101 protein-coding genes (2 of these 101 cut by a window edge) are annotated in these 115343 nt (G+C 62.1%); 47 read left to right on the top strand and 54 right to left on the bottom strand.

What is annotated here, in order from left to right:
• The 7 genes from AC0VX3_RS17690 to AC0VX3_RS17660 form a co-directional block, all read left to right on the top strand.
• On the top strand, positions 1 to 98 hold the 3' end of the coding sequence (locus tag AC0VX3_RS17690) for a metal ABC transporter permease (RefSeq protein ID WP_348143448.1). The gene continues 730 nt to the left of window position 1, outside the view; 98 of the gene's 828 nt are visible here — the last part of the coding sequence; its start codon lies off the left edge, out of view; its stop codon occupies positions 96 to 98.
• Positions 98 to 499: a Fur family transcriptional regulator gene (locus AC0VX3_RS17685; protein WP_475521613.1), complete on the top strand. Its 402-nt coding sequence runs from the start codon at positions 98 to 100 to the stop codon at positions 497 to 499. The genes AC0VX3_RS17690 and AC0VX3_RS17685 overlap by 1 nt, the downstream gene beginning before the upstream one ends.
• 142 nt (positions 500 to 641) lie before the next feature.
• A complete protein-coding gene (locus AC0VX3_RS17680) occupies positions 642 to 1220 on the top strand; it encodes an NnrU family protein (protein WP_475521612.1) in 579 nt (192 codons plus the stop codon).
• Between the two features lie 200 nt (positions 1221 to 1420).
• Complete coding sequence (locus AC0VX3_RS17675) at positions 1421 to 2104, top strand: tetratricopeptide repeat protein (protein WP_475521611.1); 684 nt, start codon at positions 1421 to 1423, stop codon at positions 2102 to 2104.
• Entirely contained in the window at positions 2101 to 3453 is a 1353-nt protein-coding gene (locus tag AC0VX3_RS17670) for an outer membrane protein assembly factor BamB family protein (protein WP_342894189.1), read from the top strand. Before AC0VX3_RS17675 ends, AC0VX3_RS17670 begins: the two co-directional genes overlap by 4 nt.
• 118 nt (positions 3454 to 3571) lie before the next feature.
• Positions 3572 to 5026, top strand: a complete 1455-nt coding sequence (gene der, locus AC0VX3_RS17665) for a ribosome biogenesis GTPase Der (protein WP_475521610.1) — start codon at positions 3572 to 3574, stop codon at positions 5024 to 5026.
• A 90-nt stretch (positions 5027 to 5116) separates the two neighbouring features.
• Complete coding sequence (locus tag AC0VX3_RS17660) at positions 5117 to 5914, top strand: inositol monophosphatase family protein (RefSeq protein ID WP_342894191.1); 798 nt, start codon at positions 5117 to 5119, stop codon at positions 5912 to 5914.
• A 74-nt stretch (positions 5915 to 5988) separates the two neighbouring features.
• On the opposite strand, the gene AC0VX3_RS17655 is transcribed toward AC0VX3_RS17660, so the two are convergent.
• The 10 genes from AC0VX3_RS17655 to rpsF form a co-directional block, all read right to left on the bottom strand.
• The gene (locus AC0VX3_RS17655; protein WP_475521609.1) at positions 5989 to 6360 is read right to left on the bottom strand and encodes a VOC family protein; all 372 of its coding nucleotides are present in this window, start codon (positions 6358 to 6360) and stop codon (positions 5989 to 5991) included.
• A gap of 368 nt (positions 6361 to 6728) precedes the next feature.
• Positions 6729 to 7457 carry an SDR family NAD(P)-dependent oxidoreductase gene (locus tag AC0VX3_RS17650; protein WP_475521608.1) on the bottom strand — a complete coding sequence of 243 codons (729 nt, stop codon included), beginning with the start codon at positions 7455 to 7457 and terminating at the stop codon, positions 6729 to 6731.
• A gap of 82 nt (positions 7458 to 7539) precedes the next feature.
• Positions 7540 to 9012 (bottom strand): amidophosphoribosyltransferase, encoded by a 1473-nt coding sequence (purF, locus tag AC0VX3_RS17645; protein WP_342894194.1) that lies wholly within the window; start codon positions 9010 to 9012, stop codon positions 7540 to 7542.
• Between the two features lie 291 nt (positions 9013 to 9303).
• Positions 9304 to 9915 (bottom strand): CvpA family protein, encoded by a 612-nt coding sequence (locus AC0VX3_RS17640; protein WP_342894195.1) that lies wholly within the window; start codon positions 9913 to 9915, stop codon positions 9304 to 9306.
• An 86-nt stretch (positions 9916 to 10001) separates the two neighbouring features.
• Positions 10002 to 11396: a DNA repair protein RadA gene (gene radA / locus AC0VX3_RS17635; RefSeq protein WP_475521607.1), complete on the bottom strand. Its 1395-nt coding sequence runs from the start codon at positions 11394 to 11396 to the stop codon at positions 10002 to 10004.
• A 33-nt stretch (positions 11397 to 11429) separates the two neighbouring features.
• Positions 11430 to 12572, bottom strand: coding sequence for an alanine racemase (gene alr / locus AC0VX3_RS17630; protein ID WP_475521606.1), 1143 nt, complete (start codon positions 12570 to 12572; stop codon positions 11430 to 11432).
• 138 nt (positions 12573 to 12710) lie between these two features.
• On the bottom strand, positions 12711 to 14195 hold the full coding sequence (locus AC0VX3_RS17625) for a replicative DNA helicase (protein WP_342894198.1): 1485 nt from the start codon (positions 14193 to 14195) through the stop codon (positions 12711 to 12713).
• 366 nt (positions 14196 to 14561) lie between these two features.
• Positions 14562 to 15158 carry a 50S ribosomal protein L9 gene (gene rplI, locus AC0VX3_RS17620; RefSeq protein ID WP_475521605.1) on the bottom strand — a complete coding sequence of 199 codons (597 nt, stop codon included), beginning with the start codon at positions 15156 to 15158 and terminating at the stop codon, positions 14562 to 14564.
• Positions 15159 to 15265: 107 nt separating this feature from the next.
• Complete coding sequence (gene rpsR, locus AC0VX3_RS17615; RefSeq protein ID WP_342894200.1) at positions 15266 to 15514, bottom strand: 30S ribosomal protein S18; 249 nt, start codon at positions 15512 to 15514, stop codon at positions 15266 to 15268.
• Positions 15515 to 15520: 6 nt separating this feature from the next.
• A complete protein-coding gene (gene rpsF / locus AC0VX3_RS17610) occupies positions 15521 to 15946 on the bottom strand; it encodes a 30S ribosomal protein S6 (protein ID WP_475521604.1) in 426 nt (141 codons plus the stop codon).
• Positions 15947 to 16450: 504 nt separating this feature from the next.
• On the opposite strand from rpsF, the gene fabD reads away from it, so the two are divergent.
• From fabD to gmk, 7 genes are all read left to right on the top strand, one after another.
• Entirely contained in the window at positions 16451 to 17395 is a 945-nt protein-coding gene (gene fabD, locus AC0VX3_RS17605) for an ACP S-malonyltransferase (RefSeq protein ID WP_475521603.1), read from the top strand.
• A 62-nt stretch (positions 17396 to 17457) separates the two neighbouring features.
• Entirely contained in the window at positions 17458 to 18195 is a 738-nt protein-coding gene (gene fabG, locus AC0VX3_RS17600; RefSeq protein WP_475521602.1) for a 3-oxoacyl-[acyl-carrier-protein] reductase, read from the top strand.
• A 246-nt stretch (positions 18196 to 18441) separates the two neighbouring features.
• On the top strand, positions 18442 to 18675 hold the full coding sequence (locus AC0VX3_RS17595; RefSeq protein WP_342894204.1) for an acyl carrier protein: 234 nt from the start codon (positions 18442 to 18444) through the stop codon (positions 18673 to 18675).
• Positions 18676 to 18762: 87 nt separating this feature from the next.
• Positions 18763 to 20028 carry a beta-ketoacyl-ACP synthase II gene (gene fabF / locus AC0VX3_RS17590; RefSeq protein WP_475521601.1) on the top strand — a complete coding sequence of 422 codons (1266 nt, stop codon included), beginning with the start codon at positions 18763 to 18765 and terminating at the stop codon, positions 20026 to 20028.
• Between the two features lie 202 nt (positions 20029 to 20230).
• Positions 20231 to 21283, top strand: a complete 1053-nt coding sequence (gene mltG, locus AC0VX3_RS17585) for an endolytic transglycosylase MltG (RefSeq protein ID WP_475521600.1) — start codon at positions 20231 to 20233, stop codon at positions 21281 to 21283.
• A 42-nt stretch (positions 21284 to 21325) separates the two neighbouring features.
• Positions 21326 to 22219, top strand: coding sequence for a YicC/YloC family endoribonuclease (locus AC0VX3_RS17580; RefSeq protein WP_475521599.1), 894 nt, complete (start codon positions 21326 to 21328; stop codon positions 22217 to 22219).
• A gap of 3 nt (positions 22220 to 22222) precedes the next feature.
• Positions 22223 to 22948 carry a guanylate kinase gene (gmk, locus tag AC0VX3_RS17575; protein WP_342894208.1) on the top strand — a complete coding sequence of 242 codons (726 nt, stop codon included), beginning with the start codon at positions 22223 to 22225 and terminating at the stop codon, positions 22946 to 22948.
• On the opposite strand, the gene AC0VX3_RS17570 is transcribed toward gmk, so the two are convergent.
• The 7 genes from AC0VX3_RS17570 to lptF form a co-directional block, all read right to left on the bottom strand.
• Positions 22939 to 24555 carry a Na/Pi cotransporter family protein gene (locus tag AC0VX3_RS17570; RefSeq protein WP_475521598.1) on the bottom strand — a complete coding sequence of 539 codons (1617 nt, stop codon included), beginning with the start codon at positions 24553 to 24555 and terminating at the stop codon, positions 22939 to 22941. The genes gmk and AC0VX3_RS17570 overlap by 10 nt on opposite strands.
• Positions 24556 to 24642: 87 nt before the next feature.
• The gene (gene rsmA, locus AC0VX3_RS17565; protein WP_475521597.1) at positions 24643 to 25494 is read right to left on the bottom strand and encodes a 16S rRNA (adenine(1518)-N(6)/adenine(1519)-N(6))-dimethyltransferase RsmA; all 852 of its coding nucleotides are present in this window, start codon (positions 25492 to 25494) and stop codon (positions 24643 to 24645) included.
• A gap of 91 nt (positions 25495 to 25585) precedes the next feature.
• Entirely contained in the window at positions 25586 to 26605 is a 1020-nt protein-coding gene (gene pdxA / locus AC0VX3_RS17560) for a 4-hydroxythreonine-4-phosphate dehydrogenase PdxA (protein ID WP_475521596.1), read from the bottom strand.
• A gap of 6 nt (positions 26606 to 26611) precedes the next feature.
• Positions 26612 to 27532 (bottom strand): SurA N-terminal domain-containing protein, encoded by a 921-nt coding sequence (locus AC0VX3_RS17555; RefSeq protein ID WP_475521595.1) that lies wholly within the window; start codon positions 27530 to 27532, stop codon positions 26612 to 26614.
• Positions 27533 to 27665: 133 nt separating this feature from the next.
• Positions 27666 to 30041, bottom strand: a complete 2376-nt coding sequence (locus AC0VX3_RS17550; protein ID WP_342894213.1) for an LPS-assembly protein LptD — start codon at positions 30039 to 30041, stop codon at positions 27666 to 27668.
• 4 nt (positions 30042 to 30045) lie between these two features.
• Entirely contained in the window at positions 30046 to 31140 is a 1095-nt protein-coding gene (gene lptG, locus AC0VX3_RS17545; protein ID WP_475521594.1) for an LPS export ABC transporter permease LptG, read from the bottom strand.
• A complete protein-coding gene (gene lptF / locus AC0VX3_RS17540; protein WP_342894215.1) occupies positions 31137 to 32324 on the bottom strand; it encodes an LPS export ABC transporter permease LptF in 1188 nt (395 codons plus the stop codon). The genes lptG and lptF overlap by 4 nt, the downstream gene beginning before the upstream one ends.
• A gap of 79 nt (positions 32325 to 32403) precedes the next feature.
• Here lptF and AC0VX3_RS17535 point away from each other — a divergent pair, with 79 nt between their 5' ends.
• Positions 32404 to 32670, top strand: coding sequence for a hypothetical protein (locus AC0VX3_RS17535; RefSeq protein WP_475521593.1), 267 nt, complete (start codon positions 32404 to 32406; stop codon positions 32668 to 32670).
• 34 nt (positions 32671 to 32704) lie between these two features.
• The gene (locus AC0VX3_RS17530) at positions 32705 to 34204 is read left to right on the top strand and encodes a leucyl aminopeptidase (protein ID WP_475521592.1); all 1500 of its coding nucleotides are present in this window, start codon (positions 32705 to 32707) and stop codon (positions 34202 to 34204) included.
• Between the two features lie 85 nt (positions 34205 to 34289).
• On the opposite strand, the gene AC0VX3_RS17525 is transcribed toward AC0VX3_RS17530, so the two are convergent.
• Entirely contained in the window at positions 34290 to 34850 is a 561-nt protein-coding gene (locus tag AC0VX3_RS17525) for a type 1 glutamine amidotransferase domain-containing protein (RefSeq protein ID WP_475521591.1), read from the bottom strand.
• A 738-nt stretch (positions 34851 to 35588) separates the two neighbouring features.
• Here AC0VX3_RS17525 and AC0VX3_RS17520 point away from each other — a divergent pair.
• Positions 35589 to 36041 (top strand): DNA polymerase III subunit chi, encoded by a 453-nt coding sequence (locus AC0VX3_RS17520; protein WP_342894219.1) that lies wholly within the window; start codon positions 35589 to 35591, stop codon positions 36039 to 36041.
• A gap of 26 nt (positions 36042 to 36067) precedes the next feature.
• On the top strand, positions 36068 to 36466 hold the full coding sequence (locus AC0VX3_RS17515) for a rhodanese-like domain-containing protein (RefSeq protein ID WP_475521590.1): 399 nt from the start codon (positions 36068 to 36070) through the stop codon (positions 36464 to 36466).
• Here the strand turns inward: AC0VX3_RS17515 and AC0VX3_RS17510 are convergent, their stop codons facing one another.
• The 3 genes from AC0VX3_RS17510 to AC0VX3_RS17500 all read right to left on the bottom strand — a co-directional run bounded on the left by AC0VX3_RS17510 (position 36467) and on the right by AC0VX3_RS17500 (position 40229).
• Positions 36467 to 37165: an HAD family hydrolase gene (locus AC0VX3_RS17510; protein WP_475521589.1), complete on the bottom strand. Its 699-nt coding sequence runs from the start codon at positions 37163 to 37165 to the stop codon at positions 36467 to 36469.
• Positions 37165 to 39051 carry an ABC-F family ATP-binding cassette domain-containing protein gene (locus AC0VX3_RS17505; protein WP_348143381.1) on the bottom strand — a complete coding sequence of 629 codons (1887 nt, stop codon included), beginning with the start codon at positions 39049 to 39051 and terminating at the stop codon, positions 37165 to 37167. Before AC0VX3_RS17505 ends, AC0VX3_RS17510 begins: the two co-directional genes overlap by 1 nt.
• A 110-nt stretch (positions 39052 to 39161) precedes the next feature.
• Positions 39162 to 40229 (bottom strand): alpha/beta hydrolase family protein, encoded by a 1068-nt coding sequence (locus AC0VX3_RS17500; protein ID WP_475521588.1) that lies wholly within the window; start codon positions 40227 to 40229, stop codon positions 39162 to 39164.
• A 139-nt stretch (positions 40230 to 40368) separates the two neighbouring features.
• On the opposite strand from AC0VX3_RS17500, the gene AC0VX3_RS17495 reads away from it, so the two are divergent.
• Positions 40369 to 41409: a helix-turn-helix transcriptional regulator gene (locus tag AC0VX3_RS17495; protein ID WP_475521587.1), complete on the top strand. Its 1041-nt coding sequence runs from the start codon at positions 40369 to 40371 to the stop codon at positions 41407 to 41409.
• Here AC0VX3_RS17495 and AC0VX3_RS17490 read toward each other — a convergent pair.
• Positions 41375 to 42259, bottom strand: coding sequence for a DUF4344 domain-containing metallopeptidase (locus AC0VX3_RS17490; protein WP_475521586.1), 885 nt, complete (start codon positions 42257 to 42259; stop codon positions 41375 to 41377). The genes AC0VX3_RS17495 and AC0VX3_RS17490 overlap by 35 nt on opposite strands.
• 247 nt (positions 42260 to 42506) lie before the next feature.
• Between AC0VX3_RS17490 and ndk the strand changes: the two genes are divergently transcribed.
• From ndk to AC0VX3_RS17440, 10 genes are all read left to right on the top strand, one after another.
• On the top strand, positions 42507 to 42929 hold the full coding sequence (gene ndk, locus AC0VX3_RS17485; protein ID WP_342894226.1) for a nucleoside-diphosphate kinase: 423 nt from the start codon (positions 42507 to 42509) through the stop codon (positions 42927 to 42929).
• A gap of 223 nt (positions 42930 to 43152) precedes the next feature.
• Positions 43153 to 43629 (top strand): EF-hand domain-containing protein, encoded by a 477-nt coding sequence (locus AC0VX3_RS17480; protein WP_475521585.1) that lies wholly within the window; start codon positions 43153 to 43155, stop codon positions 43627 to 43629.
• A gap of 163 nt (positions 43630 to 43792) precedes the next feature.
• On the top strand, positions 43793 to 45832 hold the full coding sequence (locus AC0VX3_RS17475) for a molybdopterin-containing oxidoreductase family protein (protein WP_475525199.1): 2040 nt from the start codon (positions 43793 to 43795) through the stop codon (positions 45830 to 45832).
• 235 nt (positions 45833 to 46067) lie between these two features.
• Positions 46068 to 49445 (top strand): hypothetical protein, encoded by a 3378-nt coding sequence (locus AC0VX3_RS17470; protein WP_475521584.1) that lies wholly within the window; start codon positions 46068 to 46070, stop codon positions 49443 to 49445.
• A 76-nt stretch (positions 49446 to 49521) separates the two neighbouring features.
• Positions 49522 to 50409, top strand: coding sequence for an ATP-grasp domain-containing protein (locus AC0VX3_RS17465; RefSeq protein ID WP_475521583.1), 888 nt, complete (start codon positions 49522 to 49524; stop codon positions 50407 to 50409).
• Between the two features lie 110 nt (positions 50410 to 50519).
• Positions 50520 to 51242 carry a GNAT family N-acetyltransferase gene (locus AC0VX3_RS17460; protein ID WP_475521582.1) on the top strand — a complete coding sequence of 241 codons (723 nt, stop codon included), beginning with the start codon at positions 50520 to 50522 and terminating at the stop codon, positions 51240 to 51242.
• A 258-nt stretch (positions 51243 to 51500) separates the two neighbouring features.
• Positions 51501 to 53195 (top strand): hypothetical protein, encoded by a 1695-nt coding sequence (locus AC0VX3_RS17455; RefSeq protein ID WP_475521581.1) that lies wholly within the window; start codon positions 51501 to 51503, stop codon positions 53193 to 53195.
• 127 nt (positions 53196 to 53322) lie between these two features.
• Complete coding sequence (locus tag AC0VX3_RS17450; protein ID WP_475521580.1) at positions 53323 to 53544, top strand: S10 family serine carboxypeptidase-like protein; 222 nt, start codon at positions 53323 to 53325, stop codon at positions 53542 to 53544.
• Positions 53541 to 54443, top strand: coding sequence for a hypothetical protein (locus AC0VX3_RS17445; protein ID WP_475521579.1), 903 nt, complete (start codon positions 53541 to 53543; stop codon positions 54441 to 54443). Before AC0VX3_RS17450 ends, AC0VX3_RS17445 begins: the two co-directional genes overlap by 4 nt.
• 7 nt (positions 54444 to 54450) lie before the next feature.
• Positions 54451 to 55290, top strand: coding sequence for a hypothetical protein (locus AC0VX3_RS17440; protein WP_475521578.1), 840 nt, complete (start codon positions 54451 to 54453; stop codon positions 55288 to 55290).
• 82 nt (positions 55291 to 55372) lie between these two features.
• Here the strand turns inward: AC0VX3_RS17440 and AC0VX3_RS17435 are convergent, their stop codons facing one another.
• The 6 genes from AC0VX3_RS17435 to AC0VX3_RS17410 all read right to left on the bottom strand — a co-directional run bounded on the left by AC0VX3_RS17435 (position 55373) and on the right by AC0VX3_RS17410 (position 61357).
• A complete protein-coding gene (locus AC0VX3_RS17435; protein WP_475521577.1) occupies positions 55373 to 56350 on the bottom strand; it encodes a DUF808 domain-containing protein in 978 nt (325 codons plus the stop codon).
• Positions 56351 to 56490: 140 nt separating this feature from the next.
• Complete coding sequence (locus AC0VX3_RS17430) at positions 56491 to 57153, bottom strand: aspartate/glutamate racemase family protein (protein ID WP_475521576.1); 663 nt, start codon at positions 57151 to 57153, stop codon at positions 56491 to 56493.
• 13 nt (positions 57154 to 57166) lie between these two features.
• The gene (locus AC0VX3_RS17425) at positions 57167 to 58006 is read right to left on the bottom strand and encodes an ABC transporter permease (protein ID WP_342894243.1); all 840 of its coding nucleotides are present in this window, start codon (positions 58004 to 58006) and stop codon (positions 57167 to 57169) included.
• 4 nt (positions 58007 to 58010) lie between these two features.
• Positions 58011 to 58940: an ABC transporter permease gene (locus tag AC0VX3_RS17420; RefSeq protein ID WP_475521575.1), complete on the bottom strand. Its 930-nt coding sequence runs from the start codon at positions 58938 to 58940 to the stop codon at positions 58011 to 58013.
• A 68-nt stretch (positions 58941 to 59008) separates the two neighbouring features.
• Positions 59009 to 60301, bottom strand: coding sequence for an ABC transporter substrate-binding protein (locus tag AC0VX3_RS17415; protein WP_348143320.1), 1293 nt, complete (start codon positions 60299 to 60301; stop codon positions 59009 to 59011).
• A gap of 63 nt (positions 60302 to 60364) precedes the next feature.
• Positions 60365 to 61357: an ABC transporter ATP-binding protein gene (locus AC0VX3_RS17410; RefSeq protein WP_475521574.1), complete on the bottom strand. Its 993-nt coding sequence runs from the start codon at positions 61355 to 61357 to the stop codon at positions 60365 to 60367.
• 300 nt (positions 61358 to 61657) lie between these two features.
• Between AC0VX3_RS17410 and AC0VX3_RS17405 the strand changes: the two genes are divergently transcribed.
• Positions 61658 to 62383 carry a GntR family transcriptional regulator gene (locus AC0VX3_RS17405; protein WP_475521573.1) on the top strand — a complete coding sequence of 242 codons (726 nt, stop codon included), beginning with the start codon at positions 61658 to 61660 and terminating at the stop codon, positions 62381 to 62383.
• A 152-nt stretch (positions 62384 to 62535) separates the two neighbouring features.
• Positions 62536 to 63426 carry an amidohydrolase family protein gene (locus tag AC0VX3_RS17400; RefSeq protein ID WP_475521572.1) on the top strand — a complete coding sequence of 297 codons (891 nt, stop codon included), beginning with the start codon at positions 62536 to 62538 and terminating at the stop codon, positions 63424 to 63426.
• Between the two features lie 26 nt (positions 63427 to 63452).
• On the opposite strand, the gene purN is transcribed toward AC0VX3_RS17400, so the two are convergent.
• Positions 63453 to 64103, bottom strand: coding sequence for a phosphoribosylglycinamide formyltransferase (purN, locus tag AC0VX3_RS17395; RefSeq protein WP_475521571.1), 651 nt, complete (start codon positions 64101 to 64103; stop codon positions 63453 to 63455).
• A complete protein-coding gene (gene purM / locus AC0VX3_RS17390; RefSeq protein ID WP_475521570.1) occupies positions 64100 to 65176 on the bottom strand; it encodes a phosphoribosylformylglycinamidine cyclo-ligase in 1077 nt (358 codons plus the stop codon). The genes purN and purM overlap by 4 nt, the downstream gene beginning before the upstream one ends.
• 271 nt (positions 65177 to 65447) lie before the next feature.
• Here purM and AC0VX3_RS17385 point away from each other — a divergent pair, with 271 nt between their 5' ends.
• The 4 genes from AC0VX3_RS17385 to AC0VX3_RS17370 all read left to right on the top strand — a co-directional run bounded on the left by AC0VX3_RS17385 (position 65448) and on the right by AC0VX3_RS17370 (position 71160).
• Positions 65448 to 66533, top strand: coding sequence for an AI-2E family transporter (locus AC0VX3_RS17385; protein WP_475521569.1), 1086 nt, complete (start codon positions 65448 to 65450; stop codon positions 66531 to 66533).
• A gap of 40 nt (positions 66534 to 66573) precedes the next feature.
• Positions 66574 to 67254, top strand: coding sequence for an AAA family ATPase (locus AC0VX3_RS17380; protein ID WP_475521568.1), 681 nt, complete (start codon positions 66574 to 66576; stop codon positions 67252 to 67254).
• Between the two features lie 155 nt (positions 67255 to 67409).
• Positions 67410 to 69632: an RNA degradosome polyphosphate kinase gene (locus AC0VX3_RS17375; protein ID WP_475521567.1), complete on the top strand. Its 2223-nt coding sequence runs from the start codon at positions 67410 to 67412 to the stop codon at positions 69630 to 69632.
• Position 69633: 1 nt separating this feature from the next.
• On the top strand, positions 69634 to 71160 hold the full coding sequence (locus tag AC0VX3_RS17370) for a Ppx/GppA phosphatase family protein (protein WP_475521566.1): 1527 nt from the start codon (positions 69634 to 69636) through the stop codon (positions 71158 to 71160).
• Positions 71161 to 71193: 33 nt separating this feature from the next.
• Here AC0VX3_RS17370 and rnd read toward each other — a convergent pair whose 3' ends face one another.
• On the bottom strand, positions 71194 to 72372 hold the full coding sequence (gene rnd / locus AC0VX3_RS17365) for a ribonuclease D (RefSeq protein WP_348143292.1): 1179 nt from the start codon (positions 72370 to 72372) through the stop codon (positions 71194 to 71196).
• A 186-nt stretch (positions 72373 to 72558) separates the two neighbouring features.
• Here rnd and AC0VX3_RS17360 point away from each other — a divergent pair, with 186 nt between their 5' ends.
• From AC0VX3_RS17360 to AC0VX3_RS17350, 3 genes are all read left to right on the top strand, one after another.
• Entirely contained in the window at positions 72559 to 73185 is a 627-nt protein-coding gene (locus tag AC0VX3_RS17360) for a nucleotide-binding protein (protein ID WP_475521565.1), read from the top strand.
• 166 nt (positions 73186 to 73351) lie between these two features.
• Positions 73352 to 75133 (top strand): aspartate--tRNA ligase, encoded by a 1782-nt coding sequence (gene aspS, locus AC0VX3_RS17355; RefSeq protein ID WP_342894257.1) that lies wholly within the window; start codon positions 73352 to 73354, stop codon positions 75131 to 75133.
• A gap of 122 nt (positions 75134 to 75255) precedes the next feature.
• On the top strand, positions 75256 to 77043 hold the full coding sequence (locus AC0VX3_RS17350) for an ABC transporter ATP-binding protein (RefSeq protein WP_475521564.1): 1788 nt from the start codon (positions 75256 to 75258) through the stop codon (positions 77041 to 77043).
• A 65-nt stretch (positions 77044 to 77108) separates the two neighbouring features.
• Here the strand turns inward: AC0VX3_RS17350 and AC0VX3_RS17345 are convergent, their stop codons facing one another.
• A complete protein-coding gene (locus tag AC0VX3_RS17345) occupies positions 77109 to 78281 on the bottom strand; it encodes a hypothetical protein (protein ID WP_475521563.1) in 1173 nt (390 codons plus the stop codon).
• A gap of 116 nt (positions 78282 to 78397) precedes the next feature.
• On the bottom strand, positions 78398 to 79324 hold the full coding sequence (locus AC0VX3_RS17340; RefSeq protein WP_475521562.1) for a sugar kinase: 927 nt from the start codon (positions 79322 to 79324) through the stop codon (positions 78398 to 78400).
• A 157-nt stretch (positions 79325 to 79481) separates the two neighbouring features.
• Between AC0VX3_RS17340 and AC0VX3_RS17335 the strand changes: the two genes are divergently transcribed.
• The 4 genes from AC0VX3_RS17335 to AC0VX3_RS17320 all read left to right on the top strand — a co-directional run bounded on the left by AC0VX3_RS17335 (position 79482) and on the right by AC0VX3_RS17320 (position 86104).
• On the top strand, positions 79482 to 81122 hold the full coding sequence (locus tag AC0VX3_RS17335; RefSeq protein WP_475521561.1) for an EAL domain-containing protein: 1641 nt from the start codon (positions 79482 to 79484) through the stop codon (positions 81120 to 81122).
• A gap of 166 nt (positions 81123 to 81288) precedes the next feature.
• The gene (locus tag AC0VX3_RS17330) at positions 81289 to 81852 is read left to right on the top strand and encodes a TetR/AcrR family transcriptional regulator (RefSeq protein ID WP_475521560.1); all 564 of its coding nucleotides are present in this window, start codon (positions 81289 to 81291) and stop codon (positions 81850 to 81852) included.
• Between the two features lie 13 nt (positions 81853 to 81865).
• Positions 81866 to 82960 (top strand): efflux RND transporter periplasmic adaptor subunit, encoded by a 1095-nt coding sequence (locus AC0VX3_RS17325; protein WP_475521559.1) that lies wholly within the window; start codon positions 81866 to 81868, stop codon positions 82958 to 82960.
• A 33-nt stretch (positions 82961 to 82993) separates the two neighbouring features.
• The gene (locus tag AC0VX3_RS17320) at positions 82994 to 86104 is read left to right on the top strand and encodes an efflux RND transporter permease subunit (protein ID WP_475521558.1); all 3111 of its coding nucleotides are present in this window, start codon (positions 82994 to 82996) and stop codon (positions 86102 to 86104) included.
• 124 nt (positions 86105 to 86228) lie between these two features.
• On the opposite strand, the gene AC0VX3_RS17315 is transcribed toward AC0VX3_RS17320, so the two are convergent.
• A complete protein-coding gene (locus AC0VX3_RS17315) occupies positions 86229 to 89543 on the bottom strand; it encodes an Ig-like domain-containing protein (protein ID WP_475521557.1) in 3315 nt (1104 codons plus the stop codon).
• Positions 89544 to 90097: 554 nt separating this feature from the next.
• On the opposite strand from AC0VX3_RS17315, the gene AC0VX3_RS17310 reads away from it, so the two are divergent.
• Positions 90098 to 90418 carry an antibiotic biosynthesis monooxygenase family protein gene (locus tag AC0VX3_RS17310; protein ID WP_342894266.1) on the top strand — a complete coding sequence of 107 codons (321 nt, stop codon included), beginning with the start codon at positions 90098 to 90100 and terminating at the stop codon, positions 90416 to 90418.
• A 120-nt stretch (positions 90419 to 90538) separates the two neighbouring features.
• Here AC0VX3_RS17310 and AC0VX3_RS17305 read toward each other — a convergent pair whose 3' ends face one another.
• The 3 genes from AC0VX3_RS17305 to AC0VX3_RS17295 form a co-directional block, all read right to left on the bottom strand.
• Positions 90539 to 91894 carry a GNAT family N-acetyltransferase gene (locus AC0VX3_RS17305; protein WP_475521556.1) on the bottom strand — a complete coding sequence of 452 codons (1356 nt, stop codon included), beginning with the start codon at positions 91892 to 91894 and terminating at the stop codon, positions 90539 to 90541.
• A 99-nt stretch (positions 91895 to 91993) separates the two neighbouring features.
• Complete coding sequence (locus tag AC0VX3_RS17300) at positions 91994 to 92764, bottom strand: glycerophosphodiester phosphodiesterase family protein (protein ID WP_475521555.1); 771 nt, start codon at positions 92762 to 92764, stop codon at positions 91994 to 91996.
• 55 nt (positions 92765 to 92819) lie between these two features.
• The gene (locus AC0VX3_RS17295) at positions 92820 to 93287 is read right to left on the bottom strand and encodes a RidA family protein (RefSeq protein WP_475521554.1); all 468 of its coding nucleotides are present in this window, start codon (positions 93285 to 93287) and stop codon (positions 92820 to 92822) included.
• Between the two features lie 238 nt (positions 93288 to 93525).
• Here AC0VX3_RS17295 and AC0VX3_RS17290 point away from each other — a divergent pair, with 238 nt between their 5' ends.
• Positions 93526 to 94404 (top strand): cell envelope integrity EipB family protein, encoded by an 879-nt coding sequence (locus AC0VX3_RS17290; protein ID WP_475521553.1) that lies wholly within the window; start codon positions 93526 to 93528, stop codon positions 94402 to 94404.
• A 43-nt stretch (positions 94405 to 94447) separates the two neighbouring features.
• Here AC0VX3_RS17290 and AC0VX3_RS17285 read toward each other — a convergent pair whose 3' ends face one another.
• The 3 genes from AC0VX3_RS17285 to AC0VX3_RS17275 are packed head-to-tail and all read right to left on the bottom strand — an operon-like array spanning position 94448 to position 96764.
• Complete coding sequence (locus tag AC0VX3_RS17285) at positions 94448 to 95746, bottom strand: DNA polymerase IV (protein WP_475521552.1); 1299 nt, start codon at positions 95744 to 95746, stop codon at positions 94448 to 94450.
• A 33-nt stretch (positions 95747 to 95779) separates the two neighbouring features.
• Positions 95780 to 96472 (bottom strand): hypothetical protein, encoded by a 693-nt coding sequence (locus tag AC0VX3_RS17280; RefSeq protein ID WP_475521551.1) that lies wholly within the window; start codon positions 96470 to 96472, stop codon positions 95780 to 95782.
• A complete protein-coding gene (locus AC0VX3_RS17275; RefSeq protein WP_475521550.1) occupies positions 96465 to 96764 on the bottom strand; it encodes a DUF3572 domain-containing protein in 300 nt (99 codons plus the stop codon). Before AC0VX3_RS17275 ends, AC0VX3_RS17280 begins: the two co-directional genes overlap by 8 nt.
• Positions 96765 to 96901: 137 nt before the next feature.
• On the opposite strand from AC0VX3_RS17275, the gene AC0VX3_RS17270 reads away from it, so the two are divergent.
• A complete protein-coding gene (locus tag AC0VX3_RS17270; RefSeq protein ID WP_342894274.1) occupies positions 96902 to 97273 on the top strand; it encodes a response regulator in 372 nt (123 codons plus the stop codon).
• A gap of 580 nt (positions 97274 to 97853) precedes the next feature.
• On the opposite strand, the gene rpmG is transcribed toward AC0VX3_RS17270, so the two are convergent.
• The 13 genes from rpmG to AC0VX3_RS17205 form a co-directional block, all read right to left on the bottom strand.
• Entirely contained in the window at positions 97854 to 98021 is a 168-nt protein-coding gene (gene rpmG, locus AC0VX3_RS17265; RefSeq protein WP_269582543.1) for a 50S ribosomal protein L33, read from the bottom strand.
• A 155-nt stretch (positions 98022 to 98176) separates the two neighbouring features.
• Positions 98177 to 98686 carry a P-loop nucleotide/nucleoside kinase family protein gene (locus AC0VX3_RS17260; RefSeq protein WP_475525198.1) on the bottom strand — a complete coding sequence of 170 codons (510 nt, stop codon included), beginning with the start codon at positions 98684 to 98686 and terminating at the stop codon, positions 98177 to 98179.
• Between the two features lie 61 nt (positions 98687 to 98747).
• Positions 98748 to 99494, bottom strand: a complete 747-nt coding sequence (locus AC0VX3_RS17255; protein ID WP_475521549.1) for an NUDIX hydrolase — start codon at positions 99492 to 99494, stop codon at positions 98748 to 98750.
• On the bottom strand, positions 99491 to 99964 hold the full coding sequence (locus tag AC0VX3_RS17250; protein ID WP_475521548.1) for a DUF983 domain-containing protein: 474 nt from the start codon (positions 99962 to 99964) through the stop codon (positions 99491 to 99493). The genes AC0VX3_RS17255 and AC0VX3_RS17250 overlap by 4 nt, the downstream gene beginning before the upstream one ends.
• Complete coding sequence (gene rnr, locus AC0VX3_RS17245) at positions 99961 to 102213, bottom strand: ribonuclease R (protein ID WP_475525197.1); 2253 nt, start codon at positions 102211 to 102213, stop codon at positions 99961 to 99963. The genes AC0VX3_RS17250 and rnr overlap by 4 nt, the downstream gene beginning before the upstream one ends.
• 62 nt (positions 102214 to 102275) lie before the next feature.
• The gene (gene topA, locus AC0VX3_RS17240; protein WP_475521547.1) at positions 102276 to 104966 is read right to left on the bottom strand and encodes a type I DNA topoisomerase; all 2691 of its coding nucleotides are present in this window, start codon (positions 104964 to 104966) and stop codon (positions 102276 to 102278) included.
• Between the two features lie 188 nt (positions 104967 to 105154).
• Complete coding sequence (dprA, locus tag AC0VX3_RS17235; RefSeq protein ID WP_475521546.1) at positions 105155 to 106294, bottom strand: DNA-processing protein DprA; 1140 nt, start codon at positions 106292 to 106294, stop codon at positions 105155 to 105157.
• A complete protein-coding gene (gene plsY, locus AC0VX3_RS17230; protein WP_475521545.1) occupies positions 106291 to 106956 on the bottom strand; it encodes a glycerol-3-phosphate 1-O-acyltransferase PlsY in 666 nt (221 codons plus the stop codon). The genes dprA and plsY overlap by 4 nt, the downstream gene beginning before the upstream one ends.
• 175 nt (positions 106957 to 107131) lie before the next feature.
• Positions 107132 to 108433 carry a dihydroorotase gene (locus AC0VX3_RS17225; protein ID WP_475521544.1) on the bottom strand — a complete coding sequence of 434 codons (1302 nt, stop codon included), beginning with the start codon at positions 108431 to 108433 and terminating at the stop codon, positions 107132 to 107134.
• 12 nt (positions 108434 to 108445) lie between these two features.
• Entirely contained in the window at positions 108446 to 109402 is a 957-nt protein-coding gene (locus tag AC0VX3_RS17220; RefSeq protein WP_475521543.1) for an aspartate carbamoyltransferase catalytic subunit, read from the bottom strand.
• A gap of 166 nt (positions 109403 to 109568) precedes the next feature.
• Positions 109569 to 110495, bottom strand: coding sequence for an AEC family transporter (locus AC0VX3_RS17215; RefSeq protein WP_475521542.1), 927 nt, complete (start codon positions 110493 to 110495; stop codon positions 109569 to 109571).
• Between the two features lie 88 nt (positions 110496 to 110583).
• Entirely contained in the window at positions 110584 to 111072 is a 489-nt protein-coding gene (ruvX, locus tag AC0VX3_RS17210) for a Holliday junction resolvase RuvX (protein WP_475521541.1), read from the bottom strand.
• A 69-nt stretch (positions 111073 to 111141) separates the two neighbouring features.
• A complete protein-coding gene (locus AC0VX3_RS17205; RefSeq protein ID WP_475521540.1) occupies positions 111142 to 113547 on the bottom strand; it encodes an EAL domain-containing protein in 2406 nt (801 codons plus the stop codon).
• A gap of 327 nt (positions 113548 to 113874) precedes the next feature.
• On the opposite strand from AC0VX3_RS17205, the gene AC0VX3_RS17200 reads away from it, so the two are divergent.
• Both AC0VX3_RS17200 and AC0VX3_RS17195 read left to right on the top strand, forming a co-directional pair.
• Positions 113875 to 114579 carry a metal-dependent hydrolase gene (locus AC0VX3_RS17200; RefSeq protein WP_342894285.1) on the top strand — a complete coding sequence of 235 codons (705 nt, stop codon included), beginning with the start codon at positions 113875 to 113877 and terminating at the stop codon, positions 114577 to 114579.
• Between the two features lie 40 nt (positions 114580 to 114619).
• Positions 114620 to 115180 carry a cupin domain-containing protein gene (locus tag AC0VX3_RS17195; RefSeq protein WP_475521539.1) on the top strand — a complete coding sequence of 187 codons (561 nt, stop codon included), beginning with the start codon at positions 114620 to 114622 and terminating at the stop codon, positions 115178 to 115180.
• Between the two features lie 145 nt (positions 115181 to 115325).
• Here AC0VX3_RS17195 and AC0VX3_RS17190 read toward each other — a convergent pair whose 3' ends face one another.
• Positions 115326 to 115343, bottom strand: partial view of a lytic murein transglycosylase gene (locus AC0VX3_RS17190; protein ID WP_475521538.1) — the 3' end only. 1179 nt of this gene lie beyond the right edge of the window; 18 of the gene's 1197 nt are visible here — the last part of the coding sequence; the start codon falls outside the window, past its right edge — the gene reads right to left on this strand; its stop codon occupies positions 115326 to 115328.

Raw genomic sequence — 115343 nt, 5'->3', positions numbered from 1 at the left:
TCGTTGTCGCGGCGATGCTGCTGTTCATGCTCAGCCTTGTTCCGGGCGGGCGGATTGTGAGAAGGATGAGTGCCGCCACAAAAGGAGATCGACCGTGATGGCCCAGTCCCATCCCGAACTGACGAAGAACCAGTCGCTGGTGTTCGGCTCGCTTTCGGATGCCGGCAGTCCGCTGACCGCCTACGCGATACTGGATGCGTTGCGCGACAGCGGTTTCCGCGCGCCGCTGCAGGTCTATCGCGCGCTCGAAAAGCTCGTCGATTACGGGCTGGTCCATCGGCTGGAGAGCCTGAATGCCTTTGTTGCCTGCAGCCATTCGGGATGCGCCGGTCATGACACCGCCGCCTTCGCGATCTGCGAGAAGTGCGGCCTGGTCAGTGAGTTCACACCGGACAAGGCCATCGGGTACCTGAAGGACTGGACCGGTGAGCAAGGTTTCCAGTTGTCGCGAACCACCATCGAACTGCGCGGCATTTGCAAGCAGTGCGCCGCCGCCTAGGGCCGCCGGAGGCGCAAGGAAGCGGAGCTGCTTGCCGCGCTGATGGGTGTTGCGGGCGCGCCGTCTGCCTCCTATGGTCCGCCTGTGGCGCGGACACACGGAACCGCGAGGCATCGCCTGCGGGCGCAGAGGGAGAGCGGATATGGCCTTGCTGATTGCGGGACTGGTTTTGTTTTTGGGAATTCATGCGGTTCCCATTTTTTCGTCCAGGCGGGCAGCGCTGATCTCCAGGCTCGGAGAAAACGGCTACAAGGGGCTTTTCACCCTGGTTTCGGCCATCGGCCTTGGCCTGATCATCTACGGGTATGGCCTTGCGCGGGCGGAAGGCCCGCTGCTGGTCTACGACCCGCCATTCTGGCTGCGTCATGTCACCATGCTGCTGATGGTGCCGGTATTCATCTTTCTCGTCGCGGCCTATGTACCCAGCCGGATCAGCAGGACCCTGAAACACCCGATGCTGGTGGCGGTGAAACTCTGGGCGTTGGCCCATCTGCTCGCCAACGGCGACCTGGCCTCGGTGTTGCTGTTCGGAGGTTTTCTCGCCTGGGCGGTGGCCGACCGCATTTCCCTGAAACGGCGCGGGCCGGGGGCGGGGCTGATTGCAGCGGCAAAAGACCCCGGAAAATTCTCCGATGTGGTCGTGATTCTGATCGGCCTCGTGCTTTATGCGCTGTTCGTCTGGAAGCTGCATGCCTGGCTGATCGGTGTTCCGGCAGCCTGATCGGTTCGAACAGGACGAAAAAGCCTTCGCAAACCGTCAATTTGCGGCGGATTGCCCCACTTGCGCCATGAAGGACCGATTTAAGCCCGGACAAGGAATTGCCCGAGCCTGATCAAATGGATAATGTGCGCCACTCGATAACGGGCGAGGGCCGGTCTTTTGGACCGGGCCGATGAAGTGAATGCAGGAAAAAGACACGCATGTCTGACATTTTTCGTGAAGTCGATGAAGATATCCGCCAGGAAAAATACCGTCGGCTTTGGGACCGCTTCGGTTTCTGGGTGATTGGTGTCGCGGTCCTGGTCATCGTCGGCACTGGCGGCTACCGGGGCTGGCTCTATTGGCAGGAACAGCAATCCCAGAGCGCCGGCGATACCTTCTACGACGCCGTGCAACTGTCGGAAGACGGAGACTACCAGGAGGCGGCCGCGCTTTATGGCGACCTGGAAGGAGCCATTGGCGGATATCCGGCTCTGGCCCGGTTCCGGCTTGCGACCGATCTCGCCAATGCAGGGGACACCGGCGAAGCCCTCGCTGCTTTCGACGCGTTGTCCCGCGACAGCGGACTGATGGAAGCGCTGCGCGACATCGCAGCTCTGCGCGCCGCCTATCTCGCCGTTGATCTCGAGGACTATTCGGCCATCGCCGACCGGGTGGAGAAGCTCACCGGCGAAACCGGTCCGTTTCGTGCAGCTGCACGTGAAGTTCTCGTTTTAAGTGCCTGGAAAGACGGAAATGTGGATGCGTCCCGCCAGTGGCTGACCGCGCTTGAGGAAGATCCGGAAACGCCGGCGGAAATCTCCCGGCGCGCTGCGATACTGCGGGATCTCGTTCGCGCCACCAACGGCGCTGCCGAGGCGGCCAGTGAAGGAACCGCTCAGTGAGTTTTACGATTGTGTCCCACCGCGCGCGCGGAACATTCGCTGTCCTGGCGCTGTCCCTGGCACTGACAGGGTGCGGTTCGGTCAGTGATTTCACCGACAACTTCAATCCGTTCAGCCGGGACAAGGTGCTCCCCGGCGAGCGCCAGCCTGTGTTCGACGGTGCCGATCCGGCGACCGTGGCATCGGGCCAGGCCGCCAAGGTTGGACCGGCGACCGGCGGGCAGACCTGGACCACGGCCGGCGGCGGCCTGACCAACGATCCCGGGAATGTCGCAGTGTCCGTTTCCGGCAACCGGGCCTGGCGTGCGCAGGTCGGCACTTCCGGCAGGGGGATCACCTCGGCGGCGCTGCGTTTGTCGGCACGGCCCGTCAGTGACGGCAGCCGCATCTATATCTACAAGCCGAACGGCGAAGTGGTCGCGCTTTCAACGGCTGGCGGAAGGCAATGGACCCAGAACCTGCGGCCGGAAGGCGAGCGGGACATCGGGCCCGGCGGTGGCGTGACGGTGGAAGGCGGCGTGGTCTATGCGGCCACCAGCTACAGGCAGATCGCGGCCCTTGAGGCCGGTTCCGGCCGCGTCATCTGGCGGGCCGACCTCGATACACCGGCCCGCGGCGCACCCGTTGCGGGCAAGGGCCATGTTTTCGTCGTCTCCCAATCCAACGAAGTTTACGCTCTGAACCAGTCCGACGGCACCGTCGCCTGGAGCTATGCCGGCATCGAGGAAACCGGGGGGCTGCTGTCCGCGGCCAATCCGGCGATCTCGGGGAACCGTGTGATCGTTCCGTTCTCGTCGGGTGAGATCATGGCCATCGACATCAAGTCCGGCGAACCGGCCTGGATCGATGGCGTGTCGCGCGGTTTCAGGACCCTTGCGCTTTCCGGGCTGGCGGACGTGTCCGCGAGCCCGGTGGTCACCGGCAACACGGTTTACGCGACCGGGGTGTCCGGCCGGACCGTTGCGGTTGACGTTCGTACGGGTCAGCGCCGCTGGGAGCAAAATCTTGGCAGTGTCCATACACCCGTTGTCTCGGGCAGCGCGCTGTTCATGGTCGATCTGGACGATCGCATGGTGGCGCTCAACCTCAAGAACGGCGAGACCCTCTGGGCAACGGCTCTGCCGCGTCCGGAAAAGAAGAAGAAGCGCCGCAACTGGGCTGGCCCGGTTCTGGCCAACGGCACTCTGGTGGCCTTTTCCAGTGACGGACAGATCGCCATGGTCGACTCCGCCAGCGGCAAGATCATCTTGACGCAACGGACCAACACGGATGTCTTCGTGACGCCCATCGTGGCCGCCGGGCGTATCGTGGTCCTGACGGAAAACGACGGCGTCGCCGCCTTCAACTAGAGCATCCTGCGTTCCATCGAACGCGGAGCGCGTGCTCTGACACATTAAATTGGAACAACGGCTTCCCGGTCCTCTCTGACCGGAAAGCCGTTGTTCCTGCATTCAGGGCGGGCCCATCATGCCCCGCCTGACAGGAGTTATTGCTGTGGGCGCCACTGTCGCCATCGTTGGACGGCCGAATGTCGGCAAGTCCACATTGTTCAACCGCCTTGTCGGCAAACGCCTGGCTCTGGTCGATGACACCCCGGGCGTCACGCGCGACCGGCGGCCGGGCGAAGCCCGACTGGGTGATCTCAAGTTCACAATCGTCGATACCGCCGGCCTTGAAGACGCGGACAAGAGCTCGCTGGAAGGGCGCATGCGCCGCCAGACCGAGGAGGCGATCGAGACCGCCGACGCGGTGCTGTTCGTGATCGACGCACGCGCCGGCGTCACGCCGCTCGACGCGCATTTCGCCGAAGTGGCCCGCAAGACTACCCGGCCGGTGATCCTGCTGGCCAACAAGGCGGAAGGCCGCGCCGGGGAAAGCGGTCTTTACGAATCCTACGCGCTCGGTCTCGGCGAGCCGATCGCGATCTCGGCCGAACATGGCGAGGGCCTCTCCGATCTCTACGATGCACTGAAACCGCATGTCGACCGCATCACCGAGGAGGAAGAAGGCCGGCGCGAAGAGGCCGTGACCAATGTCGATGTCGACGAGGACGGCGAAATCGTCGGCGAGGAAGAACCGGTCGGCACCCGCGAGCGCCCGCTGAGGGTTGCCATCGTCGGCCGGCCGAATGCGGGCAAATCCACGCTGATCAACCGGATGCTGGGCGAGGACCGCATGCTGACCGGCCCGGAAGCCGGCATCACGCGCGACTCCATCTCGGTGGAATGGACCTGGCGCGACCATCACATCAAGCTGTTCGATACGGCCGGCATCCGCAGAAAGGCGCGGGTGCAGGAAAAGCTGGAAAAGCTGTCCGTGGCAGACGCGTTGCGCGCGATCAAGTTCGCCGAAGTCGTCGTGGTCACGCTGGACGCGACCATGTCCTTTGAAAAGCAGGATCTTCAGATCATCGATCTGGTGGCGCGCGAAGGCCGGGCGCTGGTCATTGCCATCAACAAATGGGACCTTATCGAGGACCGGGAAGAAGCCTGGAAAAAGATCAAGGACGCCAACGAGCGGTATTTCAACCAGATCCGGGGCGTGCGCATCGCCACGCTGTCGGGCCTGCAGGGGCAGGGGATCGACAGGCTGGTAGAGAGCATCTTTGGAGCTTACGAGGCCTGGAACGCACGTGTGTCAACGTCCAAGCTGAACCGCTGGCTGGACCGGGTGACGGCGAAACATCCGACACCGGCCGTGGCCGGGCGCCGCGTGCGCCTGCGCTACATGACACAGCCGAAGACCCGCCCGCCCCATTTCGTGGTGTTCTGCTCACGGCCCGAACAGTTGCCTGAAAGCTATACGCGGTACCTGGTCAACTCGCTGCGGGAGGCCTTCGGAATCCAGGGCACGCCGATCCGGCTGTCCTACCGAAAGGGTGAGAATCCCTACGCGACGAAGAAAAAACGGAAGATTCAGTAGCCGGGCGGCTTTGCCCGGACTTCCACGCTGAAAGTTCCCTGGCACCAGACACCGGTCGCCGGGGCCAATACCTTTAAGGGAGAATTGTTGATGTCACTCGAACGGCTCGATTTTGCCGTCGCCCTCGCCGCAAAGGCAGGCGAGCTCGGACTGGACTATTTTCGCAAGCTGGACACGCTCACGGTCACGCAGAAAGGTCATCAGGATCTCGTGTCCGAAGCCGACCGGAATGTGGAAACGCTGATCCGCGACGAACTTGCCAAGGCCTATCCGGATGACGGTATCCTGGGTGAGGAACACGGCATGGAAGAAGGCGGTTCCGGCTATACTTGGGTCACGGATCCGATCGACGGCACCGCCAACTTCGTCGCCGGCATTCCTCAATGGTGCGTGATCATCGCCTGCGTGCATCAGGGGCAGGTGATTGTCGGTGTCATTCACGATCCCGTTTCCAACGAAACCTTCAAGGCCGCGGCCGGCCACGGTGCGTTTTTGAACGGCAAACCGATCAAGGCGTCCGACAGCCAGAGCCTGTCCCACGGGTCCGTCGGTGTGGGCTTCAACGGACGGACATCCGTGACGGATGCGGTCAACGTCGTTGGTGCGGTGGTGTCCAAGGGCGGGGTGTTCTTCCGCAACGCCTCGGGCGGCCTGATGCTCGCCTATGCGGCGTCCGGGCGGCTTATCGGCTACGTGGAATCGCACATGAACGCCTGGGACTGCCTGGCCGGCATGCTGCTGACCGTCGAGGCGGGCGGCAACGTCATGGAGCAGGATGTCAACCATGCGCTCTATCACGGCGCGCGCGTCGTGGTCGGCGCACCGGGTGTCTATGAAGACCTGCGCGAAATCGCCGAAAGTTCCTTCGCACCGCTGGAAGCGGCGTGAACCCGGTTCTGGTCCTGGTTCCGGTCTCGCACGCGGGGGCCGCTGACACCCTGTTCAGCTGAAACCAGCCGGAATCACACGTGCTGGTCGATCAGGACCGGATTTCCATCCGGATCGACCAGCATGAAACTTGCGGGGCCGGACGTGGACGGGTCGGCTTCGGCGGCGAACTGGTACCCCTTGGCCTTCAAGTCGTCCTGCAGCGAGCGGATGTCCTGAAAGTCGGCCAGCTTTTCCGCATTCTGGTTCCAGCCCGGATTGAAAGTCAGCATGTTTTTCTCGAACATGCCCTGAAACAGGCCGATCACGGTATCGCCGTTCTTCAGGATCACCCAGTCTTCATCCCCCGTTCCGCCCATATCCGAAAAGCCCAGGCCTTCATAAAAGGCCTTCGATTTCCTGATGTCCTTGACGGTGAGGCTGATGGAAAAGGCACCGAGCTGCATGGGTGGTTCCTCCGAAGTTGTTCGCAGACCACCTAATACCAATCGCAATTGAAAGGAAACCGTTTGACCGCGTTTGGAGATTGTTCGGCAAGAAGCACGTCGCAGAGCGATGTGGATCATCGGTCAAGACGCGCGACACGGCAGAACAGTCTCCAAACGCGGCCTGCGGTGGCTTGTTCCGGCTCACCGAGCAGCGTTGCGCTGCTTAAACGGTCAACCAGACCGCCCTTCGCAACGCGCCTCGTCGGCGAACCGGGACAATGCAATCAAACGGGTTCCTTTCAACTGCGCTTGGTACAACCGCATTTTTAAACGCGGCGTCAATTTTGAAACGCGGGGACAATTTTTGAGCGCCGGGCCAAGCGCGGCTACAGGGTGGCCCAGTCTTTGCTGACACGATCATACAGCCTGCCGGTTTCAAGCACTTCCGGCCCGACGAGGGCCAGAAGGTCATCAGCCACTTGGGCCGGCTGCGGCAGGTTGGCCGCGATTTCGCCGGGCATTGCCTTTGCGCGCAGACCGGTCCGGGTGGGCCCCGGATCCGCCAGATTGATCTTCATCGCCGTCTTCAGGCTTTCATGCGCCCAGGTCCGGGCCATGGCCTCGACGGCGGCCTTGCTGGTGGCCTGCAAACCCCAGAAGGCAGCGCAGGTGTGGGCCTGGACCGCCGTCAGAAACAGCGCGCGGCCGGCGGCCGACTGACGCAGCAGCGGGTCGAGGGAGCGGATCAGCCGCCAGTTTGCGGTAACGTTCACCGCCATCACCTTGTCGAAGTCTTTCGGCGAAATGTGGCCGAGGGGCGACAGCACGCCAAGCATGCCCGCATTGCCGATGAAGATATCGAGCTTCTTCCAGCGTTCATGGATCGCCGCGCCGAGACGGTCGAGCGCATCGAAATCCATCAGGTCAAGCGGAACCAGTGTGGCTTCGCCACCGGCAGCCTTGATCTCGTCGTCCAGTTCCTCAAGGGCGCCGACGGTGCGCGCAAGCGCGATCACATGCGCGCCGCGTTCGCCGAGTTGCCTTGCAAGCTGGTAGCCGATCCCGCGGGACGCACCGGTCACGAGCGCAATTCGGCCTTCGAAGTCTTTTTTCATGCGTGGTCTCTTATTCCGGGCCGCCTCCCGGCGATACCGTCCGGAGGCCCGATTCTGATCGATCCTGAAAGGCCGGGTCGGGTCAGCCGACTTCCACCAGCCGCGGGGCGCTGACAAAGTCCTGATCTTCGGAAAGATCCGTCAGGGACGTCGGATAGTCGCCGGTAAAGCAATGATCGGTGAACTGGGGATTGGCATTGTCGCGGCCTTCGAAGCCCATCGACCGGTAGATGCCGTCCACGGACAGGAAGGCGAGAGTGTCGGCACCGATATAGGCCCGCATTTCCTCTAGGCCGTATTTGGCGGCCAGCAATTTCTCGCGGACCGGCGTGTCGATGCCGTAGTAGTCGGAATACTTGATCGGCGGGCTGGCCAGACGGAAGTGAACTTCGCGGGCGCCAGCATCCCGGATCATCTGCACGATCTTCACGGAGGTGGTGCCGCGCACAAGGCTGTCGTCGACCAGCACCACCCGCTTGCCCTCGATCTGGGCCCGGTTCGCGGAATGTTTCATCTTTACGCCCAGGGCCCGGATCTGCTGGGTCGGCTCGATGAAGGTGCGTCCAACATAGTGATTGCGGATGATGCCGAGTTCAAAGGGAACACCGCTTTCCTGACTGTAGCCGATGGCCGCCGGCACGCCGCTGTCCGGCACCGGCACGATCACATCCGCATCCACCTGGGTCTCGCGCGCCAGTTGCCGGCCCATCTCGCGGCGCACGTCGTAAACGCTGCGGCCTCCGACGATGGAATCGGGACGCGAGAAATAGATGTATTCGAAGATGCACGGCCGCGCGGTCTGCTTGCCGAACGGGAAAAAGGATTCGATCCCGGTCGAGGAACAGACGATGACTTCGCCGTTTTCCACTTCGCGGATGAATTTCGCGCCGATGATGTCCAGCGCGCAGGTCTCAGAGGCCAGGATCGGCGCGCCGTTCAGATCGCCCAGCACCAGTGGCCGGATGCCGAGCGGGTCACGGGCACCGATCAGCTTCTTGGAAGTCAGGGCCACCAGCGAATAGGCGCCTTCCATCTGCGTGATCGCCTCGATGAAACGATCGACGATCTTGCCCGCGCGCGAGCGGGCGACAAGCTGCAGCACCACTTCGGAATCGGATGTCGACTGGCAGATCGCGCCGTCGCGGATCAGTTGCCGCCGCAAGGTGAGCGCGTTGGTGAAGTTGCCGTTGTGACACACGGCGATGCCGCCGCCGTCCAGCTCCGCGAACAGCGGCTGCACGTTGCGCAGGATCGTTTCGCCGGTGGTGGAATAGCGGACATGGCCGATGGCGGCTCTGCCCGTCAGGCGGCCGATCGTTTCCGCGTCGGAAAAATGATCGCCGACAAGGCCCAGATGCCGTTCGGCCCGGAACTGTTCATTATCGAAGGTGACAATACCGGCGGCTTCCTGGCCGCGGTGCTGGAGGGCATGCAGGCCGAGCGCGGCCAGCGCGCTGGCATCCTCGTGGCCAAGAATGCCGAAGACACCGCATTCTTCACGCAGGGTATCGTCGTTGATGTCGAACGGCTCGTGCACCTCTGTTCCGCCAGTCATGGCGAACACTCCTTCAATCTGGCCGGTCGGGAGGGCCGGCCTTGGGCGTCAGATCTAAGTCTTTCCAGTGTTCCGGCCAGTGCCCCGGCCAGTGTCCATGAAAATTGACCGGTTTTCACATGTCCGCACGACCCGCATTCGCTGGAACCCGGGTCGCGATGTTCTCATCAACGGGCGTTCCATCGGCGGTGATCGAACGTCCGGAAGCTGATCGATCCGGAAGGCGAGAGCAACTCCTGTGCGGCCGTGTGACCGCGGGTTGCTCCATCGCCAGTGCCGCCGCGACCGGCGTCAGTTGCTGTCCGTCGTCAGCTGCTCCAGGCCCTGCCGCTCGGAATCGCTGTATTCCGGCTCTTCCGCCGGAGCCGCGGCACCGTCTCCGGTGCCGTTGTTCTGGCGGATCTTGTCGAGGATGGCTTTTTCCGGATCTTCGGGTAGCAACGCCACCAGCCGCTCGCCGATCGACAGAAGGATCGGCCGGGACTTGGCGCTCTTGACCCATTGCGGCTGCTGATCCGGCTGCACGAACCAGTTGAAGAACATCATTGCCACGACAACAAGCAGGAGGCCGCGAACCGCGCCGAAAACAAAACCAAGCGTGCGGTCGAGCGCGCCGATCCGGCTGTCCAGCACGAAATCCGATATCCGCATGGTGATATAGCTCACGACGAGCAGCGTCACCAGGAAGACGGCCGCTGCGGACACGCCCATGGCGACCAGGTCATGCGCGATATACTGTTCCACATAGGGAAGAACACGTTCGTAGAGCAGGAAGGCCGCGGCCGCGGCAGCCACCCAGGAAACGATGGACAGAACTTCCCGCACGAACCCGCGGATCATCGCAAGGACCGCCGAAATGAACATGATGACCAATAGCAGTCCGTCCAGCAGGGTAATCGGCATGGTCCTGAAAATTCCTCTGTCTGGCGCTCTTCCAGGTCCGTGACCCGGAGTAAAAACCTTCAGTTCAAACCCGGTTTGATCATGCGTCAGGTTTCCCCCGACGCACCAGCCTCCGCCGCGATTTTGGCAACAAAGTCCCCAAGTTCCGGCACCCCGGTCGCCCGGAAGGACGATGCGGCGCCGTCCTTGAGGTTGCCCTCCGGACAATAGGCCTGATCGAAGCCGAGCTTCTCTGCTTCCTTCAGCCTGGACTGGGCCTGGGCCACCGGCCGGATGGCGCCTGACAGGCTGACTTCGCCGAAATAGACGCAATTGGCCGGAAGGGCAAGCCCGCTGAGTGAAGAGATCAGGGCCGCGACCACGGCAAGGTCTGCGCCGGGCTCGTTGATCTTCAGTCCGCCGGCCACGTTCAGATAGACGTCGTGCTGCGAAAAACGGACCCCGCAACGCGCCTCCAGCACCGCGAGGATCATCGACAGCCGCGCGCCGTCCCAGCCGATCACGGCGCGCCGGGGCGTTCCGAGCGAGGATTGTGCGACAAGGGCCTGGATTTCGATCAGCAGCGGTCGGGAGCCTTCCAGTCCGGCGAAAACGGCCGCTCCCGGCGCGGACGTGTTGCGGTCTCCCAGAAACAGGGCCGACGGGTTGCGGACCTCGATCAGGCCCTTGCCGGTCATCTCGAACACGCCGATTTCGTCGGTGGCGCCGAAGCGATTCTTGACCGAGCGCAGGATACGGTACTGGTGCGCGCCGTCGCCCTCGAAATACAGCACGGCGTCGACCATGTGCTCCACGACGCGGGGGCCGGCAATCTGCCCGTCCTTGGTCACATGACCGACCAGCACCATCGTGGTGCCGTTCTTCTTGGCGTAGCGGACCATGGCCTGCGCCGACGCGCGCACCTGGGTAACGGTTCCCGGCGGCGAGTCGACCTTGTCGGTCCAGAGCGTCTGGACGGAATCCAGAATGAGCAGGGCAGGGGCAGTGTCCGCTTCCAGCGTCGCCAGAATGTCCTCTACGCTGGTTTCCGCCGCCAGCGCAACCGGAGCCTCGGAGAGGCCGAGCCGTTCTGCCCGGAGCCGGACCTGCCCGACGGCTTCCTCGCCCGAGATATAGACCGTCTTGTGCCCCATGCGGGCGAGCCGCGCGGCTGCCTGGATCAGCAGCGTGGATTTGCCGATACCCGGATCGCCGCCGACCAGCAAGGCTGACCCGCGTACGAACCCGCCGCCGGTTACCCGGTCGAGCTCGGCCACTTCCGTCTCGATGCGCGGGGCCTCCTTGGCATCGCCGGTCAGGCCGACCAGCGGCACCACACGGCCCTTGCTGCGCGAGGCCCGTCCCGGACCGCCGCCGATGCCGCCGCCGGTCTGTTCCTCCACGATCGTGTTCCATTCGCCGCAGTTCTCGCAGCGGCCGACCCACTTGGAGGTCACCGCGCCGCAGGACTGGCAGACAAATGAGGTGGACCGCCGTGCCATGATGTTCGCCTTTCGCTCGCAGACGTGTTCGGTTCAGGAGAGCCGCGCGTAAACGCGCTCGAAACGCCGCCCGAGGCTTGTCAGATATTCGTAATCGATCGTTTCGGCATAAGTGGCAAGGTCCGAGGCCGCAACATCTGGACCCAGCATTTCCACAAGCGCACCGCGTGCGAGAAGATCCGGCGGCACATCCGTGACATCCAGCGTGATCATGTCCATGGAGATTCGGCCCAGGATCGGCGCCCTGTGGCCGCCGATCATGCCGAAGCCGCCGGGCCTCCCGTCCGATGAACTCGCCCGGCGCAGCATGCCGTCCGCATACCCGGCGGCAACGACCGCGTTTTTGAGCGGCCGTGTTGCCGTCTGTGTGGCTCCATAGCCGATGGTGTCGCCCTGCGGCACGTCGCGCAGGATCATGATGCGGGCCTCGACCCTCGCCACAGGCTTCATCGCATTTGGCGCATTGTCGAGCGCCTTGCCGCCGTAAAGCGCGATGCCGGGCCTGACGAGATCGAAATGGAAGTCCGGTCCCATCAGGATGCCGGCGGAATTCGCAAGGGATTTCGGGATGTGCGGCACAGGCGCGGTAATCTGGCGGAAGCGGTCGAGCTGGCGCCGGTTCATCGGATGGTCCGGAGCCGAGCCGCAGGCCAGATGGCTCATCACCAGCGAAGCTTCGAACGGGCCTAGGAAAGCCTTGTCGGTCATCACGTCCGCGAATTGCGCCGCGGACAGGCCCAGGCGATGAATGCCGGTATCGACATGCACGGCGGCGGGATAGGACTGCCCGGCGGCCTTGCACAGGTCCGACCATTCCGCCAGTTCCTCGAGGCTGCCGAGAACCGGGCGAAGGCGATGCTCCAGATAGTGTTCCGCGGTTCCGGGAAAAAGACCGTCCAGAACGTAGATAACCGCGTCCGGCAGAAGCCGTCGCAGCTCGATGGCCTCTGTCGGCACGGCCGCGAAGAACGTGCGGCATCCGGCGGCGAAAAGCGCGGGCGCAACCCTGTCCTGTCCGGTGCCATAGGCATCCGCCTTGATGGCCGCCGCGCATTCGGTACGCGCGTCGGTTTTCCTGTTGAGGAACGACCAGTTGTCGGCGATTGCCTCAAGGTCGATTGTCAGGCGCCCGCCGTACAGCTCGGACGGAAAGGGCGTTGGCCGGGAAGGTGACACGATCCGGATGTTTCTCCTGTCAGAATCGGCGGGCGTATTCTGCTATCAAGTCTAGCCCAACAGACCATCCTGAGGCCAACAGTCCGGCACGGGCGTTCCGCGGCGAATAACCGCGTGCCGCCGGAACCCGGTGACGACCTACTCGTACCGTGCCGGCAGATGGTCTTCCTCGGCCAGATCGGAGAAGCGGGTGTATTGACCCTCGAAGTGCAGGTTGGCGGTGCCGGTCGGCCCGTGGCGCTGCTTGGCGATGATCACTTCGGCTTTGCCCTTGGCGGCCTCGTGCTTGGCTTCCCAGGCGGCATATTCCGGGGAGCCAATTTCCGGCTCGGTCTTGGAAAGATAGTACTCTTCGCGATAGACGAAAAGGATCACGTCGGCATCCTGCTCGATCGAGCCGGATTCGCGCAGGTCAGACATCATCGGACGCTTGTCGTCGCGCGATTCAACCTGGCGCGAGAGCTGTGACAGCGCGATGATCGGCACTTGCAGTTCCTTGGCGAGCGCTTTCAGGTTGGTGGTGATCTCGGTGATTTCCTGAACGCGGTTGCCCGAGTTCTTGGCGGAGCCGGACAAGAGCTGAATATAGTCGACCACCAGAAGATCGAGACCGCGCTGGCGCTTCAGCCGCCGGGCCTTGGACACGAGCGCGGCGATCGAAATGCCACCGGTCTGGTCCACATGCAGCGGCACGGTCTGCATGGTCTGGGCGCAGGCGGCGAGTTTCTCGAACTCGGCCTCGGTGATGTCGCCGCGCCTGATTTTCGACGAGGAGATTTCCGCCTGTTCGGAAATGATACGCGTGGCAAGCTGCTCGGCGGACATTTCGAGTGAGAAAAAGCCGACCACACCGCCATTGATGGTCTTGATGGTTCCGTCCGGCTGTTCTTCCGACTTGTAGGACTGGGCGATGTTGTAGGCGATGTTGGTGGCCAGAGAGGTCTTGCCCATGGCGGGGCGCCCGGCAAGCACGACCAGATCCGAATGCTGCAATCCGCCCATCAACAGGTCGAGTTCGCGCAGGCCCGTCGAGATGCCCGAAAGTGCGCCTTCCCGATTGTAGGCGGCATGAGCCATCTCGATGGTTTCGGTCAGGGCATCGCCGAAGGAAACGAAACCGCCCTCGGTCCGGCCGGTCTCCGCCAGCTCGAACAGGCGCCGCTCGGCATCGTCGATCTGCTGGTTCGGCGGGACATCGATCGGTGCGTCGAAGGCAATGTTGACCATGTCTTCGCCGATGCGGATCAGGTTCCGGCGGATGGCCAGGTCGTAGATGGTACGCCCGTAGTCTTCCGCGTTGATGATCGAGGCGGCATCCCCGGCCAGGCGGACCAGGAACTGCGTCGCCGACAGGTCTGCAATCTTGGCATCGGTGGGATAGAAGGTCTTCAGGGTGACCGGCGAGGCGGTCTTGCCGGCCCGGATCAGGTGGCTGGCCTTTTCAAAGATGTCCTGATGGGGCGGCACGAAAAAATGATGCGGCTCGAGAAAGTCGGAAACCCTGTAGAAAGTCTCGTTGTTGACGAGAATGGCACCCAGCAGCTGCCGTTCGGCTTCCGCGTTGTGCGGCGCCAGGCGCTGGATGTCTTCCTTCGTTTCGACTTTCTGCAACGTGCCCTTCATATCTTCCCCCGATGACTCAACTGCACTTCGAATACTCCTTGGGAGAGGGGGGCTCAAGGACCAAAAAACGCAGTTTTTGATTCTCGGCGGCATCCACAGATCAGCGGGGAAAGAATCGAAACATGCTTGACTCCCAGGGCGATAGGAGACTCAAGGCGATAGCGCTTAGTTATTGAAATTAAACGCCTTTTTTCAGGGGTTAATTGCCGGTTAACAATTCTGTAAGGGATTCAACGCCTTGCGGGGAGACGTGAATTCGGCGGATTAGGACGCCCGGTTCCAACCCGCAAAAAGATCGCCGGCAAACAAAAAAACGGCGCTGAAGCCAGCGCCGTTTTGTAAGCTGCTTTAAAGAACGGAAACCCGTCAGGCTTCCTCTTCCACCGGTGCTTGCGCGGAAGCTTCGGCGGTTTCTTCTGCACCGTCCTCGTCGTTTTCGTCTTCGTCTTCCTCGAATTCGAAGATGTCCTGTTCAGGGGTCGTGAGGTCTTCACCGGCAGCCTGCCGGGCAGCCTCGTCCTCGGAACGGGCGACGTTGATGCTGACGGAAACTTCGACTTCCGGATGCAGCTGGATCAGCACCGAATGCACGCCGATCGTCTTGATCGGGCTGCGCAGCTCGACCTGGTTACGAGCGACGGTGAAGCCGGCTTCGGTCAGGCCGTCGGCGATGTCGCGTGTGGACACCGAACCGTAGAGCTGGCCGGTTTCACCGGCGGACCGGATCATCACGACGGTTTCGCCATCGAGTTTGGCGGCCACGGCTTCGGCTTCGTTCTTGCGCTCCAGGTTGCGGGCTTCCAGCTGGGCGCGTTCGCTTTCGAAGCGGGCCAGGTTGGATTTGTTGGCGCGCAGAGCCTTGCCTTGCGGCAGCAGATAGTTGCGGGCATAGCCGTCACGAACGCGAACGGTATCGCCCATCTGGCCGAGCCTGGCGATACGTTCAAGAAGGATAACTTGCATTTTTCTCTCCTACTGTCCCACCCTCGGGTGGTTAGAGACCGTTTGCCCGCGGCCCCAATTCGGGTCTCCCGGGCGGACCCGGGAGAACGGCCCTCCGAAGAGGACGCTTAGCTGATCACGAAAGGCAGCAGGCCGAGCAGGCGCGCACGCTTGATGGCACGGGCCAGTTCACGCTGCTTGCGTGCGGAAACCGCGGTGATACGGCTGGGAACGATCTTGCCGCGCTCGGAAATGTAGCGCTGCAGAAGACGGATGTCCTTGTAGTCGATCTTCGGCGCATTTGAGCCGGAGAACGGGCAGGTCTTCCGGCGACGGAAGAACGGACGGCGGCTCGGAAGCTGTGCAACATCAACCATAATTTCTTACTCCCCTTCTGCCCGGCGCGGCGGACGGCTGCCACCCGGACGGTCGCCGCGGTCACCACCTGGACGGTCGCCACGGCCACCGCCACGGCGGTCATCGCGGTCACGCTTCTGCATCATCGCAGACGGCTCTTCCTCGAGCTCGTCAACGCGGAATGTCATGAAGCGCAGGACATCTTCGCTGAGGCCCATCTGACGTTCCATCTCGGCGACGGCGTCATGCGGCGCGTCGAGGTTCATCAGGGTGTAATGAGCCTTGCGGTTCTTCTTGATGCGGTATGCAAGGGTCCGCAGACCCCATGTTTCCACCTTGCCGACCGTACCGCCAGCGCCTTCGATGAGGCCCTTGTACTGTTCGACGAGTTGTTCGACCTGCTGGGCCGAAACGTCCTGGCGAGCCAGGAATACGTGCTCGTAAAGAGGCATGGAAAAGCCTTTCCTCGTGTTGACAACGCGGGACAGGCGCAGAGCCTCCTCGTAGCCCCGGAAAGGCACGAGAATACTAACGAGAGCGGGAACACGGGAAGTCGATTCTTTTGAAGGATCCTGGCTTTCGCCCTTCCGTTCAGCCCCCGGCCACATCCCGGATGAAGCGCGCTCTATACGCTGTTTTGAACAAAATGCAAGAGCCGCAGACCAAGTTCGGCAGGAAAGCCCGCGAATGGGAGCTGCGGCACCGTGAACCGGGCCTGGAACGAGACCCGGACCCGGACCCGGAACCGGACAGAGGCGGGAAATCACGCAAATGCGCCGGAAAATCGGCATTGATTGGCCGCAGCCTCTTGACAGTCCCGCCAAGAGCGTATCATAGCCTCGCGCCAAGGTTCGGCGACGGCCCACTGCCGGGCTGTCTTACCCGCTTTCATAAAAATCGACGGCCTGTTGAACCCGACAAAAGGTCCGCGCACGAGTCTTAGGAGGCGTTTCCAGATGACCATCGCATTTACATTCCCCGGACAGGGCAGCCAGAGTGTCGGTATGGGCAAGGCGCTCGCCGACGCGTTTCCGGATGCCCGCGCCGTCTTTGAGGAAGTGGACGAGGCGCTCGGCCAGAAGCTTTCCGACGTCATGTGGAACGGACCCGACGACGCGCTGATGCTGACCGCGAACGCCCAGCCCGCCCTGATGGCGGTAAGCCTGGCAACCATGCGTGTGCTGGAAGCGCGCGGCTTCGATCTGGCGGCCAGCGTGTCTTATGTCGCCGGCCACTCGCTGGGGGAATATTCAGCGCTCGCGGCCGCCGGCAGCCTTGACGTTGGCACTGCGGCGCGTCTGCTGCGTGTGCGCGGCGATGCCATGCAGAATGCGGTTCCTGTCGGCCAGGGTGCGATGGCGGCCCTTCTAGGGCTCGATTTCGACGTGGCCGTCGAGGTTGCCCGGGACGCCGCCCAGGGAGAGGTCTGCCAGGCGGCGAACGACAACGCGCCGGGGCAGGTGGTCGTCTCCGGTCACCTTGCGGCCGTCGAGCGGGCCATCGAGATCGCCAAGGCGAAGGGCGCGCGCCGGGCCGTCATGCTGCCGGTCAGTGCACCTTTCCATTGCGCGCTGATGGCACCTGCCGCCGATGCGATGGCCGAGGCCCTGGCAAGTGCGAACATCAGTGCGCCCGCCGTGCCGCTGGTCGCAAACGTGCTGGCGGCACCGATCACCGATCCCTCGGAGATCCGCGCCAGGCTGGTCGAACAGGTCACCGGTACCGTGCGCTGGCGCGAAAGCGTGACATGGCTTGCGCAAAACGGTGTCGACACCTTTGTCGAGATCGGAACCGGCAAGGTCCTGACCGGAATGGTCAAGCGTATCGCCCGGGATGCGGCCAGCCTGGCGATCAATGCGCCGGACGATATCGACATCCTTATGGAAAAGATTTCCGGTTGAGGCTTAAATCACCGGAGCAGGACGCGGCCCTCGGGCTGTAACGAGGAACGGAAGGACCCCACATGTTCACCTTGCAAGGCAAAAACGCGCTTGTCACCGGCGCTACCGGCGGGATCGGCGAGGCCATCGCGCGGGTGCTTCACGCCCAGGGAGCGACCGTATCCCTGTCCGGCACGCGCGCGGAAAAGCTGGAGGCGCTGGCCGCCGACCTGGGTGAGCGTGCCTTTGTGACGCCTGCAAATCTCTCCGACCGTGACGCGGTTGATGCTCTGCTGCCGGCGGCGGAAGAGAAAATGGGGTCCGTCGACATTCTGGTCAACAATGCCGGTATCACCCGCGACAACATCTTCATGCGCATGAAGGATGAGGAGTGGGATCAGGTGCTTGAAGTCAATCTGACTTCTGGTTTCCGTCTGTGCAGGGCGGCCATCAGGGGGATGATGAAGCGGCGCTCCGGTCGCATTATCGGCATCACCTCGGTTGTCGGCGTCACCGGAAATCCCGGTCAGGTGAACTATGCCGCCGCCAAGGCCGGCATGATCGGAATGTACAAGTCGCTTGCCCGGGAAGTGGCCAGCCGCAACATCACGGTCAACACGATCGCGCCCGGGTTCATCGAAACGGCGATGACCGGCGCTTTGAACGACAAGCAAAAAGAATCGATTTTGACGAGTGTGCCCGCGGGACGTTTGGGGACTTCGGCTGAGATCGCCTCCGCCGCGCTCTATCTCGCCAGTGACGAAGCCGCTTACGTGACCGGCCAGACCATGCATGTAAATGGCGGCATGGCCATGATTTAAAAGGAATTTTTGCCGAGCGGGCAAAAAGAATCCAGACCGCTCGCAAGCGGTCTGGATCGGCTGGTAAAGGTCAACAAAGTGTGTTACCAACCCGCCGATTGTTACGAATTGCGCCGTCAACCGGGAAGTCTGGTTGCGGGGGCGCGAGGAAGTCTATAGACCGCGATTTCGCACCACCTCCTGCCAGCAGGATGTCCGGGGTGAACTGGCGAGTGATGAACAGACGAAAAACTAAGGAAGTTAAAGATGAGCGATATCGCGGATCGGGTTACAAAGATCGTCGTTGAGCACCTCGGTGTGGACAAGGAAAAAGTTGTCGAAAAAGCCAGCTTCATCGACGACCTGGGCGCGGACAGCCTTGATACCGTTGAACTGGTGATGGCATTCGAAGAAGAATTCGGTGTTGAAATCCCGGATACCGCAGCAGAAACCATTCTGACCGTTGGCGACGCTGTCAAGTTCCTTGAAGCCAACAAGTAAGGGCGCCGCCCTTCTTGGTGAATGATTGAAAATAGGGCCGGCGGGGCAGTCTCTCCGCCTGGCCCCTGAAACTGTAAGTGCGGGTGTATGAGGCGAGTTGTCGTAACGGGGTTGGGCATGGTGACGCCGCTTGGCTGTGGTGTCGATGTCACTTGGAAAAAAATCCTCGAAGGGAAAAGCGGGGCCAACAAGGTCACGAATTTCAAGGTCGACGACCTGGCCTGCCAGATCGCTTGCCAGATCCCGCGCGATCCGTCTGTAGAAGGTGCGTTCAATCCGGATGACTGGATGGACGTCAAGGAACAGCGCAAGGTCGACGACTTCATCGTCTACGCCATGGCGGCCGCCGATCAGGCGATGGCCGATTCCGGTTACAAGGCGGAAACGTACGAACAGCAGGCGCGATCCGGTGTTCTGATCGGATCGGGCATTGGCGGGCTCCAGGGTATCGAGCAGGGTGCAAACCAGCTCGCCGAAAAGGGGCCGCGCCGGATTTCACCGTTTTTCATTCCCGGCCGCCTGATCAATCTTGCCGGCGGGTATGTGTCCATCCGTCACGGACTGAAGGGGCCGAACCACGCCGTGGTGACGGCCTGCTCGACCGGTGCGCACGCCATCGGTGACGCGTCCCGGCTGATTGCCTTCGATGATGCGGACGTCATGGTGGCGGGCGGAACGGAATCGCCGCTCTGCCGCCTGGCGCTCGCAGGGTTCGCGGCGTGCCGTGCCCTGTCGACAGGTTTCAACGACGAGCCGGAAAAAGGCTCGCGCCCCTATGACGTTGCCCGTGACGGCTTCGTGATGGGTGAGGGCGCGGGTGTTGTGGTTCTGGAAGAATATGAGCACGCGGTGCGCCGTGGCGCGACCATTTACGCCGAAGTGATCGGCTACGGTCTCTCCGGGGATGCTTTCCACATTACCGCGCCGTCTTCCGATGGCGACGGCGCCTATCGCTGCATGGAGGCCGCGCTGAAGCGCGCTCAGATCACGTCGGCGGATGTGGACTACGTGAACGCGCACGGAACCTCGACACCCCTTGGTGACGAAATCGAACTTGGCGCCGTTTCCCGTCTTTCCGGAGAACATGCGTCCGGCCTGACGATGTCGTCGACCAAGTCCTCGATCGGCCATCTGCTCGGTGCCGCCGGCGCGGTGGAATCCATTTTCTCGGTTCTTGCGATCCGCGACAGCGTTGCTCCGCCGACGATCAATCTCGACAATCCGTCCGTGAAATCGGAAATTGATCTGGTGCCGCACAAGCCGAAGAAAATGAACATCGATGTGGCCCTGTCGAACTCGTTCGGTTTTGGCGGCACGAATGCCTCGCTCGTCTTCCGCAAAGTTGCCGCATAACCCCTTCAGATTTGTCGGGCCGGATCGATTCCCGCGATTCGGTCGTGAACTTTGTTTGTGACAACTGGTCCGTTTGAGCCTAAATCTGGGACTTGGGGGCTCGATCCTGGAGGTGCGACCCGAAATGCGCATTAAGCCGAAAAGCCCGCGAGAAGCCTTGCAGCCGGAACCGGCTCCAGGCCCCCCGCAACGTTCCCGTCATGTGCGCAATCCGCTTGTGATCCTGATCAATCTCGTGATTTCCCTGACTGTCTTCGGCCTGGCCGCCGTCGGCGGAGCGCTTTATTTCGGCAAGCATAAATTCGATGAACCGGGTCCGCTTGAGGAAAACGCCACGGTCATCATCTCTTCGGGGGCCGGCCTGTCGGGCATCACGGACCGGCTGTCCGGGCAGGGTGTCATCGAGGACAGCCTCCTTGACGAGTGGGTCTTCAATCTGGGCACCCGCTTGTACAAGAACGCGACCAAGCTGAAGGCCGGGGAATATGCCTTCGCGCCGGGAGCGTCCATGCATGACATCATGACCGACCTGGTGGAAGGCAACGCCGTCACCCATTCGGTCACGATCCCGGAAGGCTGGACGACGGCCCAGATCATCGACCGGGTCCGAAAACATCCGGTGCTGTCCGGCGAGATCACCGAGATCCCCGCAGAAGGCGCTCTGCTGCCGCAAACCTACACCTTCGCCCGGGGAATGACGCGTCAGGAGGTCATCGACCAGATGATCGCCGCGCAGGACAAGCTTCTGGCTGAAGTCTGGGAGCGCCGTTCGGACGGGCTGCCGGTCGAAACGCCGGAAGAGCTGGTTATTCTGGCCTCCATCGTGGAAAAGGAAACCGCTCTTGCCGACGAACGCCCGCGCGTTGCCGGTGTGTTCGTCAATCGCTTGAACAAGAGCATGCGGCTTCAGTCCGATCCCACGATCCTCTACGGCCTGTATGGCGGCGAAGCCTGGCTGAAGGACCGGTCCGCGATCAAGCAGTCGGAACTGAAGGCGGACAACAAGTACAACACCTACCAGATCGACGGCCTGCCGCCGGGACCGATCGGGAACCCGGGCCAGGCTGCCATGGAAGCGGTTGCCAGTCCGTCTCGCACCCTTGATCTCTACTTTGTCGCAGACGGCACCGGCGGGCACGTGTTTGCGGAAACCTACGAGCAGCACCAGGCCAACGTACGCAAGTGGCGCCAGATCGAAAGAGACCGCCGGCAGGCGGAGCAAGACCAGGAAACGCAGCCGGCGACATCCAACTGACCGTGTAAGCGGCACGCGCCGGACGGCACACCGGAGGGGCATATGGCACTTGCCAGCATGACGGGGTTCGCGCGCGCTCAGGCGGAAGCGGGACCGGTTCGCTGGACCTGGGAAATCAGGTCCGTCAACGGCAAGTCGCTGGACTTGCGCATCCGCATTCCCACGGGACTGGAAGTGCTGGAAGCGAAAATCCGCGAGCGCTGCGGTCGGGTGCTCCGGCGGGGCAATGTGACCGTCGGTCTTGCCATGCAGCGCGGCCAGACGGAGCAGCAGCTCCAGGTCAATGAATCGGCGCTGGCGGCTGTTCTCGCAACCATCGAGATGTTGCGCCAACGCGTGCCGGATCTTGGGCCTCCTTCGCTGGACGGCATCCTGTCGCAAAAGGGCGTCTTCGAACTCAAGGAGCCAGAGGACGACGAGGAGGCGCAGGCCGCGCTTCACACGGCCCTCCTGACGTCTCTCGATGCCGCGCTGATCGACCTGGTGGACATGCGCCACTCGGAAGGCCAGGCAATCAGCTCGGTCGTGCGCGACCAGATCGATCGCATTGCCGAACTGACCCGGGCCGCGGAAGGACTTCCCGCACGCACACCCGAAGCCATCCGGGAGCGCCTTCACAAGCAGGTCAGGGAACTGATGACCGCCTCCGACGGTCAGCTCGATCCGCAACGCCTGCATCAGGAGGCGGTCTTCCTCGCGACCAAGGCCGATATACGCGAAGAGCTGGACCGGCTGCATGCCCATGTCGCCGCGGTCCGCGACCTGATGGACAGCGGCGGGGCAATCGGCCGACGCCTGGACTTCCTGGCCCAGGAATTCAACCGGGAAGCCAACACGTTGTGTTCCAAGTCGAACGATGTGGATCTGACGGCCCTCGGTCTGGACTTGAAGGCTGTTATCGATCAAATGCGTGAGCAGATACAGAATCTGGAGTAAGCCATGACCGACGCGCCCGCCGGACGCCCTCAGGGGACTATTGTCAGTGCCGAAGAGGCAGAACAGCAGCGGCGTGGGCTGATGCTGGTTCTGTCGTCGCCGTCCGGTGCGGGGAAATCGACCATTGCCCGGCTTCTTCTGGAAAAGGAAGACAATCTCGCCCTGTCCATCTCCGTGACAACGCGGCCGCGGCGGTCCAGCGAGGTCGACGGGGTGCACTACCATTTTCTGGATGCCGGCCGGTTCGAGCAGATGCGCGAGCACGACGAGCTGCTGGAGTGGGCACAGGTGCATGGCAACTATTACGCCACACCCCGGGGGCCCGTCGAGGACGCGATCGAGAGCGGCCGCGACATCCTGTTCGATATCGACATCCAGGGCACTTTCCAGCTCTACGACAAGATGCGCGCGGACGTGGTGTCCATTTTCATTCTGCCGCCTTCCATCGCCGAAATGAAATCCCGCCTGAAACGGCGCGCGGAAGACACCGACGATATCATCGCCAAGCGCATGAAAACGGCCGTCGAGGAGATGCGGCACTGGTCGAAATACGACTATGTTGTCGTCAACGACGATCTTGAACGGGCCTATGAAAACGTCCGGGCCATTCTCCGGGCCGAGCGATTGAAGCAGTTTCGCTCTCCGCGGATCGGACCTTTGATCCAGGGAATGGTCGACGACCTCGAGCAGGAACTTGGCAGTTCGGACCCGGACATGGATCAGTCCTGATCGACGTCCATGCGCGCTTCGTCGCGCGGTGACACCCGGGCCTCGACCACACCGCTCAGGGCGTTCAGATGCAGGCGGATGCGCCAGAGGTGATAGGCCACCCTGTGCAGCCACCTCAGGGCATCCAGTCTCACCCAGACCATCTCGCTGACCGCAGGGTTGGCGGCGGCCTCCGAGATCATGGCCTGGCGCCTGATCCTGCGCTGGCGGCGCAGCAGCACACGCAGCCGGTTCAGCTGTTTTTCGCACCCTTGCGGGTCGTCGCTTTCCGATTGTTTCCCGGTCAGGCGGACAACAAGGCCTGTCAGACGCGCCAGCCGCGGATCCCGGGACAATTGGTCGATCCGCTCCGCCTGGCTGCAACGGTAGACCAGCCGGTCCAGGTGATCGAGGATGTGATACGCACTGGCTTTCTGCCGGAGCAGATCCGCCTCGGATTGCGGGATGGTGAGCCGCTCGAGAAAATCCCGTGTCTCGGAAATCGCCGTTTCCAGGCCTCTCTGGTCCACGGCAGTCTCGCGAAGCGGAGCGGCCCCCAGAGCGGCGCGCAGATGATCGACGACGGCCGCCGACAAGCCGGAGACGGATTGCGCCGCAAGGGCCATTGCGGTCCGTGGATCGCCGAGCACCAGAGGATCGAGGGGTCGTGTGAGCGAAGAGCCCTTGTCGGGAACCAGAAATTCGATCAGCCGCGCGAACGGATGCGCGACAGGCAGCACCAGGACAACTCCCAGCAGATTGAAACTGCTGTGAAACGTCACCAGGGCAATTTGCGCGTCGCCATTGACGATCAACGGGTTCGCAAGCATCAGAAAGGGCCCGAGCAGGACGAACGCCAGTGTTCCGGTCAGCATGTTGTAGATCACATGAGCGTATCCCGTCCGCCGGGCCATGGTGCCGCCGCCCAGGGTTGCCAGGGCGGCCGTGAAGGTGGTGCCCACGTCCATGCCGATCACAAGGGCCGCCGCCTGCGGAAAACTGATCGCGCCCGCACCGAGCGCCGCCAGCGCCGTGGCGACGCCCGCGCTTGAGGACTGCGTTACAAAGGTGATGAGGATACCGAACCCGACCATCATCAATCTGCCGGTGAACGTATCGGGTGGGAAGTCGGTCGGTGTCACGATGCCCCGAAAGGCCTCTAGCCCCGCCTGCATGTGCTCGATCCCGATAAAGATCAGACTGAAGCCCGCGATGGCCTGGCCGATATGCGCGGCACGGCCCTTCAGGGCGAGGCTCAGAACGGCGCCCAGGAAGACGAAGGGCAGCGCAACCTGTCCCAGGTCCAGCTTGAAGCCGAGAATGGCGACAGCCCAGCCCGTCAGCGTCGTGCCGACATTCGCTCCGAAAATGATCCCCAGCGCCTGGGGAAAGGTCAGCAATCCGGATGCGACGAAACCCACCGCCGCCACGGTGGTTGCGCTGGACGACTGAATCACCGCCGTTGTGACCGCTCCGGTCGCCGCTCCGGACAGCGGGGTGGAGGTGAAACGCGCCAGCACAGCGCGCATGCCGTGACCGGCGATGGCTTTCAGTCCGCCGGTCAGCAGGAACATGCCGATCAGGAAAAGGCCGACGCCGCCAAGGGCGGAAAAGAGATTCATCACCATGAATTGAGACTAACTGACAAGCCGGACCCGCGTAATACCAAAGCGTGTTCGCACAGGGCGCAAGGAGGGAATGCAGGCGGACCTGGCCTAGACGGCCCCGGCGTCCCTGAACATGTTCGCCAGGCGGACAAATCCGGCGATGTCGATTTCCTCGGCCCGGGACGTTGGTTTCAGGCCGGCCTGGGTTATCAGGCTTTCCGCGTCCGGCGACAGCGCCTTGAGGCTTGCGCGGAGCATCTTGCGCCGCTGGCCGAAGGCGGCGGCGGTCAGTTTCTCCAGGGCCTTGAGGTCGCAGGGCAGGGGCGTGTCCCTGGGGGAAAGGTGGACCACGGCGGACGTGACCTTGGGAGGCGGGATGAATGCCTTCGGACTGATGTCGAACAGGATCTCGCCATGGCAGCGCCAGCCGGCGAGCACCCCGAGCCGGCCATAGGCCTTCGAACCCGGTTCGGCGGTGATCCGTTCACCGACTTCCTTCTGGAACATCAGTGTCAGAGACGACCAGAACGGCGGCCAGTCCGCGGTGGTGATCCAGTTGATCAGGAGCTGGGTTCCGACATTATAGGGGAGGTTCGCCGCGATGCGGACCTTGCCGCCACCGGTGACGGCGACCGGATCGATCTGGAGCGCGTCCCCTTCGATCACGTCGAGCCTGCCGGGATAATAGGCAGCGATCTCCGCCAGCGCCGGCAGGCACCTGGTGTCTTTTTCGATGGCGACGACCTTCCTGGCGCCCGCGGCCAGCAGCGCGCGGGTCAGCCCGCCGGGACCCGGACCGATTTCAAGCACGGTAGAGTCCTGCAGGCTGCCGGCGGATCTCGCGATGCGCGATGTGAGATTGAGATCCAGCAGGAAATTCTGTCCGAGCGATTTCTTGGCGTTGAGGCCATGCGCGGCAATCACGTCACGCAGCGGGGGCAGGTCGTCGATCTGGGCCATCCTTGCCGTTCCTGATGCCTTGGTTGGAGCTCGAGGTGCTCTGAAAGGTGAAATCCGCCGGTATTGGGAAGGTGATTTCGAAACCGGCCGTCTAGTACCGGTCCGGATTGCCGAGCACGTTGGCCATGCGCAAGGACGCCACGAAACTGTCGAGGCGCACGGCGCCCTTGCCCGCGAGCCCGTAGGCCGTGCCGTGATCCGGCGACGTGCGCACGAATGGCAGGCCAAGGGTGACATTCACGCTGTCGTCGAAGCCGATCGTCTTTGCCGGAACGAGCACCTGGTCGTGATACATCCCCAGGACACAGTCATATTGCGTGCGTGCCGCGGGATGGAACAGGGTGTCCGCCGGGTGCGGGCCGCTGACGACGTGGCCCGCGGCGCGCAGCCGTTCGATGGCCGGTTCGATCACATCGCGGTCTTCCGTGCCGATGGACCCGTTTTCCCCGGCATGGGGATTGAGGCCGCAGACGGCCAGCCTGGGGTTCGGATATCCGAACCTCTTTTTGAGATCCGCGATGGTTATCTCGGCGGTTTCGACGATCAGGTCGACCGTGACGGCTTCCGGCACCTGACTCAGTGGAATGTGGATCGTGACCGGAACCACCATGAGCTCGGGACCGGCGATCATCATCACGGGCCTTGCCTGTGCATCGGGCCAGTATCTTTTGGCCAGCTCCCCGAGATACTCGGTGTGGCCGGGAAAGGTGAAGCCCGCGTTGTAAAGCGCCGCCTTGTTGATGGGGCCGGTCACGAGCGCGGTCGCCAGTCCCGCGTGGACATCGGCGACACAGCCTTCGATCGATGCGATCACCGAAGATGCGGTCTCGGGGTGCTCTTCGCCGGGCGTGTCGTCAAGGGCGGGGCCGGTCTGGACGAGCGGCAGCGCCTTGGCGAAAAGCCGCGCGGATTCGTCCGGTGTGGTGTTTTCGATCTTTGGATCAAGTCCGAGCTTGCGGGCACGCTCCCGGAACAGGGTCAAATCGCCCCGGACGTAAAAGGGGGGCAATTTCAGGGATTTGCGATTGTCCCATGCGAGCAGGGCAAGATCGGGACCGATCCCGGCAGGTTCCCCCATGCTGACCGCGAGCGGCTTTTGAAGCGCTCCCATGCCTGGTCAGCGGTAAATGATCGTGGCGCGGCGGCGCAGATCCATGAGGAAGCGGCGGGACTGGCTCTCGCCTTCCTTCGCGCGCAATTCGTTTTCCAGTTCCGTGCGAACCGCGATGTCCGAGGCGATCTCCCGCTTGCCGCAGATCGCGATCATTTCGTAGCCGACCGGTGTCGTCGTGGGTTTGGTCAGCTTGCCCGGTTTCAGCGCGGCGATTTCCTTGCGCCTTTCCTCGGGAAGTTCCGTTTCCAGCCGGCGCCCGATCGGCTGCACCACGACTTCGCTGTATTTTCCGAGCACGCTGCCGGCATCGTCGCAGCCATCGAAGGTGGCGCGGATCTGGTTGCTCTCTCTCTTGCGCTTGGACTTGAAGCCGCCCGAAGAGTTCTTGGGAACGACGACGATGACCCGTTTCAGATCGTATTCGATCGATTTGAGCCGATCTTCCTCATCTGTCTTCTGCAAGGCCGCGATGATGTCGGATTCGTCCACATCGATCTGTCCGCTGAAACGCGCGCGCACCAGCCGGCTCCAGGCCAGTTGTGCCTTGAGCCGGGACTTGAGGGTGTCTGCCTTGACGCCGCCGTTGCCGAGCGCCTTGGCAAGCTGGGACGGCGACATTTTCACATTGCGGGCGATCCCGCCAAAGGCATCGTCGACCTCGGACTGGCTGACTTCCATGCCGACCCGCTCGGCTTCGGCCAGCTTGATCTGGTCCTCAATGAGCTCTTCCTGCGCCTGCTTCCTGGCGATGGCGGCGGACTTGCGCTGGGTCAGGGTGATCAGCCGGGCGCGCTGACTGATATCGTAGTCGGTAATGGGCACCTCGTTGACGATGATCTTGATCGCCGCGTTTGCCGGAGCGGAAAACGGCGCGGCCAGGATCAGTGCAAGGCCAAAGAGAACCGGGACGAGACGAAGTCGCATAGAATAACCATCCGTACTGGCACGAGGCCAAATCGAAATTCGCGTTCAAGGCATGATATTTCGCATATCGCGCCTGCAAATACAAAGTTTCCGCACATGTTGCCTTATTTCATGGCGGCATCATGACCTGGCCCTAATTGAGGGCGCCGCTGGAAACCTGTGTGTTGCCGATTGTTCTCAGGCCGACACGGAAATACAGCGTGCGATTGACGTCATCGCCGTCGTTGCGGCTGCGGTCTTCCGCATAGGTGACCGACAGCGAGAAGCCCTCGTCGTCATACCCGATGCCCACTCCGTCCTGAACGAAGTCGCTGTTTTCCAGATCGTAGCGCATCGACCCGAACACACGCCAGTTTTCCACCAGCCGCAGGCTTGCCGATCCGAGGAGTTCCTCGCGCGGATCGTCGATGCCGACATCCGGCTGGGCGTTCAGGAAGGCATAGGCGAGGGAGGACACCACCGGGCCGTAGATCGCGCTCGCCTGCGCCTGGACGCGGTTCAACGTGAAGTCTTCCTTGTCGAGCCGCGCCTGCGCGCCCAGCTTCACGCCATATTGCGTATCCAGGTAGAGGCTGCCGACATAGTCCGACAGATCGGTTTCCAAGCCGGAATCCTGGGTCGCGCCGAGTATGTCGGGAACAGCGTAGGAGTTTTCGCCGGCCAGATGGTAGGACCGGCCGAAAAGCCCGCTGAGGTAATAGCCGCTGTCGAGCTGGAGCTTGTAGTTCAGGCCGACGTTCAGCCGGGTGCCGCCTTCTGCCCGGTCGAAGCCCGAGAACTTGTCGGCATCGAACAGCGTTGTCGTGTCGAAAACGATGCTCTGGGCATCGTCGTTGGGCAACTCGCCGATCCGCTGCTCGTTCGAGCGGGCGACGATCTGGGCAACGGGCTCGAGGATCTGGTTGCCGCCGTCGAAGGTCGCGATGAACGGGTAGCGGTATTCCATGCCGATCGCCGGCATCGCCCGTCCGACGAAGCTTTCGCCGGTCAGGGCCGTCACGTCCGAATCGGGCGAGGCCAGGAAGAAGAGGTCGCCGCGCATGTAGGCGAAGGGCGTGAAGGACTGACCGAGGGGATCAATGAAGGTGCGGCGCCAGTTGGCTTTCAGCGACAGCCGCGAGAACGTGCCGTCGACGCCGCGGAATTTCGCCGTGGTCCCGCCGTCGATCGAGAAGGCATCCGTTTCATCCCGTGTCAATGACGTGAAATTCGCCGTCAGCGCGAGTTCGCCCGCAAGGACCGGGTCGGCGAACACGTAGTCGTAATCGATCACCGGCAGCACAAGCGGCTGCTTGTCCTGCAGCGAGCTGCCGACCGGAGAGAAGCCGTTGGCGTCGAAGGTGCTGTCGGTATAGTCCTCCTGGGAGATCTGGTAGGCATACGCCCGCACGGACAGCGAATTGCGGTCCGTCTTGCCCTGCAGGTAGATCTCGGAGGTCTCGCCGTTGTCACCGAAGGTGGTGAAGGAATAGTCGTTGAAGAACTGACGGTCGCTCTTGTAGGTCACGTTCCAGCCGAGCGTCCAGTCACGGGCGATGTTGAAGGACGCCTTGGAGTTGACGGCTCCGCGCCAGCGCTCATCGGCGCGGGACGTGGAGAACTGGTTCGGCTGCGCCTGGAAAAGGCCGGCAGCGGAAAAGCTGACCTGGCCGGCCGCGAACCTGTGCCGGTATTCCACATCACCGAACAAGCCCTGCTTGGTCAGCGGCGTCAGGGTCGTGGTCACGTCGTAATAGGGGCTGAGGGCCCAGTAATAGGGAACGGTCACCCCATAGCCGAGCTTGTCGTTGACGATGCCGCTCGGCATCAGGAAGCCGGACTTGCGCTTCACCGACGGGTCGGGCATCGACAGGTAGGGCAGAAAGGCGATCGGCTGTCCGTAGACCTCGAAGGCCGCATTCTCGAACCGGATGATCTTTTCCTGCTGATTGTGGATGATCTTCTCGGCCCGGACTCGCCAGAGCGGCGGCTTGTCCGGCGGAGTGGTCGGCTTGGTATAGACGGTGTAGACGCCGTTCTCGATCGAGGTGACGTTGTTGCCCTCGCGCCGGGCCTGTTCCGCCAGGAAACGGGTGCGCTTGGTGGTGTCGATCTGCAGCGCGCGCGCGAAGCCTTCCGAGAAGTCCTCGGACAGGACCATCTCCTCGGTGCGAACGACGTTGCCGCTGCTCTCGATGAGTATGACGTTGCCGGCTGCCTTGAGCTGCTGGCTCTTGCGATCGAAAATGATCCGGTGTGCCTGGACGGTATTGCCGTCGTAATAGACCTGGACATCGCCGGTCGCGACGATCAGGTCCCGGTCGAAGTCATAGGTGATTTCGCTGGCTTCCAGCAGCAGATCGGCGTTCGGATCCATCTGGTCCGCGAGCCCCGCGGCAAGATCCTGGGCGGCCGCGGGTGTGCCGAAGTCAAGGCAAAGGGTTGCCGCGATCGATAAAACGCTCGCGGCGGCCAGAAGTCTGCCTTTCTTGGCCCAAATCTCTGTGGTCAGGAAAACTGGAGAAGACACCGCCTTATCCGTCCTCCTGATGCAAGAGAATTGTCAAACCCATGAGTACTCCAAATATCCCAGGCGCCCATGCCGCCACCAGAGGCGGGACGATACCCGCGCCTCCAAAGTCCTTGGCAAGCTCGGTTAGAACGTAAAGCACGAACCCGGAAAGGATTCCACCCAGAATCATACTTCCCAATCCGCCAAACCTCGAAACCTTAAGGGAAACCGCCGCCGCGATCAAAATCATGGCGATGAGAAGCAACGGTCTGGCCAGCAAGGTCTGGTACTGTAAATTGTAGCGATAGGCGGGTAACCCTGCGTTCCTCGCCAGTTCGATGAAGCGGGGCAGCTTCCAGAACGAAATCGATTCGGGCGAGCCGATGCTTTCGCGAACTTCGGTGGCTGTCAGGTAGGTGCTGACCTGGTAGCGCCCGTAAGTCTGTGGATCCTGCTCGGTGGTGTAGACGACCGCGTCGTCCAGGTACCAGATTTCGTCGCCAAGACGGCCTTCCGCCGCCTCGATGCGCTCGCGGAAGGTGCCGGTCTTGTCGAAGGTGAAGATGGTAACGCCGAGCAGCCGCGTGCCGCCCTCAAGCAGTTGCTTGGCAAGCAACACCGATTCGCCGTCCAGCCCGTCCTGCCTCACCCAGACATCGCTCGACGACTGCAGCAGAAAGCTCTGTTCGCTTCCGAACAGGCCGCTGGCGACCTCGTCGGACTTCTGCTGGAACCAGACCGCTGCAGGGTTGTAGAGCGTGACCGACAGGATGCCGAGCACAAGGCCGACCGTGATCGCCGGCAGCGAGAATTGCCAGATCGAGATGCCCGAGGCGCGCGCGACGACCAGTTCCAGCGCCCGGCTCAGGCTGACGAAGGCCGCAATCGAGCCGAAGAGAACAGTGAACGGGATCACCTGCTCCAGGAGCAGCGGCACACGCAACATGGATATCAGCGCCACGCGCAGCACCGAAAAGCCTTCGCGGTCGCCGCCGCGCCGGACCAGTTCCAGAACGTCGAAAAGAAATATCAGCACGGCGGCGAACAGGAACAGCCCCAGGATCGCCTTCAGGAAGCGTCCTGAAAAATACAGGGTGAGGGTGCGCCCGAGGATCATGCGGGCCCTCCGGTCTTGCGGCCGTTCAACCGGTCGCTCAGGGCGTCCATGCGCTCGTGAAGGGCAAGTTGCAGGTCACCCAGCCATTTGGGCTGGGCGCCGCTCTGTTCCCTGAAGATCGAGGCGAGCGCCAGGGCCGCTCCGGTCACGGGGACGACGTAGAGCAGGCTCAGGACGGCGGTGGAGCCGCCCGATACGGCGGTGACGCCGAAACCCGTCGTCCTGAGCAGGACGCAGGCGCAGATCGCCCCCAGCACCGCGAGACCGCGGCCCTGCCTGGTCGTGCGCGCCTTGCCGAGGAAGGCGAACACGATCAGCCCAAACGACAGGCAGTAGAGGGGCTGGCTGATGCGCTCGTGCAGTTCCTGGGTGAGCTTTTCCCGGTTTTTCAGGGCGTAGGCATCATTTCGGCCGGGCGACAGAAGGTTGGCCGTGGTTCTCTCACTCGCCTTGAACACGGGTTCCCCGGCCTCCGGAATGAGGTTGGAGAGGTCGAAGGCATAGGACTGGAAGCGCACGATCGAAATGTCGCCTTCCTTTTTCGTCCGCCTTTGAATGGTGCCGTTCTGCATGACCAGAAGGGTCCTGTCGGCGGTCTCGACGATCTGGCCTGTTTCCGCCTGGTAGGTGAAGGCGGTTTCCTCGTCCCGTGTGTCGTGAAGCAGAAGTCCGTCGAGCGTGCCCTTGCCGGACCGGTTGCGGATGTGGAACGTCAGGCCGTTCTCGACGGTCATGAACCGCCCGGGCTTGACGATGTTGGCAACCAGGTCGGCGCGCACCCGGGTGATCTCCGTGCGCAACTGGGCGAGCCCCGCTGGCGCAAAATAAAGGGACATGCTTGCGGTCACGAGCATGACGACAAAGGAGATCAGCAGCACGGGCTTGAGAACGAGGAAGCGGGATCCGCCGCTGGCGTCGATCACGATGAGTTCGCTGTCACCCGAAAGGGCGCTGAGAACAAGGATCAGGGCGATCATGAGCGCGAAGGGGGCGACAATCACCACGAGAAACGGCAGCGCGAGCATGGTGATGCCGATAAACTGGACGATGGTCTGCCCCTTGGACGTGACAAGATCGAGCTGTCGCAGAGCCTGTGTCGCCCAGACCACGCCCGTCATCGCAGCAATCGTGAGGGTGAATGCATAGACGGACCGGCGGATGATGTAACGTTCAAGCGTTTTCATAAGCGTGCCGGTACATGTCCCTGCAATAATGACCTAAATCGGCCTAGCCTCGAATAACACGGAATGTGGTGAATGGCCCATGAATAAGAATGGTAAATATACATTAATTTTTGCCGCACTTGCCGAAATGCCGTTGAAACTTCATGATTTGCCAAGGAAAAATCGGAAGCCGGGAAAGGCGGATCTCCGGCAGCCCTGCACTGGCGTGACAGGTCGCCAGCAGGCCTCACGGGCCGCGCTGCACCATCTGGCAGGGCTGCCGGCGGCACTGGTTGCCCTGCAAAGGGCGCGCTGCGTGGTCGCTTCGATCTGTTGCATCCGGCCGCTCTGGTTTATGAGGGTGTGACCCAGACACTTCACAAGAACAACGGGAATGACGCATGACCAAACTGGCAAAACTCTCTTTTTCGAAGGCTTCGGCGCCAACCGGCGGCGTCGCGGTGATCCTGGCGGGCGAGGACCTCGCGCTGGGGCCGATTGCGGAGGAGGTTGCCTCCGGTCTCGAAGGCGGGCTGGCTCGGGCATCGAAGATCGCCGGGTTCTCCGGCAAGAAAAAGTCCAGCCTTGACCTCGTCGCTCCGGCCGGGGCCGCCCTCGACCGGCTGATCGTCTTCGGTCTCGGCAAGACAGCCGATTTGACCCGGGACGACTGGCGCGCGTTTGGCGGCGCCGTGTTCGCGGAACTGTCGACGGCGAAAGCGGCCGCCGCGACGGTGGTGCTTGAACTTCCGGACGGCTCCGTGCTTTCGGCAGAGGACGCCGCGGAATTCGCCATGGGCGCGAAGCTGCGTGCCTATACGTTCGACACCTACAAGACGCCCGCCAAGGATGCGGAAAAGGCGAAGGACCTGAAGCTGACCCTCGCCGTGACCGATACCAAGAGCGCCAGGAAGGCCTGGAGCGCGGCGGACGCGATCGCGGACGGTGTCATTCTGGCGCGGGATCTCGTGAACGCGCCGGCCAACGTGCTCGGCCCCGTGGAATTCGCCAGGAAGGCAAAGGATCTTGAGGCGCTCGGCGTCGAGGTCGAGATCCTCGGCGAGAAAGAGATGAAAAAGCTCAAGATGGCCGCGCTGCTCGGCGTGTCACAAGGGTCTCCCCGTCCGCCGCAACTCGCCGTCATGCGCTGGAACGGCGGCAAGAAAGGCGTGGCACCGGTCGCGCTCGTCGGCAAGGGCGTTGTGTTCGACACCGGCGGCATCTCGATCAAGCCGGCCGGCGGCATGGAGGACATGAAGGGAGACATGGGCGGGGCCGCCGCCGTCATCGGTGCCATGCATGCCATCGCGGGCCGCAAGGCCAAGGCCAATGTGATCGGCGTCATCGGACTGGTTGAAAACATGCCGGACGGCAATGCGCAGCGTCCCGGTGACATCGTCACCGCAATGTCCGGCACCACCATCGAGATCCTCAACACGGACGCCGAAGGCCGTCTGGTTCTGGCCGACGCGCTCTGGTACACGCAGGAAAAATACAAGCCGGCTCTCATGATCGATCTGGCCACGCTGACCGGCGCGGTTCTGGTGGCGCTCGGCAATCTGAACGCGGGCATGTATGCCAACGACGACGCGCTGGCGGACAAGTTGCTGGCGTCGGGCAAGGCAAGCGGCGAACCGGTGTGGCGTCTGCCGCTGTCCCCGGAATACGACAAGATCATCGACACGCCGAACGCGGATGTGAAGAACACCGGCGGCCGCTGGGCCGGGTCGATCACCGCCGCGCAATTCCTGCAGCGCTTCACCAACGATGTTCCCTGGGCGCATCTCGACATCGCCGGAACCGCTTTCGGAGCGCCGAAGGACGACATCTGCCAGAGCTGGGCGTCCGGCTACGGCGTCCGCCTCCTGAACCAGCTCGTCGCCGATCACTACGAAGGCTGACGCCTGTCCAAGAAAAAGCCGGAGGCGCCCTCAGGGCGCCTCCGGCTTGCGTCTGGATCTTGCGTTGCCGCTGTCCGGCGGAAGGTCAGGCGGCGTCGCGCTGGTGTTCGCCTTCCTTGATTTCCTCGACGATCTTGGACACGAATGCGTCCAGGTCCTCAGGGGACCGGCTCGTGATGATGCCGTTGGAAATCGCGACGTCCTTGTCGACGACGTTGGCACCGGCATTTTCAAGATCGGTGCGGATCGAATGGTAGGACGTCATTTCCCGGCCTTCCACGACACCGGCCTCGATCAGGAGCCAGGGCGCGTGGCAGATGGCCGCGACGATCTTGTCGTGGGTGACGAAGTCCCTGACCTTGGACACGGTGTCCTTGTCGGCGCGCAGGAGGTCCGGGTTCATCTGTCCGCCGGGCAGGACCAGCGCGATATAGTCCTCGACGTTGACGTCGGAAATCTTGAGGTCCGCATCGACTTCCCGGCCCCAGTCCTTGTTGTCCCAGCCCCGGATCGCCTTGCCGTCAAGGGTTGCGACGTGAACGGTGGCGCCCTGTTCGCGCAGCTTGTTGAGCGGAACCTCCAGCTCGGACTGTTCGAAACCGCTGGTCGACATGATCAGAACTTTTGCTTCGGTAATCTTCGGCATGGTTATTCTCCTGTTTGACCCCAGCACTTTCGGATCTTTCAGGTAAAACAGGCCGCTCTCGCAGCCGTTTTGGCCGGAGAGATGCGGCGCCGCCTTGCCTGATTGATCCTTCGGGGGGCAAACGGGAGGCGGGCAGGAGAGTTCCCTTGAAGACCGTGAAAATTTTCCGGCAGGAAACGCCTGAGAAATGGGCGGAATGCGGTTTGCGCTGCCGCAGGACATCCTTCGGGACCGGCGCTGCCTCAAAGCTGCGGGCCCGACGTCCGGATGATCCCGGCAGGGGGAAAGGGCAGATGCGCAACGAAAAACCCGCCGGACGGCGGGTCTTGAAACGTCACTTCAACTCAGGTGTCAGCAGGTCTTGTAAGCCTGGCAGGCAGTAGCGGGTTCGACCAGGAGACCCATTCCGACGGTGGCACCCGCGACGACAGCCACCAATGCAAAAAACACAACAACACGCGCAAGCATACACCAATTCCCCTTTTGAGCTGGGTCGGGAATACCGGTCACCAGCCAAATCAAATGATCCTTGGATCGTCCCCTGGATCGAACCCTAGTCAATCGACATTTTCGAAGGGTTAATGATACGAGTCTTTTGGCGTGTCCATCATAGGTTTGCCGGTAAGGGAAATTGAACGGGCCTGTGTTGCAGGGCTGCATCACTTTCCGTCCGGTTTTCGGACAATCGGCTGCGGTGAAGAGGGGAAACACGAATGAGGCGTTGCAACAGGAACCGGCATGAGCGTTGAAGTTGTCTTTTACCACCTTCTGCACAGACCGCTGGAATCGGCGCTGCCGCAGCTTCTGCAAAAGTGCCTGGAGCGCGACTGGAAGGTCGTGGTGCAGACCGGTACGCAGGAACGTTGCAACGCGCTGGACACGCACCTGTGGACCTTCAGCGATGACGGCTTTCTGCCCCATGGGACCAGCGCCGACGGCCATGCGGAACACCAGCCCATCTATCTGACACACGAGCAGGACAATCCGAACGAGGCCGACATCCGCTTTCTGGTGGACCGGGCCGCGCCGCCGCCGCTGGACGGTTACAAGCGTGCGATCTACATGTTCGACGGCACCGACGACACCGCCGTTCAGGAGGCCCGCCAGCGCTGGAAGGATGCCAAGGAGGCCGGATTCGACATTGCCTACTGGCAGCAGACCGAGGCCGGGGGCTGGGAACGCAAGGCCTGAAGCGTATTCACAACAAGGTGGACACAATGAAGAAACTGAAACTCTCCTCCGCGGACATGGTCGCCCGGGCCCGGGCCCGGATCGAGGAGGTCGAAACGGCGGAGGCGATTGCGCTGGTGAACGACCCGGATGTGGTCTTTGTCGACATCCGCGACGTTCGCGAACGCCAGAAACTCGGGTTCATTCCCGGCAGCGTGCATTGTCCGCGCGGCATGATCGAGTTCTGGGTGGATCCGGAGAGCCCCTATTTCAAGGAGATCTTTGCCGAGGACAAGCGGTTCATCTTCCACTGTGCCTCCGGCTGGCGCTCCGCGCTGAGCGTGGCCACGCTTCAGGAGATGGGCTTTGAAGCCGCCCACCTGAAGGCCGGCTTCACGGACTGGCTCAAATCTGAGGGGCCGGTGGAAGCGCCGGCGCCGCGCTGATCAGCTCAGCCGCGCCAGCAGTTGCGGCACCTTGCCGATGTGATCCAGCCGGTGGAAACGCGCGTGGCCGAGCGGCGCGTCGGCATCTTCGAGCGCCCATGTGATGTCATAGGGCACATGGGCCGCGAATGCGCCCGCGTCGAGCGCCGGCAGGATGTCGGATTTCACGGAATTGCCGATCATCAGGGCGTCCTCCGGCCCGGTGCCGTGGCGCGAAAACAGCGTCCGGTAGGTCTCGGCGGTCTTTTCCGAGACGATCTCGATCGCATCGAAACAGACATCAAGGCCCGAGGCGGTGACTTTCCGCTCCTGATCGAACAGATCGCCCTTGGTGACCAGAACCAGCGTATGGTCCTTGCCGACCGCTTTTAGTGTCTCTTCCACATGGGGCAGGGGCTCGACAGGATGATTGAGCATGTCCCGTCCGGCTTCGAGGATCTCGGCGATCACGTCGGCCGGCACCTGCCGGTCCGTGACCTCGATCGCGGTCTCGATCATCGACAGGGTAAAACCCTTCACGCCGTAGCCGTAATGCAGCACATTGCGCCGTTCTGCCGCCAGCAGGCGCTCGGAAAGATGGGCCTTGTCCGAATAGTCGGCGAGCAGCAACGCGAACCGCTCTTCCGTCAGCCGGAACACCCGTTCATTGTGCCAGAGCGTGTCGTCCGCGTCGAAACCGAGCGTGGTGATCCCGGCCATCAGGAGGCTTCTTCAACTTCGGAAGAGAGTTCCAGCCACTCTTCCTCAGTCTTGATCAGCTTCTTCTCGCAAAAGGCCCGTTCCTTGGCGAATTTGGTCGCGCGGCTCGGGTCGTAGGTGAAGAAGTCCGGATCGGCCAGGGCTTCGTCGAGCTTGGTGATCTTGTCCTGAAGCCGTGCCATTTCCTTTTCCGCTGCGGCGATCTTCTGCCTGACGGGTTTCAGTTGGCCGCGCTTCTGGGCGGCCTCCCGGCGCTTGATCGGAGCGGACGCCTTGGCAGCCTCCTCGGCGGCAGCCCTGTCCCGCGCTTTCTGGGCGGCCTCGGGACCCTGCAGGATCAGCCGCCGGTAGTCCTCCATGTCGCCGTCATAGGCGCCGACCCTGCCGTCCGCAACCAGCCAGAGCTGGTCGGCGCAGGCCTCGACAAGATGCCTGTCGTGGCTGATCAGGACCACGGCGCCCTGGAACTCGTTCAGCGCCATCACCAGCGCCTCGCGGCTGTCGATGTCCAGATGGTTGGTCGGCTCATCCAGGATCAGCAGATGCGGTCCGTCGAAGGTGGCCAGACCCAGAAGAAGGCGGGCCTTCTCGCCGCCCGACAGATCCTTTGCCGGCGTGCTCATGCGGTCGGTGGGCAGGCCGAAGCGTGCCACCCGCGCGCGCACCTTGGCTTCGGGTGCGTCCGGCATCAGCGCGCGCACATGGGCCACGGCGCTTTCGGCCGGTTTCAGTTCGTCCAGCTGGTGCTGCGCGAAAAACGCGATCTTCAGTTTCGATGCCTTGGTGATCTCGCCGTCCATGGCGCCCAGCCGACCGGAAATCAGCTTTGCGAAGGTCGACTTGCCGTTGCCGTTGGCGCCGAGCAGGGCGATCCGGTCGTCGGTGTCGATGTTCAGGGTCAGGCCGGACAGGATCCTGGTGTCGCCGTACCCGGTGGCAACGTTTTCAAGCTTGATGATCGGCGGGGCCAGCTGGGACACGGGATCCGGAAAGTGGATCGGCTTGCTGCTGTCTTCAGTCAGTGCCGAGATCGGCTGCATCTTTTCCAGCATCTTGAGACGCGACTGTGCCTGCCTGGCCTTGCTGGCCTTGTAGCGGAACCGGTCGACGAATGCCTGCATGTGCTTGCGCTGGACGTCCTGTTTTTCCTTGGCCTTTTCGGCAAGCACCAGCGCTTCGCGCCGTTGCCGGTCGAAACTGTCGTAGCCGCCGGAGTAATAGGTCAGTTTGCCGCCCTCGAGATGCACGATGCTGTCGACGGCCTTGTTGAGAAGGTCGCGGTCGTGGGAAATCAGCAGCACCTGGTGCGGATAACGGGAGACATAGTTCTCCAGCCAGAGCGTGCCTTCCAGATCCAGATAGTTGGTCGGCTCGTCGAGCAGCAGAAGGTCGGGCTCGGAAAACAGCACCGCCGCCAGGGCGACGCGCATGCGCCAGCCGCCCGAAAACGATCCGCACGGCCGCTGCTGGGCAGCGGCATCGAAGCCGAGACCGGACAGGATGGCTCCGGCCCGGGCTTCCGCCGTATGGGCGTCGATGTCGGCGAGCCGCATGTGAATTTCGGCGATCCGGTTCGGATCGGTTGCCGTCTCCGCGTCGGCAAGCAACTGGCTGCGTTCCTTGTCCGCCGCCAGCACCACTTCCATGAGGGTGTCATCGGTGCCGGGTGCCTCCTGGGCAACCTGGCCGATGCGCGCGCGTTTGGGGATCTGGGTGGAGCCGGTCTCCGTCGACAGGTCGCCGGTGATGATCTTGAACAGCGTCGACTTGCCGGCACCATTGCGCCCCACCAGCCCGGTTTTGGCCTTGCCGGGCAGCGTGATGCTGGCTTTGTCGATCAGGAGCCGGTCTCCGATCCGATATGTCAGGTCCGTGATTTGCAACATGGCCGGGATGTTTGGCTGAGCGACCCGAAGGATGCAAGCGGAAAGCGGCCTGTTTCGTGATCCGGCGGCGGGCTGTGGCATCGCTGCACCGATTGCCCGCCGCAGACGTGTCAGGGAGCCGTGAAGCGCAGGATCTCCGCCAGGATACGGTCATGCTGTTTCACACGTTCCGCTGTCCCCTTGATGCAGACAATCTCGTCTCCCGGCTCGTGTTCCGCCAGAATTGCAAAGCCTCCGGGTTTGCATACGCCCATGAAATCGAAATGCCCGGCATCTTCCAGTTCAACGTGCCGGACCCTGTCCTGCGGCAGAGCCGCCGCGAGCGCGCGGGATTCGACATCCTGGTTCAGCATGTCTGCCCGCTGCGAACCGAGCACGAGGACGGGGATGTCGACCGCCGCGAGACTGGCTCTGGACAAGACGGGCGTTCCGCCCAGGTCGAGACTGATGGCGCCTGCAAGACGGGCATCCTTGCGTGGCCTGGCCATTTCCTTCCGGTCGGCGTCTGTCTCCGCGACGGACCATCCGGCCAGCACGTCGCACGCAATCGGCAGGTGATCGCCCGAACAGACCGACGCGTGGCGCTTCGGATCGAATTCGGCACCTGCCAGAAGCATGACCGTAAAGCCGCCGAGCGAATGTCCGGCCGCGTATATGCGCGCCGGGTCGATCCGGTCCCTGTAGTCGCTGTCACCGATCAGAAAGCTGATCAGACGGGACACGTCGACGGGCCGGTCCCAGAGTTCGCGGGCCTGGTCCGGATCGCGCAGAAACGAACTGGTGCCGGGATGGTTGACCATGACCACGATGTAGCCGCGCCTGGCAAGAGCCGACCCGAGCCAGGCCTGATTTTGGGTGTTGCCATACATGCCGTGCGACACGACGACGAGGGGGAAGACGCCCTCGGCCGGGCGGCCGCCGGGATCCGCAAGCGCCATTTGCCAGACCTTGCTCTTGTCCGCCAGGACGGCAATGTCCGGTGTTCCGGTCGGATACCAGATGTCGCCGGAAAGGGGCCGGTCGGTGCGGGCGTCTGCGACCGTCAGCTTCGCCACACCAGGACCATAGGGCAGGGCTGGCTCGTCCGCGGCGAGCAATGCCGTCGCCGGCAATGCGGCGCAGGCAAGCAGGGCAATGGCCCGCAGCCGGTTGCCGGCACGAAAGATTGGAATGGGCATGTGACCTCCGATGACGATTTTCCGATGTCCATGAAATGATCCGCGCCTGAGCGGTTGACAATCGCCCGGACGGCAATGTCCTGTCCTCGAACGTGATAAAGGACAGGATACACTTGGTGCACATACCCCCGGGCCCGCGATGATCAGCATTCCGGTATCTTTTCTGCTCGCCGCCGCCTTTCTCGGGCTTGGCCTGTCAACGCTGTTCTGGAAGTCCGTGCCGATTGTCTCCAGGCTCATGTTTCTGGGCCTGTTCTTGCTGGTCGCATTGGAAGCTGTTCTGGTGGGCGTACGGTTTGCCTATGGCAATTTTGCCTTCGTGGCCGTGCAAAGAGCCCTGCCGGTCTGGATAGCCCCTGCCGTTTATCTCGCCTTTTGTTCCCTTGCCGAGCCACCGGCGAAACTTGGCCGAAGGATTGGCTTCAATGGTCTTGCAGCCATTTTGGTCACGCTGGCGATGTACTTGCACGTGCCCGTTGACGGCTACGCCGACGGACTGATCGCGGCCAGTTTTATCGTGTACACGGTGACCCTCGTCCGGCTCTGGAGGGACGGCCCGGACAGGTTTTCGCAGGCGCCGACGGAGCTCGGAAGCAACCTGCATCGATTGCTGCTGGCGGCGATCCTGTTGATGGTCGCCACGCTGCTCCTGGACGGAGTGATCGCCTATCTGTTCACGCAGGATCGGCGCGATACCGCCGCAACCGCTATCTCGCTTGCCAGCTTGCTGTTTCTGGCTTCTGCCCTGGTGCTCGCCGTCATATCCACCCACCTTCGCCGCTCTGTGCCGCGCGGCGCAGGAGACACAGGAAACCGCGAGGAGGCTTCGGGCCTTGTGGCTGCCGCCAGAACACTTCTGGACGAGCAGGGCCTTTACCGGGACCAGGGTTTGACGCTGACCCGGCTGGCGCGCAGGGTCGGCGTCCCCGACCGGGATCTGTCGCGGGCCATCAACGCGGTCACGGGCATGAATGTCAGCCAGTTTGTCAATCAGGTGCGGCTGGAAGCGGCGGCCAGGCAGCTTGAAACGTCCGACGACCCGGTAACCCGGATCCAGGAGCGCACCGGATTCCTGACCCGCTCGAATTTCTACAGGGAATTCCAGCGGGTCTATGGCGAAACACCGGGAAACTACCGCAAGAAGCTCACTGGTCTTCGGGAGCATCCTCGGGAAGACTGAGATAGATGTCGGCGAAACCGCCCAGAAGTTCATGGCACAGGATGACTTCCCGGATCTCCGGATCCCAGAAGGCATTCTCCTCGCCGCAGGCGGCCACGCGGAAAGTCACGTTTTCGGGCAAGTCGTAGAATGTGTCGATTTCCTCCGCGACCAGTTCAACCAGCTCGGATTCCCGGAGAAACACCCCCAGCGATTTCATGCCGTCCGGCGCGGGTTCGTGGACGATCGATATCTTGCCGCCGGGGATGCCGTCTTCCCGCACATGGGGATCGGTCACGATTTCCCAGGACTCGGCCGCCTGATCATAGTCCAGCCCGCAGGTCTCGATGCGCTCGTCCGGCAGGTCCAGATCGCGCGCAAGGTCGAGAAAGGCGTCCTCGTCGGCGCCGACCATGAGGCAGAGCATGGCGAAGCCGCGCTGCTGGTCGAGATCGTGCTCGTCATAGAACACGAGATCGTCGTAGTCCTCTTCGGCGATCAGGAACCAGCCGATCATGGCCTGGGTGAGGAAGACGTCCATGTCCTCGGTGTCGGCACCGAGCATGGCGACCGTCGCCAGGTTGTCGACCGCGTCTTCCTCCTGGGCCAGCACCGGCAGAGCGAGTTCGGAGATCAGCATGTGTCCGCTCTCGTGGTAGAGCGTGAACAGCGCGTTGCCCGCGACAAAAACAAACAATTGCTGCCTGGCTTCCGGCGTCAGCTCCGCGATCTCCGTGTCAAGAGACGGCAAATGCGCCGGGTGCCCGCTTTCCGCGGCGTCCGCCGGACTTGCGGGCGCGGCGACAATCACCAGGACGCAAGCGGCTGCTGCGTGAAAAAGCGCCGGCAACAGCGCGAACAGGTTGGGCATGGTCTCCCCCGGGAGCGGATGTCGGGCGGAAGGCGCCTGATCCTTTCACCTCGTTGGCAAACAAGAATATGCGCGGCCAGCACGGTTTGCCAGCGCGATATCGGCCGCGTTGCGCCTCGCCGACATCAAATTGTCATGAGTGCGCCCCCTTGCAGGTCAGACAGTGCCCCGGTATGAAGGCCGCGAAATTGAGAAATTACGGGACCGGCAATCCGCCGGCCCGATCTGAAACGAGAAAGATGAAACCATGGCGATTGAACGCACGTTTTCCATGATCAAGCCGGACGCCACCAAACGCAACCTGACCGGCGCCATCACCGCCAAGCTGGAAGAAGCCGGCCTGCGCGTGGTTGCCTCCAGGCGCGTGTGGATGTCCCTGCGCGAAGCGGAAACATTCTATGCCGTTCACAAGGACCGTCCGTTCTTCGGCGAACTCACCGAATTCATGAGCTCGGCTCCGACAGTTGTTCAGGTTCTGGAAGGCGAAGATGCCATCGCCAAGAACCGTGACGTTATGGGCGCCACCAATCCGGCGGAAGCGGCCGAAGGCACCATCCGCAAGGAATTCGCCCTTTCGATCGGCGAAAACTCCGTTCACGGCTCCGATGCACCGGAAACCGCTGCCGAGGAAATCGCTTTCTGGTTCTCCGGCACCGAACTCGTCGGCTGAGCCTGACATCAGGAAGACTATCGAAAGCCGGTCCTTCGAGGCCGGCTTTTTCTTTTTCCCAAGGTCCACTTGACAGATCCCGTTACACTTTGGCGCGGACGGGTGAAAGCGCCATCTCGCGATCCCGGGCATCGCGGGGCAGTCCGACCTGCGTGGTTTCACGCACTTTTTTCATATCGAAAATATTCTACATTTCGAATACATGAAATAATGGAGTGTTGTCATGAGGAGGTTGATCGCGCCGACTGCAGTGTTGCTGGTTCTGGAATGCTCTGTTGCCCTCGCAGGCCCGGGGCCGGGTGCGCATTTTATTGAAAACTGGGATCTTGACGGTAACGGCCAGGTGACCGTGGAGGAAGCACGTGAACGCCGCAGCGATGTGTTCGCCAGTTTTGATGCCAATGAGGACGACTTTCTGGACGCCGAGGAATACGAACTCTTCGATGAAGCCCGCGCCCTGGACCAGGCGGAAAACGAACCGCAGGGGCAGGGCCAGAGACAGGGCCAGAGACAGGGGCAGGGTCGGGGAAATCGCAATCCCGCCAACGGCATGCGGTTGGAAGTCAATGACAACGACGGTGACGGCAAGGTTTCGAAGTCCGAGTTTCTGGGCAACGCGGATGCATGGGTCGAGATGATCGATCGCAACGGCGACGGCGTCGTCACCCGGGCGGATTTCGGGCCACGCAAAGGCCAGTAACGCTGCAGCCTTCGGCGAAATGTGGTCAACTGTCTTGACAGTCCCTTGCTGTGCGGGAAGGTTGCCGGGCTCCAGATCCCGAACCCGGTAATCGTCATGACGTTCTCAGCCGCCCAAGAACGCCTTTTCCGCCTGTCCGCATGACTGCCCGTCAACCTGCGCGCTGGAGGTGCAATTCGATGCCGATGGCACCATCCGCAGGCTGAAGGGCGCGCGCGACAACGCCTATACGGCAGGCGTGATCTGCGCCAAGGTCGCACGCTATGCGGAGCGGCTCTATCATCCCGAGCGGCTGCTGAAGCCGATGCGCCGGGTCGGCGCGAAGGGAGAGGGCCGGTTCGAGGAGATTTCCTGGGAAGCGGCTCTGGACCTGATCGCTGAGAAGTTCCTGGCCGCGGAAGCCGAATTCGGCGCCGAAAGCGTCTGGCCCTATCATTATGCCGGCACGATGGGCCTGGTGCAGCGCGACAGCATCCACCGGCTGCGCCACGCCAAGGGGTATTCGCGCCAGTTCGACAGCTTCTGCACCAACATGGCCTGGACGGGGTATGTCGCGGGAACCGGCAGGCTGGCCGGTCCCGATCCGCGCGAGATGGCGCTGTCCGACCAGATCGTCATCTGGGGCACAAACCCGGTCGCGACCCAGGTCAACGTCATGACCCATGCGATCGCGGCCCGCAAGAAGCGCGGCGCGCGCATCATTGTCGTCGATGTCTACGAGACCGAAACCATGAAACAGGCCGACATCGGTCTGGTCGTGAAACCGGGCACGGACGCGGCGCTGGCTTGCGCGATCATGCATGTGCTGTTCCGCGACGGTCATGCGGACCGGGACTATCTGGAACGCTACACCGACTGCCCGGCGGAGCTGGAAGCGCACCTGAAGGACAGGACCCCGGCCTGGGCTGCCCGGATCACCGGTCTTGACGCGGACCGGATCGAGGAGGCCGCAAGGCTGATCGGTTCAGTCCGGAAGACCTATTTCCGCCTTGGCTACGGCTTCACCCGCTCGCGCAACGGCGTGGTCGGCATGCATGCCGCCTGTTCCATCGCCGCGGTCACCGGCTGCTGGACCCAAGAGGGTGGTGGTGCCTTCCACAACAACGGCGCCATTTACGAGCTCAACAAGGAAATGATCGAGGCCGGCTCGCTCAGGGATCCGTCCGTACGCGCCCTCGACCAGAGCCTGGTCGGCCGGATCCTGTCCGGTGACGAGGCCGCGCTGTTCGGCGGACCGCCGGTCAAGGCGATGCTGATCCAGAACACCAACCCGGTGTCGGTCGCTCCGGAACAGGAACGGGTCAAGAAGGGCTTTCTCCGCGAAGACCTGTTCACCGTCGTGCACGAGCAGTTTCTGACCGAAACGGCGCGGATGGCGGATATCGTCCTGCCGGCAACCCAGTTCCTGGAACATGACGACATCTACAAGGGCGGCGGCCACCAGTACCTGTTGCTCGGACCAAAAGCGGTCGAGCCGCCGGCCGGGCCGAAAGAAAACATATTTGTGATCAATGAGATCGCCCGGCGGGTTGATTCAAAATCTCACCCCGGATTCGATCTTGGCGCGCGCGATCATATCGACTGGATGCTGAAGAATTCCAGCTACGGCACGCTTGCTGAGCTGGAGGTGTCCAGATGGATCGATCTGCAACCCGATTTCGAAACCGCGCATTATCTGAAAGGCTTCGGCCACGCGGACGGAAGATTCCATTTCAGACCGGACTGGGGCCGTTCGCCGTCGCCCAACAAGCCGGACGGCGATCCGTTCGGTCCCTGGCAGTCGATGCCGGAGCTGCCGGACCAGTGGGACAGCATAGAAACCGCTGACGACCGGCATCCGTTCAGGCTGGTGACCGCACCGGCCCGCTCGTTTCTCAATTCCAGTTTCAACGAGACGGAAACGTCGAGAAAGAAGGAAGGCCGTCCCGAAGTCTGGCTGCGTCCGGAAGAGGCCGCGCGCCTGGGTATTGCGGAGGGCGCAAGGGTAAGGATGGGCAATGACCGCGGCGTGGTCACGCTGCATGCGCGGCTGGTCGCCGCCGTTGCGCCGGGAACGGTGATCTCCGAAGGCTTGTGGCCCAATGATGCCTTCGAGGACGGCAGGGGTATCAACACCCTGACCGGCGCCGATCCTGTCGCCCCCTATGGCGGTGCGGCCTACCACGATACCGCTGTGTGGGTGAGGGTGGTCCAGGGCGTGTGAACCGCCGTCTCTCCGGTGGGTTCGGCCTCGTGAGAACGCGAATTGTTGGCGATCACGTATAATGTCAGTTGCCAGATTGATCCTGTCACGGAAGCAACTTAGGGTGGGTCTGAGGGATTCTTTTCGTCGGGTGGGTTGTGTTCTCGCTGAGCGCACTAATCGCGTTTCCACCTGTCGCTGCGTCAGATTGCGGACCCGCGCGGGCTGCCTGAAAAAGAAGTTGCTGGAGAGGGCGATGATCAAGACATTTGTTTCTGCCATTGTGATGGCCGGGTGCGCGTTTTCTGCTCAGGCTGAGGTCTGGTGCGATGCTGTGCCGCCAAGCCCGTACAATACGGCGGCGGGCCTGATGCCGACCGAGGGAACATTCGAAGGCACGACATGCGCGGAGCTTGAGGTGCTGCTGAAGAAGCCAAGCGCGACCCAGCCGTCCGGCGACAAGTCGGCACCTGAAGTCTACGAAAATCTGGTCAGCCTGTTTTTCCTGAACATGTGCCACCGCCGGTTGGCGCCCATCAAGGATGGCAAGCCGGCAGGCGAGGGCTGGTATCGCGACAAGTTCGTGCGCCAGTTGGGCCCCGACATGGCAACCGCCGTGACTTTCGGCACAACCGGCTCCGGCGAATGGCAGACCTTTCAGAGCGCTTTTCATTCGCCTGCCGTGATCTGGTACAACCAGATCGCATTCGACTGGATTTCCAGGTACCGGCCCGGTGAGGACACCGGCTACACGCCTCCGCAGGCGCCGATGCCCGATGGCGCGATCATCGTGAAGGAAATGTATGCCGCGCCTGCCACCGTGTGCCAGGATCGCGATCCGATGACGCTGTATCCCGAGAGCGGCCTGGCTTTCATGGTGCGCGAAGCGGAAGCCACCAGCGACGGCTGGTATTGGGGCTACTACGGTCTGGCGCTCGGCGACACCAAGGCGGATGCGCAACGCAACTTCGCGACGCAAACCACGAAATTCAGCAAGGGCGCGACCACGAAAAATACGTCCGCCAATGATTGGCCGGCTGCCTACTGGGGCGCCCCGTCCATGGGCTTCGGGCAGTATTGCGTCAATTGCCACGCCTCCGCCATCGACAATTCGACCTTCTCGACCATGAACAACCTGCAGGTCGGCGAGGGCGAGCCACAGACCTACCTGACCAACTCCTGGTTCGATGTCCAGGTGTTCAGTGACCCGACGTCCATAACACCGTCGACCACGAACTCGGGGACCGCCGTACCGGCAAGCGGACATCAGCAGCGCGCCTTTCAGCCTGCGATCGATGCAACGGAGCGCCTTGACCCGGAGGCGGCCAAAAGCCTGCTTGAGACCTATCTCTACGACAAGACCCCGGTGCCGACCGACACCACCAACATCAGCATGGTCAGCGCGACCTATGACACCGCGACTGCCCTTGCCGGCGCGCCCACAGATGCGAGCGAATATCTGACATCGGATCAGTGTGCCGGCTGCCACGATGCGGGCGGTACAGGGATGCAGTTCGACATGACCCAGCCGCTGACCGCAGCGGAGCACACGCGGCTGATGGAGAACGCGGGTGCGGATGCGTCGGTGCCGCATCTCTACAACTATTCGCCTTATGCCACATGGCGGACCTCGCCGATGGGTCTGGCCGGGCGCGATCCTATCTTCTATGCGCAGCTGGCCTCCGAGACGACGACGTTCCACCCGGGAACCTACGACAACGGCGCCAAGAGCGTGCCGGATTTCATCGAAAACACCTGTTTGGGCTGCCACGGGATCTCGGGTCAGCGCCAGTTCCAGATCGACACATACGACGCGGCGACCGACACCTGTGAGGAATTCACCCGCGGCGATGTGATGGCCAGACAAGAGACGTTCGACGACCTGCCGGCGCGCCACGCTGCTCTCGCCAGGGACGGGATCAACTGCACCTCCTGCCACCGCATGGATTTCAGCGACGCAACGGTTGCCGGGTCCGGCAACAACAGTGAAACTGCGGCCGCACCCGAGACACGCAACGCCTGTGTGGAACAGCGCCAGGAAATCTTCAGCCAGAACGGCGACGGCAAACCGGCCAACACCAACTTTGCCGCCACTTTCACCGGCAGCTTCAAGGTCGGCCCGGCTACGGAGATCAACGGACCGTTTGGCGGTCCGGACGATCCTGCCGGAGCGATCAAGCCGGTGCCCATGCAGAATTCCCTCGGCATCACGCCGCAGTACCATGATGGCTTTGGGGAATCCGTTGTGTGTGGTTCCTGCCACACGGTGCATCTGCCGGTTCTGGGCAAGACGGATCCAGCCAGCGACAGCCTGAACATACTTGGCTACGTCTATGAACAGACGACCTATCCGGAATGGGCCTTCAGCGACTTCCGCTCCGGAGAACTGCTCGGCGTTGAACTGTTGGGCAGGCCCGACAAGGGCAGCAAGGATCAGGAATGCCAGGGCTGCCACCTGCCGAGCAAGACGCGCGATGGCAAGGACTTCGTGAGCAAGATCGCGGGCATTCAGGAACGCACGAATTTCCCGGCCTCCGACTACGTGGAGACGGCGGAAGATGTCGATCTGCCTTACCGCGAGGGCTTCGCCAAGCACACGCTGGTCGGCCTGAACATGTTCCTTGTGGAGATGGCCGATAAATTTCCGAGCGTTCTCGGAATTGCCTCCAAAAGCCCGATGCTGGTCGGCAATGGGCTGGACCCGGCCGATCTGACAAAGCTCGCGATGCTCGACAACGCGAGAAACGCAACGGCGAACGTCGCGGTGGGCAAAGCTGCGTCCGTTCCGGTAAACCCGGCCACCGGCAGCCCCTTTGGCAATGCCTATGAGGTGACGGTGACCAACAAGACCGGGCACAAGTTTCCCTCGGGCGTCGGCTTCCGGCGCGCCTTTATCGAGTTCACCGCCTATGACGACGACGACAAGGTGGTGTGGCAATCGGGGGCGGTGAACCCGGCGGGTCAGATCGTCAACGCGAAAAAAGACCCGATCGAGGGGGAGGTCTGGTGGACCAAGCAATGCGGACGCCCGGCCAACTGGAAGGACCGGCCGCATCAGCCGCACTACGAGCTGATCACGGCGCAGGATCAGGCGCAGATCTATCAGGAACTGGTCAGCACGCCGCCCGCGAATGCGACACCGGCGAGCTGCGGCCATGATGCGAAGCCTGCGGGTACGCTGACGACCAGCTTCCTGTCGATCTGTGCGGAGGTGAAGGACAACCGGCTTTACCCGTCCGGCTTTCTGCCGCTGGCGCACCGGATCAAGATCGCCAAGGCCCTGGGTGCGCAAGCGGATCTGGCCGAGGATACGACGGCGCTGGGCGTGAGCGATGCCGCGGGTGTCATCGATCCCGACTATGATGCGGAAGGAAGCAGCCCGATCACCGGTGCGGACACCCTGACCTATGCCTTCGATCTGCCCGACGCGACCGTCGCCAGGGTTACGGCACGGCTTCTGTATCAGGCAACGCCGCCCTTCTATCTGCAGGACCGCTTCTGCACCGGCGTTGGCAACAGGGATACGAACCGGCTGTTGTATCTGACCGAGAACCTGGTTGGCGAGGATACGCCGGAGATCAAGGACTGGGTGCTGCAGGTCGGGGCCACGGCGGTCGACCAGGTCTCACCGTGAGCCAATGGCATACCTGTGCTGTAACAGTTGGCGAAAGGCGTATTTTGACAAGTTCGCCTTTCCCGACACGGCTGCGGTGCCGACCGACGACGCGGATGCCTACCGGCTCAATCCGCGTCATCACTGGTTGTTCAACAAGCTGATTGTCGCCGAGCTGCAGGGACTTCAGGCCGGACCATTCGGGGTTCCGCCGACGTTGCAACCGCTCTTCGCCAAGCCGATCTACAATCTATCCGGCATGTCCGTGGATGCGCGCAGGTTCGACACGATCGACGAGTTCGAAAGCACCCTGCGCGCCGGCATGATGTGGTGCGAGTGCCTGGAAGGGCCGCACTACAGTGTCGATTGCGTTGCCGTTCGCGGAAAAGTGCCCTGGATCTGCGTCACCAGGGGATATCCTCTGGACAAGGGCACCTGGAACTACTGGCATGTCAATGTGCCCGTACCGCTGCAGGTCGAGGCCCATCTGAAGGACTTCGTCGCCCGGCATCTGGACGATTATACCGGGGCGCTCAATTTCGAGTTTATCGGCACCGCCATCATCGAGGTGCATCCCAGGATCGCCGTGCAGTGGATCGACCTTTACGGCGACGACTTCGTGAGGGCGCTGCACACACTCTACGAGACGGGACAATGGGACTGTCAGCCGGAAGATGAGGGGGGCTACAGTGTGGTCGCCTTTGCGCCACCTGCCCACTACCGGGCACCGTCACCGGAAGTCTGGGAGCAATGGACGGCGACCGAAGGCGTGACCTACATGCAGTTGCCCTCCTACGCGCCGGACGGGAGTTTCAACACGCTCGGCATGCCGGAAGGCGGCATGCGGCTCGTCGTGATCAACACACGCGACCCCGGATCCGGCTTTGCATTGCGCGATGATCTGGTGGCCTATTACCTCGGCACAGCGGAACTCTCCGAGCAAGGACGCCGGATCCAGCCGGGAGCCTGTCAGCCGGGATACTGACACATGCCGCACTGGCGAGCGCGGACACCGGCACCTGGACACATCGGGACTTCACGTCGATCCGCCAGATCTGTAGACAGGGGGTGTCGTATTTCTCACTGGAGACCCGGATGCCGGAAGACCTCAGTCACTGGACACCGTGCGAACGGCCAGAACGCAAGGTGTTCGAAGGCCGCACTGTCAGGCTCGAACCGCTGGACCCGACCCGGCACGGCAAGGCGCTGTTCGACGCCTCGAGCGTGGCCGATGCGGACAGCCGGTTCCGGTGGCTGCCCGAATATCCACCTGCCACTGAAGCGGACCTGCTCGATTGGGCGGCAAGGGCCGCCTCAAGCGAGGACCCGCTGTTCTTTGCGGTGGTGGACAAGGCCAGCGGAAAAGCCGCCGGCCGGCAGGCCCTGATGCGCATCGACCCGGCCAATGGCGCGATCGAGATCGGCAACATCTATTGGGGGCCGATGATCTCACGCAAGCCCGCCGCCACCGAGGCCCTCTACCTGTTCATGAAGTATGTTTTCGACGATCTCGGCTACCGCCGGTTCGAGTGGAAATGCAACAATGACAATGGGCCGTCGAAGGACGCCGCCCTGCGCTTCGGCTTTCAGCCGGAGGGTGTCTTCCGCCAGCATCTTGTGGTCAAGGGACAGAACCGGGACACGGCGTGGTTCGCGGTGATCGACAAGGAGTGGCCTGCTCTCTCGAAAGGCTACGAGACCTGGCTCTCGCCGGAGAATTTCGGTTCAGACGGCGGGCAGGTCCGGCGCCTGGCCGACTGCATTGCAGAGGCGGTAAAAGCGATGACGGTAAAAGCGATGACCGGCGGAGCCGCCTGACCGGAGCGATGCGTGCTGGTTTCAGGGCAAGCCGGGATCCCCCTGATCGCCGTCTCGTCGGTCCGGGCGGATGGTCAGGTACTCGGTTGAGATGTGTTGCTTTAAAACAATAAATTGTATTCGCTCCGGTACCCATGTTTAATGACGCAGCGGAATTTTGCGATGCCGTTCTGGCGGATATGAACATTTGACGGGAGCGGATGCGCAAGGCGAACTTGAGCACCGGCCGGCTCCCAAGCTGTTTCAGTGGGGGCACAAGTGAGCAGTATTGTCGACGAGATCGTCAGCCTTTGGTCCGATGTCAATCCGGTGGTGGGCTATACCAGCGGCTATCTCGGCAAGCTGACGGCACTGTTGTTCCAGACCCCGGAAAATGTTGAGAAGCTCTATCAGCGCATCGAATACCTGACGACCCGCCTCGACGAAATCGCCGATCTCGACATCCGGACGACGGCCCGGGCGGTGCTGGTCAGCCAGAGGACCCAGCTGGAGCTTGCGCGGCCGAGCGGTGCGGGCCCGTCCGGCACGGGGGCGGGTGGCGTTTATGCCGCCGCCGACGGCATCTTCTATATTCTCCTGAAGGGCGACGGCAACAAACCCTGGGTCGCCGGTTACCTGGAAGTCGTGCGCGAGATGATCGTGTTCGAGGCGGAGCGCTGGGCCGAGGGCAATTATACCGCCGAGATCCGCAAGGAATGCCTGAACACGGTCGGCTATGTCGACGGCAATCTGAAGGCCATGCTGCAGGCCAATCCGACCGTGTCCACCCAGGTGCGCGCCATCGAAAATGCCCTGCAGCGCTATCAGGAAATCTTCTACAGCCCGGGGCTTGCTTCCAGCGAGTTCAAGGTCTACTGGCCGGCGCTGCTCGAAGGCGACGCGGCGAGCGGTCCGGTTCGGGCCAGGGGGTATCCGGGCACCTTGAAGAACTACTACGCGCTCCAGATGAACGAGGCCGATGTCGAACTGCAGGCGAAAAGCTGGATGCAGCTCGACATGCCCGTGACCCTGGACCTTGCCCGCCGGATCGCGCCCAAGGTGGGCGCTGCGCAGGACAGTTCGCTCCAGACGGTCTGGGACGCGGTGAGCAGGAATTACGCCGTCGATTTTTCGGCCGAGAAGATGCAGAAGGTGCTGAAAGCCTGCAACGATTTCGGCCAGCGCTACATCATCGGCTTCACCTCCGCCGACAAGGTGCTGTTCGATCCGACACCCGGCTATCTGGTCAATCTGGTGACCGGCGGCGAGGACTTCGCGGTCGACTACCTTACCGGCAAGCCCTATTCGCAGCTCTACCTGACGGCCTCCAAAAACACCTCTCTGCTGACCATGATCAACATCCTGGTGCATGAGGCTTCGCACGGCTTCAATTTTGTCATGTCGGCACGCAAGGCCCCGAAGCTCCTCAACCTGAACACCTCGATCGAGGTGCCGATGACCGAGGGTCAGGCTTTCTACCGAGAATATCAGTATTACGCAGCGGCCGCCGACCTCGTCGGCCAGACCGGTCTCGACCCGGTTCAGCAGGCCTACCTGAACCTTTACGGTACCACGCCCGTGGACCAGGCCAATGCCGTGCAGGCCGCGCAGCTTGAAACCTATGTCTGGCGGGTGATCCGCGACATCCGTGCACTCTGCGACACGGAGGTCAACGGGGGCAAACGCACCTATACCGACTTCATCACCTGGGCGGCGGCGGCCACCGGTCTCAGCGCGGAAACGCTCCACGGCGAGTGCTTCACTTTCCTGGCCGCGCCCGGCTATGCGCCGTGTTACGCGCTGGGTGGGGCCATCTACGGATTTCTCCAGACCAAGGGCATTCCGAACGGGGTGCAGGAAGCGGCCTTCAACACTGAAGCCTCCTCGATGGGATTCTCGTCCTGGCCGGTGGACCAGACCAGGTTGGCGAAAATCGCCGCCGGCGACCGCGCCCCCGCCGGCGCGGCGCCATAGGAAAAGCACCTCGTTCACGTCTCCCCGGCCTGGTGCGGGAGCCCGGCGCGGACAGGAGGAAGGGCAGGCCGCCGATCCCGTTGCGCCCGTCAGCACCACGATGCCGCGCATACAAGGAAGCATCACGATGATACAGCACCGCACGCCCGAACCGGGGCCGGTCACGTTTCTGCCGGGATACGGCGCGCCGAAGGAGGTTCAGCTTGCCGGTCATCTCACCGCCAATAAGGCCTGCGGCGACAATCTGTTCTTCTGGTTTTTCGAAAGCCAGGGTGATCCGGCCAACGACCCGGTCGTCATGTGGCTGAACGGCGGGCCAAGGAAACGTGAGGGAGGAATAATTTCATGAACATGCATTCGTTGCCACTGGTTCTCCTTGCTTTCACCACGTCACATGTTGCATCGGCAGAAATGAGTATTGTTACCGGCTATCCCGAAACCGGCAGCGGGCAAGTGGCTGAGACTGTCGAGGAGTTTCTGCTGGAACACGACGACCTGAAAGTGGATCCAATTCAGACGCACGGGACGAATTCCTATCCGGAATTTCTGGAAGCGAGCCGTCATGCAGTCGAAAATGGATCCGATCGAACCATCGGAGTGAGTTTTGATCGCCGGCTGGATGCCCTGGTGGGTGATGACACCCTGTTTGGCCAGTTCGGAGAAGCGCAACCTTTCGAGAACATCAGCCGACACAAACGCATAAGTACCAAAAATGACAGAGTGGACTGGGTCGGGCTTGGCTGGGTAAGGCAGCAACCGTTCGAGCCGATTGGCGATGAAGAAAACGACTGTGATCCTCAACGTGATTGGGAGAACAAACAATGTGCCTTCAGGAGCAAATCTGGGGATGAATTTACCATTCGGGTTCGGCTGGGCCACAGAGGTTGGCCTGTCTATGGTGTCGTCGGATTCGCCCCCGCGGACGAAGACGCAATGAATCCGCTGGTGGACGCTCTTGCCTCAGAAGACTGGAGCGAAACGGCGCGCGATCACTTTTTCATCGTTCCCGATGATGTCGTGCGCAAGCAGCGCAAGGTGACCTTTGAACTGTGGGACTATTCGGACATGAACAATCCGCTGGCAACTGTCTCGGGAGAAGCTGCGGTCCCTTCCTTGAAATCGGACAAACTTCAGTCCGGTAGCCGGAACAGTTGTGGCGGCCAGTCCAGCGCCTGTCCGGAGTTCAATATTCCTGAAGATGTCATGGATAGCCATCTGAAAGGTGCAGGACTGGACCAGCTGCGGTGAAACGGACATGACGGAGAAACCGGAGAAACCGGAGAGACCGCTTGAGAAACCCGAAGCTTCGCGGCCCTCCGGAATGAAGTGGTACAAAAACGAGGATATACCGCGCTGGATCGGCGCGCTGTCGGCTGCCCTGAGCGCCGCTGCGATCATCGTGGCAATATCGTCTTATCTCCTTGCCCGGTACTGTTTCGAGACCGAACTGGTGGTCTCGGCTCCCGAGGTCATCGAGTTTCGCTGTTCGACGGCTTCGTTCGAGCCTTCGGATTGCGCCGGTGAGTCCAGCAATTTCGTGTATTTGTCACTGACGGCTGCATTCAGGATTTCCGCTGTCGGGCCGGACCTGCATGAGGCAGCCCTGAAAGGCATGGACGCACTGGTCTCCATTCCAAGGAGCGATGGAACCACGGATGTGTACCGGCTTCGCTCATTCTGGTCGGGAGATCTTGTCGGTACGGAAAATCCGGGCCTGAAACAGTCCGTCCCGCTTTCGCTGAAAGGCGGACAAAGCATCAGTCAGGAGATCTGGTTCTTCCCGATTTCGGTTCTTTGCGAGTCCGAGGCGTGTGATGAAAGACAGAACTTTTTGTCCTGGCATGATTTCAAGTCCCAGCTTCAAACGGCCAGCGCGCTCAAATTGCCGGGATTGCAGGTGGTGTTCAGGTTCGACGGCCAGAACGCCGGCGGCGGCAATCCCGAACCGATCGTCTGCTCAGTCAACAATGGCAGCAGCCTGGCAACAAAGCTCAAACGGATCGAGGCCAGGGAGGATCGTAGCTCCGTTCCCTGGCCGATATCGGTGACACTTCCCTGCACCGAATTCCTGAAAGGATGGGGCAAAGAGAGCTGATGCTCTCTTATGCGCGTGAGGAACCCGCGCGGTTCAAACTGTTTTTGAGGCCGCAAACGGCAGGAGTTCCAGGAGATGAACCCTAGTGTCCCTTCGCCGCCGAAGGTTTCCCGCGCGCCATCCGCCAGAGCGGCAGGAACACCTTGTCGGTAACCGGGATCAGTGCCAGTCCGAGGGCCAGGCCGAAGACACCGTCCATGGCTGCCGTGGCAAGCCAGGCCATGAAACCCTCGAAGTGTCCGATGGTGTGGGCGAGGCCGTGGGCAAGATCGTGAATGATGCCATAGACAAGGCCGAAGCCCAGAACGTCGAAACCGTGCAGCACGATGGAGCCGCCGACCCACAGCATGGCGGCCGTGCCGATGATCATGAGCAGTTTCAACAGTCCGGGCATCGCCTTGACGATGCCAAGTCCGAGCGCGCGCGTGACGCCGAGGCGGCCCTTCTGCGACATCATCAGGCCGATGTCATCCGCCTTGACGATCAGTGCGACTGATCCGTAGACCATTACCGTGATGCCGATGGCAACGACGGCCAGGGTTGCCGCTTCCATCCAGATGGTGCCGTCCGGGATCTCGGCCAGCGCAATGGTCATGATCTCCGCGGACAGGATGAAATCGGTCTTGATGGCCCCGGCGACTTTCTGTTCCTCCAGGTGGCACGGATCGAGGACAAGATCCTCCGGTTCGTCCGCGTCGTGATGTTGCGGCGCGAAGATGTGATAGACCTTTTCCGCCCCCTCGAAACACAGATAGGCGCCGCCCAGCATGAGCAGCGGCGTAATGATGCCGGGCAGAAACGCGTTCAGTGCCAGGCCCGCGGGCAGCAGGAATATGAGCTTGTTCTTGAGCGACCCCATTGCGATCCGCCGGACGATCGGCAGCTCACGGGCGGGGTGGAAACCGGCGACATATTTCGGCGTCACGGCGGCGTCGTCGATCACGGCGCCAGCCGCCTTCGCCCCGGCCTTGGCAGCCTGTCCGATCACATCATCGGCGGACGCCGCTGCAATCTTGGCAATCGCGGCAACATCGTCCAGAAGGGCAAGCAATCCGCTCATGTCAGCTCCAGTTCCGCTCGGTCCGGCGCAAGCATATAGCGTTTTGCGGGGGAAGGGGCCAGTGGAGAACCCGCCAAAACACGACGAGAGACGATTTATGCGTGAGGACGCCCCATGGAGCACGTCAGCAGTACCCGTTCTTAGCCGATCACCGCCTCCGCCAATCGAACCGCCGACGCCACACCGTCAATCACCGGCACCTGGAACCGCTTCGTCAGGTCGCTTGCCAGATCCGCCATGCCGGCGCAGCCGAGCGCGATCGCGCCGATGCCGTCCTGCTGCAGGGCGGTCTCGATTTCCGCCTCGATCCTGCGCCGGCCATCGCTTGCCGGGTCCTCCAGGGCAAGCACCGGCACATCCGAGGCGCGGACCTTCGCGCAGCGGCCGGCCAGCCCGGTGCGGACGAGATTTTCCTCAAGAACGGGCACGGAGACGGGCAGGGTGGTGACCACCGAGAACAGGGGCGCCGCAACCGAGGCCACGTGATAGGCTGCCTCGCCGATGCCGATGACCGGCACAGGGGCCCGCGCCTTCAAGTCCCACAGGCCGGTGTCGTCGAAACACGCGATGATGACCGCGCTGATGCCCGGGTCCGACGCCAGCGATGCGTCGAACAGCTCCAGCAGGCCGGGCAGGGCGGCTTCGCCATCTTCCCGTCCCTGAATGGCTGCCGGTCCCCCGGAAGGATTGATGGCCGTGATCCGTGTGGAGGGACCGGCCGCGGCACGAGCCGCCGCCGCGATCTTGTCCGTCATCGACGCCGTGGAATTCGGGTTGATGACGAGGATATGGGTCTTTTGCATGTCTGTGCCGGCCTCAGACCATGCCCTTGCCGGCATCCGAACCGAGCCGGGACCGGCGCCTGTTCATGGCGATGACGACGGCCAGGAACAGCCCGATGACCAGGAACGAGAACACCGTCGTCAGGGTGCCGAGGGCGAAGATCACCGGCGTCGTCACATTGGTGGTCATGCCGTAGATTTCCAGCGGCAGCGTGTTGTAGCTGCCCGCCGTCAGCAGCGTGCGGGCGAACTCGTCATAGGAGAGCGTAAAGCCGAACAGCGCCACGCCGATCAGCATCGGCGCGATGATCGGCAGCACCACGTGGCGGACGGTCTGCCAGGCGCTGGCGCCCTGGTCGCGCGCGGCTTCCTCGTAGGATTTGTCGAAGCGGTTGAACACCGCGAACATGATCAGCAGGCCGAACGGCAGCGTCCAGGTGAGCTGGGACCCGTATCCGGAGGTCGACCAGTGAACGGCCAGACCCGACTGCGAGAAGATCAGGCCGACACCGAGCGAGATCAGGATCGACGGGATCACCAGCGAGGTGATGATCAGGTAGAAGATCACACCGGAACCCGGAAACCGCTTGCGGAACGCCAGGCCCCCCATGACGGAGACGACAACCGTCGTCACCATCACCATCAGACCGAGGGTGAGCGAGCGGAAGAAGCTGCCCCAGATGTCTCCGACCGCCTGCTGCCGGAACAGATCGGCAAACCAGTGCAGCGAGACGCCGCGCATCGGAAAGGTCAGCCCGCCCTTGGGCCCCTGGAACGAGAGGATCGCGATGGTGATCGTCGGTCCGTAGAGAAACACCAGGAACAGCGCGAAGAACGCGGCGAGCACATAAAAGGACCGTGAGCGTTTGTCCATTTTCCTAGAGCTCCTTCCGGATGTCGACAAAGCGCAGCAGGATCGAGATCACCAGAAGCACGGTGACCAGCAGGATCACGGCGGTCGCCGCCGCGGACGGGTACTGCAGCAGAGCGATGTCGTTGGAAATCAGCCGCCCGACATTGGCGCTCTGGCTGCCCGACATGAAGCGCACGGTGATGAAGTCGCCCATCACCAGCGTGACCACGAAGATCGAGCCGATCATGATGCCCGGCTTGGTCAGCGGAATGATCACGTTGGTGAGCGTCTGCAGGCCGCTGGCGCCATTGTCATAGGCCGCCTCGATCAGGGATTTGTCGATCCGCATCATGGTGTTGAAGATCGGCACCACCATAAACAGCGTGTAGAGATGAACGAAGGCGAGGATCACCGAGAAATCGGAAAACAGCAGCCAGTCCAGCGGCTCGTCGATGACGCCCATCGAGATCAGCGTGGAGTTGGCGATGCCGTTGCGGCCCAGGAACGGGATCCAGGAAATCATCCGGATGATGTTGGAGGTCCAGAACGGGATCGTGCACAGCAGGAACAGCACGATCTGCCAGGTCAGGGTGCGCACGTGAAAGGCCAGGAAATAAGCGACGGTAAAGCCGATCGCCAGTGTGATTGCCCAGGTGATGAACGCGTATTTGAGGGTGTTGAAGAACACCTTGTAGGTGACCGGCGAGGTCAGCAGGAACTCGTAATTCTCGAACTGGAACGCCGGATAGATGGAAAACTCGGTCGCGCCCCAGAAACTGACCACGACGATCATGGCGATCGGCAGCACCAGGAAGAAAAACAGGATCAGCGCCAGCGGCAGCGTCAACAGCCAGCCTGTGGCGGCGTCAGGAAGCCGGCTCAGGCTGAACGAGGCCCGACGCGCAGGCGTGTCGCCCGGTTCCTTGTGAATGAAGAGATGCGTCTGGTCCGTCATGAGGCTTCGGTCCGGTTGGGAGGATGGCGTCCGGGGTATGCCCCGAACGCCGGTGTCGACCATCAGCCTCAGGCGGCGATGAACTCGTTCCACTTGCGGACCATGTACTGGTTCTCGTCCATGACGGCGTTCCAGCAGGCGACCGCACCCATGCGCTCCTGGAAGGAGCCGCCATCGCGGGTCTCGCCGGATTTCGCCAGCACGTCACCGAACGGGTTGGTGATGTCGCCCGTGGCTTCCTTGCCCTCGAACCAGTAGCCCCACTCGTTCTCGTCCATGTGGTTCTTGGAGGTTTCCGGCACGGCGGAGTAATAGCCCTGGCGCATCAGGAAGCCGCCGACCCAGCCGTCGAGATACCAGTTGATGTATTCGTAGGCCGCGTCCAGTTCCAGGCCGGACAGGCTCTTGGACAGGCCGATGCCGCCGCCCCAGGAGCGGTAGCCTTCCTTCAGCGGCTGGTAGACGCACGGAATCCCGCGTGACTTCACGGCGGTGATCGCCGGCGACCACATGGACTGGATGACCACTTCGCCGGAGGCCATCAGGTTGACACTCTCGTCGAACGACTTCCAGAAGGCACGGAACTGGCCGTTCTTCTTGGCTTCGGTGAAGATCGCCATGGTCTTGTCGATCTCTTCGCGGGTCATGTTGCCCTTGTCGCCATACTGGATCTCGCCCATGGCCTCGCAGACCATGGCCGCGTCCATGATACCGATGGAGGATATGTCGAGGATCGAGGCCTTGCCCTTGAATTCCGGGTTGAGCAGTTCGGTCCAGCTTCCGATCGGCCGGCCGATCAGGTCCGGGCGGATGCCGAGCGTGTCGGCGTTGTAGATGGTCGGGATCAGCGTCATCCAGCCGGTTTCTTCCGACGCGAAGCTCGTGCTGTCCGGACCGTCGACGAAACCGACCGTGTGCGGCGCGGTGCCCTGGGCAATCACCGATTCCGGTGTCAGCTTGCCGCTCTTGAAGATGCCGACGATCTTGTCGTAGTTCTTGATCTTGGACGTATCCATGGCCTGAAGGTTGCCGGTCGGCCAGATCTTCTTGCAGATCCAGTATTCGATGTCGGCGATGTCGAAGCTGTCCGGCTGGGTCGCGGCGCGCTGGGTGACGGCGTCGCTGTCGAGCGAGGTCATTTCCAGCGTGAAGCCGAGGTCTTCCTTCACCTTCTGGGCGACTTCATTGAGATTGGAAACGCCGGTGCCGAACTGGCGCAGGGTCACATCCTTGATGTTCTGCGCCCAGATGGTCGGAAAACCGGTGATCGCACCCGATCCGATGGCGGCCCCTGTCGCGGCGGCGCCGCCCTTCAGGATGCTGCGGCGGCTGAGGCCCTTCTTGGTCACTGTCTCTGTCATGTTCCTGCTCCTGTTCCCCTGTGGAGTTATGTCTGGCCCGCGGAAGGCCGTTAACGGCGGCCGTCAGGCCGCCAATTGGTGCGCGTCTTCCGGCTTCCAGGTCAGGAAGACGGTCGCGCCGATGTCGATCGGATCGAGAAAGAAGGCCTCGTCGGTGAGCGCGGCGGTAAGATCGCCCGCGCCGCCCGCGTCGAGTGCCAGATTGACCGTGGAGCCGAGATATTCGACATCCGTGACGCTGGCGGTCAGCAGCGCGCGGTCTTCGCCGGCCGACTTCATGACCCGCAGCCGGTCGGCCCTGAGCGCGACGGCGGCGCCGTGTTGCTGCAGCACGTTGTGCCCGCCGATGAAGCGGGCGACGAATTCGGTGGATGGCGTGTTGAAGACCTTGCGCGGACTGCCGGCCTGTTCGATCCGGCCGCCGTTCATGACGATGATGTCGTCCGCCAGCGCCAGCGCCTCGTCCTGGCTGTGGGTGACATGAATGAAGGAAATGCCGAGTTCGCGCTGCAGCTTTTTCAATTCCAGCCGCATCCGGATGCGCAGGAACGGATCGAGCGCGGACAACGGCTCATCCAGCAACAGCACCGACGGCTCCGTGATCAGCGCGCGGGCCAGGGCGACGCGCTGCTGCTGGCCACCGGAGAGTTGCGCGGGCAGGCGCTCGGCGTAAGCGTCCATGTCGACCAGCTCCAGCAACTGGTGCGCCTTCTTCAGCCGCACCGGCTTTTCGACGCCCTTCATCTTCTGGGAGAAGGCGACATTGTCGAGGACGGTGAGATGCGGAAACAGCGCGTAGTTCTGGAACATCATCGCGGTGCCGCGCCGGGCCGGCGGCAGGTCGGTGATGTTGACGCCGCCCAGCACGATGTCGCCTGCTGATACGCTCTCGTGGCCGGCGATCATCCTGAGTGTCGAGGACTTGCCGCAGCCCGATGGACCGAGCAGGCACGAATAGGACCCGGCGGCGAACCTGTGATTGATGGCATCGACGGCGACCGTGTCACCATAGCGTTTGGTGGTTGCCGCAAGCTCAAGCTCCAGGGATGTCGCCATGGCCGGAGTTTTCCTTCTTCAAGACCGGGTTCGGGTCCTGTAAAAGCAAACGCCGTGCCAACGTCTGAAAACGTTGTGTTGCTGCGGTTTTTGGTATTTTTTTGGAGGAGGAGAAACGAGTTGAGTGAAAGAAGTGCACAATGTTTCGGCATTTTTAATACGAAGTGATCAAAAATTGTATACGATTTGAATTGCCCGGGTCTGCTGCCGGGAGTAGCATCGACACACTCCTGATCCTGCCCCATCTTGCCCCATCTTGCCGATGATCCAGATGGGCGCCTGACAACAAAGACAAGATCCGTGACCACCGCCGCACGCGACCAACGCCGTAAACTGCACGAAGTGTTTGCCCTGCCGGAAGGGCGCGCGCTCGACATCTGTCTGAAGCTGCAGACCGCCATTCTGGAACACAGGCTCGCCCCTGGCGTGAAGCTGTCGGAAGACGAGGTCGGCGAAATCTATGGTGTCAGCCGCACCGTGATCCGGGCGGTCCTGCAGGCACTTGCCCATTCCGGCCTGGTTGCGATCGAAAAGAACCGCGGGGCCTTCGTCGCCAAGCCTTCCATCCGGGAAGCCCATGAAGTTTTTCAGGCCCGCGCCCTGATCGAACCCGCAGTCGCGCGCCTGGCCGCGAAGGGGATTACCAACGCCCGGCTTGATCGGCTGAAGGACCATCTGGACGCCGAACACGCGGCCCTGCATGCTGGCGACATGGGCAGGGCGCTGTTCCTGTCGGGAAGCTTTCACACGGAAATCGCCGATATTGCCGATCATCGGATTTACGCAGGCATGGTGCGCTCGCTGATATCCCGGTCGTCGCTGATCATCGCGCTCTACTGGAAGCGCTCCGATACCGCCTGCGAGAGCCACTCCCATCATGCCCTGATGACCGCCTTCGAAAGGCGCGACGGCGACGCCGCCGAAAGCATCCAGAAAAGCCATATCGTCGACCTGCATTCCGGCCTTGACCTTAGGGAAAAACCGGAACCGGGAAGATCGCTCAGCGAAGCGCTGAAACCCTTCTGAGCAAGCGTGCCGCCCGACAGGGGCGCGCGGCCGGGTTTCCGGGCCGCTGATCACAAAAAGCCTGCGGAAACATCCGCGATGCGTTTAATCTTTTCGCAATGCTGAGGGCCATTCGGCGCCGGGCATCCTGTGGACAGGCATTGGAGAGCGATATGGGGATTGGGCACTTCGGGCGGACAGCGGTGGCTGCCGGGCTTCTTGCGGTACTCCTCGTACCGTCCCGGGCGGACGACCAACCCATCGGCGATGCCGTTCATTCCCTGCCGCTGTTCGATGCCCACATGCACTACAAGGAACCCGCCTGGGAGCGGTATCCGGTTGAAAGCGTCATCGAGTTGATGGACAGGAACGGTGTTGCCATGGCGCTGGTTTCATCGACGCCGGACGAGGGCACGATCATGCTCTGGGAGCATGCGCCGACCCGGATCGTACCGGAACTGCGCCCCTATCACGGTGCTGCCGGATCCGGGAACTGGACCAAGATGGCCGGCATGGACGCCTACCTGGAGGGGCGGCTGGACAGATACCCGCATGAAGGCATCGGCGAGTTCCACATTCACCGGATGGACACGGCCGACGAACCGCTGTTTCGGAAGATCATCGGGATGGCAAAGGCGCGGGACATCTATCTCCATGTCCATTCCGGCGCGGAACCGGTGCGCTGGCTCTACAGTCTGGATTCCGAGGTGAAGATCATCTGGGCCCATGCCGGGCTCAGCACGCCCGCGGCGGATGTCTACGACCTGATGGCGGAGTTTCCACACCTTTTGGCCGATACATCGCTCAGGGAATGGGACATAGCCGGCCCCGGCGATGCTCTGGCGCCCGAATGGGCGGAGATCGTGATCGCGTTTCAGGATCGCCTGATGATCGGCAGCGACACATGGGTGAACGGCCAGTGGGACAATTATTCCGACATCATGGCGTCCAACCGCGCCTGGCTCGCCAATCTGCCCCGGGAGGTCGCCGAAAAGATCGCCTACAAGAACGCGGAACGTCTGTTCGGGCGCGAGATCACGATGGATCAGATCGGCAAGCGATAGGCAGGCGCCGTCCCCTCAAGGCATCGCTACGGCCAGATCAGCGGCTCTGCCGTCTCGCCATCGTTGCCGCCGGCGGTCACCCTGGCGCCTGAGATCCGGGCCTTGCCGCTGGCGACAAGTTCCAGGGCTTTGGGATAGATCTTGTGTTCCACGTCCAGAACCCGTGCGGCGAGGGTCTTCGGCGTGTCGGTGTCCAGAACGGGCACGGCGCCCTGGACGATGATCGGGCCGTCATCCATTTCCGCCGAAACGTAGTGGACCGTCGCGCCATGCAGCTTGACGCCTTCTTCCAGGGCGCGCTCATGGGTGGCCAGGCCCTTGAAGGCGGGCAGGAGCGCCGGGTGGATGTTGATCATCCGGTTCGACCAGGCATTGACGAGAAACGGCGTGAGAATGCGCATGAAACCGGCCAGCGCGACCAGTTCGATCCTGTGGTCCTTCAGCACCGCGTCGACCTGCCGCTCGAACGCCTGCCGGTCGCCGGCAAACTCCGTGTGGTCGACGACCGCGGTCGCAATGCCGAATTCCGCCGCGCGTTCCAGGCCCTTGGCATCCGGTCTGTTCGACAGGACGAGGGCGATTTCAGCGGGAAAACCGGGATCCATCGCGGCCGAGATCAGCGCGCTCATGTTGGTGCCGCGGCCGGAAATCAGGATCGCGGTTCTCCTGCGGCTCATGTGCCAAGTCCAAGGCTGCCGTCAAACAGAACCGGCGCGTCGCCCGCGGCCTCGATCTGCCCGATGCGGCTGACCGTCTCGCCCTGTTCCGTCAGGACCCGGGCCACATTTTCCACCTCATCTGCGGCGACCACGATCACCATGCCGATGCCGCAGTTGAAGGTGCGCAGCATTTCCTTTTCCGCAACGCCACCGGTGCGGGCCAGCCAGCCGAAAACGTCGGGAACGGCAATCTGCGTCAGGTCGATGCGGGCCGAGGTGGCATCCGGCAGTACCCGCGGGAGGTTTTCCGGCAGGCCGCCGCCGGTGATATGGGCAAGGGCCTTGATGCCGGAACCGGCCTTGAGTGCCGCCAGCAGCGGTTTGACGTAGATCCGTGTCGGCTCCATCAGTGCCTCGCCGATGGTCTTTCCTCCAGCGAAGGGAGCCGCGTCCGACCAGGTCAGGCCGGACAGGTCGACGATCTTGCGAACCATGGAATACCCATTGGAATGGACGCCGGAGGACGCCAGGCCGAGCAGCACGTCACCGGCCGCCAGATCCTTGCGCGGCAGGATCGCACCCCGCTCCACCGCTCCGACGGAAAATCCGGCGAGATCATAGTCGCCTTCCACATACATGCCCGGCATTTCCGCGGTCTCGCCGCCGATCAGGGCGGCGCCCGCCAGCTTGCAGCCGTCGGCAATGCCGGCAACCACGTCGGTCGCGGTCGTCAGGTCCAGTGCGCCGGTGGCGAAATAGTCCAGGAAAAACAGCGGTTCGGCACCCTGAACCACCAGATCGTTGACGCACATGGCAACAAGGTCGATGCCGACCGTGCGGTGCTGTCCGGTTTCGATGGCGATCTTGAGCTTGGTGCCGACACCGTCGTTGGCGGCCACCAGGACCGGGTCTTCAAATCCGGCGCCTTTCAGATCGAACAGGCCGCCAAATCCGCCGATATCGCTGTCTGCGCCCGGCCGTGACGTTGCCTTGACCAGTGGCTTGATGCGGTTCACCAGTTCGTTTCCGGCATCGATATCGACCCCGGCATCGGCATAGGTCAGGCCGTTGGATCCAGAGGATTCGCTCATGGGGCACTCCAGGACTTAAAAGCGGTTGGCTGTGCCAACGCGGCTTACAGTCTGGCGCGGCGGAACACAAGAGGCGAGGCGCCCGATGTCCTGAGGATTGCAGGGAAAATCTGCCTCCTGAGCAGGGAACAGGCCTGGCCGGTGGTGCAAATCCGGTCACGGGTCTATAGAAGCGGTCATGTCGGCTGCGCTGACGCGGTCCGCCATCCGGGCGGCTGCCAACAACAGCCGGCGCAGAAAAGAGTTTGGTCCCCGCCAGGGAGAAAGTTTCATGACCCTACGTCGTCAGGTCCAGTTCTGGCTGATGTCCCTCGTCGTCTTCTGCCTGTTTCTCTACGTCTTTTCCGGCGTGCTGTTGCCCTTCGTGGCCGGCATGGCCGTTGCGTATCTGCTCGATCCGATCTGCGACCGGCTGGAACGACTGGGCATGGGCCGGATGTGGGCAACGCTCACCATATTGTTCACCTTCCTCCTGATCCTGGTGCTGTTCTTCGTCTTGCTGCTGCCGCTGCTGGGCAACCAGCTGGCGCTGTTTCTGGAGCGGTTTCCCGAACTCGTGCGCAAGCTGCAGGCGCTGCTGTCGAATTATTTTCCAACCGATCTGGCCGCAGTCGCCGGCATCGATGCGGAGGACCTGCAGTCTTCGATGACCGACCTGATCGGGCAGGGCGCGTCCTTCGTCGGCAAGCTGGCGCAATCCCTGTGGAGCGGCGGTCAGGCCCTGTTGTCGATCCTGTCCCTGTTCGTGATCACGCCGGTGGTCGCGTTCTATCTGCTGCTCGACTGGGACCGCATGGTCACCCGCATCGACGGCTGGTTGCCGCGCGCTCATCTGGAGGAAATCCGCGGACTTGCCGGGGAGATGGACCGGGCGGTGGCCGGGTTCGTGCGCGGGCAGGTCTCCGTCTGCGTGATACTCGGTTTTTTCTACGCGGTTTCGCTCGCGGTGGTGGGGCTGAACTTCGGCTTGCTGATCGGCATGGCCGCGGGCCTGGTGAGCTTCATTCCCTTTGTCGGTGCCGGTCTCGGCCTGATCCTGTCCGTCGGCGTGGCGCTGGTCCAATTCTGGCCGGACTGGCCCTGGATCCTGGCCGTTGCCGCCATCTTCGCGGTCGGCCAGTTTCTGGAGGGCAACATTCTCCAGCCGAAACTTGTCGGAGACAGCACTGGCCTTCATCCTGTGACCTTGATGTTCGCGCTGTTTGCCTTCGGGTCGCTCTTTGGATTTGTCGGCATGCTGATTGCGGTCCCCGCAGCGGCGATGATCGGCGTGCTTGCGCGATTTGCCCTGAGGCAGTATCTGGCAAGCCCGGTTTACACAGGAACAGGCCGGCCATCGGCGGTTTCCGAAGACTAGGCGCGTGAGTGTCTAAGCGTATCAGTGTCAGAGTGAGTACATGGCGGAACCACCGCATCAACTGCCGTTAGAACTGCCTCACGAGGCCGCGCTCAGCCGCGAGGACTTTCTGGTCGGAGGCTCCAACCGGGCGGCCCTGGAGATCCTTGAGCGCTGGCCGGACTGGCCTTCACCGGTGGTTGTTCTGGCCGGTCCCGTCGGGTCAGGCAAATCCCATCTGGTTCAGGCCTTTCAGGACGAGAACGGTGCCGTGGTTGTCTCCGCACCCGACCTGACCGAAGCCTGTGTGGAAACGCTCGCCGCAGCCCCGGCCGCCGTGCTGGAAGATGCACATCTGGGGGTCGACGAAACGGCCTTGTTCCATCTGCTCAATGCCGCGCGGCAGGCGGGCAAGACGGTGCTGATCACCAGCCGGACCTGGCCTGCGAGCTGGAAAATCACCTTGCCGGACCTCGTGTCCCGCCTGCGTGCGGCGACGCCGGTGGAAATTCTGGAACCCGACGATGACCTGTTGCGCCGGGTCCTTGTGAAGCTTTTCGCGGACAGGCAGATCTCGGTCGAACGCAGTGTCATCGACTATCTGGTGGTGCGCATGGAGCGCTCGCTGGGTGTGGCACTCCGGGCGGTCGAAGCCATTGACCGGGAAGCCCTGGCGGGCCGTGTGAAGATCACCAGGCCCCTGGCCGGCCGGGTTCTTGAAAATGTGCATAAAGGCCAATAATCCGTACGATTGTCTCAGGACTGTCATTTGTCCTTGCGGGAGTCCATGCTAGGCACTGCGGCGCGCGAAATCGGCACGTGCTGTCGATGCCTGACTGGACAAAAGGGCAGTGAGCGGAACAAGGGCCGAGCAGGGCCGGAAAAAGAGAAGGTTCCATGAACGAAACTCCTGATCTTTCAGACATTCTGCCCTCTTCCAAGGTGACGTTCGACACCGGCGGCGGCTATGTCGATGGCGCCTTGCAGGGGGATTTGGCAACGTCTCCCGCACGTTTCATGAACCGTGAACTCTCCTGGTTGCAATTCAACCTGCGGGTGCTCGAAGAGGCGATGAACCCGGATCATCCCCTTCTGGAACGGGTGCGGTTTCTGTCCATCTCGGCGAACAACCTCGATGAGTTCTTCATGGTGCGTGTCGCGGGCCTGCGTGGCCAGCAGCGTGCCGACATCACCAACCTGTCCGACGACGGCCTGACACCGACGGAACAGTTGCAGAAAATCAGCGATGCCGTGCGGGATCTTCAGGCATCTCAGCAGAAGATCTGGGGCGCGCTGCGCAGCGATATCGCCGACAAGGGCATCGAGATCCTGCACGGCGACACGATCGCCGACAGCGACCGGATCTGGCTGCAGGACTATTTTCTGTCCTATGTCTTTCCGGTTCTGACGCCGCTTGCGATCGATCCGGCGCATCCGTTCCCGTTCATCCCGAACCTGGGGTTCACCATCGTCTTCGAACTGGTCCCGACCTCGGGTGGCCGGGGCATGATCGCGCTGCTCCGGATCCCGAACCAGGTCGACCGGTTCGTGCAGTTGCCGGCCGGCGAAGACGGATCCGCGCGTTTCATCGCCATTGAACGGGTTGTCGGCCTGTTCATCGGGCGCCTGTTTCCCGGTTACGAAATTCGTGGCAAAGGCGCCTTTCGGGTCATTCGCGACAGCGATCTGGAAATCGAGGAAGAGGCCGAGGATCTGGTCCGCCTGTTCGAAAGCGCCCTGAAGCGCCGCCGGCGCGGCTCGGTGATCCGTCTGGAGATCCAGGAAACCACGCCGGCGGCCCTGCGTGAATTCGTGGCCGACGCCCTGGATGTGAAAGAAAACGAGATTTTTCTCGCCAACGGCCTGCTGGCCCTCAACAACCTGTCGCAGATAGTCGATCTGGAACGCCCGGACCTGAAATTCGAACCCTACACGGCCCGGTTTCCGGAGCGGATCCGGGAGCACGGCGGTGACTGCATGGCCGCGATCCATCAGAAGGACATCATCGTCCACCACCCCTATGAATCCTTTGATGTGGTGGTCCAGTATCTGCGTCAGGCAGCCCGCGATCCGGATGTGGTCGCCATCAAGCAGACGCTCTATCGCACGTCCAACAATTCGCCGGTCGTCAAGGCGCTTGCAGAAGCTGCGGAAGCCGGCAAGTCCGTAACGGCCCTGGTCGAACTGAAGGCCCGTTTCGACGAAGAGGCGAACATCAAGTGGGCGCGCGACCTGGAGCGGGCGGGTGTGCAGGTGGTCTTCGGTTTCATCGAGCTCAAGACGCATTCAAAACTGTCGATGGTGATCAAGCGCGAGCATGGCCAACTGAAAACCTATTGTCATATCGGCACAGGCAATTACCATCCGATCACAGCGCGTATCTATGAAGACCTGTCCTTCTTCACCGACGATCCCGGCATAGCCGAAGATGCGGCGCGGGTATTCAACTTCATCACCGGCTACGCGCGCCCGGCCGAACTCAACAACCTGATGGTCTCACCGGTCAATCTGCGACAGCGCATCCTTGAAATGACCGAGGCCGAGATCGAGCACGCACGGGCAGGGCATCCGGCACAGATCTGGATGAAGATGAATTCCCTTGTGGATCCGGAGATCATCGACGCCCTCTACAGGGCCAGCCAGTCCGGGGTGCAGATCGATCTGGTGATCCGGGGGATCTGCTGCCTGCGCCCCGGCATTGCCGGACTGTCGGAGAACATCCGGGTAAAATCGATCGTCGGCCGGTTCCTGGAGCACTCCCGCATCTTCTGTTTCGGCAATGGCCACGGTCTGCCCTCTCCGGAGGCGCATGTCTATATCGGCTCCGCGGACCTGATGCCGCGCAACATCGACCGCCGTGTGGAGGTGCTCACGCCCTTGCTCACGCCGACCGTCCACGAACAGGTGCTTGACCAGATCATGGTCGCTAACCTGAAAGACAATCAGCAGAGCTGGCGCATCCTGCCGGACGGCAGTCACGAGCGCATCGCACCGGGTGCCAACGAGGAGCCTTTCAATGCGCATCGGTATTTCATGACGAATCCGTCGCTGTCCGGTCGGGGAAAATCGTTGAAAAGTGACCGCCCGAGGCCGTTTCTGAAACGGAAAAAGCGAGGTTAGAGTGTCTGGTCAGTTCAAACCGGCCAGGGGCCGACTCAACGGATCCGGACCGGTCGCGGTCGTGGACATCGGTTCGAATTCCGTTCGTCTGGTGATCTACGAACGCAAGGCGCGCACGCCCACAATGCTTTTCAACGAAAAGCTGCTCGCCGGTCTGGGACGCGGTGTTGCCGCCACCGGCAGGCTTGCGGACGAATCCGTCAGCCTGGCACTGGGCGAACTGGCCCGGTTCAAGGCCCTGATAAAACATACCCAATGTCACGAGCTCTACATCGTCGCGACGGCGGCGGCCCGCGACGCGGCCAACGGCCCTGAATTCGTCAGGGAAGTCGAACGATTCCTGGAAGCGCCGGTGCGTATCCTGGACGGGAGCGAGGAAGCCTATTATTCCGCCCTGGGTGTGATTGCCGGCTTCTGGCAACCGCGCGGCATCGTCGGCGATATGGGCGGCGGGAGCCTGGAACTGGTCGAGATTGCCGACAAGAAGCCGGGTCAGGGGGCGACCTTTCCCCTCGGCGGCCTGCGCTTGTCCGAGGAAGCCGACGGCCGGATCGCCAAGGCGCAAAAGCTCACGGAAGCAGCGCTGAAGGGCTATGACTGGCCGGTTCTTGCGCCCGGTGAGCGCACCTTCTATGCGGTTGGCGGCACCTGGCGGTCGCTCGGACGGCTTCATCTGATGCAGAACAACTATCCGCTGCATGTCATGCACAATTACGAGATCGGCGCGGAGGAGGCGATCGCGTTCTGCAGGAAAATCGCCGTGCCCAACCTGGAAGGCGTCGAGATGGCGGAGGTCGTCTCCAAACAGCGGCGGGCGCTGGTGCCGATCGGGGCGGTCGTCCTGGAACAGGTGCTGACGTCCATGAAGGCCGAACGGCTGGTCTTTTCCGCCACCGGCGTGCGCGAGGGGCTGTTGCACGAAAAGCTTCCCGGCGAGATGCAGGATCAGGATCCGGTGATCGAGGCCGCGCGCGAACTGTGCACGCTGCGCGCCCGCTCACCCGATCATGCCGAGGAACTCATTGCCTGGACGGACCGTCTGTTCACCGAAGTCGGCATCGAGGAAACGGCCAATGAAACAAGGTTGCGCCACGCGGCCTGCCTGCTGTCGGATATCGGCTGGCGGGCCCATCCGGACTATCGCGGCGAGCAAAGCCTCAACATCATCTCGCATGCCTCGTTTGTCGGTCTGGATCACGCGAGCCGGGCCTATCTGGCCGCAGCGGTCTATTACCGCCACGACGGCCTGCGCGAAGGCGCGCTGTCGTCCGTGATCCGGGAGCTGTTCACCGACCGGCTGCGCATCCGCGCCAAGGTCCTGGGAGCGACATTGCGCGTCGCCTCCCTTCTGAGCGCGTCCATGGCCGGGCAGTTGCCGAAGGTGGGGATCACCAGAACCGGCAAGGGGCTGTCCCTGAACCTGGGTGGAGAGCTCGCGAGTCTCGACGGAGAGCGGCTGCGCAAGCGCGCAAGCCAGCTTGGCAAGGCCATCGAAGTGAGTGTCGAGGTCACGTCCGGATCGGCGTGATCCGTCTCGGGCTTCCCGCGAAAATCCGGCCGCCTATTCGGCGGCCTGGGTTTCGATTTCCGGTTCTGGCGGCTGGTCGAGCGCGACGATCTGCCGGTTCCTGAAGGCGAGGGCGACCTCGCCGCGTTTCAGCTTCAGGGCGGTCTCGCCGAACAGCTCCCGCCGCCAGCCTTTCAGCGCCGCGACATCTGCGCGGTCGTCCGCGGCGATCTTTTCCAGATCGTCGACCGTGGCAATCACCTTGGCGGCAACGCCATGGGCTTCGCTGACCAGCTTCAACAGCACCTTCAGAAGATCCACTGCTGCGGCGGACCCGTCCGGCGCCTGCCGGCCCTTGGGAAGCTTCGGCAGATTGCCTTTCGGCACAGCCAATGCGCGCCTGACGGCCTTCAGGATGTCGTCGGCTGATTTCGAGCGTTCGAACCCGCGCGGGATGGTCCTGAGCCGGCCGAGCGATTCCGTGTCCTGCGGCTGCTGGGCGGCAAGCTCGTAGATGGCATCGTCCTTGATGACCCGGCTGCGCGGCACGTCGCGCGCCTGGGCTTCTTCCTCGCGCCAGGCGGCTACCTCGATCATGACGGCGAGTTCCACCGGTTTGCGCACGCGCAGCTTCAGCCGCTTCCAGGCCTGGTCGGGATCGGTGCGGTAGGTGGTGACCGACGTCAGCACCTGCATCTCGTCCTCGACCCAGTGACTGCGCGACTGCTCCGCGAGATTCGCCTTCAGGAACTGATAGGCGTCCCGGAGATGGGTGACATCGGCCAGCGCGTAATCCAGCTGCTTGGCGGTCAGCGGCCGCCGGGCCCAGTCGGTGAACCGGGACGACTTGTCGATGCTGGCGCCAGTCACCTTGTAGACAAGCTGGTCGTAGGAAATAGAATCACCGAATCCGCACACCATGGCCGCCACCTGGGTGTCGAACAGGGGGGCGGGAATGAGTTCGCCCAGATGGTAGATGATTTCGATGTCCTGACGCGCCGCATGAAACACCTTTGTCACACTGGCGTCGCGCATAAGGTCGAAAAAGGGTTGAAGGTCAAGCCCTTCGGACAGCGCATCGACTATGAAGGCCATGTCCGGCCCGGCCATCTGGATGACACAGAGCTTGGGCCAGAAAGTGGTTTCACGGAGGAATTCCGTGTCCACGGTGACATAGTCATGGGCGGCAAGGCGCTGACACGCAGCGGCGAGATCTTTTGTTTTTGTAATCACATGCATGGTGATCGGAAGCTATACCCGAGTTCTGCCGCTTTGTCGCCACGAAATGGTAAAATTTGAAAGACCTGCCCTTGAAAAGGCGCAATATGTGCGCTTATGTTGGGCGGTGACCGGCAGCAAGGAAACCGGACTGGTGCCGGACCGGGGCCCGTATATAGGAGGCCGGACATAGGAGGACTGATGCGCAAGATACTGGTGGTGAATTCCAAGGGCGGTTGCGGCAAGACGACGATTGCGACGAATCTTGCGGTTGCGCTTGCCGCGCGCGGCGAGGAGGTCGCGCTGGCGGATGCGGACCGGCAGAAGTCGTCTTTCTCCTGGGTCAGGCGCAGGCCGAAAACGCTCAGGCCGATCGAGGGATTGAACTGGACCAAGGAAGAAAGCATCGGCGACAAGGACAAGGCACTGGACGCCATCGTGATCGATGGTCCCGGAGGGTTGCGCTCGGAACTTGCCAAGAACCTGATCGCGGAGGCCTCCGATATCGTCGTGCCGGTGCTTGCGTCCGCTTTCGACTGGGACGCGACGCTGAAGTTTCTGGACGGCATTTCCGACATCAAGCGGGTCAGAAAGGGCAAGGCCGATATTTTTGTGGTCGCCAACCGGATCAATCGCCGCTCGACCCAGGTGAGCGCGCTGGAGCAGACCCTTGCAGGGAAAGGCTATCCGTTGCTTGCCAGGATTTCCGACCGGGTGCTTTACGCGCGCCATGCGGCGGCCGGTTCGGGCGTGTTCGACTATTCCGACGCCAGTTCGCACCAGGTCCGCGGCCAGTGGCATCCCCTGCTGCAGGCACTGGACACCTGACGTTGCCGGGGGCGGGGCTGTCTCGACGGGGCCGTCCGGTATTGCCGGATGCCTCTCCCTTGACTTTCGCCGCGCAACATGGCTTTTGCAGCCGGATACGGCCTGCCTCCGGCGGGCCGTAGTCATTTTCCATGCTAGCCAGCTACCAGAATGTCGAGGAAGAAGAATGCACCCCTACCGTAGTCACACGTGCGGTGATCTCCGTCTGTCAGACGAAGGCCAGACCATCCGGCTTTCCGGCTGGGTTCACCGGGTCCGGGATCATGGCGGGGTGCTTTTCATCGATTTGCGCGATCATTACGGTGTGACCCAATGCGTGGTCGATCCGGATTCGGCGGCCTTCGCTCTGGCCGAGACCGTGCGCTCCGAGTGGTGCATCCGTATCGACGGCAACGTCAAGAAACGCACGGACGAAACGGTCAATCCGGACCTGCCGACCGGCGCGATCGAGGTGTTCATTCGCGAGATGGAAGTGCTTGGCGCTGCGAAGGAATTGCCGCTGCCGGTGTTCGGCGACCAGGAATACCCGGAAGAGGTGCGCCTGCAGTACCGTTTCCTCGACCTGCGCCGCGAGAAGCTGCACGACAACATGATCCTGCGCTCCAATGTGGTGCGCGATGTGCGCGACCGCATGTGGGCGATCGGCTTCAACGAATTCCAGACCCCGATCATCACCGCGTCCTCGCCGGAAGGCGCGCGCGACTTTCTGGTGCCGTCCCGTCTGCATCCGGGAAAATTCTATGCCCTGCCGCAGGCGCCGCAGCAGTTCAAGCAGCTCCTGATGGTCTCCGGCTTCGACAAGTATTTCCAGATCGCGCCGTGTTTCCGCGACGAGGACCCGCGCGCCGACCGCTCGCCGACCGATTTCTACCAGCTCGACATGGAAATGTCCTTTGTCACCCAGCAGGAGATTTTCGACACCATCGAGCCGGTGATCGCAGGCTGTTTCGAGAAGTTCGGCAAGGGCCGCCCGGTCAACCGCAACTGGCCGCAGATCTCCTACAAGGACAGCGCGCTCTGGTACGGCAACGACAAGCCGGATCTCAGAAACCCGATCAAGATGCAGATCGTCTCCGAGCATTTCGCAGGGTCCGGTTTTGCCATCTTCGCCAACCTTCTGGAGCAGCCGGGCACCGAAATCCGTGCCATTCCGGCGCCGAAGGGCGGCAGCCGCAAGTTCTGTGACCGGATGAACAAGTTCGCCCAGGGCGAGGGCCTGCCGGGCATGGGCTACATCTTCTGGCGCAAGGCCGAGGACGGTTCCACGGAGGCTGCCGGTCCGCTGGCCAAGAACATCGGCCCGGAGCGTACCGAGGCGATCCGCGTTCAGCTCGGTCTCGAGCAGGGCGATGCGGCCTTCTTCCTGGGTGGCAAGCCGAAACAGTTCGAGCCGGTGGCCGCCAAGGCGCGCGTCATCATCGGCGAGGAGCTCGGTCACACCGACAAGGACAGGTTCGAATTTGCCTGGATCGTCGACTTCCCGATCTATGAGCGGGACGAGGAAACCGGCGAGATCGACTTCTCGCACAACCCGTTCTCCATGCCCCAGGGCGGCATGGACGCGCTCAACGGCGATCCGCTCGAGGTTCTCGGTTTCCAGTACGACCTGGCCTGCAACGGCCATGAGCTGCTGTCCGGCGCGATCCGGAACCACAAGCCGGAAATCATGTACAAGGCGTTCGAGATCGCCGGTTATCCCAACGAGGAAGTCGACAACCGCTTCGGCGGCATGGTCAACGCCTTCCAGTACGGGGCCCCGCCGCATGGTGGCTGCGCCGCCGGGATCGACCGCATCGTGATGCTTCTGGCAGACGAGGCCAACATCCGCGAGGTCATGCTGTTCCCGATGAACCAGAAGGCCGAGGATCTGATGATGGGTGCGCCCAACGAAGCGACACCGGCCCAGCTCCGCGATCTTCATCTGCGGCTGAACCTGCCGGACGCGTAAAACGGCGGGTCCTCTTGCGGGACCGGCCTGAAAAAGGGTACCCATTTGAAATGGGGTAGAGGGGCCGGCTTTGCTGGCCTCTTTCATGCCGGAGACGGCAAGCTGTAGAAAGGCATGGCTTCGTGCTTAACCCTGCAAAATGGCAGGTCTGGGAAGATCCGGACGGGACCTTCCAAACCATCAAGCGCCTGCTGAGCGAAAACATCCGGGCCTATATCCCGCGGTATGCTCTGGCCTTTGTCTTCATGGGGCTCGTCGCGGCAACCACCGCTGCCAGCGCCTGGATCATGAAGGACATCATCAACGAGGTCTTCATCGACCGCGACAAGGCGATGATCTACACGATCGCGGGCGTGGTGATCCTGATCTTCACCCTCAAGGGGGCTTCGACCTACGGTCAGATGGTCGTCCTGTCGCGCGTCGGCAACGCCATTGTCGCCGATCTTCAAAAGAAGCTGTTCCGGCGGTTGACCGAACAGGATCAGGCCTATTTCGACCGCATGTCCCTGCCGGAACTGTCGATCCGTGTGAACACCGGCGCGGGCAGCGCCCGGGGCGTCATCGACATGATCGTTCTCAGCCTTGGCCGGGACGTGCTGACGCTGATCGGTCTTGTTGCCGTCATGGTCGTCCAGGACCCGCTGATGAGCGGGCTCGCGCTGTTGATCATGCCACCCGCCGTTGTCGGGGTCGGTCTGCTGGTCAAGCGCGTGAAGACCTACGCCAAGCGTCAGGTGGTGTCCAACGCACGCATCGGTGCCACCTTGCAGGAAACGGTCCTTGGCGTGCGCATCGTCAAGGCCTTCGGCATGGAACCCGCGATGCAAAAGCGCATGGCCGCATCCGTCGCGGAAGTGCAGAGCCAGTCCAACAAGATCGCTTCGCTGACGGCGCGCACGTCTCCGCTGATGGAGACGCTGGGCGGCTTTGCCATTGCCCTGGTCATCTTCTACGGCGGATTCTCCGTCATCGAACTGGGCAAGGATCCGGGAGCATTCTTCGCTTTCATCACGGCGTTGCTGCTGGCCTATGATCCGGCACGTCGTCTGGCCCGGCTGAACGTCAACCTCAACAAGGCCATTGTCGGCGTCCGGCTCATGTATGAGTTGATCGACGAAAAGCCGGATCTGGAAAAGGTTGAAGACGCACCCGATCTGGCGATCTCGGACGGCCGTGTGACCCTGGAAGACGTTCAATTCTCCTATGGCGATGGAGCGGCGCTGAACGGCCTGTCCCTGACCGCCGAAGGCGGACGGACCACCGCCCTGGTCGGTGCGTCAGGGGCCGGCAAGTCCACGGTCTTTGCCTTGATCGAGCGCTTCTACGACCCTCAGTCCGGCCGCATCCTGATCGACGGTCAGCCGGTCGCGGGCGTTTCAATGACCTCGCTGCGCCGGCACATCGCCTATGTCGGGCAGGAATCCTACCTTTTCAACATGAGCGTGCGCGAGAATATCGCGGTCGGTAAACCTGGCGCATCGCAGGACGAGATCGAAGCGGCTGCGCGGGCTGCCAATGCGCATGACTTCATTCTGGAGTTGCCAGAAGGATATGACACTCAGGCAGGACAGGGGGGCGACCGTCTGTCCGGAGGCCAGCGCCAGAGGGTGGCGATTGCCAGGGCAATGCTCCGGGATGCGCCGATCCTGCTGCTCGACGAGGCGACATCCGCGCTCGATGCGCAGTCGGAGGCAAAGATCCAGGCCGCGCTCGAGACCCTGATGGCAGGCCGTACCACGCTCGTGATCGCGCACAGGCTGAGCACCGTCCGCCACGCCCACCAGATCCACGTTCTTGACAAGGGCCGCGTCATCGAAAGCGGCTCACACGATGCCTTGTTCGAGCAGGACGGCATCTATCGGCGGCTGTGTGAATTGCAGTTTCAGAACCGCAACGAGGCGGCTGAATAGACCTGCCCGAGGTCTGGAAAGCCCGGGCGCGAACCCGGGCTTGGCTCCAGACCGGCTGGTTTGGCTCACTGGTTGGCGGCAATGCCCACCGAGAGGATCTGCGGGATCATCTGCGGTGCCAGCATGGCGGTGCCCATGACCTGCGACAGGGGCACCGGGCCAGCGGGGGCGGCTGTCAGTTCCAGGGAACCCGGCGCGGTCAGGAATTGTGTGACGGCGCTTGCCACCTGTCCCTGCAGGTCCTCGTTCTGCAGAATGCCGAGCATCAGCGGCAGGGCACCGGTCAGGCCCGCCACGAACTGGGGCCTTTCCACACCGGCCTTGCCGGCTTCGTGATCGAGAATTCGCCCTGTCAGGGAGGAGTCTTCCAGACGGATCGTGGCCTTGGCGACAGTCACGTTCTGCAACAGGGCCATCGCCTCTTCCGGCTTGTCCGTATTGTTGTTGAGCTGGGCGACCACGTCCCGGGTGACATCACCGAGCAGGAGGGACAGGGACAGGCTTGCGGCTTCCTTGGCGTCGATCCTGAGATCGGGAACGTCCAGTGTCGCCGCTTCCGGGTCCCAGGTCGCGGACCCGGACAGGTCGAGTGACAGGGTCTCGTAACCAAGGTCCCTGAGTGGCTTGGTTTCCTCGGCCTCCAGTTGCGTGACATCGATCACGGCACCGGTCACCGCGAACCGGCCGCTGGTCGGAAGGTCGCCGTCCATGCTGTCGATCGAAGAGGAGATCCGCGCGATGTCGGCCACCTTGCCGTCTTCGTCGCGGATATGAATGGTGCTGGCCTCGAAGGTACTGTAGCCCGGGCCCACAGGCGGCGTGTCGGAGGCCATCTCTTCGGCGGAAGGCAGGAGAAGCCCGGTCACCGAAAGACTGGCAAGGGACATGCCGCCGTCGTCCGCTTCCAGCTCAAGGTCCTGAAGTGCGAGACTGGAGAGTTTGAGCCGGCCGTTGTTCTGGACGGCACCGTCCGTCAGCACGGTCGAGGCAATCGTGACCCTTGAGTCCTCATGGCTTTCGTTGGTGATCACGATGTCGCTGATGGTGATCGTGTCACCGCTCGTGTCGACGGCGCCGTAGCTTTCGACGGTGCCTTCCTCCGAGTCGAGCAAGGTCAGAAACGTGTCGGCGACCTCGTTTCCGGAGGGGTCGAAGGCGAGGGCAGGTGCGCCCTGCAGGGCTATAAGGCTGACCGCAGCGGTCAGGCAGGCGGCGATCCGGGGGGCACGGACAAACATGATCAAAAACTCCACCGTGAAAAGGCGGCCACACTCTGCGTCAAGATCCCGGACGTGGCAAGGTGAAAGACCGTGCCGCCGCCGCATCGCCTGCAGGGGTGGAAACGAACTTGAATTCAAGCCTCTATTTTTCCGCAAAGGTGCTGTTGGCCTGCTTTTCCGTGAAGGTGCTGTTTGCCCGCTCGAACGTCTTCCATGGAGGGCAGGCTTGCCTCGTTGCCCAGGTGCTGAATGGCGTGGGACGAGGCACCGCGCGCGAAATGGAAATGCCGGTCCCAGCTGTTTTCCGGCCAATGAAGATAGGAAGCGATATAGGCGCCGTGGAAGACATCTCCGGCACCGTTCGAATCGACGACCTTGCTCATCGGTACGGACAATGCCGGCAGCATCTTGTCGGGGCCGCCGGCCTCATACCAGACCATGCCGTGTTCGCCGAGCGTGACCGCCCCGACAGGGCAGTTCTTGGACCGCAGGTAACTCAACGTCTCGCCGGTGGATTTGCCCAGTTGCTGGCAAAAGCGTTCCGACACCACGGCGATGTCGATGTGATCGAGCAGCCTGTCGGTGTTCTCGCGCACGGCGCCGCCGTCCAGGGATGTCAGAATGCCGAGGTTCTTGCAGGTGGCGGCATAGTGAAGCGCTGCATCCGGCATGTGGCCGTCAACATGCAGGGCTTTCATGCCGGTCAAGGTCAGCGGCGGGAAGGGGTGCAGGAAGTCGTTGTCCCGGCAGCGCACGATCGCGCGCTTGCCGCCCATGGGCATGATGAAGGACAGCGAACTTTCGTGCACCTTGCGGCCGTGGATGGAAATCCCGTAGGCGGCGGCCATGTCCAGGAACATGCGGGCCAGCCAGTCGTCGGCCAGGGAGCACAGCAGTTCGGGCTTGCCGCCGAGCTTGGCACAGCAGAACGCCGCGGTGACCGCGTTGCCGCCAAAACTGATGGCGTAGTCCTCGGCGATCGTCTTCTCGTCGCCCGTCGGCAGCCGATCGGTCAGAAATGTAACGTCGATATAGGCTTGTCCGATAAACAATGCCTGCATTTGAACCTCCCCAGAACCGGTTTCCCCGACTGAGCGCAAGCTAAGCACGGAGCTGCGATGCCAGGCTTTGATCTCGATGAAACACCTGGATATTCAGTCCTTGTTTACCCAGATCAGCCATTCTCGGAAAGTCCTTGCACATACACAGGCGCGCGACTTGTCTTTCCGCTACATCGGTTTCGCTAAAACGGTGATGATCGCCCTGGTTCTGGCGACGACGCCCTTGTTCGCGATCAATGTCGTGCTCAACCAGTACGCGGAGCGTCGTGCCGTCACCGAGATGGAGGCCATGGGCAACGTGGCCATCCACCGTGCGGAAGAGGCCATCAGCACCACCGTGTCCCTCTTGCAGCGTCTTGACAGGGACGGGGTTCAAACCTGCAGCGCACAGGACAGGGTCATTTACGAGAAGCAGATCGTCGAGCACGGCATGATCGATGCGATCGGCCTGGCGGATGCCTCGGGTCAGCGCATGTGCATCATCCCGGACCGCGATCTTGCCGGAAAATTCGTTCTGCCGCCGTCGCGTGAAAACGGGCCGCTTGTCGGCATCGGCATGCTGGACAGGTCCTACCTTGGCGCGCGCGCCGCCGTAATCAGTTGGGACCTGAAGGATCAGACCCGCGTTTTCGCGGAAGTCACGCCCGCCGTGATCGCCATTGATCCCGGGCCGGAATACCTGCGGTCCTACCGCCGGGCGGAACTGCGCCTTGGCGACAATCTGCTGTGGTACACGGTCGGAGGATACAATTCCGAAGCGACCGATCCGTCTGACAGGGTAACCGTCGAGGTCGCTTCCGAACTCTATCCTCTCGTGGCGACCATCACAGCGCCGGTCTCGGCGGCCGTGCATCTGGTGCAGGATCTCAAGGTCCTGGCCGCAGCGGCCTGTGCGGGCATCGCGGTTCTGTTTGTCGCCATCGGGGTCTGGCTGTCGTGGCGCCCCGAACGGGAGGCGGACGACGAGTTCGCCGCAGCGATCCGCAACGGCGAGTTCATTCCCTTTTATCAGCCGGTCATGGATATCGAGAACGGGCGCCTGCGTGGCTGCGAGATCCTGATGCGCTGGCGGCGCCCGAACGGCACAATCGTGTCGCCGGGCCAGTTCATGGCCTATGCCGAGAACAACGGCCATATCTTCGACATGACCCGGCACATGATGCGGGTGTCTGCGGAGGAAATCGGTGACCTCTACGGCGACAACCCGGATCTGAAACTGTCGATCAACCTGTTCGCAGGCCATTTCCTCGACCGGGAAATCATTTCGGATATCAAGGGTGTGTTCGAGGAGTCGCGCATTTCCTATCAGCAGATCGTGGTCGAGGTGACCGAACGCCATCCGCTCGAGGACATGGAGCTGGCCCGCAAGATCATCGCCGAGCTTCAGGCCCTCGGAGTGCGCGTTGCCCTGGACGATGTCGGTACCGGCCACGGCGGCATGGCCTATCTGCAAAAACTCGGTGTCGACATCATCAAGATCGACAAGATGTTCATCGACACGATCGGCTCGGATGACAATTCCACCACGATCGTGGATTCCATGGTCGAACTGGCCGACAATCTCGGCATGGGAATCATTGCCGAGGGTGTCGAACTGGAAGAGCAGATCGAGCGGCTTCTGGAACTCGGCGTCACCGCGGCGCAGGGGTATTATTTCGCCGCCCCGATGCCTGCGTCGGAATTCATCGCGTTCGCCGACAAGGCCGAACATGAGGCCAATGAACGCGCCCGGCTGGCCGCCGAAGCCGCCGCCGCGGAGCAGGCCGCGAACGAAGCCGCGGGTGCAAACGCGGCCTGAGCCGGCTGATCGCTTCCAGACGCACGACGCACAATTCTCGAGATCCGGAGACGCAAGCGCTGCCGACCCCCTGGGCTTCGGCGGCGATTTTTTTCGATTCCGTCTTGTCTGTACCGACTGGACGGTATATGTAGCCGCAACTGTACTGACCGGACGGTAAAGTGATATGGCAATGCGCCCCGCGCGATCTTCGCAAGATTCGAAATCGGAAATCCTGAAAGCCGCCCTGGAACTGATCCGGCGCTCGGGGGCTCCGAGCCTGACCATCGACGCCGTCGCGGTCGAAGCCGGCTTCTCCAAGGGCGGTGTTCTCTACAATTTTCCGACCAAGGATGCGCTTATCACCGGCATGGTCACGTTTCTCGCCGGCGAGTTCGAAGGCGAAGTGGCCGCGGCTCGCGCAAGGAACCTTGCATCGAGCTGTCCGACCCTGGCCGCCATGATCGATGTGACCGAAGGCTGGCTGATGGACAACCGGGATGTCGCGCGGGCCATACTTGCCACCAATGCAGACCGTCCCAACCTCAGCGAACCGTTCAGGCAGGTGATGGTGCGCATCAAGGCGGCCATCGAGTTGGAAACCGTGGAGAGAGGCAAGGCCTGGGCCATCTGGTCGAGCCTGGACGGCCTTCATTTTTCTGAAGCCCATTGTGTCGCGATCTACTCCGATGATGAGCGCGCGGCGGTGTTTCATGAACTCCGCGAGCGTTTGAAAGAATTCAAGAACTAGAACGGAAAACCAGATGTTGGCACTTGGAAGAGCCCCGATCGGGCGTTGGGCCGGTTTGTTACTGGCCGCCGGACTGCTGGCTGCCTGTCAGGAAGACAAGGTGGATCCTGTTGCGCAGGCCGAGGCGGAACTGCATGCGGCGCCGCGGCCGGCGAAAATCTTCACGGTAACGGATCATGTCGGCCTGATCGAACGGCGCTTTGCCGGTCGGGTGGCTGCGGTCCAGACCGTGGACCTGTCGTTCCAGGTGCCCGGAAAGCTGATCGAGCTTCCGGTTCTGGAAAGCCAGAAAGTCCAGCGGGGCGATCTGATCGCCAGATTGGACACCACCGACTATGATCGTGCCGTCCGCGAAGCGACCTTCAACGTCAATCAGGCCAAGCGCGAACTGGACAGGCTGGAGACCCTGCGCGACAGGTCCGTGATTTCACAATCCGCCTACGACGAGCAAAAGAACACCTACGATCTTGCGCTCGAAGAGCAGGTGGAAGCCAGGCAAAACCTCGAATACACCTCGCTGAAGGCCCCGTTCGACGGTGTCGTTTCCGTGCGGCTGGTCGACAACTTCACCACGGTCAGTGTCGGTACCCCGGTGGTGCGCATGCACAACGTCTCCGAAGTGCAGGTCGATATCAACGTCGCCGAAGCGCTGTTCGGCCGCGTTACCGAATCTGAGGTCGTCTCGACCGAGGCCAAGTTCCCCGCCTACGGGGAAAAGCTGTTTCCGCTGCAATACCGCGAGCATTCCAGCCAGGTGGACGAGATCACCCAGACCTACCGCATCACCCTGGCCATGCCGCGCGAGGGCGCCGAGAAGCTGTTTCCGGGCATGACCGCCTCCGTGATCGTCAAGGTTCTGCCCGAGGGACTTGCGCTTGGTGAACAGTTCCTGGTGCCGTCCGGATCGGTGGCGGTTGACGGCGACGGCAACGCCTATGTCTGGAAATACGCCGACGATACCGGCGCGGTTTCCCGGCAGCCTGTGGAGATCGGCACCGTCATGGGGGACTACTTTCCCGTCAGCGCCGGCCTGAAGGCCGGTGACGAAATCGTTTCGGCGGGTGTCGCCTATTTGAGCGACGGCCAGATCGTCCGCCGTTTGCGCTGATCCCGATCCGGGAAGGCAAGAGGATCAGAAGCCTTGGATATTGCACGTTATTCCATCAAGAAACCTGTCAACACCTGGATGATCGTCCTCATGGCGCTGCTCGGCGGCCTGTGGGGCCTGTCGACCGTCGGCAGGCTCGAAGACCCCGGGTTCACTATCAAGCAGGCCCAGGTGATCACCACCTATCCGGGCGCGACCGCCGCGGAAGTTGAAAACGAGATCACTGAAAACCTGGAAACGGCGATCCAGCAGATGCCGCAACTGGATCTGATCAAGTCCGTGTCCGAACCTGGCCTGTCGCGCATCAGTGTGGAGATCAAGCCCACATATGACGGCGCCGAGCTGCCCCAGGTCTGGGACGAATTGCGCCGCAAGGTCAGCGACGAGGTCCGCAATCTGCCGTCGGGAGCGGGAACACCGCTCGTCTATGATGCCTTCGGAGACGTCTACGGCCTGTTTTATGCCTTCACGGCGGATGGCTACACCAACCGCGATATCCGCGACACGGTCAAGCGGATCCGGCGGGAACTGCTGACGGTGTCAGGTGTCGGCAAGGTCGAGATTTCCGGAGAACCGGAAGATGTCATCTACCTGAATGTCGATCAGGACAAGATGGTCGGTCTCGGTATTTCCTTCTCCGATATCGTCGGTGTGCTGGACGCGGAAAACCGCATTCAGACCAACGGCTCCGCCGTTTCCGGACAGAAACGGATCCGGCTCATGACCGCTTCGGCGTTCGACGATTATCGCGGCATCGAGGATCTGGTCATCGGACGAGCCGGTTCGACCGCCATGATCCGGCTCTCCGACGTTGCAACACTTGAACTGGGCGAGCCCGAGAAGCCGGGCAGGCTCATCCGGCATGAAGGCCAGGAAGCGGTCACCATTGGTGTTTCGCAGGTGGACGGCACCAATATCGTCGATGTCGGAGACCGGGTCGTCGAGAAGCTGGCGGAGATCGAGGCGCAGCTTCCGGTGGGCATGGAAGTCCACCCGATTTACGAGCAGAACGTGGTGGTCGACGAAAGCGTCAACGGTTTCATCCTCAACCTCGCGGCATCGGTCGTCATCGTGATCGCGGTGCTGGCCCTGTTCATGGGGTGGCGCGCCTCGATCGTCGTCGGCACGGTGCTTCTACTGACCGTGATGGCGACGGTTCTGTTCATGCGTATCTTCGCCATTGAAATGGAGCGGATTTCACTGGGCGCGCTGATCATCGCCATGGGCATGCTGGTGGACAACGCCATCGTCGTCGCCGAGGGCATGATGATCAACATGCAGCGCGGCCAGAAAGCGATCGATGCCGCCAGCAAGGTGGTCGGCCAGACCATGTGGCCGCTGCTCGGCGCCACCGTCATCGGCATCATGGCCTTTTCCGGCATCGGCCTGTCGCCGGATGCCACCGGCGAATTCCTGTTCTCCCTGTTCGCGGTGATCGGTATCTCGCTGCTTCTGTCCTGGGTCTTCGCCGTCACGGTGACGCCGCTGTTCGGAAGTTATTTTTTCAAGACGGCCACCGGCGACCTGGACGACCATGATCCCTACAAGGGCATTCTCTACAGGATCTACCGGAGCTTTCTGGTCGGCTCCCTGCACGTGCGTCTGTTGACGGTGGTCGTTCTTGTCGGCGTCACGGCCGTCTGTTTCGTCGCCTTCGGCAATGTCAAGCAGGCCTTCTTCCCCGACAGCAACACGCCGATCTTCTATGTCAACTACTGGGCGCCCCAGGGAACCGATATCCGCGCGACGGAAGCGGATCTGAAAGAGATGGAACGGATCGTCCTGGGAGATGACAGGGTGGAGACCGTCACCAGTTTCGCCGGTGGCGGAGCCTCGCGGTTCATGCTCACCTATGCGCCCGAGGACGCCAATCCGTCCTATGGTCACATGATCATCCGCACCGGCAGCCGCGATGCCATCGACACCCTGGCGCTTGATCTGCGGCGTGCCTTCGCCGACCGTTTTCCGTCTGCTCAGGTGATCACCAAGCGGCTGGTGTTCGGACCGGGGACCGGCGCCAAGATCGAGGCCCGGTTCTCCGGCCCGGACGCGAACGTTCTCAAGCGTCTCGGCAACGAGGCCCAGGCGACCTTCGCGATGCCCGACAACAAGCTGGCGGATGTCCGCACGGACTGGCGCCAGCGGGAACTGGTCGTGCGTCCGATCTTCGACGAGGACAGGGCACGCATGTCCGGCGTCACCCGCGAGGAACTCTCCCTGGCGTTGCAGATCGCGACGGAAGGGGTTCGCGTCGGCTCCTACAGGGACGTGGACGAGAGCATTCCGATCGTTGCCCGCAAGGCTGGCCAGAATGGTCTCTCCGTCAACGAGAGCCTGTCCGACTCCCTGATCTGGAGCACCAGTCAGCGCCGCTATGTGCCGATCGACCAGGTGGTCGAGGAATTCGTCATGGAGCCGCAGGATACCCTGATCCACCGCCGGGACCGTGTGCGCACCTTGTCCGTGAGAGCGGAGACGACGGCCGGGGAAACCGCGTCCGCCGCTCTGGCCAGGGTGCGGCCCCAGATCGAGGCCATCGCGCTGCCGGCGGGGTATTCGCTGGAATGGGGCGGAGAGTACGAGAGCACGAACAAGGCCCAGGCATCGCTTGGTGCCCAGTTGCCACTCGGTTTCCTGGTGATGCTGATCATATCGATCCTGCTGTTCGGATCGGTCCGCCAGCCGCTGATCATCTGGCTGATGGTACCCATGTCGATCAACGGTGTCGCCATCGCGCTTCTGGTGACCGACACGCCTTTCGGCTTCATGTCGCTGCTCGGGATCCTGTCGCTGTCGGGCATGTTGATCAAGAACGCCATCGTGCTTCTGGAAGAGATCGATCTGCTGATCGGCGAGGGCCGTGAAAAATACGCCGCCATAGTCGAGGCCAGCGTGTCGCGCATGCGCCCGGTGATGTTGGCGGCGATCACCACGATCCTCGGCATGGCGCCGCTCCTGTCGGACGCCTTCTTCCGCGGCATGGCCGTGACCATCATGGGCGGCCTGGCTTTTGCCACGGTGCTGACCCTGATCGCGGCACCCGTCCTCTACGCGCTGTTCTTCCGGGTTCGCCCACCGAAGAAAAACAGCGCAAAGGGCGAGGACGACACCATGTCGACGCCTCTGGAAACGGCGCCGACCTGACAATCAGGACCCGGCCCTTGAGGAAACCTGCCCCCAAGTCCGGTGCGAAGACAACGGACAGGGTGGGCAGGCGGGATCGAGATCGTCAAACGGGAGAGGGCAGGCGGCTCTCTCCCGGTTCCCGTCAGACGAAGCTGAAGTCGTCCTGATGCAGGTCTGCAACAAGGACATTCTGAAGCTCGATCGACGTGTTCGCGTCAATCGTGATCACGGTGTGCGTCCCGTCATCAGCGGCTGCCGCAAGCAGGCTTGCGAAGTCGGCAAAGACCGTTGTCTCGAACTGAACAACGTCTTCAGACCCCAGGCCAGCCGCGAAATCGGTAATGGAATCGTTGCCGGTTTCGCCGGCCGCAAAGACAAACGTGTCGTCGCCGGCACCACCTGTAAGCAGATCGTCACCGGCAGAACTGTTCAAAATGTCGTTTGTGTCGGTACCCGTGAGTTTCAGAGCTGCGGCGCCTGTCGGCGCATAGACGGTTCCGTCCGGTCCGGCATAGTTGCCGTTTTCGTCCGGGACGAAAGTGTAGACGGCCCCGGTATTGGTCACGTTGCCATCGCCATAGGTCGCACCGACCGTGACAACACCGTCCGAGTTGACATCGACCGAGTTCCCGAACCTGTCTCCTGCTGCCATGTCGGGTGCGGTCAGCTTGAATTCCGTGTAGCCGCCGGACCCATCTGGCACATATACGTAAGCCGACCCGGTCTTCAGTCCGCCGTTGTAGTCGTCGCGAGCACCGGCAACGACGACGCCACTGTCGTTGATGGCGACACGGAACCCGAAAAAGTCATTGTCGGCCGCGTCGGACGCGACGATCTTTGTTTCGAGATAGCCGCCGGAGCCGTCGGGCTCATAGATATAGATGGCACCCGCTTCAGCTCCGGCTCCATCCTGGCCATAGGCTCCGACCACGAGAGTGCCGGAGGCGTTCACCATGCCGCTGAAGCCGAAGTTGTCGCCCGCCAGTCCATCGGAGGGGCTGATCTTCGTCTCCGTGTAGCCGCCAGTGCCATCGGGCGTGTAGATGTAAGCAGTTCCGGATCCGTCTTTCAGGTAGGCTCCTGCGTAAACGGCGCCTGCATTGTTGATACTGACGGAGTATCCGAACTGACTGCTTCCACTGCCGTCGGAAGGGAGAAGCAGATGTTCCGTGTAGTCGCCGGAGCCATCGGGTGTGAATACATACACGCCCTTGTTCATTCTGCTGACAGCAACGACCCCGCTGTCATTGACCGAGACGCCGACCCCGCTTCTGTCATCCAGGGTTCCGTTGGTGATTGTGAGCTTTGCCTCGGAGTACCCACCGTTTCCGTCCGGCGTGAACACATAGACAGCCCCGGCATCGACGGCTTCGTCGTCGTCGCGCGGCGCGGCGGCTGCGATGACCCCGGTGTTGCTGACTGCAACATTGTAGGCAAACCAGTCAGCGGCCTCCAGTTCTCCCGGTGACAGTTTGGTCTGGGTGTAGCCACCTGCGGAATTGGGCACATAGACGTAAACACTTCCGGATGACGAGCCGTGATCGTCGTCTCCCCACGCGCCGGCGACCACGACGCCCAGATCGTTCATGGCGACATACGAGCCAAAAAAATCGTTTTTGATGCCATCGGAAGAAATCAGCTTCGTTGGTTCGACTTGTCCTTCGACAGTGACCGTCACCGTCTCGGTCGCGGTGCCACCGTGTCCGTCATCCACCGTATAGGTGAAGGTGTCCGTCGCAGTTTCACCTGGGTTCAGAGTCTCGAACTGGCCGTTCGGATCGTAGGAGAAGGAGCCGTCGTTGTTGTTCGTGACGGTTCCAAGAGTGCCGGTCGTGTCGATGCTGAAGGTGTGGCTGTCGGAAGCGTCCAGATCGGAGAAGTCGGCGGTGACGATGATACCCGGACCGTCTTCCTGGGCAACAGCTGTCACGGCCAGGGCGACCGGAGCGTCGTTCTGGCCTGTTATCGTGACGGTGACGGTTTCGATCGCGGTGCCGCCGTTTCCGTCATCGACGGTGTAGGTGAAGGCATCGGTCGCGGTTTCTCCGGCAGCCAGGTGTTCGAACTGGCCGTTCGGATCGTAGGAGAAGGTGCCGTCGTTGTTGTTCGTGACGGTACCGAGAGTGCCGGTCGTGTCGATGCTGAAGGTGTGGCTGTCGGAAGCGTCCAGATCGGAGAAGTCGGCGGTGACGATGATACCCGGACCGTCTTCCTGGGCAACAGCTGTCACGGCCAGGGCGACCGGAGCGTCGTTCTGGCCTGTTATCGTGACGGTGACGGTTTCGATCGCGGTGCCGCCGTTTCCGTCATCGACGGTGTAGGTGAAGGCATCGGTCGCGGTTTCTCCGGCAGCCAGGTGTTCGAACTGGCCGTTCGGATCGTAGGAGAAGGAGCCGTCGTTGTTGTTCGTGACGGTACCGAGAGTGCCGGTCGTATCGATGCTGAAGGTGTGGCTGTCGGAAGCGTCCAGATCGGAGAAGTCGGCGGTGACGGTGATGGCCGGACCGTCTTCCTGGGCAACAGCCGTCACGGCCAGGGCGACCGGAGCGTCGTTCTGGCCGGTGACCGTGATGGTGACGGTTTCGGTCGCGGTGCCACCGTTGCCGTCATCGACGGTGTAGGAAAAGGCATCGGTCGCGGTCTCGCCAACGGCCAGATACTCGAACTGGCCGTTCGGATCGTAGGAGAAGGTGCCGTCGTTGTTGTTCGTGACGGTACCGAGAGTGCCGGTCGTATCGATGCTGAAGGTGTGGCTGTCGGAAGCGTCCAGATCGGAGAAGTCGGCGGTGACGGTGATGGCCGGACCGTCTTCCTGGGCAACAGCCGTCACGGCCAGGGCGACCGGAGCGTCGTTCTGGCCTGTTATCGTGACGGTGACGGTTTCGGTCGCGGTGCCGCCGTTTCCGTCATCGACGGTGTAGGAGAAGGTATCGGTCGCGGTCTCGCCAACGGCCAGATACTCGAACTGGCCGTTCGGATCGTAGGAGAAGGAGCCGTCGTTGTTGTTCGTGACGGTTCCAAGGGTGCCGGTCGTGTCGATGCTGAAGGTGTGGCTGTCGGAAGCGTCCAGATCGGAGAAGTCGGCGGTGGCTGTGACGAAAGGCCCATCTTCCGACGCAGAGGCGGCCACGGCCAGGGCGACCGGAGCGTCGTTCTGGCCTGTTATCGTGACGGTGACGGTTTCGGTCGCAGTGCCGCCGTTTCCGTCATCGACGGTGTAGGAGAAGGTATCGGTTGCGGTTTCTCCGGCAGCCAGGTGTTCGAACTGGCCGTTCGGATCGTAGGCGAAGGAGCCGTCGTTGTTGTTCGTGACGGTACCAAGGGTGCCGGTCGTATCGATGCTGAAGGTGTGGCTGTCGGAAACGTCCGCGTCGGAGAAGACGGCCAACAAGAGAATGCCTGCGTCTTCAGTGGTGTCGCCTGAAACGGGCTGGGAAACAGGGGCGGTGTTTGACAAGGATCTATCTCCAATTGCGTCTCGTAGCGAAAGCAAGACGTATCAATAAAAGTGTGAGAGATCAGAGCTCGGATAGGCAGTATCTGCAACCTGAAATATTTGTGGAAAAATTATTTAGTTTTACATGAATGTTCTCATAGAGAATAATCAAAATTATTATTAATAATAATTGTAAAATTGATAGTATTTTATCTAGATAAGAGTCATGAAAAAAATTTTATACAATAATAATCGAGATTTTTAGAAAAGTATGTCGGATTATTATTGTGAATTTATATCTATGGCGGGCTGTTGGTGCAATTTTCTGATGGGTCGTGACAACGATAGCGAAGAGTGAAAAAACTTCCGTAGAGGTATCAGGGGCGCATCGGCAGCCGCCTCGAGTGCCAGTCCGGTATCCGTGCAACGCTGATCTCATCGAGACTGACAACAAGTGGCGGCCACCTTCGGCATGGCAAGACATATCGGTCGGTGTCGTAATCCGTGATCCCGCCAATGTTGCCGCTCCCTCCGAAACGTGCCAGCCTCCGGGGGACCGGCAAGGGAGGAGAGACATGCCCGAGATTTCGAGCGATCGCGATTGCCAGACCGTCATCACCACCTTCGAGATGACCCCCGGCACCTGCTACGATCTTCTGGACGAGTTGAAGGACGCCTACGAGAATTTCATCCGGCATCAGCCCGGCTTCATCGGCGCGGGGCTGCATGTCAACGACGCGCAGACGCGCATCGCCAACTATTCCCAGTGGCGGCGGCGCGAGGACTTTCTCGCCATGCTGCGCACGCCGGAAATGCGGGACCGCAACCGGAGCATCAGTGCGCTCTGCAAGAGCTTCGAACCGGTGATGTATGATGTCGCCGAGAGTTTCGAATAGGTCATCGGACCTGGTGGCGGCATCGGCGGGACCCCGGTGACCGGTTCAGGACCGGCCGCGCACCCGATCCGTGTTCGACGGAACGCCTGACGAACTGACAGCGGGCAGAAGCGGCGTGCCTCAATCGCCTTTCCGAAACGGCGCATGATCCGCAAGTGCCGCGTTTTCGCGTTCCACCGCGCGCCGCTCATGTTCCAGGAAATCGGCAACCGCGTCGTGCAGACCCTCGTGGGCGATCCAGTGGGCGGAGTAGGTGGTCGCGGGAAGGTAGCCGCGCGCGAGCTTGTGCGCTCCTTGCGCGCCCGCCTCAACACGTTTGAGGCCATGGGCGATGGCGAAATCGATCGCCTGATAATAGCAGAGCTCGAAATGCAGGAACGGGTGATGTTCGGTGCAGCCCCAGTTGCGCCCGAACAGGGTCTGTGAGCCGATGAAGTTGAGAGCGCCGGCGATATAGCGGCCATGCCGTTTTGCCAGCACGAGCAGCGTGCGCTCCGCCAGCCGCTCGTTGATCAGCGAGAAAAACTTCCGGTTCAGGTAGGGGCGGCCCCATTTGCGGCTGCCGGTGTCCACGTAGAACGTGTAAAATGCATCCCAATGCGCCTCGGTAAGGTCGGCGCCGGTGATCCATTCGACCTCGATACCGTCGGCGCTGAGTGCTTCCCTGCGCTCCTTGCGGATGGCCTTGCGCTTGCGCGAGGCCAGATCCGCCAGAAAATCCTCGAAACTGTCATAGCCCTGGTTTTCCCAGTGGAACTGCTGGTCGGTGCGCTGCAGATACCCCAGCTCGCCCAGGGTGTCCCATTCCGGTTTTGTCAGGAAGGTCGCATGGACGGAGGAGGCGCCGGTGCGCTGGCAGACCTGAACCAGGCCGGCGGCAAGCGCCTGCAACCCGGCCTCGCGGTTGATGCCGGGGCCGGTCAGGAACCGCCGTCCCGTCGCCGGTGTGAACGGCACTGAGATCTGCAGCTTCGGGTAATAGTCGCCGCCCGCCCGGTGAAAGGCGTCGGCCCAGCCGTGATCGAACACATATTCACCCTGGGAATGGCTTTTCAGGTAGGCCGGCACGGCACCGAGGATCTCTCCCGAGGTGTCTTCAAGGACCATGTGCCGCGGCAACCAGCCGGTTTCGGCGCAAGCGCATCCAGCTGCCTCGAGGGCCTCCAGAAAAGCGTGCGACAGGAACGGATTGAAGTCCGCATCCGCCCCCTCCGGGTCGAAATCGGCGCCAAGTGCCCGGCTCAACTCCTGGTCCAGGTGACAGTCCGGCGACCTGTGAAGGGCGCCCCGGCCCGACAGGATCCAGCCCGGATTGGCCACATTGTCCCAGGCCGCCGAGGGGACATCCCCGAGCGCCGACAAGATCCGCAGGGTGACAGCCTCGGGCGGCTCCCGGGTCTCTGAAGCTTTCGACGAACCAGGGGCCGCAGGGATGCCGGGTGGGGTCGTGCCGTCCTCGGATCGGGATGAACTCATGCCTTGGAAAAACCACAGATTGAAACCATTGCAAAGATGTAGCGCGGCTTTGTTGCGGTGCAAGAGCCCGGATCGGAATTCTACCCGACAGGCCGGTCTTCAGAGCGGTACCCGGTCGGGGTCGAACCCCTCGAACACGATCTGGTCCGCATGACGCCGCGCCGTTTCCCGCTGTTCGCGCGTGCGCACCGTCCAGCACATCAGCGGCACCTTGAAGACGGAGCGCAGAAAACTGGGGCCGGCCCTGGGCAGGTCCCGGACGCCGTAGGAGATGAAATGCGGCCGGGTGCGCGGCGCGTGCAGGATGTGACGCAGGATGAACCGGTCCACCCGGCTGAAACGCGCGTACTCGGGCCCGGGTTCGGCCCCGTCGGCGACAATCCCGCGCAGGACGTGGGGCCGGTGGGCCCTGGCGATCGACAGCATGTCCGGATCGAAGGACTTGATACAGGCCGGGCCTTTGTAGTCCGCGACCTGATCGGCGACGTGCCGGACAAAGGCGCCCTGCGCATCGCGCCGCAGGAGCGACTTGATCTCGATGACGAGCGGCACCTTGCCATCGACGAGGTCGAACAGGTCCCTGAGCAGCCAGAGCCTGTCGGTTCCGGTTTTCATGTGCGTGCCGAGCAGATCGCAAGCCTGCCGTTCGATGACCCTGCCGGTGCCTTCGGTGAGCCGGTCCAGCGTGTAGTCGTGGAACACCAGCGCTTCGCCATCCGCCGTCTCCTGGACGTCGACTTCGATGGAAAAATTCCTGTCGACCGCCTGCTGGATTGCGGAGGGGGTGTTTTCGATAATACCGTCGTCGGTGTTGTGATAGCCGCGATGGGCGATCGGGCGGGCAAAAACGGCTTCAAGATCAGGGGTCATGACAGATGTTCTGGTCGCAAGGGCGGCCCCTCGGGAAAGGCACCGCGCAGGGAGATCAGGGCGCAATCTCGAAGATGGCTTCGATTTCGACGGCGGCACCGAACGGCAGCGAGGCGGCGCCGACGGCGGACCGGGCGTGCCGGCCCTTGTCGCCCATGGCGTCGACGAGGAAATCCGAAGCACCGTTGATCACCTGGGGCTGATCGGCGAAGGCGCCGGTGGAATTGACGAAGCCGACGATTTTCACCAGGCGGACAATCCTGTCCAGATCCCTGGTGGCGGCCTTCGCCTGGGCGAGCAGGTTGACGGCACACAGTTTCGCAGCCCGTTTGCCGTCTTCCACGGTGAGGTCATCCCCCAGTTTTCCCGTCACCTGGATCGCGCCGTCAGCCATCGGCAACTGGCCTGATATGAACAGCTGATTGCCGGTCTGGACGAAAGGAACGTAGTTCGCGGCCGGCGCGGCCGCTTCGGGCAGCGTAATCCCCAGTTCTTTCAGTCGCGCTTCGATGGAACTGGTCATTGGCCTTCTCCGGATCTCGTAACCTTCCCCGTGTCTTGGCGTAATTCGGCGAGGCTGACAAGGTAAAAATCGAGCGCCTCGAGCCCGTCCGACCGGATGGCGCAAGCCTGTTGTGAGACCGGCCGGATCTGATTATGTACAGGGATGCGCATTCCCTGTGGCGCCGTGCACCTTTTGCCGGATAATGTGTGGGCCGGTTCCCTGGCGTGGACCGTCAGGATGAAGAAGAGGGTTTTTCATGCAAATCGTTCCGAATACGGTGCCTCTGGCTGCCGGCACGATCATCCTGATCGCACTTGCCGCGCTGGCGCCGGGAACACACGCGCTTGCGGCGAATGCAGGAGGGGCGGCAGGCCACAAGCTGGTCCCGCACAGAGCCGTCTACGACATGAAACTGGCGGACGCGGAGGAGCAGGCCGGCATAGCCGGGCTGAAAGGCCGCATGGTCTATGACTTTTCCGGCGATGCCTGTGAGGGCTACAGCGTCAATTTCCGTTTCGTGACCGAATTTCAGGACAAGAACGGCAGCTCCCAGATCACCGACCTGCAGACGACTTCGTTCGAGGAACCCAATGCGGAGAGCTATCAGTTTCTGGCCAAGACCTTTGTCGACCGGAAACTGGTCGAGTCGACCCGCGGGACCGCGCGTGCCGGCGAGGGGGGCATAACAGTCGAGTTGAAGGAACCGTCCGAAAAGTCGGTCCGGATCGGCAGCGACGTGCTGTTTCCGACGGAGCATCTTCTCTCGATCATGAAGGCCGCCGATGACGGGGTTCACTTCGTCGCCGCCGACATTTACGACGGCGCGGAAACGGGCGAGAAGGTCTATGCGACAACGACGGTGATTGGGACGAACGCCCGCAACGATGTTGCGGCGGACAGCGCCGGAGGCGTGGCGTCGCTTGACGGTCTTGCCTACTGGCCCGTGACGGTCGCCTATTTCGATCCCGACAAGGACGATGCGTCCGGCGAATTGATGCCGGTCTACCAGCTTTCCTTCAGGCTCTTCGAGAACGGCATCAGCGGCAGGCTTAATCTGGACTACGGCGATTTCACGATCCAGGGACAGATGGCATCGCTCGAGCTGTACGAGGAAACGGAGTGCCCCCGTCCGTGACAGGCCGGTAGAGACGTCACCTTCCGGAGCGGCCTGGGTCCATTCACTTGGAGTCCTTGCCGGTCCGGGCGGCATGGATGAGGCCGAGTTCTACTGCTGACTTGCCGAACTTGTCTCTCAGGCGGTCCACCGCCAGTTCGGCATTCTTGCGCCGTTCCGCCGACGGGTCGACCAGATCCTGCGGGTCGGCCTGATCCGCCGATTCCAGATCGGTGACACCAATCCCGATAAGGCGGAAGCGCCGTCCGTCGGCCTCGTTTTCGAGCAGGCTTTCGCCCGAGGCATAGATCCTGTCGGCGAGCTGGGTCGGATCCTGCAGATGGCGGGCCCGGGTGATGGAGCGGAAATCGGCCGTCTTCAGCTTCAGCGTGACACCGCGCCCCGACAGCCCTGCCTTCTTCAATCTGGCCGAAACTTTTTCAGACAGGTCGCGCAGGATCGGCCGCAGCGTTTCGAAACTGGAAATATCCGTTCTGAATGTCGTTTCCGAGGAGACGCTCTTGGCGCCGCGCGACGGTTTCACGTCGCGGCTGTCCTCGCCCTTCGACAGCTGCGCCAGGCGCAGGCCGATCGACCCGTAGCGGCGCGCGAGGTCAGCTGCCTCCATCGTCTGCAACTGGCCGATCGTGCGAATTCCGTCCCCGTCGAGTTTTTTCTGAAACACCTTGCCGACGCCCCAGATGCGGCCCACCGGCATGGCGGCCAGAACCTCCCGGGCCTCCGCCGCGCCGATGACGGAAAAGCCGCGCGGCTTTTCCAGGTCCGACGCCAGCTTTGCCAGGAACTTGTTGGGCGCCAGACCGACGGAGGCGGAAATGCCGATGTCGGCTTCCAGGTCCCGCAGGAACCTGGCAAGCGTCTCGGCGGGGCTGGACCGGTGCAGGCGTTCGGTCCCCGTCAGGTCCAGAAACGCCTCGTCGATGGACAGGGGCTCCACCAGAGGGGTCAGCGCGCCCATCCGCTCCCGGATCTGCTTTCCGACGCGGACATATTTCTCCATGTCCGGCTTCACGACCACGGCCTCCGGACAGGCCTCGAGGGCCTTGAACATGGGCATGGCGGAGCGAACCCCGTAGATCCGTGCGATGTAGCAGCAGGTCGACACCACGCCGCGCTGCCCGCCGCCGACAATGACCGGAACGTCCTGAAGTGCGGGATTGTCGCGTTTCTCGATGGCGGCATAAAACGCGTCGCAATCGATATGGGCGATCGACAGGCTGTCCAGCTCCGCATGGGAGACCAGGCGCGGCCCCCCGCACCGGGGACAGCGCGCGCCTGTTGGCGGCGGCCGGAAGCCGCAATCTCGGCAAAGGGCACGGTTTGGCGGTGTGTCTTGTGTCACGGTCCTGGCTTCGACAGATCTATGCGCGGCGGCTCAATCGGCCGGCTCCGGTCGCCGGGCGCCTGGAACAATACCGCCGATGAAGGCCAACGTCTCCTGCCAATCGCCGGTCACGAGGCTGACGTGCCCGGCCGGATCGACGGTCTCGCGGAACCGGGCATCGGCGATGAACTGGATCTGCATCGCGGAGGGCAGGGACGCGTGAACGGAGGAATGGTTTGTCGGGCTGTCGTCGATGAAGACGACGGGCGCGGGGCGCCCGGCGGCCAGGGCTGCCACGGCCCCGCCCTTGGGGCCGGAGTTGGTCAGCACGGGAAAGGTCATGCCCATCTCCGCCAGTCGCTTTTCCCGGACCGGCTTGTTGTGTCCGCCGGGCAGGTTGGTCAATAGAACGATGTCCCAGTCACACGCGAGCGCATGCAGAGCCTCATCTGCGCCCGGCACCAGGTCCTGCCGGGGACAGATTTCGTCAAAAAATACCTGCAGGTGCCGGCGGACGTCCGCCGCCGGCAGTTCCCTCTGCTCATTCCGTGTGCCGATGTTTCCGGTCAGCCGGTATTCGTGCTTCAGGAACATCAGGTCCCTGGCGTGCAGATAGTCTTCCAGATGCGCGATCAGGTGCAGAACGACCTCGTCGACATCGCAGACGATGAGCGGCCGCCTGGAGACCGGCAGAGCGCGGATCTGGCCCAGGACCTCGGGAAGGACCTGTGTCGGCTCAGGCATGGTCTTCCAGTCCGCCGGCAAGCGCATAGCGGGCGGCGGCGATCATGGTGGGCCGGATGCCGGCATTCTCGCACAGGGCAAGCAGAAGCGGCTCGTCGGTCATGTAGAATTCAAGCACTCCGGCAAGAAATCCCGGTTCTGCCGCGGCTTGTCGAATCATTTCCGGTCCTATTCCCGAAAAGGCAAGGAAACGGCCGATCTGTTCCGGGTCCCGGCTCAGGCGCAGAAGTGCTTCCGTGGCAATCCCTGCAGCTTCCTCAGCGGACAATGACTTTCCTTGCATATTTTTCATTGTGTTTTTTTGCCTTTCTGAAACGATTCCGGGTTAGAAGAAACCTAATGCGGACCGGGGATGGGTTCTACCGCGGACAAAAAACGCTGCGACAAGTTAATTGGGGACGGCGACGAGCCGGGTGAAGGGCCAAATCAATGGCAAAAACGGTGTTGATCGTAGAAGACAACGAGCTGAACATGAAGTTGTTTCATGATCTGCTCGAAGCACACGGCTACAACACCCTGCAGACCCGGACCGGCATCGAGGCGTTGAGCCTGGCGCGTGAGCACAAACCCGACCTGATCCTCATGGATATCCAGTTGCCGGAGGTCTCCGGCCTTGAAGTGACCAAGTGGATCAAGGAAGACGAGGACATTGCCTCCATTCCGGTGATCGCGGTCACGGCCTTCGCCATGAAGGGCGACGAGGAACGTATTCGGCAGGGCGGTTGTGAAGCCTATATTTCCAAGCCGATTTCGGTCGCCAAGTTTCTGGAAACCGTCCGCGCCTATCTCGGCGAAGCTTGACGGCCGGGCCGGCCGGTCCTGACCGGAGTTGTGGACACCTGCATCCCGCGCGAGCGAAGGTCTGCCCAAGTTTTTCCCGGACTTCTCTCCGGTCGCAGCTCAATTTTCCGCGATTTTCAGCCCGATTCGGTGTGCTGATTTCCTGTTAAGGTTACGATTTTACTAAAGCTGCATTGTTGCTGTGCATATTTCACAGAAAATATTGCATTCAGGTTGCAATAGGGTAGTGTGACCGCAGATCAGGAGTTTTCCGGATCGCCTCATTGACGAGGTCAAATTTGACTCCGCGTCAATCGGGCAAGACAGTTTCCCCTCGGAGTGCTCAGGTCCGCCGCATCTCCTGGGTCCGTGGGGTAGGTCGGCTGGGAACCGGCCGATGAGTGGCCTCCTCGAATGCCGTGTTCCCGCCGACCACTATTTTTCACCATCATCGTGACCGGATGCCGCAGCCTTGCGGCATCCGGACAAGCGTGCGTGCCGCTCGACGCGCGCGATGCATTCTTGTGCCGAACAACCTGTATCGCAATAAAAAAACCCGCCGTCGCCGGCGGGCTTTTTTGAAATGCGATGAAAGCGGATCTTACTTGATCTTCGCTTCCTTGAACTCGACGTGCTTTTTCGCAATCGGGTCGTATTTGTTCTTGACCATTTTCTCGGTCATCGTGCGGGAGTTCTTCTTGGTGACATAGAAGAAACCGGTGTCCGCCGTGGAGAGCAGCTTGATCTTGATTGTTGTCGCCTTGGCCATGGCCGTGGTTCCTGTTCTTTGTTGTCGGGCAAAAGGATCGTGTGGCCAGATGGCTGGCGAGGAATCTGCCCCAATGTCTGAAATCAGCGCGAAACCTACTCATCGCAGCGCGAAAGTCAAGCGCTGACGTAACCGCCGCGTCTTTTTGAAAGGATCTATCCGTCCGTGTCCAGAACGGAGATGTGACGGAGGATCGCATCGACGGCCTCTTGCGTGCTCAATGCAGCGCTGTCCAGTCGCAGACGCGGCTCCGACCAGGGTTCATAGTTCCGATCCACGACCTGTTGCCAGGTTGGCAGGGTCAGGCCCGCGATATCACCGGTCCGGGCTTCCACGCGGCTGCGATGAAGATCCGCGTCCGTGCAGACGACTTCGACATTGACGAGCGTGGCGGCACATGATCGTGCCGTTTCCGCCCAGAGCCGGCGGGAAGCCTCGACCGGGTTCACGGTATCGGCCACGATGGAATGTCCGAGCGCAAGATTGCCGGCGGCGATCGCGGCAATCGCCTGGTATCCCGCGTCCTCGGGCGCATCAAGCCGCAGCATGCTCCGCTTCAGCGCCGCTTCCACGGCGTCGACCCGCAGCAGGATTGCGGGCAGGCGTCGGCAAAGCGCTGTTGCGATCGTCGACTTGCCGACGCCAGGAAGCCCGGAAAAGGAAATCAGATGGGAAATGGCCGGACCGTCCTTGTTTGCCGCCTGTCTGCGCTGCGCCCCAGATGCCTCAGATTTGTTCCTTGACGAAGCCGCCTTTGCGGAAAAAATAATAGGGCACGCTGGTGGCCGGAGACAGGTCCGGATCCGCCTCCAGGCGTTGTTCCAGGTCTGCGAGTATCGTTGTGGTGATCATCGGCAGTTCTTTCCGGCGCGCCTCTTCGAGCGTGAGCCAGGCGCAGTCCTCCAGCTCTCCGGAGGGGCCGTGGCCGCCGGGAAGCCGGTCGGCGACGGCATCGGCCCAGACAGCCAGAAAACGCGTGTCGAAGCGGCGTGGACGCTGGGGCGGCGTGATCGCCCGGGCGATCATGCGCATCCCGCCGAGGTCCGGCTGGATGCCGCGTTCCGCGAAGGCCTCGAAGCCGGCCCCAAGATGCAGCGGCGCAGTGGCTGTTTTCCGACCGATGAAGAGGCCGGCCTCTTCGTAGGTCTCGCGGATGGCTGCCAGTGCCAGAGCGCGCACGCGCGCCCCGGTTCTGGCGTTCTTGAGATCCTTGAAGAGTCTGGCCTGCACGTCCGGGTGATAGGGCAGGACGTTCGCGATCCGGCTGTCGGCCGGGTCGACCCGGCCGCCCGGAAACACGAACTTGCCGGGCATGAACGTGTGCCGCATATGGCGCCGCCCCATCAGCAGGCGCACCTTTCCGTCGTCGCCGCGATCCAGAATGAGCAGCGTCGCGGCATCCTTGGGCCGGATATAGGGGAAGTCGCCGGCCTTCTCGTCTTTCGCCAGCCGCTGTTCAAACGAACCGGTCATGAAACCCTTTCGGCCGGCATCGGTACCGGTGGCGGCAGATCTTCCTCCGCATCCGGATCGAACCCATGCATGTACAGAGCCCATTGCAGACCGACCAGGGCGCCCTTGATGGGCCGCATCAGGCCCAGACTGAGGGCCAGCGTGAGCGGAAACCAGATCGACATGTGGATCCACAAGGCCGGATGCCACATGACCTCGACGGCCAGCAGCGCCGGGATGATGATGTGTCCGACGATGGTGATCGTGAAATAGGGCGGGGCGTCGTCCGCGCGATGGTGATGGAATTCCTCACCGCACACCGCGCAGGCATGCCTGGTCTTCACAAATCCGTCGAAGATGCCGCCTTCTCCGCAATGCATGCATTTGTTGGACATGCCGCGCAGAACCGCGGGCAGGACCTTGCGGTGCAGTTTCTTTGGCGCTGCTTCCGGCGCTCTCGATTGTTCGTGCACTTCGTAGTGAATTGTCACGAGGTTCTCCTTCGACCCTTGTTCTTTGGAGAGGTCGTGCTGCGGTTGCCTTTCGGCGGCCCGCGCCGCGCCTTGGGCGCGGCTTTGCGGATACGCTTGCCGGCAATGCGTCCGGGACTGAGCAGTTCGAATGTCAGTGCGCCCGCGAATGGCGCGGCTTCCACCAGTCTGACCTCCACCTGGTCACCAAGTTGGTAGGTCTCGCCGGTTTTGTCACCTATCAGGGCGTGCGACCCTTCGTCATAGCGGTAATAGTCGGCGCCGATGGTCGAGGCGGGCACGAAGCCGTCCGCCCCGGTCTCCTCCAGGCGCACAAACATGCCGGATTTCACCACTCCGGCGATCCTGCCGCGGAACGTCGCGCCGATATGTTCGCTCATCCAGAGGGCAATCAGCCGATCGATCGTATCGCGTTCCGCCAGCATGGCGCGGCGTTCGGCCGCGGATATTTCAGCCCCGATGGCTTCAAGCCGGCTTTCGATCCCTTCCGGCAGACCGTCCTTGCCAAGTCCAAGGGCCGAAATCAGGCCCCGGTGGACGATGAGATCGGCGTACCGGCGGATCGGCGAGGTGAAATGCGCATAGCGGCGCAGGTTGAGGCCGAAATGGCCGATGTTGTGCGGCGCGTATTCTGCCTGAGCCTGGCTGCGCAGAACCACTTCATTGACGAGATTGGCCTGCGGCGTGTCCTTGACCTTGGCCAGAATGCCGTTGAACACCGACGGCCGAAGCCCTCCGGAAGACGGCAGTTTCATGCTGATCGTGGACAGGAAATCCTTCAGGCTTTCCAGCTTTTCCGGCGTCGACGCATCGTGGACGCGGTAGAGCAGGGGAGATTTCTTCCGTTCCAGCGTTTCGGCCGCGGCGACGTTGGCCTGGATCATGAATTCTTCGATGAGCTTGTGCGCGTCAAGCCGTTCGGGAACGTAAACGCTGTCGACCGTGCCGTCTTCCTTGAGCTTGATCTTGCGTTCCGGCAGGTCCAGTTCAAGCGGTTCGCGCGCATCGCGGCCTTTCTTGAGGACAGCGTAGGCGGCCCAGAGCGGCTTCAGGATGCCCTCCAGAAGCGTTTCCGTCTTGTCGTCCGTGGTGCCGTCGATCGCCTTCTGGGCCTGAATGTAGGACAGTTTGGCGGCCGAACGCATCAGCACCCGGTGGAAGGTGTGCCCTGTCTTGCGCCCGGTCTTGTCGAACACCATCCGGACGGCAAGCGCCGGCTTGTCTTCCTTTTCCCTGAGAGAACACAGCTGGTTGGAAATGCGTTCCGGCAGCATCGGGATCACCCGGTCCGGAAAATAGACCGAATTGCCGCGCAAGGCGGCTTCCCGGTCCATCGCCGAGCCCGGAGTGACATAATGCGCCACATCCGCAATCGCGACATAGGCAATGTAGCCGCCGTCGTTCTGCGGGTCCTCGTCCGGTTCCGCGTAGACCGCGTCGTCGTGGTCCTTGGCGTCCGGCGGGTCGATGGTGATCAGCGGGATCTGCCGCCAGTCTTCGCGTTTGCCGAGCTTGTCGACCGGTTTTGCCGCCTCCGCCTGTGCCTCGACGCTTGCCGGGAAGACGTGGCGTATGCCATGGGACTGCAGGGCGATTTCCGAGACCGCCTTTTCCGACTTCAACGAGCCGAAGCGTTCCACGACCGAGGCGCGCGGATGTCCGTAGCGGCCGGATCGGGACACCTGGACACTGACCAGATCACCGTCTTCGGCTTCCTTCAGGTCGGTCGCATCGACATCCAGCTCGCGCTGCTTTCTGTCAATCGGCTCCAGATAGGGCGGCCGGTTTCCGTCACGGGTTCTCAGAATGCCCAGGATCGCGCCCTGACGTTTTTCCAGAACCCTGATGACCCGTGCAGCGTGCTCCGCTTCGCCACCGGCTTCCACGTCGCTCAGCCGGATCAGGGCCCTGTCGCCCAGGCCCGGCTGGGTTGTCTTGGTTTTCCCGGTCAGTATGAGAATTTTCGGCGGTTCGCCGGCTTCCTCATCCCAGTCCACGGGAACACCGAGCAGTTCACCGTCCCGGTCCCTTGCGACAATATTGGCGACGAACACCGGTGGCAGGTCGCCCGGCCGGATCATGCGCTTGTTGCGTTTCTCCAGAAACCCCTCGTCGGAGAGGTCCTTGAGCATTTTTTTCAGGTGTATGCGCGCGCCGCCGACGATGCCGAAATGGCGGGCGATCTCACGTTTGCCCGCGCGCCCCGGGTTGTCGGCGACAAAGGCCATGATATCTTCGCGCGACGGCATCTCGCCAGGAACCTTGGCGTGCTTGCGGGTGGAATGCTTGCGCGGGTTCGCCCGTTTGACGTTCAAGATTTATCATCCCAGGGGACTGCGTCGGACGATGCATCGACAGCGGTCTTGGCCGTCTTCTTCGCTGCGGGTTTCTTGGCCGCGGTCTTTTTGGCGGCCGGTTTCTTGGCGGCCGTTTTCTTTGCCGCCGGCTTCTTGGCCGCGGTCTTGCCCTTGCCGCTCTTGGCCGCTTTTTCCGCGATCAGTTCTAGCGCCTTTTCGAGCGTTATCGCCTTCGGGTCGCTGTCCTTGGGAAGCGTGGCGTTGATCTTGCCGTGTTTGACATAAGGCCCGTAGCGGCCGTCATACACGTTCACGGGGCCGCCGCCGTCCGGGTGCTCGCCCAGTTCCTTCAGCGGGGTTGCCGCAGCGCCGCGGCGACCGCCGCCTTTGGCGCGTTTCTCCGCAAGCGCGTCGACCGCCCGGTTGATGCCAACGGAAAAGACTTCGTCCGGTGTGGACAGGTTCGCATAGGTGCCTTCATGCAGAACGAAGGGGCCGTAGCGTCCGATCCCCGCACTGATCATCTTGCCGTCTTCGGGATGCGGACCGACTTCGCGCGGCAGCGAAAGCAGTTGCAGCGCCTTGTCCAGATCCAGGTCGGCCGCCGACCAGCCCTTGGGCAGCGAGGACCGTTTCGGCTTGGCTTCCTCGCCAAGCTGCACATAGGGACCGAAGCGTCCGTTGCGAAGGGAAACGTCGAGCCCCGTTTCCGGGTCCTGTCCCAGCACCTTCGGGCCTTCATCCGCCTCGCCGCCTTCACCATTCGGCTTGCCCAGCTGGCGGGTATAGCCGCATTCGGGATAGTTGACGCAGCCGATGAAGGCGCCCCAGCGGCTGACTTTCAGGGACAGCTGGCCGTCTTCGCATGACGGGCACTTTCTCGGATCGGAACCATCTTCCTTGGGCGGGAAGATATGCGGACCAAGCAGCTCGTTGAGGGAGTCGATCACCTGGGAGACCCGCAGGTCCTTGATCTCGTCGACGGCGCCCGAAAAGCCGGTCCAGAAATCCCGCAACACGTCGGTCCACGTAAGTTCGCCGGCCGAAATCTTGTCGAGCTGCTCTTCCAGACTCGCGGTGAAGTCGAATTCCACATAGCGCTGGAAGAAGCTTTCCAGGAAGGCCGTCACGATGCGACCCTTGTCCAACGGCACAAGCTGCTTCTTTTCGAGCTCGACATAGTCGCGGTCGCGCAGGGTCTGCAGCGTGGAGGCATAGGTCGACGGCCGGCCGATGCCGAGTTCTTCCATCTTCTTCACCAGGCTCGCTTCGGTGTAGCGCGGCGGCGGCGTGGTGAAGTGCTGGCTGGATTCAATGGCGGAGGATTTGTCGTCTACCGAGGCCGCGGTCAGGGCCGCGCCTTCGTCGACAACAGGCAGACGCTTGGCATTGTCGTCTTCCTCGTCATCGCGGCTTTCCTGGTAGAGCGCCAGAAACCCGTCGAAACGAACCACGGACCCGCTGGCGCGCAGGTTGGCGCGCTTGCCGGAGCCATCTGCCAGAATCTCGATCGTGGTGCGTTCCAGAACGGCCGATTCCATCTGGGAAGCCATGGTCCGCTTCCAGATCAGCTCATAGAGTCTGGCCTGGTCCGGGTCGAGAAAGCTCGCGACATCCTTGGGGCGGCGCGACAGGTCCGTCGGGCGGATGGCTTCGTGCGCTTCCTGGGCATTCTTTGCCTTGGTGGAATAAAGTCGGGGCTTTTCGGGAACGTATTTGCCGCCGAAATCCTCGCCGATCACGGACCGGGCGGCGTCGATGGCCTCGCCGGCGATCTGCACGCCGTCGGTACGCATGTAGGTGATCAGACCGGACGTTCCACCGCCGATGGAAATGCCTTCGTAGAGTTTTTGCGCCACCTGCATCGTGCGCGATGCGGCAAAGCCGAGCTTGCGCGAGGCTTCCTGCTGCAGGGTGGAGGTGGTGAAGGGCGCCGACGGATTTCGCCTTGCCGGCTTGGAGGCCACGCTGTCGACCTTGAAGCTGGCGTTTTCCAGCATGGTTCTGATCGCGGTGGCGTCCGTCTCGTTGGAGATGTCGAGGCGGCCGATCTTCTTGCCGTCGAAACCGGTAACGCCGGCCTGAAACATGTCGCCGCCCGGCGTTTTCATATTGGCGAGGATCGACCAGTATTCCTGCGGGCGGAAGACCTCGATTTCCATTTCCCGGTCGCAGATCAGCCTGAGCGAGACCGATTGCACGCGGCCAGCGGACCGGGCGCCGGGAAGCTTGCGCCACAGGACGGGCGATAGAGTAAAGCCGACCAGATAATCGAGTGCCCGGCGGGCGAGATAGGCATCGACAAGCGGCACGTCGAGTTCACGCGGATTGTCCATCGCCTCCAGGATTGCCTTCTTGGTGATGGCATTGAAGACAACGCGTTCAACGCGTTTGTCCTTGAGGACACGCTTCTTGCGCAGAACCTCGAGAACATGCCAAGAAATCGCTTCGCCTTCGCGGTCGGGGTCGGTCGCGAGAATGAGGCGGTCGGCATCCTTGACCGCATCGGCGATTTCGCTCAGACGCTTTTGGGATTTCGAATCGACCTGCCAGCTCATCGCGAAGTCGTCGTCAGGCTTCACGGAGCCGTCCTTCGGTGGCAGATCGCGCACGTGACCGTAGGAGGCAAGGACCGTGTAGTCGGGACCGAGATATTTGTTGATCGTCTTGGCTTTCGCCGGCGATTCCACAATGACGACGTTCATTCTTACCCAAATTTTTTTGCCGGAAACGGAGACCCCCGTCCGGTGGAGAAGGTGCTGAAACAGCTTGGCTGATGGCGCAGACGATCACGGATCATGCGCCGCCTGTCAAATGGACCTTTGACTCTTTGTGGTCAAGCCGCCCGCTCCACATACGGGTTATCCACTGAGATTCAAGACAAATCGACATTTCACATCAGCGCGGAGATTTTATTGCCCCGATGCCGCTCGATGCGCCCGGCAAGTTCCAGTTCGAGCAGCAGGATGTGGACGGAACGGGCATCTCCGTCCGCGAAACGGATCAATTCGTCAAGATCGACCGGGGTCGGTCCGAGTGCTGCAAGGACCCGGTCCCTGAGCCGGGTGTCCGGGTCTGCCGGCACCGGCGGGAGAGGGGACGCGGTCTCTCTCATTTCCCGGGGGGCGAGTGGCAACGTTGGTTCGAGGCGGCCTGCAAGGCTCTCAAGGACGTTGCCGGTCGATGTCACCAGCGTCGCGCCCTGACGGATCAGCCCGTTCGCGCCTTCAGAACGGGGATCGAGCGGTGAGCCGGGAACCGCGAAGATCTCCCGGTTCTGTTCCAGGGCATAGCGTGCCGTGTGCAGGGAGCCGGACGCCTTGGCGGCCTCGATGATGATCACGCCCAGAGACAGGCCCGAAATCAGCCGGTTGCGGCGGGGGAAATCCCGCCCGCGTGGTTTCCAGCCGAACGGCATTTCACTGATGACCGCGCCGCCTGCTTCCAGAAGGGCACCCAGAAGCCGGTCGTGTTCGGGAGGGTAGAGCACGTCTATGCCGCCTGCGAAGACCGCGACCGTGCCTGTGGCGATGGAGGCCTCATGTGCCGCGGCGTCGATGCCGCGGGCGAGACCCGACGCGATGGCAAAGCCCTCCGCGCCGAGGCCACGCGCGACCAGGCTCGCGAGTTTCCGGCCGGAAAGGGACGCGTTCCTTGCGCCGACGACCGCAAGCATCCGCTCCCGGCCGGTCACGTCGCCGCCCTTCACGGACAGCAGCGGCGGCGGCCCGTCGATGTGCTTCAGGTGAGGTGGATAGTCGGGTTCGCCAAGGGCGACCAGGCGGGCGCCAACACGGGCATGCGCCTCCAGTTCGGCTTCCGCATCCTCGCGCGGACAGAGCCGGTAGCTCTTGCCGCCGCCCCGTCTGGACAACTCGGGAAGCAGCGCCAGCGCCCTGTCCGCCGTCCCCGCATGGGCGATAAGCTCCGCGAAAGTGACGGGGCCGACATTTTCAGAGCGTATTAGTCGCAGCCATGCAAGCCGTTCCGCCTCTTGGAGGCGGTGTGTTTTACGGGTCGCCGGGCCGCTCACGTGTCTCCGTCGTCGGACGCGGCCGCAGCGTCCGGAACGGGTTTGGACTTCGAACCGATCTTGCTTTCCTGGCCACGCAAGAGACGGCCGATATTCTCGTGGTGTTTGGCCCACAACAGGAGCGAGATCAGTACGAACATCTCCGCCATCTGGATCCGGTCAAAGACCAGATAGAGCAGAACCGGTGTCAGAAGACTCGCGATCAGGGCGGAAAGGGAAGAATAGCGAAAGGTGACGGCAACGGCGAGCCAGATGCCGGCAGTGAGCAAGAACATCGGCCAGTACGCACCGAGCAGAACACCGAGAAACGTGGCAAATCCCTTGCCACCCCTGAATTTCAGCCAGACCGGGAAGAGATGGCCGAGAAAAGCCCCCAGACCCGCGATCAGAGCCATTTCCTGACCGTAGAAATGGCGGACGATCAGGACTGCCAGGGTTCCCTTGAGCGCGTCGCCGACGAGGGTGGCCGCTGCCAGCGATTTTCGGCCCGTGCGCAGAACGTTGGTTGTGCCGATGTTTCCGGAGCCGATCTGGCGGATGTCACCCAGTCCGGCCAGGCGGGTGACAATCAGCCCGAACGGAATCGATCCGAGCAGATAGCCGAAGGCGAGGGCGGCGAGATAGTAGGGCCAGGCGAATTCCCAGCTGATCGGATCGGGCACGCGAAATTTCCCCGCGGTGAGTGCATTTTCAAATGACGTTCCATAGCCCGGACCCGGCACCCACGCCATGGCCTTGACCGAAACACCTGTCTTGTTCGTGGCACTGTAGCGGCATGGATCGCCGGATCAAGTCCGGCCACGACGAAATTGCCGGGCAGGATCAACGCGTCAGCCGTCAGGCATAGGTGTAGACCGTCCTGCCGGCGACCACGGTGCGCAGCACCCTGCCGGAGAACCGGGCGTCCTCGAAGGGGGAATTCTTCGAACGCGACCGGATCGCGCTCTTTTCCAGGACCCAGGGCCTGTCCGGGTCGAACACGGTGACATCCGCCGGAGCGCCCTTGGTAAGACGGCCTGTCTCCAGCCCCAACCGGTCGGCGGGCCGGCAGGTCATCGCGGCAAGCAGCGTGATCAGCTCGACCTGATCGGAATGGTGCAGCCTGAGCGCGGCTGCGAGCAGCGTTTCGAGGCCGATGGCGCCATCCTCGGCTTCCGCCCAGGGATGGCGCTTGGTCTCCACGTCCTGGGGATCGTGGTTGGAGCAGATGATGTCGATCGTGCCGTCCGCGACGGCGGCGATCATCGCCTGGCGGTCGTCCTCGTCCCGCAGCGGCGGCGACATCTTGAAGAAGGTGCGGTAGGCACCGATGTCGTTTTCATTGTGGGTGAGGTGGTTGATCGATACCCCGGCAGTGATATCCAGGCCGCGCGCCTTGCCGGCGCGGATGACGTTGGCGCTGTCGGACGTTGAGATCAGGTTCGCGTGGTATTTCCCCCTGGACATGCCGACCAGGCGCAGGTCCCGTTCCAGCATGATGATCTCCGCTTCGCGCGGCACACCGGACAGGCCCTTCCAGCTTGCATTCAGGCCGGCGTTCATGACGCCGCCGGCCAGATCCGGATCCTCGGTATGATGGATCACCAGTGCGTCGAAGTCCCTGGCATAGGTCATGATGCGCCGCATCACCTGGGCATTCTTGACGGATTTGTGCCCGTTGGTGAAGGCGACCGCGCCGGCTTCCTGCAAAAGCCCGATCTCCGCCATCTCGGTGCCTTCCAGCCCCTTGGTCAGGGCCGCCAGAGGCAGAACGTTGACGCTGGCCGTGTCGCGGGCCCGCCGGAAGATGAAATCGACCAGGGCCGGGTCGTCGATCACGGGATCGCTGTCGGGCATGGTGCAGATCGTGGTGACCCCGCCCGCGGCGGCGGCTCCCGAGGCGCTTGCCAGGGTTTCACGGTGTTCCGCGCCGGGTTCCCCGACCGACACGCAGAAGTCGATGAGACCCGGGCAGGCGATGGCGCCCTTGCAGTCGACGACCTCGGCGCCATAGGGCGTGCCCTGGTTGGCGGCTTCCGGGCCGGCGGCCAGAATGGTGCCGTCGGCGACGATCACCGAGCCGGCGGCGTCCAGGCCACGCGCCGGGTCGATCACCCTGGCGTTGGACAGGACCAGAGGTTTGGGTGCGTCGGGAGCCACGGATGCAATCCTCTAGTTGTTCGGCAGGTTGGCCGCGAGCGCTTCCAGAACGGCCATGCGCACGGCCACGCCCATTTCCACCTGTTCGCGGATCAGGCTTTGCGGGCCGTCCGCGACCGAAGGGTCGATCTCGACACCGCGGTTCATCGGGCCGGGATGCATGACAAGCGCGTCGTCCCTGGCGAAGGCGAGCTTGTCCGCGTCGAGGCCGTAATAGCGGTAATACTCGCGTACCGAGGGAATGAAGGCCCCGTTCATGCGTTCGCGCTGCAGGCGCAGCATCATGACGATGTCGGCGCCTTTCAGGCCTTCGCGCATGTCCTGGAAGACCTCGACCCCCATTTTGCCGATGCCGGACGGCAGCAGCGTTGAAGGCGCGATCACGCGCACACGGGCACCGAGCGCATTCAGGAGAATGATGTTCGAGCGGGCAACACGGGAATGGGCGATGTCGCCGCAGATCGCAACCGTCAGGCGCGCGATCTTGCCCTTGTGGCGGCGGATGGTCAGGGCATCGAGCAGAGCCTGGGTCGGATGCTCGTGCGGGCCGTCGCCGGCATTGACCACCGAGCAGCTGACCTTGCGCGCCAGGAGTTGCACCGCGCCGGCCGCATGGTGGCGCACGACCAGAAGATCCGGGTTCATCGCGTTCAGCGTGGCGGCGGTGTCGATCAGGGTCTCGCCCTTCTTGACCGACGACTGGGACACGGCCATGTTCATCACATCCGCTCCGAGCCGCTTGCCGGCCAGCTCGAACGAGCTTTGGGTGCGGGTGGAAGCTTCGAAGAACAGATTGATCTGCGTGCGCCCCTCAAGGACGTGCTTGCGCTTGTGGACCTGACGGGAAACCTCGACGGCTTCCTCGGCCCGGTCCAGAAGGCCCAGAATTTCGTGGGGGTGAAGTCCCTCTATGCCCAGCAAATGACGATGGGGGAAAGGGGTCTCTCGATGGGAATGTGTCGCGGTCATCGAGACCATCCCTTTATGGGGAATCGGTGTTTCTGACAAGCACCGAATTCAGGTCATGCCCGCTGTCCACATACTGGCGAGCTATTTGAACGGCTGGACAAAAACGGGAAGTCCGCCCAAAAATCCGCGCCGGTTCCGCCGGTGGAAGCGGTTTGTGGATGCGGTTTCAGGTGAACAGAAGCAGCGCCAGGGGGATCGAAACCATCGCAACCAGGGTCTGCAATGTGATGATTTCCGCCATCAGCTTGGCATCGCCGCCCATCTGGCGCGCGAGCAGATAGGAATTGCTTGCGCAGGGAACGGCACTTGCGATGATGACAATCGCCAGCGCCGGGCCGGTGACGCCGAGCAGGCTTGCAAAGGCGAACGCCAGAAGCGGCATGAAGACGGGCCGCAGGAAGGTGCCCATGGTCAGGGCCGGACCCGGGCGGCGCAGCGAGCGCAGGTCCAGCCCCGCACCGACGCAGATGATGCCGATGGGCAGGGCCGCGCGCGCGAAAATGGCCAGCGTGTCGTCGATCACGCCCGGCAGCGCGAGGCCGCTGACATTTGAAATCACGCCGGCGCCGATCGAGATGATGAAGGGGTTGGTGCCGAGGTCCTTCAGGATCCTGGCGCCGTTCGGCGCGGTGCCGCTGGCATAATGCGACAGCACCAGGATGCTCAACACGTTGAGCACCGGGATCATGAACACCATCGCGACGGCCAGCATGGCAAGGCCGATGTCGCCGGCGACATTGTCCGCGATCGCGAGCGCGACCATGGCGTTCCAGCGCAAGGTTCCCTGAAAGATGGAGGTGAACCGGCCCGGATCGATCCCCCACACCCGTTCGATGGCGGGGCGGGCGAGCATCAACAAAATAGCCATGGCGAAGATCGAGGCCAGCAGGCTCGCGCCCATGTTCAGGGTCGGAAAACTGGCGAAATCCGCCTGAGAAATGGTCCGGAACAGCACCGCGGGGAACAGGACGAAATAGGCCAGCCGCTCGACCCCGCGCCATTGCTCGCCGGTGATCAGCCCGGTGCGGGCAATCAGATAGCCGGAGGCGATCACGAGGATCACGGGCATCAGGGCGGTCAGCGTGGTCAGCATGCGGGCGGTCTCGCGATTGACGGAAAACCCGATGTCTCCTGCCAGGGCGGGGACGTTGGGCGAACGCCGGGGCAGGCGGAGGAACGCATTATTCCCGTTCCAACCCCATGAATCTCAGTCGGTCCAGGAACCCCTGCAGAATGTAGGCGGCGGCCATCTTGTCGACGACGTTGGCGCGCTTTGCCCGGCTGGTGTCGGCCTCCAGCAGCGTGCGGGTGACGGCGGCCGTCGACAGGCGTTCATCCCAGTAGGTGATCGGCAGGGACGTCTTTTGAGAGAGGTTGCGGGCGAAGGCGCGGGTGGCCTGCGCCCTGGGCCCTTCGCTGCCGTCCATGTTGAACGGCAGGCCGAGAACGATGCCGCCGATGACATGCTTGTCGCAGATCTCAATCAGTTTTTCCGCATCCAGCGTGAACTTCTTCCGCCGGATCGTCTCCATGGGCGAGGCAATGCCGCGGCCGAGGTCCGACAGGGCCAGGCCGATGGTCTTGGTGCCGAGATCGAGCCCGATCAGCCTGCCATTGTCCGGGATGGCGGCAAGGAAGTCGTCAAGTGAAAGTGAGGGGTCGTTGGCCATGCCAAGGCTCTAGCAGGACGGGCGCGTTTGATCCAGCGGGAATGAAACCGCAAGGTCGGGCGCCAAACATTAAACCGCTACGAATTCGGGTTTCAGATAGGCGTGGCCGGCGTCGGTTTTCTGGAGTTCCAGCCAGGCCATCAGGTCCGCAAGCGGCAGACTGCCGGTGAAATACCGGCCTTGCAGGCCGTTTGCGCCAAGGTATGTCGCGAATTCGGCCTGATCTTCCGTCTCGATGCCCTCCGCGATGGTCTTGCATCCCAGTTTTTTCGCCATGTCGATGGTCGACGCAAGAATTGTCCGGACGCGCGGGTCCGCACTGGCGCCCGAGATCAGGGAATGGTCGAGTTTCAGGTAACCGGCCGGCAGGCCGGCAAGGCGGGTGATGTTCGAATAGCCGGTGCCGAAATCGTCGATCGACACCCTGTAGCCCAGTTCGTGAAGACGCGTGAAGGTCGTCAGCGCGCGCTGCTCCGATGCGAACAGGGCGTCCTCGGTCACCTCGATTTCCAACCGGTCGCTTTCGAACCCCACGCTGGACCGGATCGACTCGAGGGCGTCGATGAAATCGGGTGAAATGAAATGGTTCGAACCGATGTTGACCGACATCCAGAGGTCGTGGCCTTGCGCCGCGAGCAGCGCGTGGTCGCGCATGGCCTGTCCGGTGACCCATTCGCCCAGTCGGTTCAACGCTTGCGATCCCCTGAGCAGGGGCACCCAGTAGCCGGGCAAAAGACGCCCGAACTCCGGATGGTCCCAGCGCACGAGGGCCTCGACACTGACCACCTTGCGTCGGGTCGTGCAGATCTTCGGCTGGTATTCCAGACACAACTGGTCGTTTTCTATCGCCGTGACCAGATCGCGCCGGATTTCCGCCGCCGACTGCCTGTCGATCGCCGGTGAATAGACATGTGTGCGGTTCTTTCCCGCGCGCTTGGCGTGATACATGGCGACGTTTGCACGTTTCGTCAGTTCTTCAAGCTGCAGGCCGTGCTCGGGAAACAGCGCGCAGCCGATGCTGGCACTCGGAGGAACACTGAGGTCGGCGTTCGGCGCTGCAAGCGCCGCCAGAACGGACTTCAGAAAGTCCCGGATCTGGCGATCGGACACCAGGCCCTGGATCAGCATGATGAATTCGTCGCCCCCGATGCGGGCCACCAGGGGCGGCGCGAACGGTCTGCCCGGACCACCGTGATTCACCTGCACGCCGTCAGCCACCTGCAAAAGTGTCGCGGCACAGGCCTTGAGATGAAGATCGCCGGCATGATGACCATGCAGGTCGTTGACTTCCTTGAAGTTGTCCAGGTCGATCAAGACGAGGATGCCGCCACGCTCTGGGTCGCTGGCTTCTGCCAGGATCGGATCGGCGACGGTTTGCAGATGATCGCGGTTCGGCAAGCCGGTCACGTGATCGCTGTAGGCAAGCCTTTCTATCTGTTCGCCAGCCCTGGTCATGCGGGAGACCATCGTGTTGTAGCTGTCGCAGAAGTCGGCGATCTCGGTGAACCGGAACAGGCTGCCGCGTGTGGAGACCGGGGCCAGCTTCTGGTTCCGGGTGCTGGTATGCGCCGCCAGCGCCAGGTCTTCGAGCGGCCGTGACAGGGACCGTGCCAGGAACCAGCCGATCACAATGGTCGCCAGTGCGGCACCCGCGACAATGAGCAACAGGGAGGACTGGTTCCAGGCGACCTTTTCATAGATCTCCGAAACTGGCTGCGGCACCATCACGCCCCAGCCGGGGCCCGCCACCGACGTGAACCCGGCGACCATCATCTTGTTCACCGCAGGCGAGTAAAATTCCCCGATCCCGGTTTCGCCGTTCATCATGCGCGCGACCGTCGGGATTTCCGAGATATCCTTCCGGCTGTCGACCCATTCCTGTCTGGGGTGGGCGATGACGCAGCCCGACTTGTCGACGATGGTAGCGTGGCCTTTTTCGCCGAAGGTGATGTTCTTGCCGAGGTTGATGAAATAGCGCGGGGAGATCCGGCCGATGGCATAATGGTGCTCCAGTTCCCGGACCAGAAAAATGGAATTCTGATTGTCGCTCGAGAGCATGATGTTGGAGAATACTGGGCGATCCTGCCGGGCGATCTGTTCGAGCCGGGCAAACAGGTCCGCCGGAACCTGGCTGATGATCTGTGACCCGGGTGTCCGGATGCCGCTTTCGACCCTGCCGTCCGACTTGTCGGTGATGAAGACGCAGCACATATCGAGCCGGGCGAGCAGGCCGGAAAACTCCTCCGGACTCTTGCCCAGAACCAGGCTCGAGCTCACGGCCTCGAAAGTGGTGATCAGATTGCGCTGGTAACGGTCCAGAGCAAGGCTTGTCTTGCGGGCGAGCAGGAGGTGCCGGTCCTCGACCTCGGCGAATTCCCGCGACACCGCGTCGCGATAGGACCAGAGGCTGAAAATGAGCGTCGGCAAAAGAGTCGCAACGAGTAAAAAGAAGACAAGATAGCTACGGATCTTCATTCCGATATCCTCTCCCCAGCCGACTCGGATACAGAAACTGTCATTTTGTAATTTCGGTCAGTCTGTCTTTCAGCTCAAAGACAGACCTTAACGCGGTCCCGGCAATTTCCGGAACCTGTTTTGCGCAACCGTATCAAACAATGCAGCCTCATGAGAACTCAGTAAAATTTGCATTGCAGTTTATGGCAGGAAATCGGTTCGGGTTCCATCAACCGGGAAGATGTTCGGGGTCTTGCATCCGTTCTTGTGATGTTTTGCCTTTTCCAGGGCCCTTTTTTCTTCTCTTATGAGACACGGACCGTGTCTGAACAAAGGTAACATGAACACATGAAACTCACATGGTATGGCCATTCCGCCTTCAAGATCGAAATCGAAGGTGCCTCCATTCTCATGGATCCGTTTCTGTCCGGCAATCCGTCCTTTCCGGACCATCTGAGTGTCGATCAGGTTGCGGAGGGGGTGACCCACGTCATTCTGACCCATGGTCACGACGACCATGTCGGCGATGCCGTCGACATTTTGAAGAAGACCGGTGCGCAACTCACCGCCAATTTCGAGATCTGCATGTGGGCGACCCGTCAGGGCGTTGACAACATCAGTCCGATGAACACGGGCGGCATGGTCAATGCCGGCCCCTTCAAGGTGGCGCTGACGGCAGCTGTTCACTCCTCCTCCAAGCAGGGCGAGGGCGAAGCGATCTACCTGGGAAACCCGCATGGCGTGATCGTCGAGGTGCCGGGCCAGAAAGTGCTGTATCACATGGGTGACACGGATATTTTCACCGACATGGGGCTCATCAACGAGATTTACCGGCCACAGATCGGCATCGTCCCGATCGGAGACCGCTTCACCATGGGCGGCAAGGTCGCGGCGATGGCGTGCCGGCGGTTCTTCAATTTCGACACGATCGTGCCCTGTCATTTCGGTACATTTCCGATAATTGATCAGACGGCCGATACATTTGTCGGGGCAATGGGGCCGGATGCGGATAAGATTCGGGAAATTGCACCGGGCACCGGCCTCGACGTTTGAGTCGCCCCGGAAATCGGAACAAACGACGGATGAAATGACAATGTCCCTGTTCAGACTGACTGCTGGTTTTTGCCTTGCCACCTTTCTGGCCGCCATCCTGGTCTCCGGACCGGTCCTCGCGGCCGACAAGTCCATAACGCCCGACGGCAAGCCCGCGCCCTCGCAGCCGGCCGCAAAGCCTGGTTCCAAGGCTGCGCTCGAGGCGGCGGCCGCGTCATCGACACCTTATGAAACGGTGGTTGAAATCTTTGCGGGCGACGAGACGGTGGCCGGCGAAAAAGTCGCCTTTCCGCAGCAGAACCCTTCCGTCCGGGCTGTCGAGATCACCATGGCACCGGGCGAGGTCACGGCCTGGCATCAGCACCACGCCCCGCTCTTCGCCTATATCCTTGAGGGCGAGATCACGGTGACCTACGAAGAAATCGGCAAGAAGGTCTATCGTGAGGGGGAGGGCATCCTGGAAGCCATGGATGTGACCCATCGCGGCGAAAACACCGGCGCCGTGCCGGCGAAGATTCTGGCGGTGTTCCTGCTGGGCGACGAGGGCAAGCCGACCGTACTGGAGCCGGCACCCGGGGACGACAAGGCCAAGGTCGAATAGGTGCTTTCCAGCCTCATCGCCCGCATGCCTGATCGATGCGGGCCGTGGTGATGTCGGCAGTTCGATGCAATGACTGGAACAACTTGCCCGCATTCAGTGTCACGCGGGCAAGATGCTCGGGTCCAGTTGGACCCCGCCAACAATCCTAGAGCCTGTTCAGCAA

Source organism: Roseibium sp. QJM3NY_11 (assembly GCF_056173175.1).
The sequence above is the reverse complement of the archived record's forward strand: the minus strand, read 5'-3'. Positions and strand labels throughout refer to the sequence as shown.

Excerpts from the sequence above, each read along its gene's own strand:
- AC0VX3_RS17685 (WP_475521613.1), top strand. The coding sequence starts at position 98 with ATGGCCCAGTCCCATCCCGAACTGACGAAGAACCAGTCGCTGGTGTTC.
- AC0VX3_RS17680 (WP_475521612.1), top strand. The coding sequence starts at position 642 with ATGGCCTTGCTGATTGCGGGACTGGTTTTGTTTTTGGGAATTCATGCG.
- AC0VX3_RS17675 (WP_475521611.1), top strand. The coding sequence starts at position 1,421 with ATGTCTGACATTTTTCGTGAAGTCGATGAAGATATCCGCCAGGAAAAA.
- der (WP_475521610.1), top strand. The coding sequence starts at position 3,572 with ATGCCCCGCCTGACAGGAGTTATTGCTGTGGGCGCCACTGTCGCCATC.
- AC0VX3_RS17660 (WP_342894191.1), top strand. The coding sequence starts at position 5,117 with ATGTCACTCGAACGGCTCGATTTTGCCGTCGCCCTCGCCGCAAAGGCA.
- AC0VX3_RS17655 (WP_475521609.1), bottom strand. The coding sequence starts at position 6,360 with ATGCAGCTCGGTGCCTTTTCCATCAGCCTCACCGTCAAGGACATCAGG.
- AC0VX3_RS17650 (WP_475521608.1), bottom strand. The coding sequence starts at position 7,457 with ATGAAAAAAGACTTCGAAGGCCGAATTGCGCTCGTGACCGGTGCGTCC.
- purF (WP_342894194.1), bottom strand. The coding sequence starts at position 9,012 with ATGACTGGCGGAACAGAGGTGCACGAGCCGTTCGACATCAACGACGAT.
- AC0VX3_RS17640 (WP_342894195.1), bottom strand. The coding sequence starts at position 9,915 with ATGCCGATTACCCTGCTGGACGGACTGCTATTGGTCATCATGTTCATT.
- radA (WP_475521607.1), bottom strand. The coding sequence starts at position 11,396 with ATGGCACGGCGGTCCACCTCATTTGTCTGCCAGTCCTGCGGCGCGGTG.
- AC0VX3_RS17625 (WP_342894198.1), bottom strand. The coding sequence starts at position 14,195 with ATGAAGGGCACGTTGCAGAAAGTCGAAACGAAGGAAGACATCCAGCGC.
- rplI (WP_475521605.1), bottom strand. The coding sequence starts at position 15,158 with ATGCAAGTTATCCTTCTTGAACGTATCGCCAGGCTCGGCCAGATGGGC.
- rpsR (WP_342894200.1), bottom strand. The coding sequence starts at position 15,514 with ATGGTTGATGTTGCACAGCTTCCGAGCCGCCGTCCGTTCTTCCGTCGC.
- rpsF (WP_475521604.1), bottom strand. The coding sequence starts at position 15,946 with ATGCCTCTTTACGAGCACGTATTCCTGGCTCGCCAGGACGTTTCGGCC.
- fabD (WP_475521603.1), top strand. The coding sequence starts at position 16,451 with ATGACCATCGCATTTACATTCCCCGGACAGGGCAGCCAGAGTGTCGGT.
- fabG (WP_475521602.1), top strand. The coding sequence starts at position 17,458 with ATGTTCACCTTGCAAGGCAAAAACGCGCTTGTCACCGGCGCTACCGGC.
- AC0VX3_RS17595 (WP_342894204.1), top strand. The coding sequence starts at position 18,442 with ATGAGCGATATCGCGGATCGGGTTACAAAGATCGTCGTTGAGCACCTC.
- fabF (WP_475521601.1), top strand. The coding sequence starts at position 18,763 with ATGAGGCGAGTTGTCGTAACGGGGTTGGGCATGGTGACGCCGCTTGGC.
- AC0VX3_RS17580 (WP_475521599.1), top strand. The coding sequence starts at position 21,326 with ATGGCACTTGCCAGCATGACGGGGTTCGCGCGCGCTCAGGCGGAAGCG.
- gmk (WP_342894208.1), top strand. The coding sequence starts at position 22,223 with ATGACCGACGCGCCCGCCGGACGCCCTCAGGGGACTATTGTCAGTGCC.
- AC0VX3_RS17570 (WP_475521598.1), bottom strand. The coding sequence starts at position 24,555 with ATGGTGATGAATCTCTTTTCCGCCCTTGGCGGCGTCGGCCTTTTCCTG.
- rsmA (WP_475521597.1), bottom strand. The coding sequence starts at position 25,494 with ATGGCCCAGATCGACGACCTGCCCCCGCTGCGTGACGTGATTGCCGCG.
- pdxA (WP_475521596.1), bottom strand. The coding sequence starts at position 26,605 with ATGGGAGCGCTTCAAAAGCCGCTCGCGGTCAGCATGGGGGAACCTGCC.
- AC0VX3_RS17555 (WP_475521595.1), bottom strand. The coding sequence starts at position 27,532 with ATGCGACTTCGTCTCGTCCCGGTTCTCTTTGGCCTTGCACTGATCCTG.
- lptG (WP_475521594.1), bottom strand. The coding sequence starts at position 31,140 with ATGATCCTCGGGCGCACCCTCACCCTGTATTTTTCAGGACGCTTCCTG.
- lptF (WP_342894215.1), bottom strand. The coding sequence starts at position 32,324 with ATGAAAACGCTTGAACGTTACATCATCCGCCGGTCCGTCTATGCATTC.
- AC0VX3_RS17535 (WP_475521593.1), top strand. The coding sequence starts at position 32,404 with ATGAATAAGAATGGTAAATATACATTAATTTTTGCCGCACTTGCCGAA.
- AC0VX3_RS17530 (WP_475521592.1), top strand. The coding sequence starts at position 32,705 with ATGACCAAACTGGCAAAACTCTCTTTTTCGAAGGCTTCGGCGCCAACC.
- AC0VX3_RS17525 (WP_475521591.1), bottom strand. The coding sequence starts at position 34,850 with ATGCCGAAGATTACCGAAGCAAAAGTTCTGATCATGTCGACCAGCGGT.
- AC0VX3_RS17520 (WP_342894219.1), top strand. The coding sequence starts at position 35,589 with ATGAGCGTTGAAGTTGTCTTTTACCACCTTCTGCACAGACCGCTGGAA.
- AC0VX3_RS17515 (WP_475521590.1), top strand. The coding sequence starts at position 36,068 with ATGAAGAAACTGAAACTCTCCTCCGCGGACATGGTCGCCCGGGCCCGG.
- AC0VX3_RS17510 (WP_475521589.1), bottom strand. The coding sequence starts at position 37,165 with ATGGCCGGGATCACCACGCTCGGTTTCGACGCGGACGACACGCTCTGG.
- AC0VX3_RS17505 (WP_348143381.1), bottom strand. The coding sequence starts at position 39,051 with ATGTTGCAAATCACGGACCTGACATATCGGATCGGAGACCGGCTCCTG.
- AC0VX3_RS17500 (WP_475521588.1), bottom strand. The coding sequence starts at position 40,229 with ATGCCCATTCCAATCTTTCGTGCCGGCAACCGGCTGCGGGCCATTGCC.
- AC0VX3_RS17495 (WP_475521587.1), top strand. The coding sequence starts at position 40,369 with ATGATCAGCATTCCGGTATCTTTTCTGCTCGCCGCCGCCTTTCTCGGG.
- AC0VX3_RS17490 (WP_475521586.1), bottom strand. The coding sequence starts at position 42,259 with ATGCCCAACCTGTTCGCGCTGTTGCCGGCGCTTTTTCACGCAGCAGCC.
- ndk (WP_342894226.1), top strand. The coding sequence starts at position 42,507 with ATGGCGATTGAACGCACGTTTTCCATGATCAAGCCGGACGCCACCAAA.
- AC0VX3_RS17480 (WP_475521585.1), top strand. The coding sequence starts at position 43,153 with ATGAGGAGGTTGATCGCGCCGACTGCAGTGTTGCTGGTTCTGGAATGC.
- AC0VX3_RS17470 (WP_475521584.1), top strand. The coding sequence starts at position 46,068 with ATGATCAAGACATTTGTTTCTGCCATTGTGATGGCCGGGTGCGCGTTT.
- AC0VX3_RS17460 (WP_475521582.1), top strand. The coding sequence starts at position 50,520 with ATGCCGGAAGACCTCAGTCACTGGACACCGTGCGAACGGCCAGAACGC.
- AC0VX3_RS17450 (WP_475521580.1), top strand. The coding sequence starts at position 53,323 with ATGATACAGCACCGCACGCCCGAACCGGGGCCGGTCACGTTTCTGCCG.
- AC0VX3_RS17445 (WP_475521579.1), top strand. The coding sequence starts at position 53,541 with ATGAACATGCATTCGTTGCCACTGGTTCTCCTTGCTTTCACCACGTCA.
- AC0VX3_RS17440 (WP_475521578.1), top strand. The coding sequence starts at position 54,451 with ATGACGGAGAAACCGGAGAAACCGGAGAGACCGCTTGAGAAACCCGAA.
- AC0VX3_RS17435 (WP_475521577.1), bottom strand. The coding sequence starts at position 56,350 with ATGAGCGGATTGCTTGCCCTTCTGGACGATGTTGCCGCGATTGCCAAG.
- AC0VX3_RS17430 (WP_475521576.1), bottom strand. The coding sequence starts at position 57,153 with ATGCAAAAGACCCATATCCTCGTCATCAACCCGAATTCCACGGCGTCG.
- AC0VX3_RS17425 (WP_342894243.1), bottom strand. The coding sequence starts at position 58,006 with ATGGACAAACGCTCACGGTCCTTTTATGTGCTCGCCGCGTTCTTCGCG.
- AC0VX3_RS17420 (WP_475521575.1), bottom strand. The coding sequence starts at position 58,940 with ATGACGGACCAGACGCATCTCTTCATTCACAAGGAACCGGGCGACACG.
- AC0VX3_RS17415 (WP_348143320.1), bottom strand. The coding sequence starts at position 60,301 with ATGACAGAGACAGTGACCAAGAAGGGCCTCAGCCGCCGCAGCATCCTG.
- AC0VX3_RS17410 (WP_475521574.1), bottom strand. The coding sequence starts at position 61,357 with ATGGCGACATCCCTGGAGCTTGAGCTTGCGGCAACCACCAAACGCTAT.
- AC0VX3_RS17400 (WP_475521572.1), top strand. The coding sequence starts at position 62,536 with ATGGGGATTGGGCACTTCGGGCGGACAGCGGTGGCTGCCGGGCTTCTT.
- purN (WP_475521571.1), bottom strand. The coding sequence starts at position 64,103 with ATGAGCCGCAGGAGAACCGCGATCCTGATTTCCGGCCGCGGCACCAAC.
- purM (WP_475521570.1), bottom strand. The coding sequence starts at position 65,176 with ATGAGCGAATCCTCTGGATCCAACGGCCTGACCTATGCCGATGCCGGG.
- AC0VX3_RS17385 (WP_475521569.1), top strand. The coding sequence starts at position 65,448 with ATGACCCTACGTCGTCAGGTCCAGTTCTGGCTGATGTCCCTCGTCGTC.
- AC0VX3_RS17380 (WP_475521568.1), top strand. The coding sequence starts at position 66,574 with ATGGCGGAACCACCGCATCAACTGCCGTTAGAACTGCCTCACGAGGCC.
- AC0VX3_RS17375 (WP_475521567.1), top strand. The coding sequence starts at position 67,410 with ATGAACGAAACTCCTGATCTTTCAGACATTCTGCCCTCTTCCAAGGTG.
- AC0VX3_RS17360 (WP_475521565.1), top strand. The coding sequence starts at position 72,559 with ATGCGCAAGATACTGGTGGTGAATTCCAAGGGCGGTTGCGGCAAGACG.
- aspS (WP_342894257.1), top strand. The coding sequence starts at position 73,352 with ATGCACCCCTACCGTAGTCACACGTGCGGTGATCTCCGTCTGTCAGAC.
- AC0VX3_RS17345 (WP_475521563.1), bottom strand. The coding sequence starts at position 78,281 with ATGTTTGTCCGTGCCCCCCGGATCGCCGCCTGCCTGACCGCTGCGGTC.
- AC0VX3_RS17340 (WP_475521562.1), bottom strand. The coding sequence starts at position 79,324 with ATGCAGGCATTGTTTATCGGACAAGCCTATATCGACGTTACATTTCTG.
- AC0VX3_RS17330 (WP_475521560.1), top strand. The coding sequence starts at position 81,289 with ATGGCAATGCGCCCCGCGCGATCTTCGCAAGATTCGAAATCGGAAATC.
- AC0VX3_RS17325 (WP_475521559.1), top strand. The coding sequence starts at position 81,866 with ATGTTGGCACTTGGAAGAGCCCCGATCGGGCGTTGGGCCGGTTTGTTA.
- AC0VX3_RS17310 (WP_342894266.1), top strand. The coding sequence starts at position 90,098 with ATGCCCGAGATTTCGAGCGATCGCGATTGCCAGACCGTCATCACCACC.
- AC0VX3_RS17305 (WP_475521556.1), bottom strand. The coding sequence starts at position 91,894 with ATGAGTTCATCCCGATCCGAGGACGGCACGACCCCACCCGGCATCCCT.
- AC0VX3_RS17300 (WP_475521555.1), bottom strand. The coding sequence starts at position 92,764 with ATGACCCCTGATCTTGAAGCCGTTTTTGCCCGCCCGATCGCCCATCGC.
- AC0VX3_RS17295 (WP_475521554.1), bottom strand. The coding sequence starts at position 93,287 with ATGACCAGTTCCATCGAAGCGCGACTGAAAGAACTGGGGATTACGCTG.
- AC0VX3_RS17290 (WP_475521553.1), top strand. The coding sequence starts at position 93,526 with ATGCAAATCGTTCCGAATACGGTGCCTCTGGCTGCCGGCACGATCATC.
- AC0VX3_RS17280 (WP_475521551.1), bottom strand. The coding sequence starts at position 96,472 with ATGCCTGAGCCGACACAGGTCCTTCCCGAGGTCCTGGGCCAGATCCGC.
- AC0VX3_RS17275 (WP_475521550.1), bottom strand. The coding sequence starts at position 96,764 with ATGAAAAATATGCAAGGAAAGTCATTGTCCGCTGAGGAAGCTGCAGGG.
- AC0VX3_RS17270 (WP_342894274.1), top strand. The coding sequence starts at position 96,902 with ATGGCAAAAACGGTGTTGATCGTAGAAGACAACGAGCTGAACATGAAG.
- rpmG (WP_269582543.1), bottom strand. The coding sequence starts at position 98,021 with ATGGCCAAGGCGACAACAATCAAGATCAAGCTGCTCTCCACGGCGGAC.
- AC0VX3_RS17255 (WP_475521549.1), bottom strand. The coding sequence starts at position 99,494 with ATGACCGGTTCGTTTGAACAGCGGCTGGCGAAAGACGAGAAGGCCGGC.
- rnr (WP_475525197.1), bottom strand. The coding sequence starts at position 102,213 with ATGCCGTCGCGCGAAGATATCATGGCCTTTGTCGCCGACAACCCGGGG.
- topA (WP_475521547.1), bottom strand. The coding sequence starts at position 104,966 with ATGAACGTCGTCATTGTGGAATCGCCGGCGAAAGCCAAGACGATCAAC.
- AC0VX3_RS17220 (WP_475521543.1), bottom strand. The coding sequence starts at position 109,402 with ATGACCGCGACACATTCCCATCGAGAGACCCCTTTCCCCCATCGTCAT.
- AC0VX3_RS17215 (WP_475521542.1), bottom strand. The coding sequence starts at position 110,495 with ATGCTGACCACGCTGACCGCCCTGATGCCCGTGATCCTCGTGATCGCC.
- ruvX (WP_475521541.1), bottom strand. The coding sequence starts at position 111,072 with ATGGCCAACGACCCCTCACTTTCACTTGACGACTTCCTTGCCGCCATC.
- AC0VX3_RS17205 (WP_475521540.1), bottom strand. The coding sequence starts at position 113,547 with ATGAAGATCCGTAGCTATCTTGTCTTCTTTTTACTCGTTGCGACTCTT.
- AC0VX3_RS17200 (WP_342894285.1), top strand. The coding sequence starts at position 113,875 with ATGAAACTCACATGGTATGGCCATTCCGCCTTCAAGATCGAAATCGAA.
- AC0VX3_RS17195 (WP_475521539.1), top strand. The coding sequence starts at position 114,620 with ATGTCCCTGTTCAGACTGACTGCTGGTTTTTGCCTTGCCACCTTTCTG.